We start from the raw sequence: 112,954 nt of genomic DNA on the forward strand, positions 1-112,954 counted from the left end.
GCGGCAGGCGCAAGGCTGCTGTTCCTGCCGCCCTACAGCCCCGACCTCAATCCAATCGAGCAGGTCTTCGCCAAACTCAAAACCCTGCTGCGCAAAGCCGCCGAGCGCTCGGTCGAGGCGACCTGGCGACGCATCGGATCCCTCCTCGACGCCTTCTCAGCACCCGAATGCGCCAATTACCTCAGAAACTCAGGCTATGCGTCAATCTAATCGCAGAATGCTCTAGCGGCGGCGCCTCTCGCGCTCGCCTGGTGGCAAAGGCTGGTGAAGATTTTCCCAGGCGTCGGCCGCATATCCTGTCACTCCCACCGGTGCCGTCTTCTGGAGGTCGGTCGTGCCATGCCAGAGCTTTTGCAGAGAATTAAACTCCGGCTCTCCCTTCCAGGCACCAGTGAGGCGGCGGTGCATCGCCTTGTCCATCGGCTTCAGGAGCGCCGGGTGATTGATCGCGCTTTTGGTCGTGCGGCCTACGCCAGCATACCGATGCGGGATAGTATGATGCAATTCCTGCCCGGCCTTCGTTAGCTCCAGGCTCTTGTACCGCGTTTGCATTGCTTTGGCGCTTGCAAGCCCCTCCTCATATCGCCTCAGCTTTCCTGCGGTTCGAAGTTTGCCCATGAGCCTGACCAGCTTGATCGCGGGGGAGACCGGCAGCGCATCTGCGACCGCCATGACGCCGTTGAATGCGGCACCGCCATAGTTTCCGTCTTGAACATCGGCCGCTGCCTCCCAGAGCGGACCTGCGATTGGTATCATGGATTCGACGAAGTTCGGACGAGGGATCTTCCAGTCAGCGGCTTCGGCTGGCTGAAATTGCCCGATCGGTGTCCGCTGTGCATTGGCCAGCCCGGCGGCTGGCACCGATTTCTTGCGAAACATGGCCCCCATATTCTTCTCCATTCCACGGGACGCACCCTTCCAGCCTGCGCGGAACACGGCGGTGAGGTGCTGTGATGAGCGTGATTCGAAGATTAATCGCGCCGGACTTATCCACTGCTGAAGTGGGTGACCGGCAGCATATCCGCGAAGCATTGATCGTCGCAGAGAGGGAGAGAAATGTCAAGAACAAAAGAAGAACTACAAGTCTATCACGATCATTTAGCGGCGACCTCAGGGCTGGTGGTCACCCCAGATTAACAGCGAACGTCGGCCGTTTACCCGGTGAACGGGAAAGGTCACGCGCAGGCGCTAGAGCTAGCGCAGTGCCGATATCATTGTTGAGTATAATGTCCGCGGGTGTCCCCGAATATCACCGTCATCCCGTCCCCCCTCCCCAAGGTCATCCCGGACTTGATCCGGGATCTCACTGGCCCTGACGCGCTGGCAACCTGCAGGTGGACATAGAAAAGCGAGATCCCGGATCAGGTCCGGGATGACGAGTGGTGGAGTAGCCATCTGCCCGCCGGGGGCTTCGATGGCGAGGGCACGCCGACCATGCGTCCCCGGGACCACAATGAACCGCCGCCATTTACCGGGCGAAGCGTGGGCCGCTTTCCCGCAATCGTGCGTTGGGCCTTTTCCGGGCGGTCTGCGGGGTTCTAGCAGGGAGATCATCATGCTTGGATCACGGAAGACACTGCTGCCGTCCCTATTGGCCGCTGCCTATTGCGCCTGCGGTACCGTCCCGGCCTCGGCGGCCAGCTACAGCTTCGATGTCCTCTACTTCGGCAATGGCGTCGCGAGCCTGGCCCCCGGAAGCGATGATCCGTTGAGCACGACGCTCCAGGCTGGAGATCATTCACCTACAGCCTGACGGGGACGAACGGCGTTTTCACGACCCTCCTCGCCTCGTCCGTCTTTCCGTTCTTTGCGCTATCGATCAGCGAGCCGGGGATCCGCTTCAGCGATATCGACCTTGTCCTGAGCTATAAGGGGACCGAAGTTCTCACCCATAGCGAAGATAATATCGAGAATTTGGAAATACATCTGGCCACCAACACCGTCGCATTCCCGTCCGATCTCGCCTTCGACAAGTTCGCGCTCGACGACACCATCCTATCGGCCACGGCCGTGGACCATGTCACGCCAACCGGCTCGACGGCGACTTCGCTCCTGCCCTGGCGGGACGCGCGCCCGAGCTCAACTCGCCCTATCAGATCAGCTACAGTGCAGCGCCCGCCGTTCCGGAAATGTCGACATGGGCGATGATGATCGTCGGCCTGGGCTTCGTCGGCGCAAGCGTGCGCCGCCGCCGTGCGAAGCTTACCGGAGCGGCGAGCGCACGACCCTGAACCAGCAAGAACGGCCGATTCACGCTCCCGGTGGAAGCGTAGCGCTTCCACCTCAAACGATCAGGCCCCAGGCAAAGCGACGTTCACTCCGCCGCCGGCAGATAAATCTCCCCGCCCTTCTCGCGGAACACCTCGCTCATCTGCGCCATTCCCGCCTCGGCCTCACCGGCAGCGATGAAGGTGTTCGCCGGCGCATTCTGCTTCGCCGCGAAATCCCGCACTTCCTGGGTGATCTTCATCGAGCAGAATTTCGGCCCGCACATCGAGCAGAAATGGGCGGTCTTGGCGCCTTCGGCCGGCAGCGTCTGGTCGTGATATTGCTCGGCGGTGTCGGGATCGAGCGACAGGTTGAACTGGTCGCGCCAACGGAATTCGAAGCGGGCGCGGCTGAGCGCGTCGTCGCGGACCTTGGCGGCGGGGTGACCCTTGGCGAGGTCGGCGGCGTGGGCGGCGAGCTTGTAGGTGACGACGCCGACCTTGACGTCGTCGCGGTCGGGCAGCCCCAGATGCTCCTTCGGGGTGACGTAGCAGAGCATCGCCGTGCCGAACCAGCCGATCATCGCCGCGCCGATCGCGCTGGTGATATGGTCATAGCCCGGCGCGATATCGGTGGTCAGCGGCCCAAGCGTGTAGAAGGGCGCCTCGCCACAGGCTTCGAGCTGCTTGTCCATGTTGGCCTTGATCTTGTGCATCGGCACATGGCCGGGGCCCTCGATCATCACCTGCACGTCGTGCTTCCAGGCGATCTGGGTCAGCTCGCCGAGCGTCTTGAGCTCGCTGAACTGCGCCTCGTCATTGGCGTCGGCGATCGATCCGGGGCGCAGGCCGTCGCCCAGCGAGAAGGCGACGTCATAGGCCTTCATGATCTCGCAGATTTCCTCGAAGCGCTCGTAGAGGAAGCTCTCCTTGTGGTGGCTGAGGCACCATTTCGCCATGATCGATCCGCCGCGGCTGACGATGCCGGTAACGCGCTTGGCGGTCATCGGGATGAACGGCAGGCGGACGCCGGCGTGGATGGTGAAATAGTCGACGCCCTGCTCGGCCTGCTCGATCAGCGTGTCGCGGAAGATCTCCCAGGTCAGGTCCTCGGCGACGCCGTTGACCTTCTCCAGCGCCTGGTAGATCGGCACCGTGCCGATCGGGACGGGCGAGTTGCGCAGGATCCATTCGCGGGTGTCGTGGATGTTGCGCCCGGTGGACAGGTCCATGACCGTGTCGGCACCCCAGCGGATCGACCAGACCATCTTGTCGACTTCGGCGGCGACGTCGGAGGCGACCGCCGAATTGCCGATATTGGCGTTGATCTTGACCAGGAAGTTGCGGCCGATCGCCATCGGCTCGCTCTCGGGATGGTTGATGTTGCTCGGGATGATCGCGCGGCCGCGGGCGACCTCCTCGCGGACGAACTCTGGCGTGACATAATCGGGGATCGACGCGCCGAAATCCTCGCCGTCGCGGACCAGCTTCTCCTTCAGCGCGGCGCGGCCGATATTCTCGCGGATCGCAACATATTCCATCTCGGGCGTGATGATGCCGCGGCGGGCATAGTGCATCTGGCTGACATTGTGGCCGGCCTTGGCGCGCAGCGGCCGCTGCACGACGTTCGGAAAGGGCGTGACGCCGCCCGAGCGGTCCGGGCCCTTGAGGCCGTTGTCCTCGGGCTTGATGCCGCGGCCTTCATAGTCCTCGACATCGCCGCGCGCCATGATCCAGTCGCGGCGCAGCGCCGGCAGGCCGGCCATGATGTCGATGCGGGCATTGTCGTCGGTATAGGGGCCGGAGCAGTCGTAGACGCGCACCGGCGGCTCGCCCGACGACGGCTCCAGCGCGATCTCGCGCATCGCCACCTTCACGCCCTGCGGCCCTTCGACGTGGATCTTGCGCGATCCGCGAATCGGCCCGGTCGTGACCTTCATTTCGGTGCGGGCGGGAATATCAGCCATGGCGCGTCTCTCCATTGAGGCCCGCGGATGTCAGGAAGAAAAGTCGCGCACGACATTCCCTCCCTACGCCGGTGCGAGCCGGATCAGGTTCAGCGGGTCGCGGGCGTTGCAGCGCCGCCTCTCAGCCCTTGTTCCGAATTTCCGCCGAATAGATTTTCGACGGCGGGGGCTCCCCGGGGATGTGAACAATGGTAACGAAAGAGAGCGCCGGGCGAAACCCCCGTTAGCAGGCTGGCGTCATGGTGCAGCGCAGCTATAAAGCGCGCATGACCGGTGTTGCCTGCGATCTCGCCATTGTCGGCGGCGGCCTTTCGGGCGGCCTGATCGCGCTGGCGGCGCGCCGCGCCCAACCCGACCGCCGGATCCTGCTCATCGACGCCGCGCCCGGCCTGGGCGGCAATCATCTCTGGTCATTCATCGACAGTGATGTGGGGGAGCCGGAAAAGTCGCTGCTCCAGCCGCTCGTCACCTATGGCTGGCGCGAGTTCGCAGTGGTGTTCCCGCGCTACAAGCGGGCGCTGCCGCAACCCTTCTACAGCATCCGATCGGATCAGTTCGACAAGACGCTGCGCGCGGCGATGCCGGCGGAAAGCATCCTGGCCGGCCGCCGCGCCACCGCGATCACCCCGGACAGCGTCGTGCTGGAGGACGGCACCATGATCGCCGCGCATGGCGTGATCGACGCGCGCGGCCCCGCGGACCTGTCGCTGCTCGACCTGCACTGGCGCAAGTTCGTCGGCTATGAGCTCATGCTCGACGGGCCGCACAGCGTACGCCGCGCCACCCTGATCGACGCCGCCGCCGATCCCGCAGACGGCTTCCAATATATGACGATGCTGCCGATCGAGAACGACCGGCTGTTCATCGAAGACGTCCGCTTCGAATCGCATCCCGGGCTCGATATGGCCGACCATGGCCAGCGCATCGTCAACCACGCCGCCCGCTTCGGCTGGCGCATCCGCGGATCGGAACGCGGCCAGGCCGGCGTCGTGCCGGTGGTGCTGGGCGGCGACTTCGAGAATTATTGGCGGTCGGGCGGCGAGGGCGTCGCCAAGGTCGGCCTGCGCGCGGGGCTGTTCCACCCGGTCAGCGGCAATTCGCTCGCCGACGCCGCGCGCACCGCGCTGCTGGTAGCAGGGGCGCAGGACTGGTCGGGCGCGGCGCTTCACCACATGCTGCATACCCACGCCGCGAAGAGCTGGGCGCGCCGCGATTATTATCGCCGCTTCGCGCACCGCATGATGCGCGACACGCCGGCTGCGGACAGCTACCGGATGCTCGAATCGCTATACACGATGGACTCGGAGCTGATCGCCCGCTTCCACCGCATGACGCTGGGCTTGGCGGACCGGATCGCGCTGAGCCTGGGCGACGGACCGATGCCGCTGGCCGCAGTGGTGAAAGGCCGATGATCAGATCGCTGTGCGTGTTCTGCGGGTCGAGCCCCGGCCATGATCCGGTCCACGCCGACGCCGCCCGCGCGCTCGGCGCCGCGCTGGGCGAGGCGGGGATCGACCTGGTCTATGGCGGCGGCAGGGTCGGGCTGATGGGCATCGTCGCCGACGCCGCGATGGCGGCCGGGGTGCGCGCCACCGGGGTGATCCCCCGGGCGCTCGCCGACCTGGAAGTGGCGCATCATGGGCTGAGCGCGCTTCACGTCACCGGCTCTATGCACGAGCGCAAGGCTATGATGGCGGACCTGTCCGACGGCTTCATCGCGCTGTCGGGCGGCATCGGCACGTTCGAGGAGTTGTTCGAGATCTGGACCTGGGGCCAGCTGGGCGATCATGCCAAGCCGGTGGCGCTGCTCAACATCGCTGGCTTCTACGACAAGCTGACGGGGTTCATCGCCGACGTGGTGGCCGCCGGCTTCCTTCGCGACGTGCATAGTGCGATGCTGATGGTGGAGGAGGAACCGCGAGCGCTGGTCGCGCGGATGCAGGCCTATCGGCCGGCCGTCGTCCGGAAATGGATCGATGACGACCAGCGGTGATCCACCACCGAGGGGTAGCTCTCGGTCGCGCCAAAATGGTCGGAAAAGTGCAAACACATTGATCCATGCTAATGCGCCGGCCGGCAAATGGCGGCTTCCTGCAGGACAGGGGGCGCCGATGGCCGATCTGGATATAGTCTATTACCGGGAGCGGCTGGCGCAGGAATGCGAGCGCGCGCTCCAGGCCCCGCACAAGGCGGCCAGCGCGGCGCACCGCGCCATGGCGGAGCTGTACAGGCAGCGGCTCGACGGTGATCTCCAGCACGCCGAACGCGACGCGAACTGATCATCCACCGGCAAGCGTGACGCGGATGCCATTGCGGGATTGAGTCGCGGGCGGATTCGTCCCAACAACAAACCCGTTCATCGCCGATCAACGCGGGGCCGCGCACAAGCGCCAGGCCCGTCGCGGGCCACATAGCTCAGGAGCGCGTCGCATGCCCCGCCGGAAACTCGCCCGCCTCGCTACAACGCTGCCCGTGATCGCGGCGCTTTCGCTGGCCGCCTGCACCACCGTCTCGCCCGAGGCGCGCGTGCGAAGCAAGCTGATCGAGGCCGGCCTGCGGCCGCCGGTGGCCAGCTGCATGGCCGAAAGGATGGTCGATCGGCTGTCGCTGGTGCAGCTCAAGCGGCTGCAATCGCTCGGCGGCCTGGGCAAGCACGACGTCCGCGGCATGAGCGTCGACGAGCTGGTCTATCGGCTGCGGGCGCTGAACGATCCGGAAATCGTCGCGGTGGTCCTCAAGGCCGGCATCGGCTGCTCGATCGCAAGCTGATTTAGCCCTACAAAGAATCAATATTGCGGCGCAGCATCCGAATCGCCGTGCGCGGGGTTTTCAAGGCCGCTCTTTCATGCTTAAGCCCCAGCCGATTTGATCGGACTCTGAGGGATTAGGCTCGACCATGAACATCCACGAATACCAGGCCAAAGAGCTGTTGGCGAAATTTGGCGCGGCCGTCCCGGCCGGCTATGCCGCGCTGACCGTCGACGAAGCGGTCGAAGCCGCGAAAAAGCTTCCTGGACCGATCTATGTGGTCAAGGCGCAGATTCACGCCGGCGGCCGTGGCAAGGGCAAGTTCAAGGAGCTCGGCCCCGACGCCAAGGGCGGCGTCCGCCTGTCCAAGTCGGTCGACGAAGTCCGCGCCAACGCCGCGGACATGCTCGGCAACACGCTGGTGACGATCCAGACAGGTGAAGCCGGCAAGCAGGTCAATCGCCTGTATGTCACCGACGGCGCCGACATCAAATCCGAATATTATCTGTCGATGCTGGTCGACCGGAAGACCGGCCGCATCGCCATGATCGTCTCGACCGAAGGCGGCATGGACATCGAGGAGGTGGCGCACAGCACCCCTGAGAAGATCCGCACCATCATCATCGACCCGGTCGAGGGCTTCCAGCCGCACCACGGCCGCGCCGTGGCATTCGCGCTCAAGCTGAAGGGCGATCTCAACAAGCAGGCGGTCAAGCTCGCCGAGCAGCTGTACAACGCCTTCATGGCGACCGACATGGCGATGCTCGAGGTCAATCCTCTGGTCGAGACCACCGACGGCAAGCTGTTCGTGCTCGATGCCAAGGTGAGCTTCGACTCGAACGCGCTCTACCGCCACCCCGACGTCTTCGCGCTGCGCGACGAGAGCGAGGAGGATCCGGCCGAGATCGAGGCGTCGAAGTACGACCTCGCCTATATCAAGCTGGACGGCGACATCGGCTGCATGGTCAACGGCGCCGGCCTCGCCATGGCGACGATGGACATCATCAAGCTCAACGGCATGTTCCCCGCGAACTTCCTCGATGTCGGCGGCGGCGCTACGACCGAGAAGGTCACCGCCGCGTTCAAGATCATCCTGAGCGATCCCGCGGTGAAGGGCATTCTCGTCAACATCTTCGGCGGCATCATGCGCTGCGACATCATCGCAGAGGGCATCATCGCCGCGGCGAAGGAAGTGAACCTGTCGGTGCCGCTGGTCGTTCGGCTCGAAGGCACCAACGTCCAGCAGGGCAAGGATCTTCTCGCCAATTCCGGCTTGCCGATCGTCGCCGCCGACGACCTCGGCGATGCCGCCCGGAAGATCGTCGCCCAGGTGAAGGCGGCCGCGTAACCCAATGCGTCATGCCGGCAATGGCCGGCATCTCGGGCGGCAAGGCCTCCGTGCCTCTCCTGAGATCCCGGCCTCCGCCGGGGATGACGAAAACCGGAGAAGGAACGAGAGATGAAGATACTCGTACCCGTCAAGCGGGTGATCGATTACAACGTGAAGCCGCGGGTCAAGATGGACGGCAGCGGCGTCGACTTGGCCAACGTCAAGATGTCGATGAACCCGTTCGACGAGATCGCCGTCGAGGAAGCCATCCGCCTCAAGATCGTCGAGGAGGAAGCCCCCGGCCTCGTCATCCTCGGCAAGCAGGCGATCGATGATGATTCGAACCAGACCGGCCAGATGCTGGCGGCGCTGATCGGCCGYCCGCAGGGCACCTTCGCCTCGAAGGTCGARGTCGAGGGCGACAGCGTCAAGGTGACCCGCGAAGTCGATGGCGGCCTCGAAACGGTCAGCCTCAAGACTCCGGCGATCGTCACCACCGATCTTCGCCTCAACGAGCCGCGCTATGCGTCGCTGCCGAACATCATGAAGGCGAAGTCGAAGCCGCTCGCGCAGAAGACCCCCGCCGATTACGGGGTCGATGTCTCGCCGCGGCTGAAGACGCTCAAGGTTGCCGAGCCGCCCAAGCGCTCGGCCGGTATCAAGGTTGCCGATGTTGACGAGCTTGTCGCCAAGCTCAAGGCGATGGGAGTTGCAGCATGAAGACGCTGGTCTGGGTTGAGCATGAGGGCGGCGCCGTCAAGGACGCCACGCTGTCCGCGGTCACCGCGGCTTCGAAACTGGGCGAAGTCCACCTGCTGGTCGCCGGCGAAGGCGTCGGCGCGGTCGCGGATGCAGCTGCGAAAATCGCCGGCGTGGTCAAGGTCCATGTCGCCGACGGCGCTGCCTATGCGCATGCGTTGCCCGAGAATGTCGCACCGCTGGTCGTCGACCTGATGGGGCAACAYGACGCGTTCGTCGCGCCGGCCACCGCCAACGGCAAGAACATCGCGCCGCGCGTGGCAGCCCTGCTCGACGTCATGCAGATCTCGGAGATCCTGTCGGTCGAGAGCGAGGACAGCTTCACCCGTCCGACCTATGCCGGCAACGCGATCGCCACCGTGCAGTCGTCGGATGCCAAGAAGGTGATCACCGTGCGCGGCACCGCTTTCGAYAAGGCGGCACGCGAAGGCGGTTCCGCTTCGGTCGAGGCGGTTTCCGGCGGCGGCGATGCCGGCCTGTCGAGCTTCCTCGGCGCGGAGATCTCCAAGTCAGAGCGTCCCGAACTCACCTCGGCGAAGATCATCGTGTCCGGCGGACGCGCGCTGCAGAACAGCGAGAACTTCCACAGCGTGATCGAGCCGCTTGCCGACAAGCTYGGTGCCGCGGTCGGCGCCTCGCGCGCAGCGGTCGATGCGGGCTATGTGCCGAACGACTACCAGGTCGGCCAGACCGGCAAGATCGTCGCGCCCGAAGTCTATATCGCGGTCGGCATCTCGGGTGCGATTCAGCATCTCGCCGGCATGAAGGACTCCAAGACGATCATCGCGATCAACAAGGACGAGGACGCCCCGATCTTCCAGGTGGCGGATTTCGGCCTGGTCGCCGATCTGTTCAAGGCCGTGCCCATTCGCGGCCGTTCCGGGTTCAAACCGGTACGCACCCCATATGATATCGCCGCGGAGGGACCCATGCTCATCCACGTCATCATCGTCCTCATCATCGTCGGCGTCGTGCTGTGGCTGGTGAACAACTACATTCCGATGGACGGCAAGATCAAAAGCATCCTGAACGTGGTGGTGGTGATCGTGGTGATCCTGTGGCTGCTCCAGGCCTTCGGGCTGCTCAGCGGGGTCGGCATCTGAGCCGTTCTGGACCCACGTCATCCTGAACGCGTTTCAGGATGACGAACCTGGGCCTGCTCGGCGCGACACCGCAGCCTTCAGATCCTCGACGAACATGGCGAACTCCTGCTCCGCGCGTGACCGGTCCGGCATACGCAGCAGGAAACTCGGATGGATGGTGGCGCGCGCCGCCGCGCCATCGGGCAGCACCAGGTCGCGCCCGCGCTGCGAGGTCAGCGTCAGCGCCTTCCCCATCAAGGATTGGATCGCGGTCGTGCCGAGCAGGACCATGCGCTTGGGCGCGATGATCGCGCGTTCCTGGTCGATCCACCACCGGCACGCGCTTATCTCGCCGGCATTTGGCTTGGAATGGATGCGCCGCTTGCCGCGCGGCTCGAACTTGAAGTGCTTGACCGCGTTGGTGACATAGACGCGCGACCGGTCGATCCCCGCCTCGGCCAGCGCTCGATCGAGCATCTGCCCGGCCGGCCCGACGAAAGGCTTGCCGGCGAGGTCCTCCTGGTCGCCCGGCTGCTCGCCGACGATCATCACATCGGCATCGACCGGCCCTTCACCGAACACCGTCTGGGTCGCGCATCTGTACAAGCCGCAACGCGTGCAATGCGCCGCCTCTGCGCGCAGCGCCTGCCAGGCCTTCTCCGCATTTCCGTCCGTCACGATCCGCTCCACCATCCGGGTCTCGCGCGCCTGCGCGCCCGCCACCAGTTCCGGGATCAACGCGGTTTCGGGCATATTGGCCCAATATCGCCGCGGCATTTCCTTGACCATCGTGCCGATCTTGAGCCGTGCCGGATTAAAGATCGCGGCATAATAGCCCTTCCAGAGATCCTCGACCGGATCACCCGCCGGCGCCTCCGCGCGGGTGGCGCCCGGTGCCTCGGACAGCGCTTCGCCGTTCCAGTGGATCGACAGCTCGGGCGTCAGGATCGACCAGCGCATCGTCGCGAAACGCCGCGCGAAGAAGCCGGCATTGGCGCGAACGATATGATGCGCGGGCTCAAACCAGGCGACATATTCGCCATCGATTTCCCGGAAGCGGACGAAGGCACGCATCTTGTGGATGTCGCGGCGCACCTCCTTCGCCAGCAGGTCGAGCCGGCGGCGCAGCGGGTCGGCCTCGTCCTCGATGGCGCGCGGCTGCTCGCGCAGCTTCAGCAGCATCGCGTAGAGCAGCGCAAAGCGTTCGGGATCACTGTGGAGCACGACGCTCTCGGCAAGATCGAGGAAGCGCTTCGGCACGCTGAACGGCGGGCGGATCGGAGTTGGCAAGGGGTCGTGATCGCCACCGAACAGATCGCCGGCTTCGCCCGCCACCTGCCAGCTTATCGCCTCGGGCGATACATCCGCCAGCGCCAGCGCGCGCGCGGCATCGCGCCAGCCTTCATAGTCGTCGGGGCGGGAGAGGAGGACGCGGTACACGCCAGCCGCTACCTTCCCGTCATCCCAGCGAAAGCTGGGATCTCCCTGCCTTCGACGCAGATCAGGAACGAGGAGATTCCAGCTTTCGCTGGAATGACGGCAAAGCGTGAAGCCATGGCCGCTACCCGAACAGCTCCAGCTGCTCGGTCACCCGGGTCTTCAGGTCGACGCGGTCGATCAGCCCCGTCGGGCGCCAGTCCTTCGTGACGATGAACGGCCGCAGCTTGGCGATCGAGCGCGACAACCGGCTCACGTCCGCTAGCCCGAGCCTGCGCCAGCGCCGCGTTGCCAGGATCGCGTCGACCGCCTTCACCCCAAGACCCGGCACGCGCAGCAGCAGTTCGCGCGGAGCGCGGTTGACGTCGACCGGGAAGATCTCGCGCGCTTGCAGTGCCCAGGCCAGCTTGGGATCAATGTCGAGCGGCAGCATGCCCTGCTCGTCGGTCGCCGCCGCGACTTCGGCGGGCTTGTAGCCATAGAAGCGCATCATCCAGTCCGACTGGTAGAGGCGGTGCTCACGCATCAGCGGTGGCCGCCGCAGCGGCAGGATCGCCGACGCATCCGGAATCGGGCTGAACGCCGAATAATAGACGCGGCGCATGCCGAAGCGATCATAGAGGCCACTCGCCGTTCCCATGATGTCACGATCATTGGCGGCATCGGCGCCGACGATCATCTGTGTCGATTGCCCGGCCGGCGCGAAATGGGGGGCCGACTTGTAGCGCCGCCGGGCGTCTGCCCCATCCTCGATCGACGCCTTCATGCCCGCCATCGCGCTGCGGATGCCCGACGCCGATTTCTCGGGCGCGAGCCGGGTCAATCCCGCCTCGGTCGGCAGCTCGATATTGATCGAGATCCGGTCGGCATGCCGTCCGGCGAGATCGATCAGCGCCGGATCGGCGTCCGGGATCGTCTTCAGGTGGATATAGCCACGGAAGTGGTGATCCTCGCGCAGCGATCGCGCCACCTCGGCCATCTGCTCCATCGTATAGTTGGACGACTTGATGATCCCCGAGGACAGGAACAGTCCTTCGATATAGTTGCGCCGGTAGAAGGCGAGCGTCAGGTCAACCACCTCCTGCGCCGTAAACCGCGCACGGCGGACATTCGAGCTCTTGCGATTGATGCAGTAATGGCAATCGAAGATGCAGCTGTTGGTCAGCAAAATCTTCAGCAGCGAGATGCAGCGGCCATCGGGCGCATAGGCATGGCAGATGCCCATCCCCTCGGTCGAGCCGATACCGTTCGCCTTGCCGGCCGAGTCCCGCTTGCTGGTGCCGGAAGACGCACAGGACGCGTCATATTTGGCGGCATCCGCAAGGATATCGAGCTTCTGGCGCGTGTCGAGCTGGGCCATATGTTCGATGTATGTTCTACATCAGCCCTTGTCCAGCTCGGCCCGCGAAACAATCCCGCGGCTGCCCTCCGCGGGACCGAAGCTCAATGGGTAGACTGCACCGCGCTTGCCGGCAGGTCCGCCGGCAGCAGCGGCCGCTCGCCATCGCCGACGATGGCGAAGGCCGACCAGTAATAAGGATGCGACGTGTTGGGATCGTCCATCAGGCCGATCTGCGCCTTGCGCATCGCGGTCGCCATCGGCGTGCCCGGCGGCGCGGTGAACAATCCGGTGATCAATCGCTTGGTGGCGTTGAAGTCGTCCGGCACCGGCCAATGGCTGGCGATCACCGTCCGGGCGCCCGCGCCGACGAAGGCGCGGACCAGGCCATCGAGCGCGAAATTACCGCCCGTGGTGACGCCGGCCTCGCGCGTCGCCGAAACCGTCGCCATGCCCGCGGTGTCGCAGGCCGACAGCACGACGACATCCGCGTCGAGCTTGAGGTCGAAGATTTCCTTGAACGACAGCAGCCCGTCAGAGGTGCCGCCACCGAACGAGGTGAGCAGCGCCGGCCGTGCCGGGCATTCGGGGCGCGGCGCCGTGACGAGGCCATGGGTGGCGAAGTGGATGATCCGATAGTCGGAGAGGTCGGTGCGGCCCTCGATCGTCGAATCCGAGAAATCGGCCCCGGTGATCAGCGCGGACTTGTCCTTGCCGATGATACCGCTCGCCAGGAACAGTTCGGACGACGAGATCGGGTTGTTCCAGTTGCTCAGCGGCCAGGCGCAGCTGTCGGCCATCGCCGGCGGCGGCACGAAGAAGGGATTCAGCGCGGGTCGGGCATTTTCGCCCAGGCCGATATAGCCTTTCGTTCCCTTTGACCCGGCCACGCCGCGCCCGTCGACGAAGGAACGCGGGCTCACCACCGTCGAGATATCGCGATCGCGGCCCAGCCAGGCGATGCCGCGAAAGTCGAAGTCGTCGGCGTTGGGCTTCTTGAGACGGGCGAGATAGGCATCCACCCCGCCCTGCTCCATCGGCAACAGATTGGCGGGAAGCTGCAGCAGGGGACCGTCGGGCTCCCAGATGAAATTGGTGACCTGGTGGACCTCGGCATCGACCGGCCCCATCAGCGACACATAGAGCTTGCGCGCCAGTACCACGTCGAACGGATAGGTCGCGACCTGCCCATTCTCGACCTTCACGACAGAGTCGCGGATCTGCGCGACGATGTCCTCGAGCTGCTTGGTGGTGACATCGAGCTTCCAGGCGCGGGCGACATCCCTGGTGACGAACATCGCATAGGCGTCCTGCGACACAAGCGTGACCTTGTAATAGCCGTCGCCGGGACGGAGCGCCTTCTGCAGCTCGTCAACCTGCATCGTGGCCGGCGACAACACCCGATAGCGGGGGAATTGCGCGAGCTTCGACTGGAGCACGGTCTGGTCGCGCGAATAGCGCGCGAGCCGCGCCTGCGCATCGAGCAGCGCCGGCTTGTCGGCGGGATTGGGATTGGCCGAGAATTTGGCGATCTCTCCGGTCGCGCGGGCGATGTAGCGCGACAGCGTCACCGACTGGCGGAAGAGGCTGGCCGCCTCGTCGTCGCCGCCCGACAGCTCGCGGGCGAGCAACGCCTGGGTCTGGGCGATGCCGGGGCGCAGCATCACCTGGCTCGCGCCGAACATCTGTGCCACCGCCTTGGGGTCGCTCGCGGCGCGTTCGGCCAGCAGCCGGAAATAGGGCCGCAGCAGCGAACGGATCGAGCTCATTGCGCCGGGGAGATTCTCCGCCGCCGAGATCACTTCGCCATATATCGTGGCAGCGCGATCGCCCTGGCCGTGACGGCTGAGAAAGCCGGCGAAGCGCGCCTTCGCGCCGAGCGAGATGGCGGTGTTGGGATGCTGGATCTCCACCACCTGCAGTGCGTCGGCATAGAGCCGCTCGGCTTCGGCTATATTGCCTTCGGCCTCCGCCACCAGCGCCAGCTCGCTCTGGATGCCGGAGCGCAGCCAGCCGGTGCTGTTGAGCTTGCCCTCACGCACGCCCTGCATGGCGGTAACGGCCTGGGCGAAGCTTTCGCGGGCCTTGGCGTAATCCTTGCCGATGCGATAGGCGACGCCGCGCAGCTGCAGTGCCTGCGCATCGAGGATCTGCGCGCGCTCGAACGGCTGCAGCTGCCCATCCAGGGCACCGCCCAACTCGCTCATCTGCTTGTTCTCGCGGTTGAGATCTTCGGCGACATCGTCCGGAATTTCGCCGCCGGCCAGCTTTGCGTCGGCTTTGGCCTGCACCTCGATCTCGGCGACGGGCTTCGACAGTTCGGCGACCGCTTCCTTGATCCGGTCCTGGTTGAGATTGTGGATCGCGTGGAAGTTGCGCAGCATGCGGCCGGTGACCGGATCGGCCAGCGCGCTCGGCGTCGAGGCGCGGACGAACAGCGACTCCGCGGCCGAGAAATTGCGCTGGTTCGATTCCTGCAGCGCCTGGTTGGCGAGATATTCCGACAGCCGCGTGTCTGCGCGCGGACCGGTGGAGTCGCGTTCGACCAGCGCTTCGAAGAACTCGGAAGCCTCGGCATAGGAGCCGTCATTGTTGCGCGAATACGCCTCGGCCAGCGCGCTGTCGCTGTCGAGCGCACCCGCCTGGACGCGGGCGAAGGCCGCCGGGTCGCCGGCCGACGTCGTCGCGACCTGCACTTCGCCCTTGACGATGGCATCGGCGACGATCGTGCGCAGGCCGAGCTGCAGCGCGCTGTCATAGCCGCCCAGCCCGTCGGCGATGTAGACGGTGTTGCCCTTGCTATAGGCATAGCTCTTATAGGCGAGTTGGTTGGTCGGATCGATGCATTCGCTCGCCTGGACATTGCCGAGCCCGCCGATCGCGACGCTGGTCGGCGCCTCGCACTTCAGCGGCGTGTCGGCATTGGCGGCGACGCGCGCGACCGGATCGTCCTTGCCCTTGCGCAGCGCGAACAGACGCCCGACGGGTGCCGCCGCATCACGGCAGACGATCCGGTAGCCGCGATCGAACATGTTCACCAGATTGGGGCTGACCGCGCGGTTCTGCGCGGTGCACAGCACGCCGGACGATCCGATCCGGAAGCTGTTGCGCAGCGACAGCCCACCCGGCTGCGTCGCAGCGGGCGCCGTCACCGGGGCACTGAGCGCCAGGGTGGCGAGAAAAGCCGCACCGAGGCCAAGACGATTAGCACGCATTACTGACCCCCTCCCGGCGTCTCGCCGAGACCATCCTCTCCCGACCACAAGCTGCTGTTGCCGCTGCTCGTGACCGGCGTGTCGATCTGCTGACCCGTCGAGCCGATGTTGCTCGTATCGACCAGCACATTGGCGCCGCTGACAGCGCCGCCGGAGCCGCCGGTGCTCGCGCTCTCGCTGCTCTCCTCGTCGCCGCCCTCGTCGGCGCTACTGTCGCCGCCGCTGTCGTCGGCGCTCGCGCTGCTGCTGCTGCTCGACGCGGCGGCATCGCTGGCGCTGCCGCCATCCGATCCGCCGCCGCCGCCACCATCGGCGCCGGCGTCGGACGAACTGCTGATGCTGCCGCCCGCGACGCGGGTTCCGGTTAGCGATGACTGGATGCTCGAGGTGATCTTGTCCGTCTCCATCGACACCGTCTCGACCACTTCGGGGTCCTCCGTCACCGGCGGCGGCGGGGGAGGGGGCGGTGGAGGCGGCGGAGGCGGAGGCGGTGGCTCTACCGGCGGTGGCGGCGACACCGGCGGCGGCGAAACAGGGGGTGGCGACACCGGCGGCGGCGGAGACACAGGCGGTGGCGACACCGGCGGCGGCGACACAGGCGGGGGCGGCGATACTGGCGGGGGCGACACGGGCGGCGGAGGCGGCGATGTGACCGCGCCGCATGGATCGCCATTCACGGTGCAGTTCGCCGGCAGGACGAGGGCGGTTGCAGGACTGGCGCTGAAGCTGATGCCCGCCGCCCCGTTCTCGACGAAGTCGCCGACGAAGGTGATCGTACCGTTTGTCGCCGAAACCGCGCTCGAGTTGCTCGAAGCGGTGTCGCCGGGTGCGAACAGGCTGGTCGTGCCATTGACGCGCAATGTGCCGCCGGTGGTCGTGATATTGAACCAGCCGGCCGTGGTGGACCCGGTGTTCCCACTGCCCTTGCTGCCCGAAGCTTCGGCGAAGAGATCGCCGATATCGATCGAGCCGAGCTGCGACGGATCACTGAACCGCGCTGCCGCCAGCAGCTCGACATGACCGCCAGCGCCGGTACCCGCGGCGCCGGCCGTTCCGGCCGTTCCGCCGGTCCCGCCGCTGGGGGCAGCGCCGCCGGGGCCGCCGGCGCCAAGCTGGCCCGCAGCATAAAGACCGACATCGCCAGCCTCCATCGACGCGCCGAGGCCCAGGAGCCGCACGATTCCGCCGATGGCATTGCCGCCCGGCCCGCCATCGGTGCCATTGATGATCACCTCGGGGCTGTTGCCGGCTGCGGGCGTGTAGATACCGTTCGCGCCATTGCCGCCATCGCCGCCGACCCCGACCGCATAGGCGAGGACATTTCCGAACAGGCTGTCGCCGGCCGCGGTCCCGCCCGCAGTGCCGCTGACCGTGCCGAACTGGATAAATCCACCCTGGCCGCTGCCGCCGCCGCCGCCAATGGCGACGGTCGAACTCTCCCCGTTATTGCCGCGGCCGCCGTCGCCGCCGAAGCCGAAGGCGTTGAGGGTAGTATCGCCCATGTCGAGATGGCCGTTACCCGAATGGGCCACGGCGAGGATGTTGCCGCCGAAGCCGTCACCACCGTGGCCGGCCGGCATCCCGTCGACGACGGCGTCTCCGCCTATCCCGGCATAAGCGGAAACATCGACATAGGTGCCGTCGGCCGTGATCGTGCCCGGTGCACTGCCGGTGTAGGAGAGTATTTCGGCATAACCGCCATAGGCGTCGCCAGCGCGGCCGATCTGGCCGTTGCCATTATGCTCGCTATAACCGCCCTCGCCGACGGCTCTGAGGACGAGTCCGCCACCGTAGGAACACTCGACGCAGCCCGCCCCGTTGAAGGTGATCGAACCAGCGGTGGCGTTGGCGAACGCACCGCCGAAGGTGTTCTCGCCGGGTGCGCCGCCATAGCCGATGCCGCCGGTGTTGCCGTCGCCGCCATAGCCGCCGGCATAGGCTGTCGCATTGTCGCCGATCACCATGGTGCCGCCGATCACCTCGAAGCCAGCCGTTCCGCCACGGCCAACGCCGCCGGTGCCGAAGCTGGAATTGGCCGCGCTGCCGATGTGCTGATAACCGCCCCCGCCGCCACGCCCTTCGGCAGACAGATACACAGTGTCATCGGCGTTGAGCGTGCCGCCCGCCGTCCGCACCGACAGGACCGATCGGCCGCCATTGCCGACGCCGCCGGCGACAAGCCCATTACCGCCAGTGCCATCCGCATAGAAATATAGGCTGGAATGGATATTGAGCGTGCCCGCGCCGTTGCCTGCCAACAGGTCGCCGCCCTTGCCGATACCGCCCGTCGCGCTGCCGCTGGTGCCGCCATCAGCGCTGCCATCGACATAGATGCTGCCGTCGATCGTCGTCACCGCGCTGTTGCCGGCCCGGATGAAGCTGGTGCCGCCGGTGGCATTGCCGCCGTTGCCGCCCCGCAGGTTCGAGCCGCCGCGCGCGTAGACATACACGTCGAGCCCGCCGTGGAGATAGACCGATCCGGTGCCGTCGTTGAGGAGTGAGAACGACCCGCCCGAGGCATCGCCACCTCCGCCAGAGCCACTCGATATATCGGCATATGCCGATATATCGGTCGAGCCGTACAGGCTCACGGTGCCTGCGTCCTGGGTGAGTATGCCGGCCGATCCGGCACTCGAATTGCCGGCCGCGCCGCTTTGATAGGCACTGCCGCCCCTGGCGTCGGCGCCAAGATAGACCGACACATTGTGGGTCGCGTCACCAAGGTTGATCGCTCCGCCAATCGCGAAGATCTCGACATGCCCCTTGAGCGAGCCGTTCGGGGGAAGCACCGACGTCGCGGCGCCGCCGCCGGTCGCCCCATTGCCGCCCTGCGCGTTGGCTTCGAGGTCGATCGAGCCCTGGGTCACGTTGAGCGTTCCGCCGGTTGCGGCCTGGATGCTGACATAGCCGCCCTGCCCGGCCCCGCCCTGACCGCTGCCGCTGCTCCCGCCCGCGCCGCTGGCATCGAGATCGATGCCGCTGTTGGCGGTGATCGTTCCCGACGCTCCGGCGAGGACGACGACGGTGCCGCCCTGGCCGCTGCCGCCATTGCCGCTTGTCTCGGGAGTTCCGCCATAGCCGCCGGCATCGGCTGTGAACCCGCCGTTGAAGGTCATCGCGCCGCCGCTATTGGCGACGAGATTGATATTGCCGCCGGTGCCGTTCTGGCTCTCCTCCCCCTGGCCCTGGGCGGTCAACGTCACGTTGCCGTTGAAGGTGAGCGACCGACCGCTTCCGGAACTGACGAGAAGGATGTTGCCTCCGGTCGCGGAGCTGTTGATCGACGACGCGGTGGTGTTGACGGCGAGCGAGCCGTTGAATGTCGCCGATTGACCCGCCGCCGTGTCGATGCTCACCGGGGCGCCGAAGGCGGTGTGGATGAGGGTATCTCCACCGAACGAGCCGCCGGATATCGTGAGAAGGGCACCCGTCGAATAAATGTCCGTGCTGCTCTGGCCGGGCGTCCCGGCGAAAGTGCCGTTGGCGAGGGTGAGCCCGGCGCCGGTAGCGATGATCGAGGCACCGCTCGCGAAGCTGCTGTCGGAGATAAAGATCGGCGCAGTGACCGCGTGGGCGGTCAGGTCGAGTCCGAACGTGCCCCTGGCGATGTTGAGCCCGGAGCCACTGTTGGTCAGCGTCGTGAGTTCATCGTCGAAGACACCGTCGACGATGCTCGTCGCAGCGCCGCTGGCCACGATGTTCGTTTCGCTCGGCAAGGGCGCATCGGACGAAAATGTCGGGCCGGACAGGGTCAGCGAGTCCTTCGTCTGGACATAGACCGGCCCGCTGAAATCGCCGCCGGTGATCTGGTTGACCGTCCCGGTCGCGCCGGCGGATGCCGCTCCCACCGCGCCGATCGATGCGGCGGAGGTGTCTCGGCCGGCCGACAGGACGATGCCCTGGTTGGTGATCGACGCGCCATTGGCGACGGTGAAGCCCATCGTGCCGCCGCTCAGCAGCATCGTGACCGCTATATTCTTCGGGATCGCCACCGCATAGATGGCGTGGCTGATGGCCGCGTCGTCCGTGCCGTCGACATGGGCGATCGTCGTCCCCCCATGCACGAGCGCGTTCGAGACATCGGTACCGCCGCCGACCGGAATCGAGATGTTGAACAGGTCGCTGTCGGTGGTGAGGTCGACCTGGCTCGCCGCCACATAGGCGACGCTGCCGCCTGCGTTGACGGTGCCGTTCTGGATCACCTGGGGCGCGAGGATGCCGAAATAATCCTGGGTCGTGATCGACGCGCCGCTGTCGATCTGGACCGCGGTGCCCGAGCCGGCGACCCCGGTATGCACGCCGGTGACGGTGCCGTCGTTGGGATCGGTGTCGACGCTGGTCACCGGCGCGGTGGTGAACAGCAGCCCGCCGACGTTGAAAGTTACGCCCGATCCGATCAGCAGCCCGCCCGGCGTGTAGAACCAGATGTTGCCGCCGGGATTGGACGTGATGCTGCCGCCGCTGAACTGGATCTTGCGGCTGGGATCGTCGGCGATGATGCGGTTCAGGACGGTATATTCGCCATTGGGAACATTGCCGCCCGCATTGTAGCTGACGGTCCCGCTCTGGAGGAAGTCGATCGCGCCGCCGCCGCTCTGGGTATCGTTGGGATGCCAGGTGATCGTCGCCTGCGGCGCCTTGATGGTGATGGAGTCGCCCGGATCGGTGCGGCTGACGCTGTAATTGGTCCCGTCATAGACGAAGATGCCGAGCGAGGAGTTGCTCGCCGAGGCGTTGAACGTCGCATCCGGCAGGCTGCCGAGAAAGCCGTTCGCCGCCAGCGCCTCGCGGGCCGGCATCGCCAGGATGGTCGCCACCGCGAGCATCGAGGTGACGGTTCTCGAATAGCCGGCGCCGCCCCGGTTGTGGCGCGCGAACGGATCGCGCGAATGGATCGACTTACGCATTAACGGTTGTCCCACGGCCAAAGCTTGCTGGTGATCGATACGAGGAAGCGTGGATCATGGTTGCGGGTCTGGAGCCCCGCCGCCCTGAGCGGCACCGCGACGGTGCCGTCGATCCGGAAGCGATTGTTGAGCAGCGCGCGCAGACCAGCGCCCAGCGAGATCAGCTGGTCCGGATTGTCGACGCCCGCAAGCCGATTGACCTTCTTGCTCCACGTCCAAGCGATATCGGTGAACGTGAACGGCAGCACCGAAAGATTGACCTTGGGGAAAGGCGCCACGCGCGGAAAACGCAGCTCAAAGCTGCTACCGATGCCGCTGTCGCCGCTGATCGTGCCGGGATCATAACCCCGGCCGATCGAGTAATTTCCGCCGGAATATTGCTCGAAGCCCAGCAGCGGATCAAAGGCATATTGCAGGCGTGGCATCGCCGCCACCCAGAAGCCACCACCCATGTTGAGTTCGACAGACGCTGAACCGCGGATCACAGTAGATTCTGGGTCGCCGTAAAGCCGGCTCGGGCCGACGTAGCCGTTTGGCAACGTCACGGGAGGACGGGGCGTCCGGGGCGACGCTCCGAATATGTCGAGGCCTTTTCGCAACTCTAACGAACCGGAGGCGCGCCAGCGTGGCACGCGCCGTTCGGCCACGTCGGCGGCATCCATGTCGAGGCGCAGGAAAGCTACGCGCAGATGATCACGGCTGAGTGGAATCGTCGTCGCGCCAACGGTACGCCCATTGAACGTCACATTCTGGTTCAGATAGTCGAATCCGACCGCGCCGAGCAGGCTGAAGCCTTGAGTCCTGATGACCGGATAGCTTGCCTCGCCTGTGGCGAAGAGGGTCCGGGCCTTAATCTCTGGACTGGCGAAGCCGGCCGCCGGGCCGATCGACGGTTTCGACCAGGCATAAGTGAAGTTGCCGCCTATCGTCAGCCCTTCGCTGCCCAGCTTGGTGTCGTAGCCGAGCTGGACGATCTGCTGTTCCTTGAAGTCGGCGGTGCTCGACACCGAGGCGGTCAGCCGGTCGCCGCCGAGCAGGCCATAGGTCTGGGTCGACAGCGCGCCGGTCCAGCGCCCGGCGCTATGCGCGGCGAAATTCTGAAGGCTGGCGCTCGCCTCGAACGGCGTGCGGACGACGCTGATCTCGCCGACCAGTTCGCCGGGCGCGCCGCCGGCGGGCTTGAGGGTCAGGCGGACCTCATAGCCGGGCAGATCGCGCGAGAGCAGAAGGTAGCGCTCGGCGACATAACGGTTGAATATCTTCTCGTCGGTCAGGTGCGACAGATAGCCGGCCAGCACCTTTTCCGCCTTGCCGGCATTGCCACGCACGCGGATCGCCACGATCTTCGCGAACAGCACCTCGAATTTGACGACGCCATTCTCGATGCGCTGCACCGGCACCTGCACCGCCGCGAGATAGCCCTTGCGGCGCAGCTCGGTCGCGGCGGCGTCGCGGATCGTGCAGATCGTGCTGATGGGGCGGTCGGGGCCGAGCAGCTGCGCGTAGCTCTGCTTGAGCTCTTCCGGACTAATACCCTGGAGATTGTTGAACTCCGCGCCGGTGATCGTAACCTTGATGTCGGCATAAGCCGGTGCATCGAGGGCGCAGGGGGCGCGTTCGATATCACCGTCGATCTTCAGCCGGGCCGAGCGCGGTGCCTGCTCCTGCGGACGCCGGTCGATTTCTTCGCGGGTGGGCGCAATTTGTTGCGCAGTCGGAGCGACGGGAGCCGGAGCAGTCTGTGCCCAGGCGGCCGTGTTCGGCATAGATGCCAGAAGCAGCGCCGTGAAGGCTGCTGCCGAGAAGAGCGACGTACGCAAAAACCCCCCCGTATAGCCCTGATCAGCGAACCCCATCGCCGAAGACCGGTTCTTAGCCTTGCTTACATCGATTGTCATGGACAATCATCAATCCCACAATGACTTGCATGGCATGTGATCGCCATCACGCGCAGCATTTCCGGACTTCATCGCGCAGCGTTCAGCACTGCTTTGTCTCGTCGCTGGCAAATCTCCGCACTGAAGGCCGCTCGTTGCTGCACCGCAACCAAATCCTTGCGGAAAGGACGGGCTGCGTCTAGAGGCGCCGACGCGACAGGATCCCGGCAACGGGAAAAGGGAATTTGGAAGCGGGGCTCGCCCCGCCGGCCCAAGCTGCCCCCGCAACTGTGATCGGATAGCGATCGCCCCAATTCGCGTCACTGGCCACCTTCGGGGGGCTGGGAAGGCCGGGGCGATTGCCGGGACCCGAGAGCCAGGAAACCTGCCCGTCGCGGTCGTTCCATCATGCGGGCGGGGTGCACCACATGAACGAGGCGAAACCTCGCGTGACGACGTTCGACTGAGGTCGTGCGCGGCGGGGGCGTTCTCCATCACCACCGCGCAGGACCCCATTGGCTTGATCCATGGGAGGAAAATCCATGCGGACGTTCAATACCTGCCTCATCGCGGCACTGGCGCTTCTGCCCGCCGCCGCCCATGCCGAAGACAGCGCCGACAGCGCCGACACCATCGTGGTGACGGCCGCGCGCTACGACCAGAAAATCTCCGAAGTCGGCAAGTCGATCAGCGTGATCGGCCTGCCTGAGATCGAGCAGCGCCAGACGCTGTCCGTGGCCGAGCTGCTGCGCACGATGCCCGGCGTGACCATCCAGAGCAATGGCGGCGACGGCGCCTTCACCAGCATCTTCATCCGCGGCGCGGCGAGCGAGCAGACGGTGGCGCTGGTCGACGGCGTCAAGATCAACGATCCGGCATCGCCGGGCGGCGGGTTTAACTTCGCCGACCTGCTGACCGACAATCTCGAGCGCATCGAAGTGCTGCGCGGTCCGCAATCGGTGCTGTGGGGGAGCCGCGCGATCGGCGGCGTCGTCAACATCATCACGCGGGAGCCGACCGACGCGCTCAGCTTTCGCGCGACCGCCGATTATGGCCGCTATGATCATGGCCATGTCAGCGGTGCCGTCACCGGCAAGGCAGGCCCGGTCGGCTTCAGCGCCGGCGCAGGCTATCTGACGACCGATGGGATTTCGGTGGCCGACAGCGGCACCGAGCGCGACGGCCATCACCTGTTCGGCGCGAACCTGAAGACCGTGACCGAGATCAGCGACGCGGTCTCGATCGACCTGCGCGGCTATTATACGAAGAGCAAGGTCGACCTCGACGGCTTCCCGCCGCCCAATTACTCGCTTGCCGACACCGCCGAATATCAGCGCCAGCAGCAGATGGTCGGCTATGGCGGAATCAACGCGGCCCTGTTCGACGGACGGCTGAAGAACCGCCTCGCCGCAGCCTATACGCTGGTCGACAAGGCCACTTACGATCCGGCCGGAACGCCGTTGAAGAATTTCGACACGCGCGGCCGCAACCTGCGCTTCGAATATCAGGGGGTCGCCGATCTGGGCCCGGTGCAGGCGACATTCGGCGCTGAGCACGAACAGGAGCGCTTCCGCATCGTCAGCGTCTTTTCCTTCCCAGCCTTGCAGCCGGTACACAAGAAGGCGAACACCGACAGCGTCTATGTCGACGTGCATGCAAAGCCGGTCGACGGACTGAACCTCGGCGCCGGCATCCGCTACGACGACCATAGCCAGTTCGGCCATGCCACCACCATGAGCGCCGACGCCGCCTACAGCCCCAATGCGGGCAAGACGACGATCCGGGCCAGCTATGGCGAGGGCTTCAAGGCACCGACGCTGTACCAGCTCTATGGCGATTTCGGTTTCAAATTCCTGCAGCCCGAAAAAGCAAGGGGCTGGGACGCTGGAATCAGCCAGTCGCTGATCGGCGACAGCCTAGCGGTCAGCGCGATCTGGTTCAACCGGCGGGTCACGAGCCAGATCGACTTCGATCTCGGCACCTTCACCTATGCCAATATCGCGCGCGCGCATGCCGAGGGCGTCGAGCTGGAACTGCGGATCGCACCGGCCACCAATTTTCTGGTGACCGCCAATTACAGCTTCACCAATGCCCGCAACCGGGAACGCAGCGATCCCAATTTCGGCAAGCAGCTGGCGCGCCGGCCGCGGCAGAGCGTCAATGTCGCCGCCGACTATGACTGGTCGTTCGGGCTGAAGACGGGAGCGACGATCACCCATGTCGCCAAGAGCTTCGACAATGCCGCGAACACGCGCAGGCTCGGCGACTATGTGCTGGTCGACGTGCGCGCCACCATGCCGATCACAGAGGCGGTCGAGCTGTTCGCGCGGGTCGAAAACCTGTTCGACGAACAGTATGAAACGGCCACCGGCTATGGCCAGCGCGGGCGCGCCGCTTATGGCGGAGTACGGCTCCGCTACTGACAGGATGACAGGGCCGGCAGCGGGGGATGCTGCCGGTCCTGTCAGCCACGTCGAGCGGATATGATGTCACGGGGCTGCTCCGAATGGGGGGGAGGAACAGCCTGGCCGCAGATGCCGACGCAGCATCCGTAGCATAGGAGTTGGCAGCAGGCGCTCGCATTGCGTGGATCTACTATCCGGGAAAGCCCCTACCCGGTATCGATCCGCCCTGGACTCGATCCCGTTCGAATTGAACCGGATCGAGTCCATTTCTCCTTGTGCTGCCGTGATTTCCGGGTCGTCAGGTGATTCCATCCGGCTCGAATCACTCTAGAATCCGTTTGCCGTCACTCAGGCTGCGGCCGTCTCGGGCCAGGCGGCGATCGCCGCCGTCCGCATCGCGGCGAGAATCGACGGCGCATCGAGTGCCGCCAGCGCCCGGGCGCGGTGTATTTGGACGGCGCGCGGGTCCAGGTTCATGGCGCGCGCCATTTCCTGGTTGGTCTCGCCTGCGATCAGCCCCGCCAATATCTCCGCCTCGACAGCGCTGAGGCTGGCGATCCGCGCTTTCGCTTCAGCCACCAGGTCCGACGGCTCGACCCCGCGTTCGAGCAGGTGGAAGCCACGGGCGAGGGCATCGAGCAACGGCCGCATTTCGTGCGGCTTGTGCAGGAAATCGACGGCGCTGGCCCGGAACGCCTCGACCGCGGCACCAAGATCGCCGCAGCCGCTCACGACGATCATGCGAAACCGGTCGACGCGTTGGGACAGCGCCTGCATCGCCGCGTCGGCGCTGACACCGTCCAGCTGCAGGTCGAGCACAACACAGCCTGGCTGCAGCGTGTCCAGCGCCTCGATGAAGGCATGGCCACTGCGATATTCGCGGCATTCATATCCGCCATGCGCCTGGATCAGGCTGACGACGGACGCCCTGACCACCGCCTCATCGTCGAGGACGTAGACAATCCGGTGTGCCGTCACGGCGTATCCGCGGTCATTCGTGCCCGATCCTCGATTAAAACCCCTGTCTTTCTAGAGAGTTACCTTGAAATATCGAGAGCGCAACAACAAAATCGGAAAAAGATCATATCCCTGCCGAAACTTTCTTCTTTTCGTTGTTCGGCCCCATGAGGAGGGAAAGCTTTTCCTGAACGAAGGCCAGTTGGAGGACGGTATCTCCGATAGCGTTGCAAGTAGATGATCGTCCGCCAACGCGACCTATGTCCATCATAACTGTTTTGATTGTTATATTGGATGCCATCGGCATCAAACAGAGAAATTATATTATAATCATTGCCCATATAAGCCGGATATCTACGGCATTTGCGGGTCTTTTCCTTGCAGTGTGAGATCGGCCGCCCCGGGCTCTTGCTGCGAGCGCGACATCGCCCCACCCGCGCGCTCGCCAATGCTCAGGAGCTTTTCCTGTGGCCCGGCCGTCATGGAAACGCGCCGTTAACGGGTTTTCGCGTAGCTCTGCTTATGGGCTGCGATGCCTGGCAACGGGAAGACGCACGTGTGCAAGACGATATTGACGGTGGACGACTCCCCCAGCATCCGGATGCTGTTGCGTTTCGCCTTGACCGGACAGGGCTATGCCGTCGCCGAAGCCGAGGATGGGAGGGCCGCGCTCGAATGGCTCGCCGCCAATGCACGGCCCGACCTGATGATCACCGATATCAACATGCCGCGCATGGACGGCTTCGATCTGGTCGAGACGGTTCGCAGCCAGGGGCCCCACAGCGACATGCCCATCCTCGTGCTCACCACCGAGAACTCGGCGGAGAAGATGGCGCGCGCCACCCATGCGGGGGTCGAGGGCTGGATCGTCAAGCCCTTCGATCCGGCACAGCTCGTCTCGGCGATCCGCGAGGCAACGCATTGACGCGGCGCAGCCCGACCGCCACCGGCACGCCGCTGGATCATCGCCGCCGCATTGCCGACACCCTCTGACGGAGGAACCGCTCGATGACCTCGATCAGTCAGGACGCCTTGCTTGCGATGCTCGCCGAAGAACTCGAGACGGCACGCGAGCAGCTGGAGGCGCTCGGCGTCGCGCTCATCTGCGATAGCGACGTTACGGCGCGCCACATCACCCATCTCCAGGCGCTCGACCATGTCGGCCAGCGCTGCGCCTCGATCGCGGCGATCCTGCGCGCCGAAGACCGGCACGCCGCCACCCACGCCGCACCGCTCGACAGCATCGCCGCGCGCCTCGCCGTGCTGGTCGCCGCCGCATAAAGCGTTTTCCAGTCAGGTGGAATCACCTGACGACCTGGAAATCGCGGCCGGCGCCCTCGAACAGTGCAATCAGCTGCGGTGCGATCCTGGCGATGTCGTGCCGCGCTTCGACGCGCCTGCGCCCCTCCCGACCCATGTCCGCCAGCGCGGCGGGGCTGGCGTCCATCGCCGACCGGATCGCCGCCACAAGCCCCTTGGCGTCGCCCGGCGCAACCAGCCAGCCGCATCGCGCGTCGACCAGCTCGGGGATGGCGGCGATGCTGGTCGTGATCACCGGGCGGCCCATCGCGAACGCCTCCATGATCGCGATCGGCAAGCCTTCGGCGTGGCTGGGCAGCAGCAGCGCCCTGGCCTCGCCGATCCGGCGGAGCACCTCGGCATTGCTGCGCCAGCCGAGCAGCGCGATTCGGCCGCGGGTGCCGGTGCTCGCGATCTGGTTCTCCACCGCGGCCCGGCTTTCGCCATCGCCGATCAGCATCACCGACAGGCCAGGATGATCCTCCGCCACCGCCGCGACCGCCGCGGGAATTTCGACCTGCCCCTTTTGCGGACAGAGCCGACCGACGCTGAGAAGCTGATCGCTGATCGACGGCGGGCCGGGCGTCACGGGATAGTCCAGCAGGTCGAGGCCGCAGGCTATCACGCTGATGCGGCTCCATAACCGCTCGGGCAGTTCGCGGCGCAGCCGGTCGCGGCAATAGCCGCTGATCGCGACCACGGCGGCGGCATGCTCGACCTTCTTGGTGAGGCTGTTGGCGGCGAAATTCTCGAGTTCGTCCGGGCCGTGGACCGTGAAGCTGTAGCCCGGCCCGCCGAGCAGGCGGCACAACATCGCCACGGCCGCGGCGTTGGTCGAGAAATGGGCGTGGAGATGATCGATGCCGAGAGCGGCGCAGCGCCGCGTCAGCCGGATCGCCTGCGCGAGATAGGCGGCATGACGGACGAAGCCGCCACCCGCCGCGCGGCGCATCGCGCCGGCCGCTCGAAACGCCTTCCCGAAAGCGCGCGGATGGACGGCGGCGTAGCAGGCCATGCCGGCGACCAGCCGCACCGCCTTGCCGGTCAGCAGATATTCGGTGCGGCCGCGCTCCTCGATGTCGTGCGGATCGACCAGCTGTTCGGACCAGGCGCGCACCGCGAAGCGCTTGACCGGCACCCCTGCCCTCTCGATCGCGGCGATCTCGCGCCGGATGAAGGTCGTGCTGGTCATCGGATAGCTGTTGAGGAGATAGGCGAGCTTCATTCGCGCCGCGCCTGCTCGATCAGGCGCACGACCGCGAGCATGCGCTCATGGGTGACGACCGGGCTCTCCACGGCGCCCGCGCGGACCAGCGCCGAGAAATGCTCGACCAAATGCATATGGATCGCGCCCGCATGGGGAAGCCAGCCACCGCCGAAGCGGCCGGCGATGTCGCAGAGCCGCCCGACCGCCGGATTCTGCCGAAACCGGCGCCAGCGGCGGGACGGTGCCGGTCGCCGCATCGGCAGGACGTTGAAGCGTTGCGCGCTCAGCAGTGGCGGCGCTACTTCGACCGCACCGGCATCACCGGCGATCCACAGGCTGTTGTCGAGCAGCATGCCGAACGAAATGGCAAGATCCGACCGGCTGCCACTGGCATGGTGCAAGGCGAAGCGCGCGGCGACGTCGACGCCCTGGGCATCGCGCTCGACGGTCGCCTCGCCGCGCTCGACCGGCCCCAGCGCGATCAGCGCCAGCAACAGCGGATAGACCGCGCGATCGGCCAGGACGCCGCCATCGCCCTCGAACAGGCGCGGGTGGGACGCCCTCGAAATCGGGTAGCCGAAGCTGGCTTCGAGTTTGCGAAGCCTGCCCAGCCGCCCCGACCGGGCGACCTCCAGCGCCGCAGCGACCGCCGGCAGGAAGGGCGTCGGGACCGCCTCCATATAGAGGAGGCCCTTTTGCCGCGACAACGCCACGACCTGCTCGGCCTCGCCGACGCTCATGGCGAAGGGCTTCTCGCACAGCACTGCCTTGCCGGCTTCGAGCGCCGCGATCGACCGGGCCGCATGATCGCGGTTGCGCCCGGCTATATAGACGGCGTCGGCCGCATCTTCGCCGGCATCGCCGATCAACCCCCGCATCGTCGCCGCCATCCGGCCGCGGCCCTGCACGGCAAAGCGCACCGGCGGCATCAGCCTCCCCAGTCCATCGGCGCCATCGGTGCGAAGCCGGTGCGCATCTCCTGCTCGCCGCCCGCCTGCATCGCGAGCGAAACCTCGGTCAGGTGAAGCGCGAAATCCCCAGCCAGCCGGGGCGTGGCCCCTTGTGCGATCGCGCGCGCCATCTCGGCCACGCCGAGCGCGAAGTTCATCGAGGCCGCGCCGCGCCGCCCGACCATCGGGTGACCCGAACCGGACGGTCGAACCCGGGTCGCGAATGGGCTGTTGATCAGCCGCCGCCGGATCACATGGCGCCGGCGCACCCGCACCGCCGCGCCATTGGCCCAGGCTTCGTCGATCTCGAGCACGCCATCGTCGCCGAAGATGCGCAGCCGGTGATCATGGCGGGCGACGATCGAGCAGGTCAACCGCGCCACCATGTCATCGAAGAACAGGCTGGCCGAGCTATAATCCGGCGTGTGGTGCCCTGCCCCCGTCTGTGCCGTGTCGAGCACCCGCGCCGATCCGGCGACCAGCCGGCGCACCGGGCCGAACATCGCCATCAGCCAGCCGAGATAATAACCGGCATGTTCGAGCGTGCAGCCGGTGGCGAACTCGTCCGCGGCCGGCCAGGGCGCGCCGCTGGCCGAGCGCCAGCTGCGATAGGGCGACGCCGGCAGGAAATCATCGTCGAGCTCGGCATAGGCGAGCCTCGGCTTCCCGATCCGTCCCGCCCGCAGCGCGCCCCAAGCGGTCTGCGCGGCCTGGCCGAGCAGGCTGCACGGCGCCGAGGCGAGATGCAGGCCCCGCGCCGCCGCTCGCGCGACCAGGTCCTCCGCTTCGGCCATCGACAGGGCGAGCGGCTTTTCACACCAGACATGGATGCCGGCGTCGAGCGCGGCAGCCGTCACGATCGCATGCGCGTGCGGATTGGTGAGGTTGAGCAGGATATCGGGCCGGCGCGCCGCCAGCGCCTCGAAGCTCGCGGCCGCAGGAAGCTTCCACCGCCCTGCAAAGGCTGAAAGCCGCTGCGGATCGATGTCCCACGCGCCGACGATCTCGAGCCCGGGAAAGCTGCGCAGCGACGGCATGTAGAGATCGGCGACATAGCCCGTCCCGACAATCGCGATTCGCGCCGCTCCGCGATGGTCCCCCCCTGCCATATTCACGGAGTCTAGGGTCATGGCGCCGTCACCGCAATGCCTGGTGCCGCGCGATCGAGCGGCGAATCGCGCCCCAAAAACGGTTACGATGCCGTAAACTAGGTGCCGTGACGGCACGTTGGGACCGCTGCGGCGAAAAAGAGGCATATCAGTGCGGTAGTACCGGATTTTACACAGTCGAGGTTTGGCGATATGAACGACGCCATGGAATCGGATCGCATCCAGAAACTCACCGAGGCGCAGCGCACCTGCCTGCGCATGGTATTGATGCATCTTTCGTCCAAGGATATCGCCCGGGAACTGGGGATTTCCCCCCATACGGTCGACCAGCGGCTGCGCATGGCGATCCAGGCCTTGGGGGTCGCAAACCGCTTCGAAGCGGCACGAATCCTCGCGAAATACGAGAGCCCGACTCCATATCAATCAGCCATATATCAATCGCCGCATGTTGCTCCGGCGCCAGTCCCTGCCACTGTCGGGTTGTCCGACATTCAGGGGGTTCGGCAGGGTGACACCGGCTTTCAAGGCACTGCGGTACGGGAGGAACAAATCGCGTTCCGAACCCCCGCCTTCGCCAGCGGCGGCTTCGTCAATCTGCCTTTCCCAACGCCGGGAAGGGAGCGCAATGACCTAAATATCGTGCAGCGGCTGGGCTGGATCGTTTCGATCGCTATAGCCTCGGCCCTGGCCTTCGGCGGCCTTCTCGCCGGTATCGATGCGCTGAGGCGGCTCTTTCTAGCCTAAGGCGCTCATCTAGTTTTCACAGCATCGTCCAGCAGGGACGCGCTGGCCCCAAGGGTGGCCGCGCGAAGGGAGACTCACATGTTCAATCGCATGACCATCATGAAGCGTCGCGAAGTTGCGCAGGATGTAGCCGATCGCCTGATGGCGGCTGAACACGCCATCGATATCGCCATCGCCCGCACCGCCGATCTGACCGGCTTCCTCCCCACCGCACGCGTCGAAGCCGAGCTGCCCTGCGAAACCGGCCAGGAAGCCCTTGAATATGCCGCCGAGAGCTTCTCGGCGCTGGTTCGGGCCCGGGCGCAGATGATCGCCAGCCACCGCGAACTTGCCGTCACCAAGGACCAGATCGGCCTGCGGACGGTTTCGCTCGGCGGCCTCGTCCCCAAGCCACCGGCACAGGCGCAGGTTACCCACCTCACCGAGGTGGCGAGCGTCGCGGCCTGACGTTCGTCGAATAGGCAGGGCGGTCGTTCACCTAATGCTTGATCGGAGCACCAGTTCATGATCCGGTCCCGGCATGCCTCCCTTCCTATATCAGCTGATCTATCTGCTCGCGCTCGTCTCGGTCTCTTCCTACGCGGGATGGATCGGAGGCTGGCCCGAGCGGGCAGGCGCCGCGATCATGGTGGCAGGATCGATCCTGTCGCTGGTCATGGCATCCCACCAGGAATGGCAGTCGCCCGAGCTCGGCATCTTCATCATAGATCTCCTGGTGCTCGCGGCGTTCGTCAACCTGACACTCTATAGTGATCGATATTGGCCGATATGGGTAACATCCTTCCATTTGATCGCAGTGACCATCCATGTGGCCAGCCTCGCAGATCCTTCGGTGGCGTCGCTGGCCTACGCGAGCGCGCAGGAATTCTGGGCCTATCCGATGCTCGCGGGCATAGCGATCGGTACGTCGAATCACCGGCGGCGCCAGGCTTCCCTTCCAACCAGGGGCAATGCCGCGCGATATTAGAAGACCTGCTGCAACCGCTCGGCGTGCCCCACATGGGCGCCATCGTCGACGAGTTGCTCGACGAGTTCGGCAGCATGCCGGCGATCCTCGCCGCCGAGCAGGGCGCCCTGCACGCCTGCCTGCCGGAAGACCCCCAGGTGGTGAGCTTCCTGCTGGCCGTACGGGTGGCGATGCTGCATTCGCTGCGGACCGAGCTCGGCCAGAGCCCGATCCTCTCCACCTCGGAAGCGCTCACCAATTATCTGTTCGCGAGCATGGCCTATAACAACATCGAGCATCTGCGGGTGCTGTTCCTGAACTCGACCAACCGCCTGTTGCGCGACGAGGTCATGGCGCGCGGTACGGTGAACCAGGCGCCGCTCTACCCACGGGAGATATTGAAGCGCTCGCTGGAGATCGGGGCAACGGCGCTGATCATCGTCCACAATCATCCGTCGGGCGATCCGACACCCTGCCAGGCCGACGTCAAGGCGACGGCACATCTCGTCGCAGCAGCGCGCCCGCTGGAGATCGCCGTCCATGACCACCTCATCGTCGCGCGCACCGGCTGGCGCAGCCTGCGTGCGGAAGGATTGATCTAGGGCATGTCCCAGTCGGAGAAGAAGAGTAGCAGCGTGATGGAGACCAGCATGATCCGGGACTTCGCAAGACGCGTGATCGACGATTTCGGCGACCAGACCGACAGCTATGTCGCCAGCCGCATCGGCGTCCTGATCCGCGATGGCGACAGCTACGGCGTCGGCCTGTGGAAAGCGGTGGCCTCGGAAATCGAGCGACTCCGCTTGCCGCGCGAGCATATCCCCCGCAGCCGCCACTGAAGGCGGCGCGGGCACCGTCATAGCGGAATCGGCGCAAGCCGGAACAAGTACCCGGTCGGCTGTCCTCCCCCCGATCCAGCCGGCCGGGGACACACAGGGAGGAGACTTCCAGCCCCCCGCCAAGGGGCGGCGGATCGACAAGGGGCGTTGTGGTCCGCCGCCCGACCTGGAGGGTGACACCGGCTTTGCGGAGCGATGCTGCCGCCGAGCCCGTGAAATTCTTGATATAGCCGCTTGATATCTGTTCAGGCGAGGCTGTCGAACTGCGCGAAATATTGGCGGAGCAAGTCGGCGGTGAAGCGCTGGCAGGACTGCTCCGAGATATACTCCCTCGCAAAGGCGTTTGCATTGGCAACGATCGTGGCATCCCGGGCCGCCGTGTCCTCCGCGCGTCCGAGGATCGCCACCACGTCATCGTCGCGCCGCACCGGCAGATAGTGGTGCCAAGCCTCGAGCCCGTGGAAATAGAATAGCTGCCAGGGCGAGTTATATTTGACGAGCAGCGAGTGGCTGCGCAGCGCCAGCGCGACGCGCGAGCAGTTGGCGCCGTTGCCGTCGATGGACAGCAGATATTTGTAGCAAAACTGCTCGGCCCAGGTTCGGCGGCGGCCACCAACGTCCAGCGCCGCGACCAACGCTTCCGTTTCGGGGGAGTCGCACTGGACGATCACCGGCAACTCGAAAGTTATGCCGGGCTTATCCTTGAAATATACTGCGGCCCGCAGCCTCGGATGCTCCAGCGTGTGGACGGTGGCGGCGGAAATGATCCCGCCAGTGGTCGATCCGACGAAGATCGCCTCGTCCTTCTTATCTGCAAAGGCAACCCCGTCCTCAAAACACTCATCCGCCAGGAAGCCCATCGCGAGCAAATCTACGTCCGGCAGCAGCATCGTGTCCGCGCCGCGCTGCTTCTGATATTCGAACACGGGAACGTCATAACGAGAATGGCCGCGGTCGTGCACGCCGATCAGAAAACTTCCCCGCGCGTCGACCGCGAAATCGCGGATCGTGCGCTCGAAAAAGGCCCGATAAAGCTCCGCGCGTTGCAGATGGAGCGGATCCGCGCCGGGCTTGGCTTCGAAAGCGACCTGTCCATCTGCGGCATGGAACAGGAAGATCGACGGCGAGGCTGCTGCAATACTGCGCTGGCGCCGCGCCAAGCCATCCAGCCGCACGCCCCGCCAAGGCGCGAACTCAAGCGCCGCCCAATGGAGGATTTGGTCCTCCATGCGCCTGCTCAGCCCTCGTCCCCCATCCTGAGCGCGGCGATGAAGGCCTCCTGCGGGATGCTGACGCTGCCATATTCGCGCATCCGCTTCTTGCCCTCCTTCTGCTTGTCGAGCAGCTTGCGCTTGCGGCTGGCATCGCCGCCATAGCATTTGGCGGTCACATCCTTGCGCATCGCCGCGATCGTCTCGCGGGCGATCACCTTGCCGCCGATCGCGGCCTGAACCGGGATCTTGAACAGGTGGCGCGGGATCAGGTCCTTCAGCCGCTCGCACATACCGCGGCCGCGCGATTCGGCAGTCCCGCGATGGACGATCATGCTCAGCGCGTCGACCGGTTCGCTGTTGACCATGATCGTCATCTTGACGAGGTCGCCCTCGCGATAGCCGATCTGGTGATAGTCGAAGCTCGCATAGCCGCGGCTGATCGACTTGAGCCGGTCGTAGAAGTCGAACACCACCTCGTTCAGCGGCAGCTCGTAGGTGATCTGCGCGCGGCCGCCGACATAGGTAAGGTTCTTCTGGATGCCGCGCCGGTCCTGGCACAGCTTCAGCAGCGAACCGAGATATTCGTCGGGGACATAGATCGTCGCTTCGATCCACGGCTCCTCGATAGCAGCGATCTGCATGATGTCAGGCATGTCGGCGGGGTTGTGCAGCTCGATCTCGCCTTTGCCGTGCGCGAGCTTGATCCGGTACACCACCGATGGCGCTGTGGTGATCAGGTCGAGGTCATATTCGCGGGTCAGCCGCTCCTGGATGATCTCGAGGTGGAGCAGCCCCAGGAAACCGCAGCGGAAGCCGAAGCCCAGCGCCGCCGAGGATTCGGCCTCGAAGCTGAACGACGCGTCGTTGAGCCGCAGCTTGTAGAGGCTGTCGCGCAATTTCTCGAAATCGGCGGCGTCGACCGGGAACAGGCCGCAGAACACCACCGGCTGGACTTCCTTGAAGCCGGGCAGCGCCTCGGCGGTCGGCTTCTTGGCGTCGGTGATCGTGTCGCCGACCCGGGTCTGGCTGACCTCCTTGATCTGCGCGGTGATGATGCCGATCTCGCCTGCCGCTAGTTCGCTGAGCTGCTCCAGCTTGGGACGCATGCACGCGACCCGGTCGACGAGGTGCAGCGTGCCATGCTGCATGAACTTGATCTGCTGGCCCTTCCTGAGCACGCCTTCGACGACGCGCACCAGGATGACCACTCCCAGATAGGGATCGTACCAGCTGTCGACCAGCATCGCCTTCAGCGGCGCCTCGCGGTCGCCCTTGGGCGGCGGGATGCGGGTGACGATCGCCTCGAGCACCTCGACGATGCCGATGCCGGACTTGGCGCTGGCGAGCACCGCATCGTCGGCGGGCAGGCCGATGATGTCCTCGATCTCCTTCTTCACCTTGTCGGGTTCGGCGGCGGGCAGGTCGATCTTGTTGATCACCGGCACGATCTCATGATCATGCTCGATCGATTGATACACATTGGCAAGCGTCTGCGCCTCGACGCCCTGCGCGGCGTCGACCACCAGGAGCGCGCCCTCGCAGGCGGCCAGGCTGCGCGACACTTCATAGGCGAAGTCGACATGGCCGGGCGTGTCCATCAGGTTCAGGACATAGGTCTTGCCGTCCTTCGCGGTGTAATCGAGGCGCACGGTCTGCGCCTTGATGGTGATCCCGCGCTCCTTCTCGATGTCCATATTGTCGAGCACCTGTGCCGACATCTCGCGCTCGGTGAGCCCGCCGGTCTGCTGGATCAGGCGGTCGGCCAGAGTCGACTTGCCATGGTCGATATGGGCGATGATCGAAAAATTGCGGATGCGGTCGATCGGAACGGTCACGAAAATCTCAATCACGAAGAGAGGAAGCCGCGCGCGCCATAGCAACGCATCGCGCGCGACGCAAAAGCCCATCGCCCGTCGCTGTCCCGCAGTGCGTTATATCATAGCCAAGGCGGGGCGTTTCGATAGTCTCGGCCGTGGCCGGAATGCGATTCGGGGGAACGAAGAGCCTATGCTCCGGCCTGGAGAGGAACGGGGGTTCATGATCATGAAGAACGTCATATTGGCGCCGATGGCGGCCGCGCTTTCTGCCACGTCCGCGCTTGCGGCCGACGCGCCGGTGACGCTGGCGAAATGCGATGCCGCGATCGGCAGCATCGCGGTCGTCGATGGCGACACCCAGGGCTGGACCAAATATGGGCTGAACAGCCCGCGCGACCTGATCGCGGCGATGGCGGTGCAGAGCGGCTGCTTCACGCTGCAGGCGAACGGCAGCGGCGCGCCCGCCGATTTCCTCGTCAACGCCATCGCCGGCGACAAGGAGGAGGTCGACAAGGGCATCGGGCTCGCCCAGACCGCGCTGACCGAGGGCCTGGTCCGCTCGGGCGCCGCCGGCCGGATGATGGGCGGCATCCCCTTTGGAGGCCAGGCGCTCGGCATGCTGGGCGGCTTCGGCGGCAAGAAGAAGACGGTGGCCGCCGGCCTGCGCGTGATCAACCCGGCGACCGGCCAGACGATCGTCAACGGATCGGGTGAGCAGAGCAAGACCCAGGTCTCGATCGGCGGTCTCGGTGGCTTCGGCGGCAATCCCTATGCCGACGCCGCCCGCGCGAACATCATTGCCCGCGGCTATGGCGATTATGTCGGCAGCGGCTACGCTACTTCGAAGGACGGCCAGATGCTGGCGAGCGCCTTCGTGGTCGCGTTCAACGCCGTCGTCGCACAGCGGGCAGCACTGGTGAGCGTGAAGCCCGCCGGCGCCATGCCGGTATCGACGACTCCCGCCTACACCACCGCGGTCGACACGAAGCTCTACGCCCAGCCCGCTATCGGCCAGGCGGTGCGGGCTCTGCGCAGCGGCACGGTGCTGAAGCCGACGGGTGTTCGCCAAGGCCTGTTCGTCGAGGTGAACGATGCCTATGGCAGCAAGGGCTGGGTATCGATCGAAGATCTGCGATGAAGCCGCGCCGGAGTGGGCCGCCGAAAGGCCCGACTCCGGCGCGTGCGCATCTCTACGGATAGGTGATGGGCGCGCCGCGCGCTGCGCTCGCAATTGACAGCATCGACCCCAAGGTTCGAAGGCCCGGCAGATCAATCCGAAAGGTTCGCCCGATGCCCGACGCCTTCATCTGCGACGCCGTCCGTACCCCGATCGGCCGCTATGGCGGCATTCTGGCGGGAGTCCGGCCGGACGACCTGGGCGCGGTGCCGATGCGTGCCCTGCTCGCCCGCAATCCAGGGCTGGATCCCACGGCGCTGCAGGAGGTCTTCTACGGCTGCGCCAACCAGTCGGGCGAGGATAATCGCAACGTGGCGCGAATGAGCCTGTTGCTTGCCGGGCTGCCATGTTCGGTGCCGGGCGTGACCATCAACCGGTTATGCGCCTCGGGCCTCGAAGCGGTCGGACAGGCGGCGCGGGCGATCCGCTCGGATGAGCTCGAACTCGCCATCGCCGGTGGCGTCGAAAGCATGACGCGCGCGCCCTTCGTGATGGGCAAGGCCGATGGCCCTTTCGGGCGTGGCCAGAAGATCGAGGACACGACGATGGGCTGGCGCTTCGTCAATCCCGCGCTCGACGCACTTTATGGCACCGAGACGATGCCGCGCACCGGCGAGAATGTCGCGCAGGAGCACGGCATCTCGCGCGCCGACCAGGACGGCTTCGCGCTGCGCAGCCAGCAGCGCGCGGTCGCCGCGCAAGCGAACGGATTCCACGCCGAAGAAATCGTGGCGGTCGCAGTGCCGGGCCGCAGGAAAGGCGAGACAGCGGAAGTCTCGGTCGACGAGCATCCCCGCGCGGACAGCTCGATGGAAGCGCTGGCCAGGCTCAAGCCGTTGTTCGGCCCCGATGCCACGGTGACCGCCGGCAATGCATCGGGGATCAATGACGGGGCGGCGGCGATGATCATCGCTAGCGAGGCGGCGGCCAGAGCGCATGGCCTAACGCCGCGCGCGCGCATCCTCGGCATGGCCTCGGCCGGCGTCGAGCCGCGCATCATGGGCATCGGACCATTGCCTGCGGCCCGGCAGCTGATGGAGCGCCTTGGCCTTACGATCGGCGATTTCGACGCCCTCGAGATCAACGAGGCCTTCGCCAGCCAGTCGCTCGCGGTCCTGCGCGGACTGGGGCTTGCCGACGACGCGCCGCACGTCAACGCCAATGGCGGAGCGATCGCGCTCGGCCATCCACTCGGCATGTCGGGCGCGCGCCTCGCGATGACGCTGGTCCACCAGCTCGAACGGAGCGGCGGCCGACGTGGCCTGGCCGCGCTGTGCATCGGGGTCGGCATGGGCTTGGCGATGGCAGTCGAACGCGTCTGAAGCCTCGGCGGGGCGAGGCTGCCCCCCCTCAATATTGGCCGTCGGGCACCCTGACGACCAGCCCATCGAGAGCGGGGGAAATCCGTATCTGGCAGGACAGCCGCGAATCGGGACGCCTATCATGCGCGAAGTCCAGCATGTCGGCCTCGTTCGGCCCCGGAGCGCCGACGACTTCCAGCCACGTGGCATCGACATGGACATGGCAGGTCGCGCAGGCGCACGCGCCACCGCATTCGGCAACGATTCCCGCAATGCCGTTGCGTTTCGCGACTTCCATCAGCGAAAAGCCGCACTCGGCCGCGACGGTCGTCACCTCTCCGTCCGTGCTCACGAAGCTGATCCCGATCATCTTTCCTCGTCCAGAGCGAATCTCCGTCAGATGGACGCATCTGACAACCAGGAAGGCTCGGTGACAATGGCCTGGAGCGGCTAATCCATGATCCCGGAGAATCGGGTGACGATCAGATCACGCCCTCGTCGGCGAGGGCAGCGATATCGGCCTCGCTCAGACCCAGCTCGTTCGCCAGCACCTCGCGGGTATGCTCCCCCAGCATCGGCGGGGCGCGATAATCCGTGATCGGCGTCGCGGAGAAGTTGAGCGGGCTGCGGACCACTTCGAAATCCGGCTTGAGCGGGTGCGGCGCGCGGACGCGCAGCCCGCGGTGCAGCGCCTGCGGATAATCGAACACCTGTTCGAGATCGTTGATCGGGCCGCTGGGAATGCCCGCCGCGCCCAGTTTCTCCAGCCAATGGTCCACCGTGCGCTCGCAGAAGATGGCGTTGAACACCTCGGTGATCTCGTCGCGATGCTGCACGCGCAGGACATTGGTATGGAAGCGCGGATGGGTCGCCAGTTCAGGATGCCCGACCGCATCGCACAGCGCGACATATTGCCGGTCGTTGCCCGAGGTGATCATGATCGCGCCATCGCTGCAGGGGAACATGCTGGTGGGCATGCCGCCATTGCCCTGCGTTCCGCGCCGCACCGGAACCTCGCCCGAGGTCAGGTAGATCTGCGCATAATGCGACAGGGCGGACACGCCGCAATCGAGCAGCGCGATATCGATATACTGGCCTTCGCCGCCGCCCGCGTCGCGATGGTAGAGCGCTGCAAGGATGGCGTTGGCGACGTTGAGGCCGGTAAACAGGTCGATGATGCTGGGGCCGACCTTCATCGGACCGGCGCCCGGCTTGCCGTCGGGCACGCCCGTCACGCTCATCAGCCCGCACTCGCCCTGGAACACCGCATCATAGCCGGGCTTGGAGGCCAGCGGCCCGTCCTGGCCATAGCCGGTGACGGAGCAATAGATGATCCGCGGGTTGATCGCCTTCAGGCTCTCGTAATCGAGGCCGTAGCGCTTGAGATCACCGACCTTGTAATTCTCCATGACGACGTCGCAGGACGCCACCAGCCGGGCAATCAAAGCCTGGCCGCGCGGGCTGGCGATATTGAGCGCAACCGAGCGCTTGTTGCGGTTCACCGATAGGTAGAAGGCGTTTTCGCGCGTGCGATTGCCCTCGTCGTCGCGAAGATAGGGCTCTCCGAAGATGCGGGCATCGTCGCCCACGACCGGCCGCTCGATCTTGATAACGTCCGCGCCCATGTCGGCCAGCACCTGCGATCCGAACGGCCCCGCCAGGACACGGGTGAGATCGAGAACCCGGATGTTTTCGAGAGGGAGTCTGCTCATGGTTCTGCCTGAAGCCGTACCGATCACCCTTTGCCCCCGGTCGCACCGATGACAAGGGCTGCCGTGGCCCTGTTCACACCTATGATATGCCGGCCGCAGCGGCCGGACGGGCGGGCGGATGCTCGCCTTTGCGGTTGGCTTCGTCCATTCTCAGCTCGATCGGCCTCGCCGCGGCACGAGCTTGAGGCTCCAGTTCGCGCTGATGATGCCATGGCCCGTCAGGAAAGGACCGACATGAACAGGACCGCTTGCGCCGAACGCATCGCGGCCCTGTCGAGCGACGCGGAGGGAGCCGGCCGCTCATCTGGACGCGAGATATTGCCCATTCATATTGCGCGGCGCGGCGCATCGGCGATCCATAGCCATGGCGATTGCCGACGATGACATCGGCCCAGTCGACATGGGGGTCGATCTGCAGGATCGTCAGGGTGACGATGAGGTGAAATTGAGAACCGGCGCTACTTCGCCCCGATGAAATTGGGGAAGCCGTAATTCTGCGCCACCAGCATCGTGTGCGTTCCGGCGACATGGTTGACCACCTGCACCACCTCGCGGGTGTAGCGCAGCAGGTTGTAGGGATTGCGATAGGACGCGCTGATCAGGATATCGAAGGCGTTCGAGCCATGGATGATGCTGGCATTGGTCAGCAGCAGCGGGAGCTTGCCGCCGTCCAGATTGTCCTCGATCCATTTGCGCGACCGGCTGATGATCTCGGTGACGATCCGTTCCTGAGAGGGTTCGGCGCCTTCGCGGTGGCTTTCCCAGGCGAGCCGCTCCTCGCGCATCGAGCCGAGATTGACCGAAACCGCGATCATGCCCTGTTCGGGCAGCTGGATCTTGTCGGCATGGCCGCGCGGCCACAGTACCTCCGAAATGGTGCCGTCGCTGACGAGACGGGTCAGCGCGCGCGCCACCGCCTGGCGTTCATGGTCGCTCAGGCCCGGTTCGCCGTCCTTGTCGAACCAGGCGCGCAACGAAGCGCTGTCGAGAAAGGATTGGCGATCGTGCAGCCGCGGGAACTCGGCGGCCAAGGCCCGGAAAATCCGTTCGGACGCGCCGGGCCGAATTGCCGGTGTCGATTCGTCACTGCGCGCCATCTTTTCCCCCACGCATAATCAACTCCGCCGCACCATCCGCTATGACCCCTTTCCTGTCACCCCTTATATGGGGGTGATGTGCCGCGTCCGACGGTGCAGATCAGCGTAGCTTGGCGATGTTCAGGCTGTCGCCCTTCGCGCGATCCTTCACCGACTCCTCGCTGCGCTTGAGCGCCTTGGCGATTGCCTTCAGGGCCATCCCCTTCTTGGCGAGGATGTGGAGCTTCTGGATCTCGTCGGGCGTCCAGGGCTGCCGATGCCGCTCGAACCGTTCCGCCGCCATGATCACCCTCTCCCAACCTGTCGTGGCAATAGTATATCCCCGGTTATCGGCACTGACCATGGCGCCGATTTGCCCCTTCGGGCGTTCAGCCGTAGGAAGCGGTCGCTGCCGCTTGCCCGCTGGAGTACGCCGATGTCCATGCCGCCCTGCGACACCAGGATGCTCGATCAGTTGCGCAACAAGGCGTTGGTCGCGGTCGCCGCCGCGAGCGATCCGCTGATTCGCCAGCAATATGTCGATCTGGCCCAGAGCTATGCTGACACGGCCACCGAATTGCGCGAGCGTGGCGTCGCGGTGCTACCATCGCCGGACATCACCCGCATGCCATGGCGTTCGGTGCCGTTGTGGGTGACGAACGACCGATGAACTTCGCGGCGTGACCAGCGCCCCCTGCCGGAGGAATATGTCATGGCCAAGGGCCAGCAAAAGAAGACCAAGGAAGTCCGCAAGCCGAAGAAGGAAGCGCCGCCCAAGGGCAATGCTTCCAACCCGTCGGCGAAGAACACGGTCAGCGGCATCTTCAAGGACTGAGCCTCCGGGCCTCGGCACCGGTTCAGGCGCGATAGAGCCCCTCGAGCCGGTCGCCGTAGACCGCCCGGATCGCGTGGCGGCGGTTCTTCATCGAGGGCGTCATCTGTTCGTTGTCGATCGAGAAGGGTTCGTCGGCGATGGTGATGCGGCGCACCCGCTCGATCACCGACAACTCGGCATTGACGCGGTCGACCGCGCTCATCAGCGCGCGGTGCAGGTCGGGATCGTCGCGAAGCTTCGCCAGCTCCGGCGTCAGGCCCTTCTCCGCCGCCCAGCCGGCGAGCCATTCCTGGTCGGGCACGACCAGCCCGACCACATAGGGCCGCCTATCGCCCCAGATCATCGCCTGCGCGATTTCAGGCTGCAGTGTGAGCATCCCCTCGACCTTCTGCGGGGCGATATTGTCGCCCTTGTCGTTGACGATCAGGTCCTTCTTGCGATCGGTGATCTTAAGCCGGCCCTGTTCGTCGAGGAAGCCGACGTCGCCCGAATAGAGCCAGCCGTCGCGGAGCACGCGCTCGGTCTCGGCCTCGTTGCGCCAATAGCCGTGCATGACGAGCTCGCCGCGCACCAATATCTCGCCGTCCTCGGCGATGCGAAGCTCGACACCCTTCATCGGCGGGCCGACCGTGTCGAGCCTGATGCCCGCACCGGGACGGTTGCAGGCGACCACCGGACCCGCCTCGGTCTGGCCATAGCCCTGCAGCAGGGTGAGCCCCAGCGAGGCGAAGAATTGCCCGACCTCGGGGTTGAGCGGCGCGCCGCCCGAGACCAGCGCCTTGATGCGCCCGCCGAACTTCTTCGCGACCTTCGGCTTGAGCAGCAGGTCGATCGCGAGCTTGTAGGGATAATCGGACAGCCGCAGTCGCTCGCGGCTGCCGAGCTCGATCGCCTTGTCGAGCAGCTTCCGGGCGAGCCCGCCCTGCTTCTCCACCGTCTTGATCAGCCGCGCGCGGAGCAGCTCGAACAGGCGCGGCACGACAACCATGATCGTCGGGCGCACTTCCTCGATATTGGCGGCGAGCTTCTCCAGCCCCTCGGCATAATAGATCTGCCCGCCCAGGCCGATCGGCAGGAACTGGCCGCCGCTATGCTCATAGGCGTGGCTCAGCGGCAGGAAGGACAGGAACACCTCGTCGCCCCAGCCGAAATCCCTGGAAATGATGTCGAGGCATCCTTCGACATTGCACAGGATCGCGCCATGATGCTGACGCACGCCGCGTGGCGCCCCGCCGGTGCCGCTGGTGTAGATCAGGCAGGCGAGATCCTCGCGGCGCACGTCGGCGACGCGTCCGGCGGCGGCGGCGACGTCGGCATCCGGATCGCCCGCCATCGCCGCGAAGGACAGGGTGCGCGTGCCGCCCGGCGGCAGCGGCTCCATCGCGATCAGGAACTCGCAGGTCGACGAGCGGACGATCGCCGGCAGCAGGGTCTGCGCAAGCTTCGCGGTCGATACGATCGCGGCGCGCGCGCCGCTATTCTCGAGGACATGGGCGTGATCGCGCTGGGTGTTGGTGGTGTAGGTCGGCACCGTGACGCAGCCGGCCGCCATGATCGCGAGATCGGCGATGCAGAATTCCGGTCGGTTTTCCGAGACCAGCAGCACCCGGTCCCCGTCCTTCAGGCCTTCCGCCTTCAGCGCGGCGGCGAGCGAGGCGACCTGCCGCGCCACTTCGGCCCAGCTCAGCGAACTCCAGCTGCCGCCCCGCTTGGCCCACAGGAACGGCGCATCGCCCTTCTGCGCAGCGCGCGCGAAGAACATCGTCACCAGATTGGGAAACCGCTCGAATGCGCGCATCGTCTCTCCTGCCCCGGCGGGTCTCGGCCGCCCGGTGCGGACTATATCCCAACCTGTCCCTCTTCCCACATTCATTTGGATCGAGCGAAATAGACCCGCTCTATTGCGAAAGCGCGACACCGGGGCTGCGCGGATCGGCGGCGCCGACCCAGCCGCCGGGCGTGCGTTCGACGGCCATGATCTTCGACGGGATGTCGCCGGGGGTGACGATTTCGCCGAGCCGGGCCAGATCGGGGATCATGGCTTCGAGATAGCTGTTGCGCTCCGCCACCAGCGCGGGGCCGTTGAAGAACAGGTTGGGCAGGCGGATCGCCTCGGCGGCCGGCAGCTTCCAGTCGATCGTGCCGATCATCGTCTTCAGGCTGTGCATGATGATCGTGCGCCCGCCGCCCGATCCGAACGCGAGCCAGGGCTTGCCATCGGGCGCATAGACGATCGTCGGTGCCATCGAGGATAGCGGCCGCTTGCCCGGCTGGAGGCGATTGGGAACGGGCTTGCCGTCGGCCTCCGGCATCCAGGCGAAATCGGTCAGCTCGTTGTTGAGGAAGAAGCCGCCTGCGACGAGATGGCTGCCGAAAGGCGCTTCGACGGTGGAGGTCATGCTGACGATGTCGCCGCTGTCGTCGATCACGACGAGATGGCTGGTGCCCTCCTCCGGCGGCGGGGCGGCGCTGGCGAGCCTGGCCGCGCCGGGCGGCGTGCCGGGCTTGTATTCGCCCAAGGTGCGATCGGGCGAGATCAGCTTCGAGCGTTCGGCGAGATAGGCCGGGTCGAGCAGCCCGGCGACCGGCGCCGCCACGAAGTCGGTGTCGCCGAGCCAGGCGTCGCGATCGGCATAGGCGAGCCGCATCGCTTCGCCGATCAGATGCCAGGCCACTGGCGAATCCTTGCCCAGCGCCGCCAGGTCGAATCGCTCGAGCATGCCGAGCATCATCAGATCGGTGATCGCGCCCGACGAGGATGGCCCCATTCCGCAGATCCTGTAGCCGCGATACAGGCCGCAGATCGGCGGGCGGGGCTTGACCCGGTAGCCGGCGAGATCGACCGGCGTCAGGGCCGTCGGGTTGCGCTTCGAACCTGCGACGGCGGCACTGATCTTTCTGGCGATCGCGCCCTTGTAGAAGGCGGCGGGGCCTTTCGCGGCAATTTCGCGCAGGCTTTGCGCCAGCGCGGGGTTGCGCAGATGGTCGCCCGCGCCGAGCGGCGCGCCGTTCTTCCAGTAGATTGCCTGTGCCTCGGGGAAATCCTTCCACAGCTGCTGATATTGCCTGAGCCGGGCGGCGAGCGTCGGCTGGACGGCATAGGGGCCGGGCGGGTTGTCGGGCAGCAGCGTGAAGCCCCGCTCGGCGAGGCGGATCGCGGGTGCGAACAGCTTCGCCCATTTGAGCCTGCCCCAGCGGCGATGGCTCTCCGCCATCAGCGCAATGGCGCCGGGGATGCCGACCGAATAACCGCCGGGCACCGCCTGCATATAGGGCAGGGGCTTGCCGTCGGCGCCCAGAAATCGCGTCGGGCCTGCCGATGCCGGCGCGGTTTCCCGGGCGTCGATCGTCTCGATCTTCCCCGTCCTGGCGTCATGGTGGAGCAGGAAGCCGCCGCCGCCGATTCCGGTCGCCATCGGTTCGGTGACGGTGAGCGCGACCATTGTCGCCATCGCGGCATCCGCCGCACTACCGCCTTCGCGAAGGATCTCCTGGCCTGCCGCCGCGGCGCGCGGTTCGGTTGCGACGACGATGCCACCGGCCTGGGCGGCGAGGGGGGTGAGCAGGGCAAGGAGGGCTACGGCGCGGTGCAGCATGGCGCCATGCTTATTCTATTCGGGACGCGCGGCAAGTCTTCACGGCTCCTCGTCGCCTGCCCAAGCCGTCATGCCAGCGAAGGCTGGCATCTCAGGAGAATGATGCGCGCCCTGACCGCACGAGATGCCAGCCCGCGCTGGCATGACGGACATCCTTCAGCCTGCCCCCACCGCCTCCCCGATCGTGTCGAAGCCGTCGCGATCGAGCAACTTCACCAGCCCGCGGTTGATTCGCCGGGCCAGCCCCGGACCCGCATAGACCAGCGCCGAATAGAGCTGGACCAGGCTGGCCCCCGCGCGGATGCGGGCATAGGCGTCGTCGGCGCTTGCGATGCCGCCTACCGCTATCAGCGGCATGGCGCCGCCGGTCGCCTTGCGGAAATCGGCGAGCCGCTGCTGCGCCAGATCCCTGAGCGGCGCGCCCGACAGTCCGCCGCCCTCGCCGCCATGGCGCGAGCGCAGCGGCGGGCGCGAGATGGTGGTGTTCGAGACGATCAGGCCATCGAGCCGGTGCGCGCTCGCCAGCTCGGCGATATCGTCGATATCGGCCGGCTCGAGATCGGGCGCGACCTTGAGGAAGATCGGCGGCGTGGCACCGCTTGCTGCCCGCGCGTCCATTACCGCGGCGAGCAGCGCGTCGAGCGCGCCGCGATCCTGCAGGGCGCGCAGCCCCGGCGTGTTGGGCGACGAGATGTTGACCGTCAGGTAGCGTGCCAGGCCCGCCATCACCTGCACGCCATGGGCATAGTCGGCGATTCGGTCGGTGGCGTCCTTGTTGGCGCCGATGTTGATGCCGACGATGCCCGGCCGCCTGTTGCGGCGGAGCAGCCGCTCATAGGCCGCGGCCTGGCCGCCATTGTTGAAGCCCATGCGGTTGATGACGGCCTCGTCCTCGACCAGCCGGAACAGCCGGGGGCGCGGATTTCCCGCCTGGGGAAAGGGCGTCAGCGTTCCCACCTCGACAAAGCCGAAGCCGAGGCCGAGCATGGCGTCGGGCACCTGTGCGTCCTTGTCGAAGCCGGCGGCAAGACCGACGGGATTGGGGAAGCGCAGCCCCGCGACCTCGCTCGCCAGCCGTGCGTCGGCGGCGGGCGGCGCCGCCACCGGCTTGAGCCGCAGGGCGCGGATGGTGGCGCGGTGGGCCCGCTCGGCATCGAGGGTGAACAGCAGCGGGCGGAGCATGGTGTAGAGCGACATGGCTCCGCCTAGAGCATTTTCCCGTCGGGTGGAATCACCTGGCGGCTCGGAAATGCGGACACCAGGCGCCCATTCACAGCAATTCGCGCAACGCCAGCCCGCCCAGGATCGCGAAGAGGATCGCCGCTGCGATCCGCATGATCCGCATCGGCACGATCCGGGTGATCCGGTCGCCGAGGAACACCGCCGGGACGTTGGCGGCCATCATGCCGAGCGTGGTGCCGATCGCGACGAGCTCCACGGCATGGTAGCGCGCGCCGAGCGCGACCGTGGCGATCTGGGTCTTGTCCCCCATCTCGGCCATGAAGAAGGCGATCACCGTGGTGATGAGCACGCCGTGGCGGGACGGCGCGACGGCTTCGCTTTCGTCGATCCCGTCGGGGATCAGGATCCACGCCGCCATGCCCAGGAAGCCGATCGCCACCGCGAGGCGGAACCAATAGCCGTCGAGCAGCCCCGAGATCGCCGAGCCCGCCCAGGCGGCCAGCGCATGATTGACGATGGTGGCGGCGAATATGCCAGCGATGATCTGCCCCGGCGCGCGGAAGCGCGCGGCGAGGATGATGGCGAGCAGCATCGTCTTGTCGCCGATCTCGGCAAGGGCGACGAGCAATGTAGAAGCGATGATGATGTTCAATGCATGTTCCGGGCCGGGCTGGCAGATGACGGACGACACCGCGCCCCCCCGCCCGGCAGGCAGGGGTGCGGTGTCATCGGTCTTGCCGAGGCGCACTGGCGGGAAGCCGATGGCCCTGGTCGCGCCATGAGGTCTCCCCCAAGCATGTTGACGCGATTCCCGCCGAAGGCGGCCGGCTACTCCCCGGATGACGAGGAGGAGGTAGGAGCAGCCGGGATGGAGGTCAAGCGTGCCCGCAAGCGAGCCGCGACCTACCCGTTGCGGGCGGTCTCGAACAGGAACCAGGCGCGTTCCTCGGCCTGGTCGGTCCAGTCGTCGAGGATGCCGCTGGTGGCATTGTCCTTCGCCGCGTCGACGATGTCCTTGGCCTGGCGCAGCTTGGCGACGAGCGCCAGATTGTCGTCGCGCAGCTCGTTGAGCATGTCGCCCGCAGCGACGAACTCGGCGTCGTTGTCCCGGATGGTCTGGCGACGCGCGATGTCGCCTATCGACCGGAGGGTGGTGTTGCCGGTCTTCCGGACCCGCTCGGCGATCACGTCGGTGGTCGCGAGAATCTGCGTCGCCTGATCGTCGAGCATCAGATGATAGTCGCGGAAATGCGGGCCCGAGACATGCCAGTGGAAGTTCTTGGTCTTGAAATAGAGCGCGAAGCTGTCGGCCAATATGCCGTTCAGAGCATCGGCGACGCCCATCGCACTGTTGCTCTGCAGATCGGTGGGCGTCGCCAGCGGCGATTTCGGTTTCTTGGCCATGATGGATCCTCCGGGGGGTTCGATTCGGCTCTCCAACGGCGAATGTGGCAAAAGGTCGCATGCCCGTCGCGGTAATTTCCTTCGTCGGTGCCATCGAACCGGTCGATCAGCCGCGACGGGTTGCGGCGCGGGTGGTGAGGCAGTTTCAAATGGGGTTATGGAGACTCATCCTCGGTTGGTCTCGCTAACGCCTGCTCAACGTTGTCGACCATGTGTCGTGGGGGTGCCTACGCAGGTTGAAGCCTGCTTATCCCATGCGCCGCCTCGATCCAAACATGCATCGACCGAGCTGCTGCCGGTTTGATGGACACCGAGATAGGCTCATTCAGGCTACCCCAGCTTCGAGTTCGAATTCGATGGGGCTGAGGTAACCCGGTGTCGAGTGGCATTCGGTTCGGATCAGACCTTATTTTCGAACTGCCCAACATCTAGCGCCACGAGATCGCCACGCGGCAATTGGGGTCGAGGTTATTTTCGCTAAGCCCGTATGGGGTCGATGTCAGCTTTCCATAACCCCGGGCATCAAACTACCTCACCACCGCGGCGCGGTTTGGCTTGACTCTTTCGATCGTCCGCCGCTAAGGGGCCGTCCGATCAGCGGCGGCGACGCCGCTTTACTTTTTTATATCCATAAGGGTTTCGGGTCATGGCCAAGCCGACCACTGTCAAGATCAAGCTCGTCAGCTCGGCTGATACCGGCTTCTTCTACGTCACCAAGAAGAATCCGCGCACCCAGACCGAGAAGCTCAGCTTCCGCAAATATGATCCGGTCGTGCGCAAGCATGTGGATTTCAAGGAAGCCAAGATCAAGTAAGCGCGAGGCCGGCGCGCCGGCCCGGCAGCTCGACAGGCTTTAGCGCCCGCCCGTGAAACGGCGGGCGTTTGCGTTTTGTTTGGAGACCCTCGACAAAAACTCAGCTGGCCCGCTTGAACCCTTCGCCCAACGGCCCGGCGAGGCTCTCGACCGCCGAAACGAAGCGGCTTACGGAGATTGGTTTGGAGACATAGGCGTCGGCGCCGGCCTGGCGGACGCGGCTTTCGTCGCCCTTGCCGGCATAGGCGGTCACCGCCATCACCGGGATCGAATCGAGGGTCGCCTCGGCCTTCATCAGCCGGATCAGCTCAACGCCGCTGATGTGCGGCAACTGGATGTCCATGATCACGAGCTGGGGCAGGAAGCTGCGGATTGCGCCGAGCGCCTCGCGCGCGTCGCGAACCGTCCGGACCTCGGCGCCATGGGCTTCCAACAAGTCTCGGAAGAGCCGAAGGTTCAGCTCATTATCCTCGACAATCAGGACTTTCTTCGCCACGGCTACACCATCTAAACTACTGTAGATCGTAAGTCATGCCCCCGGCCGAATCAAACCCCGCTAAAGTACGTGGTGCGCCGGACGATGCCGTGATGTCGCTCTCGCTTTCGGCGCTTGTCTGGACGCTTGAGGATCCGGCCCGCGCACGACGGCTGCTCGACCTGACCGGGATGACTCCCGATATCCTGCGCGCCGGGGTGGGGGATCCGGCGATCCTCGCCGCGCTGCTCGATTTTCTCGCCGGCCATGAGCGCGACCTGGTCGCCTGCGCCGAGGCGATCGGAATCGGCCCCGCCGAGCTTGTCGCCGCCAGGGACCGGCTGCAGGCATGAATCGGCCGCTGCTGATCACCGATTGCGACGAGGTGCTGCTGCACATGGTCGCGCCGTTCCGCGACTGGCTCGAGGAGGCGCATGATATCGACTTCGCGATGGAGCGGGCCGATTTCACCGGGTCGCTCACGCGCCGCGCCGACCGCAGCGCCGTCGAGCCGGAGCATATCTGGCCGCTGCTCGACGGCTTCTTCACCACCGAGATGCACCGCCAGACGCTGGTGCCGCACGCCGCACGCGCGCTCGCGACGATCGCCGAGCTCGCCGATATCGTCGTCCTCACCAACCTGACCGACGAGTTCCACGGCAGCCGCGTCGCCCAGCTCGATGCGCTCGGGATCCGCCACCGCGTCCAGTGCAACCAGGGCGGCAAGGGCCGGCCGGTATCGGATCTCGTGGCGGAATATCAGCCCAGCGCGACGGTCTTCGTGGATGACCTGCCCGATCATCACGCCTCCGTCGCCCGCCGCGCGCCGCAGGTCTGGCGGCTGCACATGGTGGCGGAGCCGCGCGTGGCGATCCACCGCCCCAAGGCGCCGCAGGCGCATGCCCGCATCGACGACTGGGCCGAGGCGCTGCCGTGGATCATCGCGCGTTTCAGCGAGTCGGCTTGACGCTGGCCGACGCGTACAAGAAAGAAAGCGCATGAGCATCGACACACGCCTCGCCGAACTGAACATCGTCCTTCCGGCCCCGGCTGCGCCCGTTGCCGCCTATGTACCGGCGGTCGAGGCCGGCGGCCTGCTCCACATCTCCGGGCAGCTGCCGTTTCGCGAGGACGGGACGCTGATCCTCGGGCGGCTGGGCCAGGATGTCGACCTGTCCGCCGGTGCCGAGGCGGCCCGGCGCTGCGCGGTGATGCTGATCGCGCAGATCAAGGCGGCCCTGGGCGGTGATCTCTCGCGGGTCGTGCGGATCGTCAAGCTCGGCGCCTTCATCTCGTCGACCGCCGATTTCACCGAGCAGCCGAAGGTCGCCAATGGCGCTTCCGAGCTGATGCAGGCGGTGTTCGGCGAGGCCGGGCGCCACGCCCGCAGCGCCGTCGGGGTGCCGGTGCTGCCACTCGGCGCTGCCGTGGAGATCGACGCGATTGTCGCTGTTCGGCCTCTTTGATCGCTGGCGCTTCCCGGTTCCCGACGCGCGCCGCGTCGGCTACCTGACCCGCACGCCCTTTGCCAATCGCGGGCTGCACGGCAGCCGGCTCGCGGAGAATAGCCGGGCGGCGGTGCAGGCCGCGGTCGAGCATGGCTATGGCGTCAAGATCGATGTCCAGTTCAGCCTCGACGGGCTTGCCCATGTCTTCCGGGATTCCACCCTCGATCGCATGACCGCCGAGAGCGGGCAGGTCCGCCACCTGTCCAGCAAGCAGCTGTCGCAGATCAGGCTCAACGGCACCGAGGAAACCATCCCCAAGCTCGACGAGATCCTTGCGGTGGTGGCGGGCCGCACCCCGGTCATCGTCGAGCTGCGCGCCGTCGAAGGCCATGTTTCGCAGCTGTGCGTTGCCGTGCGTCACGCGATCGAAGGCTATCGCGGCGAGGCCGCGGTGATGTCGCTCCATGGCGAGGTGCCGCGCTGGTTCGCATCGCATGGCAGCCGGATCACGCGCGGGCTGATGCTGTCGGACAGCAGCGAATATGCCAAGGAGGAGGGCGCCGAGAAGATCAAGGCGCTGTGGCGGGCGCGGCCCGAGTTCCTGGCGATCGATGTCGAGGACCTGCCCACTCGCTTCGCGCTGCGCCAGCGCAAGCGCGGCATCCCGATCCTGGCCTGGACGGTGAGCTCGGCCGAGCAGCAGGCGGKGGCCGCCGACTCCACCGACCAGATCATCTTCGAGGCCCCGGGATGGTGACAGCATGGTAGAACACCTCACCGCCCGGATGGCGGAGGGGGTGGCCAGTTTCGATCGCGACGAATGGGATGCCTGCGCAGGCACCACCAACCCGTTCGTTTCGCATGATTTCCTGTCGGCGCTCGAAGTGTCGGGCAGTGCGGTCGCGCGCACCGGCTGGCAACCGGTGCCGATCGCGGTCGATGGCCTCGACGGCCGCCCGGCCGCGATCCTGCCGGCCTATGCCAAGAGCCACAGCCAGGGCGAATATGTGTTCGACCATGGCTGGGCCGATGCCTGGCACCGCGCCGGCGGCCAATATTATCCGAAATTGCAGATCGCCGTGCCGTTCAGCCCGGTGCCCGGCCCGCGCCTGCTGCTGCGCGATCCCGACCTTGCCCCGCTGCTGATCGCGGCGGCCGAGGCGGTGGTGCGCGACAACGACATGTCGTCCGCGCATGCCACCTTCGTCGAGCCCGCGCAGGTGCCGCTGTTCGAAGCGGCCGGCTGGCTGATCCGGGCCGACCGGCAGTTTCATTGGACCAATCGCGGCTATCGATGCTTCGATGATTTCCTCGCCCAGCTGTCGTCGCGCAAACGCAAGACGATCCGCAAGGAGCGCACCGCGGCGGTCGAAGGGCTCGAGATCGTCCATTTGAGCGGCGCCGCGCTCGAGGAGCGGCACTGGGACGCCTTCTGGCATTTCTATCAGGACACCGGCGCGCGCAAATGGGGGCGGCCCTATCTGACCCGATCCTTTTTCAGCCTGCTCGGCGAGCGGATGGCCGACCGGGTGCTGCTGATCATGGCGCTGCGCGCCGGCAGGCCGATCGCCGGCGCGCTCAACCTGATCGGCGCCGATGCGCTCTATGGCCGCAACTGGGGCGCGATCGAGGACGTGCCCTTCCTTCACTTCGAGCTATGCTATTATCAGGCGATCGAGGCTGCGATCGCGCGCGGGCTCCAGCGGGTCGAGGCCGGCGCTCAGGGCGAGCACAAGCTGGCCCGTGGCTATGAGCCGGTCGCAACCTGGTCGGCGCACTATATTCCCAATCCCAATTTCCGCCGCGCGGTCGCCGATTATCTCGAGCATGAGCGCCGCGCGATCGCGGCGAACATCGAAAACCTGGCGGATTTTATGCCCTTCCGGCGCGGGTAGAGCGGTTTCCGGGCAGATGGGATCGTCTCACGACTTGGAAATCGCGGTAAAACGACAATCTGGAGCGCTCGACCCGGTGCGACCGGGCCGAGAACCGCTCCAGGAGCGCGCGAGGCTAAACAAACGCGTCGGCATCGGCTATTTGGAGCAGGATGCTCATTCCTTTCCTCGGTGAAAAACCGTTCTTCGACGACAAGAATCACGCCTTCTGGGTACTCCAGTCGGCCGGCTGGACCGGTTATTTCGTGCTACGCTCCCTGGGCGGGCTGGCGAACAATATGGGCCTGCTGTTCGTCGTGCCCACCGCGCTGACCACCGCAACCGGCTATTCGCTCACGCTGTTGATGGCGTCGGCCTTCCGCCGGCTGATCAAGCTGAAGCCGATAGTAACCTGGACGGTTTCGATCCTGATCCTGGTGGTCGCGGCTGCGATTTTCTCGTCGATCGAGACCTGGGCGCACGCCACTTTCTACCGCCCGCAGGAAATGCCCGAGGGCATCCAGTTCTTCGGCGCGATCCTGCTCGATTTCTCGCTGCTCGCCGCCTGGTCGGCGCTCTATTACGGCATCAACTTCTACCTGCTGCTCGAACAGCAGAGCGACCGGGTGGTGCGGCTCGAGAGCCAGGCGTCTTCGGCGCAGCTGGCGATGCTGCGCTACCAGCTCAACCCCCATTTCCTGTTCAACACGCTGAACTCGATCTCCACGCTGGTGCTGCTCAAGGAAACCCAGCGCGCCAATGCGATGCTGTCGCGGCTCTCCTCCTTTCTGCGCTACACCCTCGCCAACGAGCCCGAGGGCACGGTGAGCCTGACCCAGGAGGTCGAGACGCTCAAGCTGTACCTCGAAATCGAGAAGATGCGCTTCGAGGACCGGCTGCGAGCGCATTTCGAGATCGATCCGGCGGCATCGGAGGTCCGGCTGCCGTCGCTGCTGCTTCAGCCGCTCGTCGAAAACGCCATAAAATACGCGGTGACGCCGCTCGAGGAAGGGGCGGACATCAGCGTTCAGGCCCGGGTGATGGGGGGCGATCATGAGCGCCGTGTGATCATCACCGTATCCGATACCGGCCCGGGGTTGACCGACGGTGCTGCACGCCCCACCTATTCAACAGGCGTCGGTTTGGCGAACATTCGCGACAGACTGGCGCAGGCCTATGGCACCGATCAACGATTTGAGGTCCAGACTGGCCGGGACGAAGGCTTCGGTGTCCTGATCGACATCCCCTTCCAGACCGCGAAACAGCGCAAGGATTTTGAATGACCATCCGAACCATTCTCGTCGATGACGAGCCGCTGGCCATCCAGGGCCTTCAACTGAGGCTTGCCCCCCACGAGGATGTCGAAATCATCGAAACCTGCCTGAATGGCCGGGAGGCCATCCGGGCGATCAAGACCCACAAGCCGGACCTCGTGTTCCTGGACATCCAGATGCCGGGATTCGACGGCTTTTCGGTGATCCAGGGCTTGATGGAAGTCGAACCGCCGCTGTTCGTCTTCGTCACCGCTTATCAGGACCACGCGATCCGCGCCTTCGAGGCGCAGGCGATGGACTATCTGCTGAAGCCGGTCGACGAGCAGCGCCTCGCCGACACGCTCGACCGGGTCCGCCAGCGGCTCGCCGAGAAGCGTGGCGTCGAGGAAGCCGGCCGACTCAAGGAGGTGCTGGCCGAAGTCGCCCCCGACGCGGCCGACAATTTCGTCGACGGCGACGACGCCCCGGCCTCGAATCGTTTCGAGAAGCTGATCAACATCAAGGATCGCGGCCAGATATTCCGTGTGGACGTCGATACCATCGAGCGGATCGATGCGGCGGGCGACTATATGTGCATCTATACCGGCGACAACACGCTGATCCTGCGCGAGACGATGAAGGACCTCGAGAAGCGCCTCGATCCACGCCGCTTCCAGCGCGTCCACCGGTCGACGATCGTCAATCTGGACCTGGTCCGGCAGGTCAAGCCGCACACCAACGGCGAATGCTTCCTGGTGCTCGATTCGGGTGCGCAGGTGAAGGTCAGCCGCTCTTATCGCGAGGTTGTCGCCCGCTTCGTCCATTGACTTCTTCCTGTCTCCCCGGAACGGGGTGAAACAGGAGACGCCACCATGACCTTTCGCCCGCGCCGTACCGCACTCTACATGCCCGCATCGAATCTGCGCGCGATCGAGAAGGCGCGCAGCCTGCCGTGCGACGTGGTCATCCTCGATCTCGAGGATTCGGTGGCGCCCGAGGCGAAGGAGCAGGCCCGCGCCAATGCGGTCGACGCCGTCCGAGCTGGCGGTTTCGGCAGCCGCGAGCTGGTGATACGGGTCAATGCGATCGATACGCCTTGGGGCGCAGCCGATATCGCGGCGGCCGGCGCATCGGGGGTAGATGCCGTGCTGGCGCCCAAGGTGGGCGATCCCGAGACGGTGAGACGCTATCATGCTGCGATGGCGGCCGCGGATGCGGGGATGGGTTTCTGGGCCATGATCGAAAGCGTGCGGGCGATCTTTCGGCTCGAGCCGATCGCCGAGGCCATGGCGGCGCGGCCGGGCTGCTTCGTGCTCGGCACCAATGATCTCGCCAAGGAGATGGGTGCCCGCCTCACCGTCGAGCGCACCCCCTTTCTGGGGATGATGGCGCAGGCCGTGGCGGCGGCGAAGGGTTACGGCCTCGCCGCGCTCGACAGCGTCTATAATGCTTTCGACGACGATGCGGGGCTGGAGCGGCAGTGCGCCGAGGCGAGGGACTATGGCTTCGACGGCAAGACGGTGATTCATCCGCGCCAGATCGACATCGCAAACCGCCTGTTCAGCCCTTCGGAGCAGGAGATCGCCTGGGCGGAGGCGGCAGTCGCCGGCTTCGACGATCCGGAAAACCGGTCGAAGGGCGCTATCCGCGTTGGCGGAGAAATGGTGGAGCGGCTGCACCTTGATCGGGCGCACGCCATTCTCGCGATGACGGCCGACCGGCTAGGCTAGGGCCAGAGCCGCTCAGCGTAAAGGCCGTAAATGTGCGACTTTGAGCACTTAATCAGCGATGCTACGCGTGCAGGGTAATTACCGCTGACACCCGGAAGGGAAGGACAGGCTGACGCGGGCCCAGAACTTCATGCATCGCGTGCAGGCGCGATTGGCTGTCGATCGCACGACCGTCGGCCTTTCGATGCTGCTTGCCGCCGTCGCCATAGCGGCGGTCGTCGAGGCGATATCCGTGTCGGGTCCTCCGGAAGCCGCAGCGCATCGTGCGTTGGTCGGGGTGCTTGTCGTGGCAGGCGGATCGGCGGCGGCTGCGCTGACCTGGCTGTGGCGGACGCGGCCCGGTGCCCGGCTGCTGCTGGCGCGCCGGGAACTGGTGCAGGCGGTGGAATTCGCGGCGGTGATGGTGGTCGACGAGCAGGACGTGATCCGGCACTGGTCGCGGGGATGCGAGGAGCTCTTCGGCTGGAGCGCCGAGGAAGCGGAGGGCCAATCCCCCCGGGTGCTGCTGAACAGCCGGACTGTCGAGGAGGAGTCGGAACTCTGGCGACAGCTCAGAAGAGAGGGGCGCTGCGACCTCGACGCGGTCCACCGCCATCGCGACGGACGCGAGCTCATCATCCATCATGCCGTCAAGTTGTTCGACCATCCCGACGGCCGCTTTTCGGCCGTGAACGCGCTGACCGACGTGACCGAATGGCGCCGGGCGGAAGCCGCATTGCGGCTCAGCGAGGCACGGCTCGCCACCGCCGTCTCGGTCCAGGGAATCTTCATCTATGAGATCGACCTGATCACGGGGGAGACGATCTGGACGACCGATGGCGCGTTTTTCGGAGGGGCGTCGAATTCGCATCGCGGACCCGGCGAGAGTTTCCTGTGGGGCGCGGAGAGCAACGCGCTGGTTCGTGAGATCGTCGACGATGCGATCGCAGGAGGCCAGGATCGTGCCCATTTCGACTTCGAATTTCCTTATCCCGATGGCAGCCAGCGACTCGCCGAAGGCTGGGCGCGAATCATTCGCGATGACGACGGCCGGGCGGTGCGGCTGCTCGGCACCCACCTCGACGTGACCGAGCGCCGTGCGCGCGAGCGGGCGCTGCGCGCCGGCGAGGCCGAGCGGCGCGCGATCCTGGCAACAGTGCCCGACGCGATGTTCGTGTGCAGCGAGCACGGCGTGATCCGTGCCTGCAGCACGACGGCCTGCCAGTTGTTCGGCTATCAGGAAGCCAAGTTGCTCGGCCGCAACCTGCTTGACCTGATCGAAGACGGACGAGGCGACGAGACCATGTGCTGCGAGATGCTCCATGCCGTGAACGAGGACGGCGAAGCGGTCTGGCCGCGGCCCCTCAACGTCCGTCGCGCCGATGGCGAGCTCGTTCCGACTTCGTTCCTGATCGGTGACGCGACGGTGGAGGGAACCCGCATGTACGTCATCATCGGGCGGGACATGCGGGCTACGATCGCTTCGGAGGAGCGGTTTCACCGCCTCAGCAACGATCTCGCCCAGGTTTCCCGTCTGGGCATGATGGGTGAGATGGCGGCCGCGCTCGCCCATGAACTCAGCCAGCCACTCTCGGCAATCGTCAATTTCCTGGGGGCTGCCGACCTGATGCTCGATGCCGACCCCCGTGCCGATGTGCAGCGCCTGCGCAGCGCGCTCAGTTCAGCCGGCGGCCAGGCGGCGCGCGCGGGCGAGATCATCCGGCGTTTGCGCGCCTTCATCCTGCGGGGAGAGGCAGACATGCGCGCCGAGCGGCTGGCCAGCCTGGTGCGGGAGGCGGCAACACTGGCGCTGTTCAATACAAGCAGCTTTGGCGTCCGCCTCTCCTACGACTTCGAGCATGAGCATCGGCTGGTGCTGGGCGATCGTATCCAGATCCAGCAGGTGCTCGTCAATTTGATAAGAAATGCCGCCGATGCGATGGCGGCGCATGGCGGCGAGCGACGCGACCTGACGATTTCCACGACAATGGCGAGAGACAATCTGATCGAGATAGTGGTGCGCGATTCGGGACCGGGCATCGCCCCGGAGATGCTCGAACGGCTGTTCAGCCCCTTTGCAACCACCAAGCGCGAAGGGCTCGGCTTCGGCCTCGCCATTTCGCGCCGGATCGTCGAGGCGCATGGCGGCCAGTTGTCCGCCGAGCCCGCACCGGACGGTGGTGCGATCTTTCGCTTCACCTTGCCGGTGATGGAGGAGGTGCCGGCATGATGGCGCGTCATATCTACATCGTCGACGACGACGACGCCCTCCGCCACTCGGTCGAGGTGCTGCTCGATGTCGCCGGCGGCTTCGCGACCGCCTCCTTTGCGTCGGGGGAGGCCTTCCTCGATCGCGTTCCCTATGTCGAGGCCGGCTGCGTACTGCTCGATCTCAACATGCCGGGGCTCGACGGGCTCGAGGTCCTGCGCCGGCTGCAGCAGATCGACGACCGGTTCGAGACCATCCTGCTGACGGGCCAGGGCGATATCGGGGTGGCGGTCGAGGCGATGAAGGCGGGCGCGATGGATTTCATCGAGAAGCCGTATGACAATCGCATGCTCCTTACGGCGCTAGACAATGGCTTCGCCCGGATCGAGGACCGTGAGCGGGAAGCGAATGCGATCCAGGAGGCGCGGGAGCATATCGAGCGGCTCACGCCGCGCGAGCGCGACGTGCTGCTCGGCCTGATCGATGGCAAGGCCAATAAGATCATCGCCTATGAACTCGATATTTCGCCGCGAACCGTCGAGATCTACCGGGCGAACCTGATGGACAAGCTTGGCGTGCGCAGCGTCGCGGAAGCGGTTCGCATTGCCTTTGCGGCGGGGCTGGTGCCGGTTTTCCGCCGCTGACGATCGGTCTCGCGCCGCAGAAATGGCGGCGGAACAAAGGGTCCGACTTGCTGTTGGGGCATCCAGGGCTTGCCAACTGCTCGCTGCGCCGCAACATCGTTCCATCCGCCGTTTCTGGAGACCATGCGCTCATGTCTTCTTCGTCAAAACCCTTCGCTGTTCTCGTCACCGGCGGTGCCGGTTATATCGGCAGCCATGCCGTGCTCGCGCTGCTCGATGCGGGGTGGCGGGTGTCGGTCATCGACAATCTCGTCACCGGCTTCCAATGGGCCGTCGATCCCCGCGCACGCTTCCACGAAGGCGACATCGCCGACGAGACACTGCTGGCCCGCATTATCGCCGAAGACCGCATCGGCGCGATCCTGCATTTCGCGGGATCTGTGGTGGTGCCCGAATCGGTCGAGGACCCGCTCAAATATTACCACAACAACACTGCCAACAGCCGCTCGCTGATCGACAGCGCGGTGCGCGGCGGGGTACGCCATTTCATCTTCTCGTCGACCGCGGCGACCTATGGCATCCCCGACGAGATTCCGGTGCGCGAGGATATGCCGACCTCGCCGATCAACCCCTATGGCATGTCCAAGCTGATGACCGAGGTGATGCTGCGCGATGTCGCCGCCGCCCATCCGATCAACTATTGTGCGCTGCGCTATTTCAATGTCGCCGGCGCCGATCCGCAGGGCCGCACCGGCCAGTCCACCGCAGGCGCCACGCACCTGATCAAGGTCGCGGTCGAAGCGGCGACCGGCAAGCGCGCGGAGGTGGCGATCTTCGGCACCGACTATGCGACGCCCGACGGCACCGGGGTGCGTGACTATATCCATGTCTCCGATCTGGCCGACGCGCATCTCCACGCGCTCGACACGCTGATTGCCGCACCGGATAGCAGCCACGTGATGAACTGCGGCTATGGCCGCGGCTTTTCCGTGCTTGAAGTGCTCGATTCGGTCGATCGTGTGACCAACCAGACCATCGTCCGTCGCATGGAACCGCGCCGCGCCGGCGATCCCGATGCGCTCGTCGCCGACAACGGCAGGATTCTGGCGACGACTCCATGGCGGCCGAAACTCGACGACCTCGACACCATCGTGGCGCACGCGCTGGCATGGGAGCGCAGGCTGGCGGAGCGTTAGGGAAATGATCCCTCAAAAGCCGGACGCAGGCATACGCCCCGCTTGGCTTCGCACTAATAAGGCGCGGCTGCCATTCGGCAGCTTCCGGATACGCCCGATCCGAACGACGCGTCAGAATTCCGCGTCAAGCTCCTCGACTTCCTCCGGCTCGGCCAACGCCGCCTTGGTCCATTCCCGCATCAGCGGCCACTCGCCGATCGTGGCGCAATAGCTCCGGCAGACGGGATCGAGCGGGATTGCATAAGAGATGAAGCGGGTGGCGACCGGCGCGAACATCGCGTCGGCGACGCAGGGCTTATTGCCGAACAGCCAGGGTCCGCCATAGCGCTGGATACAGTCCCGCCAGATCGCCTGGATCCGCTCGATATCGGGGCGCGCGCCGGCGAACAGGCGGAAGCTGTCGTGGCGCGCCCGCAGGTTCATGGGCAAGGCGGAGCGAAGATTCTGGAATCCCGAGTGGATTTCTCCGGAGACCGAGCGGCAGTGGGCGCGGGCAAGCTTGTCCGCCGGATACAGGCCTGCGTCGGGAAAGCTCTCATGGAGATATTCGGCGATCGCCAGCGTGTCCCATATGCTGGCCCCTTCATGGGTCAGCCGCGGCACCAGCACGGAGGGCGAGAGCAGCAGCAGTTCGGCGCGTTGCCCGGGCGCGTCGATCGGCACGGCCTCCTCAACGAGTTCGAGGCCCGCCAGCTTGCACAGAAGCCAGCCGCGCAGCGACCAGGATGAGTAGTTTCGGCTCGAAATCGTCAGGATCGCTTCGGGCATCGATGTCCCCCTTCGGCACGATCATGACATTAATTCATTGAAAGCGTCAAAATTTTATGGCGGTGCAGCATAAGGTCGTTAACGTATGTAAGTTGAGCAGATGGCCTACTGCTGCTCGGGGGACAATGCGGTCATGCTGTACCAGTTTTACCAGACCATGACCGACATGAGCGAGCCGTTCCGCATGTTCGCAAGCGCGGGGCTCAGCGCCCGGCCGCTGTTCGGGCAGTTGGGCAAGCAGCCGCTCGCCAACAGCATGTTCGCGGCGCTCGATATGGTCGCTCACACCAAGCTCATCGCCGAGCGGCCGGCCTATCGAATTCACACTGCGCTGTCAGGTAACAGCGAGGTGGCGGTGCGCGAGGAACTGATCGCCGCTACGCCGTTCGCCGACCTGCTCCATTTCGCCAAGGATGAAGCTTCGGTCGTCCAGCCCAAGATCCTGCTGGTCGCGCCGATCTCCGGCCACTTCGCGACCTTGCTTCGCAACACGGTGCAGACCCTGCTGCGCGACCATGACGTCTATATCACCGACTGGAAGAACGCTCGCGACATACCACTAGCCGCCGGCCGCTTCGGGTTCGACGATTATGTCGATCACGTCATCCACTTCCTCGAGCAGATCGGCCCACCCGTCCACATGGTCGCAGTGTGCCAGCCCTGTGTGCCGGCGCTTGCCGCCGTCGCGCTGATGTCGAAGAGGGATAACCCGGCAACGCCGCTCAGCCTGACCCTGATGGGTGGGCCGGTCGACGTGCGGATCAATCCCACGGTGGTGAATGATCTGGCCAATCAGCATGATTTCGAATGGTTCGAGCAGAATGTCATCTCCTCGGTGCCGTGGCGCTATGATGGGCGAGCGCGGCGGGTCTATCCGGGTTTCCTCCAACTGACCGCCTTCATGGCGATGAACGCGGCGCGCCACCAGGAACAGCACCGTGCGCTCTACCAGCATCTGGCCGACGGCGAGGAGGAGCAGGCCAGGATGATCCGCGATTTCTACGACGAATATTTCGCGGTGCTCGACCTGACCGCCGAATTCTATCTCGAGACGATCGACCGGGTGTTCCAGCGCGCGTTGCTGGCCAAGGGCGAACTGGACTATCGCGGAGAGCGGGTCGACTGCGCCGCCATCAAGCGCACCGCGCTGCTCACCGTCGAAGGCGAACGCGACGATATCTGCGCGGTTGGACAGACCGCGGCGGCGCATGATCTGTGCTCGGGACTGAGGCCGCACATGAAGCGCCACTATCTCCAGGCCGGCGTCGGCCATTATGGCGTGTTCAGCGGGCGCAAGTGGGACAATCAGATCTACCCGCAAGTCAGGAACTTCATCCTCGGCGCGAGCTGAGTTCCCCGATCCAGACGCCATTCCCCACGCCCGCCCGCTTCCCCTCAAGAACCGGCAAAAAAAGGGGCCGGTCCACTGGGGGCCGGCCCTTAAAGTTTTAGGAGAGGATGCCTGAAAGGCCCATTCTTTGTGCAAGTGCGAACAAAAAAACGCAAGGGGAAAAACGACGTCTCGCATGAAAAAATATCAATGCATTGAGAACGAACGATATTTTATATTCAGCTGTGTAAGCCCGCTGCAACTGCGTTCTGTCTCTCTCGCACTTGCAAGATCGATTATGTGATGGATTGCCAGAGTCGGCCCCGAGGACCAAGCTGGCAGCTTGGCGGCGAGGGATAAGGAAATGTCGGAAAACCGCGGAATCGGCGTGGGTGCCCGCGAACTGACCCTGCGCGGGCTGCTGCTCGGTGCGCTGATCACCATCGTCTTCACCTCGGCCAACGTCTATCTGGGACTTAAGGTCGGCCTCACCTTCGCGACGTCGATTCCCGCTGCGGTGATCTCCATGGCGATCCTGCGACTCGTGCGCACCAGCAACATCTTCGAAAACAACATCGTGCAGACGGTGGCGTCGGCGGCCGGCTGCATAGCCTCGATCATCTTCGTGCTGCCGGGCCTCGTCATGGTCGGCTGGTGGCAGGGCTTCCCCTTCTGGCAGAGCTTCCTGCTGTGCGCGTCGGGCGGGATGATGGGCGTGGTGCTGTCGGTGCCGCTGCGCCGGGCACTGGTGACCGGATCGGACCTGCCCTATCCCGAGGGCGTTGCTGCCGCGGAAGTGCTGCGCGTCGGCACCGGGACGCGCGAGGGGGCCGCCGAAGCGGGGGCGGGGCTCAGGATCATCCTCGCGGGCTCGGTCGCCTCGATGGGGTTCGCGCTGCTTGCGGCAACCCGTCTGGTGGCCGCCGAGGCATCGACCTGGTTTCGCATCGGCACCAGCTATGCCGCCACCGGGTTGTGGACGTCGTTGTCCTTCGCGCTGCTTGGCGCGGGACATCTGGTCGGACTGTCGGTGGGGCTGGCGATGGGGCTCGGCCTGGTCATCGCCTTCGGCATCGCGACGCCGATCCTGAGCGCGCTGGCGGCGATGCCCGGACCGGCCGAGGCGGCGGCCTTGTCGGTGTTCGGCAGCGACGTGCGCTTCCTGGGCGCGGGCGTGATCGGTGCCGCGGCGATCTGGACGATGGGCAAGCTGGCGCGTCCGCTATGGCGCGGCATGGCCGGCGCGATGGCGGCCTCGAAGGCGCGCAAGGCGTCCGCCGAACTGCTGCCGGTCGAGGAACGCGACATCCCGGTCGGATGGCTTGCGCTGATCGTCGTGGCGATGGCGCCGCCGATCATCGGTCTGCTGTGGTATTTCGCCGGCGAAGGCCCGCTCGCCGGTTTCGCGCTGCCGCTGTCGCTCGGCTTCTATGTCTATGTGCTGGCGATGGGGGCGTTCGTGGCCGCGATCTGCGGTTACATGGCCGGCCTGATCGGATCGTCGAACAGTCCGGTATCGGGGTTGGGGATCCTCGCGGTGCTGGGATCGGCGCTGCTGCTGGCGGTGGCGGTCAAGCCGCTCGCCGGCTCGGGCGCGGGGCCGCAGCTGGTCGCCTTCGCGCTGTTCGTCACCGGGCTGGTGCTCGCCTGCGCGGTGATCGCCAACGACAATCTCCAGGATCTCAAGACCGGGCAATTGATCGGCGCCACGCCGTGGAAGCAGCAGGTCGCGCTGATGGTCGGCGTGCTGGCCGGATCTGCGGTGATCCCGCCGATTCTCGACCTGCTCAACGCCGCCTATGGTTTCGCGCCACTGCCGGGCACCGGCCTGCCGACGCCCCAGGCGCCGCTGCCCGCCCCGCAGGCGACGCTGATCGCGACGCTGGCGCGCGGCATATTGGGCGAGGGGCTCGACTGGCGGATGATCTTCATAGGGGCCGGGGTCGGACTGCTGCTGGTCGCGCTCGATGCCTGGCTGGGTCGGCGCGGCTGGCTGCGGCTGCCGCCACTCGCGGTCGGCATCGGCATCTACCTGCCGATGTCGGCGACGCTGCCGGTCGTGATCGGTGCGGTGATCGGCTATTATTACGATCGCCGCCGCGATCCGGTATCGCAGCGCATGGGCGTGCTGCTCGCCTCGGGCTTCATCGTCGGCGAGAGCCTGTTCGGCGTGCTGCTCGCAGGCCTTATCGTCGCGACCGGCAGCGGAGCCCCGCTCGCGCTGATCGGCGAAGGGCATGAGGGCGCGGCGATGGCGGCCGGCACCGCGCTGGTGATCGCAATGCTGGTCTGGCTGTACCGCTGGACGGCCAGGACGGCGGCCGAGGTCGGATAGCCGTCGCCGGGCGAGATTGCCAATTCGGCCCGGTGCCGCTATGGCCCGCGCCGGCTCTTTCAAATCCTCATCTCCAGGTGACACCCATGAAGATCAGCGGCGTGGACATCCGTCCCGGCAATATCATCGAATATGAAGGCGGCATCTGGCGCGCGGTCAAGATCCAGCACACCCAGCCCGGCAAGGGCGGCGCCTATATGCAGGTCGAGCTGAAGAACCTGATCGACGGACGCAAGAACAATGTCCGTTTCCGCTCGGCCGAGAGCGTCGAGCGTGTCCGCCTCGACACCACCGATTTCCAGTTCCTGTTCGCCGATGGCGAGTCCCTGACCTTCATGGACAAGGCGACCTACGAGCAGATCACCCTGCCGCGCGACCTGCTGGGCGATGCCGCCGCCTTCCTGCAGGACGGCATGGACGTGGTGATGGAGCTTTACGACGAGCGCCCGATCTCGGTGCAGCTGCCCGATACCGTCGAGGCGACCGTGGTCGAGGCCGACGCCGTGGTGAAGGGCCAGACCGCATCGTCGAGCTACAAGCCCGCGATCCTCGACAATGGCGTGCGCGTCATGGTGCCGCCGTTCATCGGCTCGGGCACCCGGATCGTCGTCGACGTCTACAGCCAGGAATATGTCCGCCGCGCCGAATAATCAGCGTCGAACGAAGCCGTTCGTCCCGAGCGTAGTCGAGGGACGTTGGCAGGCAGAACGTGTCTCGACTTCGCTCGACACGAACGGAGATGTACTTTGGTAGCCCATTCAGGTCTCATCACCGTCATGGACCGCGCGGCGCGCAAGGCTGCGCCGCGGCTGCGGCGCGACTTCAACGAGGTCCAGCAACTCCAGGTGAGCCGCAAGGGGCCCGCGGACTTCGTGTCGATGGCCGACCGGCGCGCCGAGGAGACCCTCTATGAGGAGCTCAAGCGGGCCCGGCCCGACTGGGGTTTCGTGATGGAGGAGGCCGGCATCGTCGAAGGCGATCCGTCGAAGCCGCGCTGGATCGTCGATCCGCTCGACGGCACCTCGAACTTCCTCCACGGCCTGCCCCACTTCGCGATCTCGATCGCGGTGGAGGAGCCGCGCACCGGCCAGGTTCGCGGCGAGGTGACGCAGGGGCTGATCTACCAGCCGCTCACCGACGAGAGCTTCTGGGCCGAAAAGGGCCGCGGCGCCTGGTTGCAGGACCGCCGGCTGCGCGTGTCGGCGCGGCGCGACCTCAGCGAGGCGCTGGTCGCGACCGGCATTCCCTTCCTCGGCCATGGCGATATCCGCGAATGGACCTCGATCTTCGCTTCGGTCGCGCCGGAAGTGGCGGGCATCCGCCGTTTCGGCTCGGCGGCGCTCGATCTCGCCTGGGTCGCGGCGGGGCGCTACGACGCCTTCTGGGAGGCAGACCTGCAGATCTGGGACGTGGCGGCGGGAATATTGCTGGTGCGCGAGGCCGGCGGTTTCGTCAGCGATTTCCGCGGCGGCGATCGGATGCACGAACGCAACGAATATCTCGCGACCAATGACGGGCTTGCGACCAAGCTGCACAAGCTGGTGGCGCAGGGGGTGAAGGGGCTTTGATCCGCTAATTTCGTCCTCCCAACCAAGGATGGAAGGACGAGGCAGATGGACGCCCGGGAAGCCCCGGCTGTTTGCGATTCATTCTCACCGGCGCGCCGTCTTGCTTAGCAGGTGCAGCGGGCCTAAACGTCCCGCGAAAGGCCGGATTCCCGGCCCGTTGCTCGGAGCTTCCTTCATGGCGACAGTCGCCGCCGGATATTTGCCGATCCTGCTGTTTCTGGGCGTGGCGCTCGTCCTGTCGAGCGCCTTCGTTTTCCTGCCGATGGCGGTTGGCCGGCTGACGGGCGCGCACAAGCCGAACCCGGAGAAGCTCACTGAATATGAATGCGGCTTTCCCGCCTTCGAGGACAGCCGCGCCCAGTTCGACGTGCGCTTCTATCTCATCGCCATCCTGTTCATCGTCTTCGATCTCGAAGCCGCCTTCCTGTATCCCTGGGCGGTATCGCTCGGCGGTATCGGGTTCGTCGGCTGGCTGTCGATGATGATCTTCCTGGTCGAGTTGCTGATCGGCTACATCTACGCGTGGAAGAAGGGAGCGCTGGAATGGGAGTGATCCTCGATCCGGCTCGGAATCCGCACCCGACCGAGAATTCCGACATCAGCGTCGCGCCCGACGCCGACTATTTCAAGGCGCTTCAATCGGAGGTCAGCGACAAGGGCTTCCTCGTCACCTCGACCGAGGAGCTGTTCCAGTGGGCGCGCACCGGCTCGCTGTGGTGGATGACCTTCGGCCTCGCCTGCTGCGCGGTCGAGATGATCCACGTCAACATGCCGCGCTACGATCTCGAGCGCTTCGGCGCCGCGCCGCGCGCTTCACCGCGCCAGTCGGACGTGATGATCGTCGCCGGCACGCTGTGCAACAAGATGGCCCCCGCGCTGCGGCGGGTCTATGATCAGATGTCCGAGCCCAAATATGTGATCTCGATGGGCAGCTGCGCCAATGGCGGCGGCTATTATCACTATAGCTATTCAGTGGTGCGCGGCTGCGACCGGATCGTGCCGGTCGACATCTATGTCCCCGGCTGCCCACCGACCGCCGAGGCGCTGCTCTATGGCATCATGCAGCTGCAGCGGAAGATCCGCCGGGTCGGGACGCTCGAACGGTGAGGGGTTAACGATGGCCACGTCTCTCACCTTTCCCCGTTTCGCGTCGAATGACGGGATCGTCGAAGCCGCCACCGCCGCGCTGGGCGACCGGCTGCTCGGCGTGCGCATCTGCGTCGGCGAGATCGCGCTGCATGTGCGCCGCGACAGCATCGTGGACGTGCTCCGCACCCTGCGCGACGAGCTCGAATATCAGCAGCTGATGGAGATCGCCGGGGTCGACTATCCGGATCGACCCGAGCGGTTCGAAGTGGTCTATTGCCTGCTCAGCCTGACGAAGAACCATCGCATCCGCGTCCATGTCAGCACCGACGCGGAGACGCCGGTTCCGTCGGTGACCGGACTGTGGCCGGTCGCCGGCTGGCTCGAACGCGAAGTGTTCGACATGTATGGCGTGCTGTTCGACGGCAATCCCGACCTGCGGCGCATCCTCACCGACTATGGCTTTCGCGGCCATCCGCAGCGCAAGGATTTCCCGCTGACCGGCTATGTCGAGCTGCGCTATTCCGAAGTCCACAAGCGCGTGGTCTATGAGCCGGTCAAGCTGGCCCAGGATTTCCGCAGCTTCGACTTCATGAGTCCCTGGGAAGGGGCCGACTATATCCTGCCGGGCGACGAGAAGGTGTCGCCGACCCAGCCGGGCGCGCCGACGCCAGCGCCCGCACCGGCCAGCCCCGCGCCCTCGCCGGTCGCCGCCACGCCGCCGCCGGGAACGCCGAAGACAACCGACAGCGTCGCGCAGACGGGCGAGGGCAAGGCCGATCCCAAGGGCGACGGGGCGAAGAAATGATGGTGAACTCCTCCTCCGTCATTCCAGCGCAAGCTGGAATCCCCCTTTTCTTCAATCTCAGCGAAGGCAATGAGATCCCAGCTTTCGCTGGGATGACGCATTGCGACGGGATGGCGGCATGACCGATCTCCGCGCCTATCCGGAAGCGGGCACCAACGTGCCGCCGTCGCAGGGCGTCACCGACGCGCCGGCCTCGCCTGACGTCCAGATCCAGAACTACACGATCAACTTCGGTCCCCAGCATCCGGCCGCGCACGGCGTGCTGCGGATGGTGATGGAGCTCGACGGCGAGATCGTCGAGCGGGTCGATCCGCATGTCGGGCTGCTGCATCGCGGCACCGAGAAGCTGATCGAGTACAAGACCTATCTCCAGGCACTGCCCTATTTCGACCGGCTCGACTATTGCTCGCCGCTGGCGATGGAGCACAGCTATGTGCTGGCGATCGAGAAGCTGCTCCAGCTCGAAGTGCCGTTGCGCGCGCAATATCTGCGGGTGCTGTTCGCCGAGCTGACCCGCATCTGCAACCACATGCTCAACCTGGGCTCGCACGTCATGGACGTCGGCGCGATGACGCCGAACCTGTGGCTGTTCGAAGTCCGCGAGGATTGCCTCAACTTCTTCGAGCGCGCGTCGGGCGCGCGCATGCACGCCGCCTGGTTTCGCCCCGGCGGCGTCCATCAGGATGTGCCGCTCAAGCTGCTGACCGACATGGCCGACTGGCTCGACACCCGCCTGCCGCGGCTGTTCGAGGACGCGATCAGCCTTGTCGCGGACAACCGCATCTTCAAGCAGCGCAATGTCGACATCGGCACGGTGAGCCGCGACGATGCGATCGCCTGGGGCTTCTCCGGCCCGATGATCCGCGCCGCCGGCATCCCGTGGGACATCCGCAAGAGCCAGCCCTACGACGTCTATGACCGGATGGACTTCGAGATTCCGGTCGGCACGCGCGGCGACTGCTATGATCGTTTCATGGTCCGGGTCGAAGAAGTGCGGCAGTCGGCGCGCATCATGAGGCAGTGCCTGACCGAGATGCCCGAAGGTCCGATCGCCAGCCTCGACCGCAAGGTGGTGCCGCCGAAGCGCGGCGAGATGAAGCGCTCGATGGAAGCGCTGATCCACCATTTCAAACTGTACACCGAGGGCTTCCACGTTCCCGCCGGCGACGTCTATGTCGCGACCGAGAGCCCGAAGGGCGAGTTCGGCGTCTATCTGGTCTCCGACGGCAGCAACAAACCCTATCGCTGCAAGATCCGCCCGACCGGCTTCAGCCATCTCCAGGCGATGGACTTCATGATGAAGGGCCACATGCTCGCCGACACCACCGCGGTGCTGTCCGCCATCGACATCGTGTTCGGGGAGGTCGACCGCTAATGTCTGACGCAGCCTATATCCCGGACGAGGCCGAGACGCGCGCGCGCTGGGGCGGGTTCGCCTGGACGGCCGAGAATGCCGAACAGGCGCAGAAAATCATCGCGCGCTATCCGCCGGGGCGGCAGCAGTCGGCGGTGATGCCGCTGCTCGATCTGGCGCAGCGCCAGGTTGGCGCGGAGACGCAGACCCAGGGCTGGCTGCCGATCCCGGTGATGGAATATATCGGCAAGCAGCTCGGCATGGCCTATATCCGCGTGCTCGAGGTCGCCAGCTTCTACACCATGTATAATCTGGCGCCGGTCGGCCGCTATCATGTTCAGGTGTGCGGGACGACGCCGTGCATGCTGCGCGGCTCGGACGACGTGCTCGACGCCTGTTATAAGAAGGGCCTGAAGAAGGGCTCGACCACCGCGGACGGGCTGTTCACCTTGACCGAGGTCGAGTGCCTGGGCGCCTGCGCCAACGCGCCGATGGTCCAGATCAACGACGATAATTACGAAGACCTGACCTTCGAGACGACGACGGCGATCCTCGAGGCGCTGGCCAAGGGCGAGCAGCCCAGGATCGGCCCCCAGATCGAGCGCAAGACGAGCTGCCCCGAGGGCGGCCCGACCACGCTCAAGGAGATGGTGTCCGAGAACCACGACTATCGTGGACGCTGGGGAACGCCGGCATGAGCGCGCTGATCTCGATCATCGTTACGATCATCGTGGCGGTCATCCTCATCAAGCTGACCTTCAAGCTGCTCGGCATCGCCATCGCGCTGGCGATCGGGGTGGCGGTGTACTTGATCGCGTCGAAGCTGTTCGGGAAATCGGCATGATGGCGGCTCCTAATTTCGTCATTTCAGCGAAAGCTGGAATCTCCGTTTCCCTCACCGCCAATCGAGGCAGTGGGATCCCAGCTTTCGCTGGGATGACGCATCTTGTTCAGGGCAGCCGTCATGCTTGACGACAAGGATCGCATCTTTACCAATCTCTACGGCTTCCAGCCGTGGAACCTCGAGGCCGCGCGCAAGCGGGGCGACTGGGACGACACCAGGGCGCTGATGGCGCGCGGGCAGGACCAGATCATCGAGGACATCAAGACCTCGGGCCTGCGCGGCCGCGGCGGCGCGGGCTTCCCGACCGGCATGAAGTGGAGCTTCATGCCCAAGGAGCCCAAGCCGGGCAAGCCGAGCTTCCTGGTGATCAACGCCGACGAATCCGAGCCCGGTTCGTGCAAGGATCGCGAGATCATCCGCCACGATCCGCACAAGCTGATCGAGGGCGCGCTGATCGCCGGCTTCGCGATGCGCGCGCGCGCAGCCTATATCTATATCCGCGGCGAATTCATCTACGAGGCGAAGGTCCTCTTCGCCGCCGTCGAGGAGGCTTATGCGGCCGGCCTGCTCGGCAAGAACGCTGCCGGATCGGGTTATGATTTCGACGTCTTCGTCCATCGCGGCGCGGGCGCCTATATCTGCGGCGAGGAAACCGCGCAGATCGAGAGCCTTGAAGGCAAGAAGGGCCAGCCCCGCCTCAAGCCGCCTTTCCCGGCCGGTGCCGGACTCTATGGCTGCCCTACCACGGTCAACAACGTCGAATCGATCGCGGTGGCGCCGACCATCCTGCGACGCGGCGCAGAATGGTTCGCGGGCATCGGCCGCGCGGGCAACCAGGGCACCAAGCTGTTCCAGATCTCGGGCCATGTGAACAAGCCCTGCGTGGTCGAGGAAGCGATGGGCATCTCGTTCGAGGAGCTGATCGACAAGCATGCCGGCGGAATCCGCGGCGGCTGGGACAATCTTCTCGCGGTGATCCCCGGTGGCTCCTCGGTGCCGCTCGTGCCGGCGGCGCAGATCAAGGACGCGCCGATGGACTTCGACGGGCTGAAGGCGCTCGGCTCGGGCCTCGGCACCGCCGCCGTCATCGTCATGGACAAGTCGACCGACATCGTCCGCGCGATCAGCCGTCTGTCCTATTTCTATAAGCATGAGAGCTGCGGCCAGTGCACGCCGTGCCGCGAGGGCACCGGCTGGATGTGGCGGGTGATGGAGCGGCTGCGCACCGGCGACGCGGCGGTCGAGGAGATCGACATGCTGCTCGACGTCACCAAGCAGGTCGAGGGCCACACTATCTGCGCCTTGGGCGACGCCGCGGCCTGGCCGATCCAGGGCCTGCTGCGCCACTTCCGCCCGGAGGTGGAGCGCCGGATCGCCGAGAAGAGCGGCGCCTTTGCGGAGGCGGCGGAGTGAAGGTGGGCCGTTTGAGTTTGGTGCTCGGAGCGCTCGCGATGCTTGGCGCAACGCCGGCGCTTGCCGAAAATGTGGCGCCCTCGAGGCTGAACAACAAGCGGGCCGAGTTGAAGCTTTACAACCTCATGTCGCCCGCCGATCGCGGCCGCGCTACGATGCTGGCCTTTTCCCAATGCCTGATACGCGACAATCTCCCCGCGGTGCGCAAGGCGGTTGCATTGTTCCCGGACAGTCCGGAGGCCGATAACCAACTTCGCAAGGTGGCCACCGATGAATGTCTGGTCGGTGAGATCGAAGGCGGTGGCGAAATCCGCTACAGCTTCCGCTTGGCGCGTGGCGCCCTGTTCCAGGCGCTGTATCTCAACAAATTCGCCAAGGCTGCGCCTGTGTTGCCCGCCGAACCGCTCGTCCTGGAGTCGGAAACCGTTGGGCAAGACCCCGAGGCTGCGCGCAACTATATCGGACTTCGCCGCTTCACCGAGTGCGTCGTTCGCACCGATCCGGCGGTGAGCCGCGCCATCCTGTTGCCGCCCGTCGGCAGCAAGGAGGAAGGCGAAGCTTATAAGCCGCTGGCGCCGCTGCTCGGCCCCTGCCTGCCGGAGGGCATGAAGATCAGTTTCAGCAAGTCGATCCTGGGTGGCTTGATCGCCGAAGTCATGTACCGGCTGTCGACCCAGGCCCCCTCCGCATCCGTCGCAGGAAAATACTGATGCCCAAGCTCACCGTAGACGGGATCGAGGTCGAAGTCCCCGCTGGCGCCACGGTGCTTCAGGCCTGCGAAGCCGCGGGCAAGGAGATACCACGCTTCTGCTATCATGAGCGGCTGTCGATCGCCGGCAATTGCCGGATGTGCCTGGTCGAGGTGAAGCCCGGCCCGCCCAAGCCGCAGGCGTCGTGCGCGCTGCCCGCCGCCGACAAGCAGGAGGTGTTCACCCAGACGCCGATGGTGAAGAAGGCGCGTGAGGGGGTGATGGAGTTCCTGCTCATCAACCACCCGCTCGATTGCCCGATCTGCGACCAGGGCGGCGAATGCGACCTGCAGGACCAGTCGATCGCCTATGGCAAGGGTGCGAGCCGCTTCCACGAGAACAAGCGCGCCGTCACCGACAAATATATGGGCCCGATCGTCAAGACGACGATGACCCGCTGCATCCAGTGCACCCGCTGCGTCCGCTTCGCCGAGGAGGTCTCCGGCATCGAGGAGATCGGCGCGATCTATCGCGGCGAGAATATGCAGATCACCTCCTATCTCGAGCAGGCGGTGACCAGCGAGCTTTCGGGCAATGTCGTCGACCTGTGCCCGGTCGGCGCGCTTACCAGCAAGCCCTATGCGTTCGAGGCGCGGCCGTGGGAGCTCAAGAAGACCCCCGGGATCGACGTGATGGACGCGGTCGGCACCAATGTCCGCTTCGACAGCCGCGGCCGGCAGGTGCTGCGCGTGCTGCCGCGGATCAACGAGGACGTGAACGAGGAATGGGCGTCGGACAAGACGCGCCACGCCATCGACGGCCTGGTCCGCCGCCGGCTCGACAAGCCCTATGTCCGCAAGGACGGCAAGCTGGTCGAGGCGAGCTGGCCCGAAGCCTTCGCCGCGATCAAGGCGGTCAAGGCAGGCTCGTCGGTCGCCGCGGTGGCCGGCGACCAGCTCGATTGCGAGACGATGTACGCCGCCAGGGCGCTGCTGGCGAAGATGGGCTCGACCTTGCTCGAAGGCCGCCAGACCGGCATGGACTATGATGTGTCGAACATCGCCGCGGTCAATTTCAACAGCACGATCGCGGGGATCGAGACGGCCGACGCGATCCTGATCGTCGGCTCGAACCTGCGCTGGGAAGCGCCGCTGATCAACACCCGCGTCCGCAAGGCGTTCAAGCGCGGGGCGAAGGTCTTCGCGGTCGGCGAGGAGGTGAACCTCACTTATCCGGCAACCTGGCTCGGCAATGACCTCGGCCTGCTCGGCAAGCTGCCCGGCGACGTCACCGATGCCTTCGCCGCTGCCCAGCGCCCGGCGCTGATTCTCGGCGGCGGCGGGCTCAAGGCCGGCGCCCAGGGCGCGACCTTGGCGCTGGCCGGCTCGCTCGGCCTGATCAAGCAGGGCTGGAACGGCTATAATGTCGTCCACCTCGCGGCCGCGCGCATGGGCGGGCTGATGCTCGGCTATGGCCAGCAGGGCGGCCTCGCCGACCTGGTCGCGGCGGCGCCCAAACTGCTGTTCCTGCTCGGTGCCGACGACGTCGATGCGGCGAAGTTCGGCAACAGCTTCAAGGTCTATATCGGCCATCATGGCGATGCCGGCGCGGCCGCCGCCGACGTGATCCTGCCGGGCGCGGCCTATACCGAGAAGGCCGGCACCTATGTGAACACCGAAGGCCGGGTCCAGCGCAGCGACCGCGCCGTCTTCCCGCCCGGCGATGCCCGTGAGGACTGGGCGATCCTGCGCGCGCTGAGTGACGTGCTCGGCCACAGGCTGCCGTTCGACAGCTTCGACGCCCTGCGCGCCGCGATGGCGGCCGAGGTTCCGGCGCTCGGCGCCGAGGGACTCGCCGACTATGCCTGGGCGCCGCCGTCGCTCGCCGCCGATGCGTCGGGACCGGTCGGCTATCCGATCAAGGATTTCTACCTGACCAACCCGATCGCCCGCGCCAGCGATACGATGCAGCGCTGCTCGGCCGAACTGCTCCACGGCGAAAGCTTCGCGGAGGCGGCGGAATGACCGCGCTGTTCCAGAGCTGGGGCCTGCCGTTCGAATGGGCGTGGTTCACCTCGACGATCGTCGGCATCCTGGTCATCGCGCTGCCGCTGATGCTCGCAGTGGCGATGATCATCTATGCCGATCGCAAGATCTGGGCGGCGATGGCGCTGCGGCGCGGGCCGAACGTCGTCGGCCCCTGGGGCCTGCTGCAGAGCTTCGCCGATGGCGCCAAGGTGTTCCTCCAGGAGACCATCATCCCGTCGGCCGCGAACAAGGGCCTGTTCCTACTCGCGCCGATCATCACCTTCACGGTGGCGCTGGTGGTGTGGGCGGTGATCCCCTTCTCGCCGGGCGTGGTGGTCGCCGACATCAATGTCGGCCTGCTCTATGTGCTCGCCGCCTCGTCGATCGGCGTCTATGGCGTGATCATCGCCGGCTGGGCCTCCAATTCCAAATATCCCTTCTATTCGGCGCTGCGCGCAGCCGCGCAGATGGTGTCCTATGAGGTATCGATCGGCTTCGTGCTGATCTCGGTGGTGCTGTGGACCGGCAGCTTCAACATGTCGGCGATCATCGAGGGCCAGCGCGCGCACATCTTCGGCTTCATCAACGGCTATGGCTTCAATCCGCTGCTGTTCCCGATGGCGGTGGTGTTCCTGATCTCGTCGATGGCGGAGACGGCGCGCGCGCCGTTCGACCTGACCGAGGCGGAGAGCGAGCTCGTCGCCGGCTACCAGACCGAATATTCGTCGATGGCGTTCGCGCTCTACTGGCTCGGCGAATATGCCAATGTCATCCTGATGTGCGGGCTCAATGCGATCCTGTTCTGGGGCGGCTGGCTGCCCCCGGTCGACTGGGCGCCGCTCTACATGGTGCCCGGGATCATCTGGTTCTTCGCCAAGCTGATGTTCTTCTTCTTCGTCTTTTCGTGGGTGAAGGCGACGGTGCCGCGCTACCGCTACGACCAGCTGATGCGGCTGGGCTGGAAAGTCTTCCTGCCGCTGTCGCTGTTCTGGGTCGTCCTGGTCTCGGGCTGGCTCGAAGTCACCCGCTACGGAGTCTTCTGATGAGCGTCTCGCACATCATCAAGTCGTTCACGCTCTGGGAGTTCGTGAAGGCGCACTGGCTGACCTTGAAATATTTCTTCAAGGCCAAGGCGACGATCAACTATCCCTATGAAAAGAACCCGCTCAGCCCGCGCTTCCGCGGCGAGCATGTGCTGCGCCGCTATCCCAATGGCGAGGAGCGCTGCATCGCGTGCAAGCTGTGCGAGGCGGTGTGCCCGGCGCAGGCGATCACGATCGAATCCGAACCGCGCGAGGACGGCTCCCGCCGCACCACGCGCTACGATATCGATATGACCAAGTGCATCTTCTGCGGCTTCTGCCAGGAAGCCTGCCCGGTCGATGCGATCGTCGAAGGCCCGAACTTCGAATATTCGACCGAGACGCGCGAGGAGCTGATCTACGACAAGGCCAAGCTGCTCGCGAACGGCGACCGCTGGGAACCGGCGATCGCGGCCAACCTTGCCGCCGATGCGCCGTACCGGTAATGGCCGCCATCGCTCCACTATCTCCGCTCATCCTGAGCAGGGGCCGAGCTTGCCGAGGACCCGTGTCGAAGGATCTCCTTCGATACGCCATCTCGCCAGGCTCAATGGCTACTCAGGACGAGCGGGTGGTTTTTAATTGGGATCTGACCGCCCGATGATCCAGACCATCGCCTTCTATCTGTTCGCCACGCTGGTGATCGCCTCCGCGACGCTCACCATCCTTGCGCGCAATCCGGTGCACAGCGTGCTGTGGCTGATCCTCGCCTTCTTCAACGCGGCCGGGCTGATGGTGCTCGTCGGTGCCGAGTTCATCGCGATGCTGCTCGTCATCGTCTATGTCGGCGCGGTCGCGGTGCTGTTCCTGTTCGTGGTGATGATGCTCGACATCGACTTTGCCGAGCTGCGCGCCGGCTTTGCGCAATATCTGCCGTTTGGCGTGCTGCTGGTGATCGTGCTCGCCGCGGAGATGATCTTCGCGGTCGGCGCGTGGAAGGCGGGCGGCATCGACATGGCGACGCGCATCGCGCCGACGCCGGCCGAAGTGCCGAACATCGAAGCGCTCGGCACCCTGATCTACACCCGCTACCTCTATATCTTCGAGGGCGCCGGGCTGGTGCTGCTGGTCGCGCTGATCGGCGCCATCGTCCTTACCCACCGGGTCCGTGGCGGTGTGAAGGCGCAGAATATCAGCGCCCAGAACATGCGCCGCCCCGAAGACGCAACCCGCAACGTCAAGCCGGCCATCGGCCAGGGGGTGGAGCTGTGAATTCTGTTGCCAGCGTCATCCTGAACTTGTTTCAGGATCCACCGCGCCACGGGAGTGCCCGGGAGGCTGCTGAGTGGATGCTGAAACAAGTTCAGCATGACGAGGTTTTTGGGGGAGTCGTCACACAATGATCGGCCTCCAGCATTATCTCGTCGTCTCGGCGATCCTGTTCGTCATGGGGGTGTTCGGCATCTTCCTGAACCGCAAAAACGTGATCATCATCCTGATGGCGATCGAGCTGATCCTGCTGTCGGTGAACATCAACCTGGTGGCCTTCTCGGCCTATCTGGGCGATCTCGTCGGCCAGGTGTTCGCGATGTTCGTGCTTACCGTGGCGGCCGGCGAGGCCGCGATCGGCCTTGCGATCCTCGTCATCTACTTCCGCGGCCGCGGCACGATCGCTGTCGACGACATCAACCGGATGAAGGGGTGATCACCGGCATGTCCGTTTCCGTCATGCCAGCGCAGGCTGGCATCTCGTGCGTCTCCAGCGCGCGCCACTCTCCCGAGATCCCAGCCTTCAGCCTTCGGCTGAAGTTTATCCTGAGCGCCTGCCTTGCAGGCAGTCGAAGGGCTGGGATGACGCGTGGGGGAATGCCCGCATGATAACTGCCATCGTCTTCCTGCCGTTGCTCGCGGCGATCGTCGCGGGCCTGGGCAACCGCATGCTCGGCAATGTCGTCGCCAAGACGATCACCACCGGCGCGCTGTTCGCGTCCTGCGCGATGAGCTGGCCGATCTTCATCGGCTTCCTCACCGGCAGCATGACGGCGGGCGTTCACCCGGTGCTCACCTTCATCCAGTCGGGCGACCTGTCGGTCGACTGGGCGCTGCGCGTCGACGCGCTGACCGCCGTGATGCTGGTGGTGGTGACGAGCGTCTCGAGCCTCGTCCATCTCTACAGCTGGGGCTATATGGCGGAGGACGACAGCCAGCCCCGCTTCTTCGCCTATCTGTCGCTGTTCACCTTCGCGATGCTGATGCTCGTCACCTCGGACAGCCTGGTGCAGATGTTCTTCGGCTGGGAAGGCGTCGGCCTCGCTTCCTATCTGCTGATCGGCTTCTGGTATCAGAAGCCGTCGGCCAACGCCGCCGCGATCAAGGCCTTCGTGGTCAACCGCGTCGGCGACTTCGGCTTCTCGCTCGGCATCTTCGGCACCTTCCTGGTGTTCGGCACCGTGTCGATCCCGGCGATCCTCGCCGCAGCCCCGGGCTATGCCGATGCCTCGATCGGCTTCCTCGGCTACCGCGTCGACCTGATGACCCTGCTCTGCCTGCTGCTGTTCGTCGGCGCGATGGGCAAGTCGGCGCAGCTCGGCCTGCACACCTGGCTGCCCGACGCCATGGAAGGCCCGACCCCGGTGTCGGCGCTGATCCATGCCGCGACAATGGTGACGGCCGGCGTGTTCATGGTCTGCCGCCTGTCGCCGATGTTCGAGGTCAGCCCGACCGCGATGCATGTCGTCACCTTCGTCGGCGCGGCCACGGCCTTCTTCGCCGCGACGGTCGGCACCACCCAGACCGACATCAAGCGCGTGATCGCCTATTCGACCTGCTCGCAGCTCGGCTACATGTTCATGGCGGCGGGCGTCGGCGCCTATGGCGCGGCGATGTTCCACCTGTTCACCCACGCCTTCTTCAAGGCGCTGCTGTTCCTCGGTGCCGGGTCGGTGATCCATGCGATGCACCATGAGCAGGACATGCGCTATTATGGCGGTCTGTGGCGGAAGATTCCGTGGACTTTCGCGGCGATGATGGCGGGTACGCTGGCGATTACCGGCGTCGGCGTGGCCGGCCTGTTCGGTTTCGCGGGCTTCTACTCGAAGGATGCGATCATCGAGGCGGCGTTCGCCAGCGGCTCATCGTCGGGCGGCATCGCCTTCGCGGTCGCCGTCTTCGCGGCGCTGCTGACCAGCTTCTATTCGTGGCGGCTCGTCTTCCTCACCTTCTTCGGCACGCCGCGCTGGGCGGGGTCCGAGCATATCCAGCATGCGGTGCACGACGCCCATGGCCATGGCCATCATCAGGGTCATGACCAGCAAGCCGATCCCGAAACCGAGGATGCGGGCCACGAGCCCTCCACCGACGAGGCTATCCACCACCACACGGTCGAGGGCGATGCCGGCTATCATCCGCATGAGAGCCCGGCGACGATGCTGATCCCGCTGGCGTTGCTGTCGCTCGGCGCGATCTTCGCCGGCTGGTCTTTCGCGCCCTTCTTCCTCGATCCAGAGCGCGGTGCGACCTTCTGGGCGGGCAGCGTCGCGTTCAACGAGCATCTGATGCACGCGATGCATGGCATCCCCGAACTCGCCAAGCTGTCGGCGACGATCGTGATGATCCTCGGCTTCCTGATCGCCTACTGGGCCTATATCGCCGACCGCACGATCCCGGCGCGCTTCACCGCGCAGTTTCGCGTGCTGTACGATTTCCTGCTTCACAAATGGTATTTCGACGAACTCTACCATGTGCTGTTCGTCGTCCCGGCCTTCTGGCTCGGTCGGGTGCTGTGGAAGAAGGGCGACCAGGGCACGATCGACCGCTTCGGTCCGAACGGCATCGCCGCCGTGGTGTCGGGCACCGGCGCGCTCGCGCGCCGCGCCCAGTCCGGATATCTCTATACATATGCGCTGGTGATGTTGCTCGGCCTCGCCGCCGCCGCGACCTGGGCGATGGTGGGCTGACGCAATGGATTTTCCGATCCTTTCCCTGATGATCGCGCTGCCGCTGCTGGCGGCGTTCGCCTGCCTGTTCGCGGGAGCGAAAGCGGCGCGCTGGATCGCGCTGATCGCGACGATGCTCGATCTGCTGCTCGGCATGATCTTGTGGACGCGCTACGAAGTCGGCGGGCCACAATGGCAGTTCACCGAACATGTCGCTTTGTTCGGGCGCTTCGCCTGGGCGCTCGGCATCGACGGCATCGCCCTGCTGCTGATCGTGCTGTCGGTGTTCCTGATGCCGATCTGCATCGCCGCGTCTTGGGATGCGATCGAGAAGCGCGTGCCCGAATATATGGCCGCCTTCCTGCTGATGGAAACGCTGATGATCGGCGTGTTCGCGGCGCAGGACCTATTCCTGTTCTACATCTTCTTCGAAGCCGGCCTGATCCCGATGTACCTGATCATCGGCATCTGGGGCGGCGCCGATCGGATCTACGCCAGCTACAAATTCTTCCTCTACACGCTGCTCGGCTCGGTGCTGATGCTGATCGCGATGCTGTGGATGGCGAACCAGGCGGACACCACCGACATCCCGACGCTGATGGCCTATGACTTCCCGGCCTCGGCGCAGACCTGGCTGTTCCTCGCCTTCTTCGCGTCGTTCGCGGTGAAGATGCCGATGTGGCCGGTCCACACCTGGCTGCCCGATGCGCACGTGCAGGCGCCGACCGCGGGCTCCGTGATCCTGGCGGGCGTGCTGCTGAAGATGGGCGGCTATGGCTTCGTCCGCTTCTCGCTGCCGATGTTCCCGGTCGCGAGCGCCGAGCTGATGTGGCTCGTGATGGGCCTGTCGATGGTCGCAGTGGTCGCCACGTCGCTGATTGCGCTGGTCCAGGAGGACATGAAGAAGCTGATCGCCTATTCGTCGGTCGCGCACATGGCGTTCGTCACGATCGGGCTGTTCGCGTTCAACCGGCAAGGCCTCGAAGGCGCGCTGATGGTGATGCTGGGCCACGGCCTTGTCTCCGGCGCGCTGTTCCTGTGCGTCGGCGTGATCTACGATCGGCTGCACACCCGCGAGATCAGCCGCTATGGCGGGCTTGCCAATAACATGCCGAAATATGCGCTGCTGTTCCTGCTGTTCACGATGGCGTCGGTCGGGCTGCCGGGTACCAGCAACTTCGTCGGCGAGTTCCTGGCGCTGGTCGGCGCCTATGAAATTTCGAGCTGGGTCGCCTTCGTCGCGACAACCGGCATCATCCTGGGCGCCGCCTATATGCTCTACCTCTACCGCCGCGTCGTCTATGGCGCGCTGACCAAGGCCGATGTCGCGGCGATGCCGGATCTGACCGCACGCGAACTGGCGATGCTGGTGCCGCTCGGCCTCGCCGTGCTGTGGATGGGCGTCTATCCGGAGAGCTTCCTCGCCCCGATGCGCAACGATGTCGGTGCGATCCTCGCCCGGCTCGCGCCGACTGCGCCGCACAGCGACGCCAAGGTCGCGATCGGCACCCCCCATCCTGCTGCCGCTGCGCATGCGGAGGCCCACTAGATGATCCCGATGACCGCCTCGCTCGCGCTCACACTGCCCGAACTGATCCTGTCGCTCGGCGCCATGGCGCTGCTGATGGTCGCGGCGTTCGGCGGCGACGGCCTGTCGCGCGCGATCGGCTGGGGCGCGGTCGCGCTGTTCGCCGCCGCCGGCTTCTCGCTGCTGGGACCCGCCGGCAATGGCGGACCGGGCTTCGACGGGATGTACATGGCCGACAGCTTCGCCGCCTTCGCCAAGCTGCTCATCTATATCGCCGCGGCCGTGTCGGTGATCATCGCCCCGGGCTTCTTCGGCCGCGCCGGGCAGCTGCGCGCCGAATATCCGATCCTGATCCTGCTCTCCGCGGTCGGCATGGGGATGATGGTGTCGGCCAGCGACATGCTGACCCTCTATGTCGGGCTCGAGCTGCAGTCGCTCTCGGCCTATGTGCTGGCCAGCTTCATGCGCCGCGACGGGCGCTCGGCCGAGGCGGGCCTCAAATATTTCGTGCTCGGCGCGCTGGCGAGCGGCATCCTGCTCTACGGCATCTCGCTGCTCTACGGCTTCACCGGCACCACGCTGTTCGCCGGCATCTCGGACTCGCTGGCCAAAGGCATGACGGTCGGCCAGGCCTTCGGCATGGTGTTCGTGTTCGCCGGCCTCGCCTTCAAGATCTCGGCGGTGCCGTTCCACATGTGGACGCCCGATGTCTATGAAGGCGCGCCGACGCCGGTCACCGCTTTCTTCGCCTCGGCTCCCAAGGTCGCGGGCATGGCGCTGCTGATGCGGGTCGCGGTCGAGGCGATGGGATCGGGCACCGACAGCTGGCGGCAGATCGTGATCTTCTCGGCGCTGGCATCGACGATCCTTGGTGGTGTCGCGGCGATCGGGCAGAGCAACTTCAAGCGGCTGCTCGCCTATTCGTCGATCAACAATGTCGGCTTCGCGCTGTTCGGCCTCGCGGCCGGCACCGCCGACGGCGTCGCCGCGACGATGACCTATATGGCGGTCTATGTCGCGATGACGCTCGGCAGCTTCATCTGCGTGCTGCAGATGCGCGCACCCGATGGTGAACCGATCGAGACGATCGCCAGCCTGTCGGGCCTGTCGCGCTCGCGCCCCGGTCTCGCCGCGGCGCTCGCGATCTTCATGTTCAGCCTCGCCGGCATCCCGCCGCTGTTCGGATTCTGGCCGAAATTCCTGGTGTTCGACGCGCTGGTGCGGGCCGGCTTCTGGCCGCTGGCGATGATCGGCATCGCCACTTCGGTGATCGGCGCCTTCTATTATCTCAAGATCGTCAAGACGATGTACTTCGATGATCCCGCGGCGGACTATGCGCCTTCGGCGTCGAAGATCGAAGGCGGGCTGATCGTCCTGTCCGCGCTGGCGGTCTCGCCGCTCGGCTATTTGGCGATCCCGCTGCTCGACGCCACCAGCATGGCGGCGGCGCGATCGCTGTTCTGAGCATGCCCGCGAGCGGCTCCGCTTTCCTTGAGCGAAGTCGAAGGGCACCTCCGAACGAATGTGGGGGCTCCTCGCTGTTCGCTCGGATCGGGTTCTCGACTTCGCTCGAACCAGACGGATAAGGGGCGGCTGTGAGCAACCCCTTGATCCGCCACGTCGCCGTCACCGCCTCGACCAATGACGACATGGCCGCGCTTGCTCGCGATGGCGTGCCCGAGGGGGCGTGGCTGCGCGCCGACAGCCAGCAAGGCGGGCGCGGGCGGCAAGGGCGGCACTGGGTCTCGCCGCCTGGCAATCTTTATGCGAGCACGCTGGTGCGGCGCATGGCCGGCGATCCGTCCGCTCCGACGCTGGCGCTGGTCGCGGCGGTGGCACTCGATGCGCTGCTGCAGGGCTGGCTCGGCGCGGACAGGCTGATGATCAAATGGCCGAACGACCTGCTTGCCGATGGGGCCAAGATCTCCGGCATATTGCTCGAAGGCGTCGACGACGCCGTGGTCGTTGGCATCGGCGTCAACCTCGCCCATCACCCCGAGGCCGTCGATCGCCCGGCGACCAGCCTGGCGGCGCTGGGGCTGTCCGCCCCCGACCCGGGCGACTTCGTCGCCGATCTGGCGGCGAGTTTCGCCGGCTGGCTGGCGCGCTGGCGCAACGAGGGCCTGGGCGTGGTGCTTGCGCGCTGGCACGCCCGTGCCCACCCGCCGGGAACCGCGCTCAGCGTCCGCTCGCTGGAAGGCACGCTCGACGGCCTCTATGACGGGCTCGAAGGTGACGGAGCCCTTCGCCTGAGGGCTGCCGACGGCCGACTCCATGTAGTGCACGCAGGCGACATTTTCCTGCTATAGCGCGCGCCGAACAGGGGATTCGACCGACTATGTTGCTTGCGATCGACGCGGGGAATACCAATATCGTGTTCGCGCTGCTCGATGCAGACGGCGCGATCAAGGCGCGCTGGCGGATTGCCACCGACGCGCGCCGCACCGCGGACGAATATGCGGTCTGGCTTCACCAGCTGCTGAGCCTCGAAGGCTATGAACGGTCGGCGATCACAGCGGTCATCATCGCGACGGTGGTGCCGCGGGCGCTGCACAATCTGGAGGTGCTCGCGTCCAAATATTTCGGCGTCGATGCGTTGGTTGCGGGTCGTGCGCCGGTCGAGTGGGGGATCGTCCTGGACGTGGACGAGCCGCAGAGCGTCGGCGCGGACCGGGTCGTCAACGTGATCGCGGCGCACAAGCTCTATCAGGACGACCTGATCGTGATCGACTTCGGGACGGCGACGACCTTCGACCTGGTCGATTATTCGGGCGCCTATAAGGGCGGGATCATTGCGCCCGGCATCAACCTGTCGCTCGATGCGCTGGTCGCGGCCGCCGCGAAGCTGCCGCGCATCGCGATCGAAGCGCCGGCCAGCAGCAGCGTGATCGGCCGCACCACGCAGGACCAGATGCAGATCGGCATCTATTTCGGCTATGTCGCGATGATCGAAGGGCTGGTCGCCCGCATCAAGAGCGAAGTGGGCCGCCCGGCCAAGGTTGTCGCCACCGGCGGCCTGGCCACCCTGTTCGAACGCCACAGCAGCGTGTTCGACAGCATCGAGTCCGACCTGACGATCCAGGGCCTCGGCATATTATACGCTCGGCAGGGCGACAGGAAATAGCAGCATTGGCTTTACCGCGGTTTTCGGTCGGCAGACGTCCGTCTGCCGGAACCGCCTGATAGGATTGGACACATCTCCACGTGACGAAACCCGGTAACGAACTGCTCTTCCTGGCGCTTGGCGGCTCCGGCGAGATCGGCATGAACGTCAATCTCTACGGCACCCAGGGCAAATGGGTGATGGTCGATCTCGGCCTGACCTTTGCCGATCCCGGCTATCCAGGCGTCGAGCTGATCCTGCCCGATCTCGCCTTCATCGAGGAGCGCGCCGACGATCTGCTCGGCATCGTGCTGACCCATGGCCATGAGGATCATATCGGCGCGATTCCCTATCTCGCGGCCGATCTCGGCGTGCCGCTCTATGCGACGCCGTTCACAGCGGAGCTGATCCGCGGCAAGCTCGAGGAAGAGGGCATCGCCGGCAAGGTCGAGCTCAACATCATCGACAATGAGGGCAGCTTCCAGCTCGGGCCGTTCGGCTTCACCTATGTGCCGCTGGCCCATTCGATCCCCGAGGGCAATGCGCTGCTGATCGAAACGCCCCATGGCCGCATCTTCCACACCGGCGACTGGAAAATCGACGAGCAGCCGCTGCTCGGCGTACCGTCGACCGGAGAGGAACTCACTGCGATCGGCGACAAGGGCATCCTCGCGCTGGTCTGCGATTCGACCAATGTATTCAACGAGGAAGCCGCCGGCTCCGAGGCGGATGTCCGCAAGGGCCTCGACGAGGTGATCGGCGCCTGCGAGGCGCGCGTGCTGGTCACCACCTTCGCTTCGAACGCGGCGCGAGTGCAGACGCTGGGCGAGGTTGCCAAGGACACCGGCCGCAAGCTGTGCGTCTCGGGCCGCTCGCTCGACCGCATCATCCGCGTCGCCAAGTCGAGCGGCTATCTCAAGAGCTTCCCGCCGACGATCAGCGTCGAGGAGGCGATGAAGCTGCCGGGTCGCGAGGTGATGATCATCGCCACCGGCGGCCAGGGCGAGGCGCGTGCCGCGCTGTCGCGGATCGCGTTCGACAGCCATCCGATCAAGCTGTCGGCAGGCGACACGGTGGTCTTCTCGTCGAAGCAGATCCCCGGTAACGAGCTGGCGATCGGCCGCATCCAGAATGCGCTGGCCGCCAAGAAGGTCATCATGGTGACCGAACGGCAGGCCGAGGTTCATGTCTCGGGCCATCCCGGCCGCCCTGACCTTGCCCAGATGTACAAGTGGATCCGTCCGGAGATCATGCTGCCGGTCCATGGCGAGCTTCGCCACATGGCCGAGCAGGCCCGTTTCGCCAAGGCGCAGGGCGTGCCCAAGGGCATCGTCCAGTCGAACGGCACGGTGGTGCGGCTGGCTCCCGATGGGCCGCGCGCGATCGGCCAGGAGCGGGTCGGCCGGCTGGTGCTCGACGGCGACGTCATCCTGCCGGCGGACGGCACCACGATCAACGAGCGGCGGCGGGTCGCCCAATATGGCCTGATCGGCGTGACCGTCGCGATCGACGGCCGCGGTAACCTGAAGGGCGATCCGGCGATCCTGCTGCAGGGCCTGCCGGTGGAGGAGGATCGCGCCGACTTCCTCGACGAGGCGCGCGACGCTGCGGCGGAAGCGGCGGCCAAGGGCGGTCGCGATGAGGCCAAGCTGCGCGAATCGATCCGCCTTGCGGTGCGCCGCCGCGCAACCGCCTGGACGGGCAAGAAGCCGGTCGTCGAGGTGTCGATCATCCGGGTGTGAGAAATCCCGTCCGCTCATCACACCCAGGATGGCTGTGATGGGATGAAGCGCAGGCTCCCAAGATGAGCCGGGCAAGGTGTGCAAGGTGCAGCAATGAAACTCAGCTCGATCGCCGCGATCTACGTTCTTTTCTGGTGGGGATGCCTGTTCCTGGTGCTGCCCTTCCGGCTTCGCTCCAGCGAGGAGCCCGAGGCGCATGTGCCCGGCCAGGTCGAGAGCGCGACGCCGCGTTTTTCGGTGGGCCGCACGGTGTTGTGGACGACGATCCTGTCAGCCGTGCTGTTCGTGCTGTTCTTCGTCAACTATTCGAACGGCTGGATCACCGCCGACGATTTCGACATGACGCTCTGGGCCAAATGACGAAAACCCTCCCCGCGGGCGACGCGGGGAGGGCTTTTCGATGCTTCGCGCAACTGGCGGTCAGCAACAGGCGGTCAGCAACAGGCTCAGGGCATCAGCACCGTGTCGACGACATGGATGACGCCGTTCGCCTGCATGACATTGGCGATGGTGATCTTCGATTTGCCGCCCTTGGCATCGGTCAGATACCAGGCGCCGTCGCCGCCTTTCCACGCGGTCAGCGTCTCACCCTGAACGGTGGTCAGCGTCGCCTTGCCGCCATGCGCCGCCGCGTCGGCCGCGATGTCCGCTGCCGTCATCCGGCCGGGAACGACGTGATAGGTCAGGATCGTGGTGAGCGTCGCCTTGTTCTCGGGCTTGACCAGCGTCTCGACCGTGCCCGCCGGGAGCTTGGCGAAGGCCGCGTTGGTCGGCGCGAACACGGTGAACGGCCCCGCGCCCTTCAGCGTCTCGACCAGGCCGGCCGCCTTCACCGCGGCGACCAGGGTGGTGTGGTCCTTCGAATTGACGGCATTGTCGATGATGTCCTTGGCCGGATACATCGCGGCGCCGCCGACCATCGGATTCTCGGCGAACGCGACGGTGCCGCTCATCAGCATGGCGGCGCCGACCAGCGACAGGAGGGTCTGTTTTCTCATTGGGCATCCTTTGGAGAGTGTATCCGGGGGGTGGATACGACCGAGATACGGCATCACGCTCCGAACGGTTGCGCGGTCATCTTCGCCGCTGCTGCTTCAGGGCCGGGGCGCCCGCGGCGCGCCGGGCGCGAAGGTGTCGCCGAAGAAGTCCTTGTCATACCATGAGGGCGGCCTGTCGGCATCGGCCATCGCCCGCATGATCCGGTAATTGGCCTCGGCGAAGCGGGCGCCGGACTCCCAGTCGATCTTCTGATTCATGTCGTCGTCGGGATGATGATAGGCGCCCGACAGGAATTTGCGCCACGCCTTGCCGCCGCCATTGGCGAAGCCGGTGGCGAGGAACACAGCGGGGACGCCCTGCCTGACGAACATATAATGGTCGGATCGGACGAAGATGCTCTCCTCGGGCATCGGATCGGGCGACAGCGTGATCCCCATCGGCGCGACCGCCCTGGCGACGATCGGCCCCAGGGTCGAATGGTCTGCGCCAAATGCGGTCACGTCGGTGAAGCGGTAGAGCAGCAGCGGCATGTCGAGATCGACATTGCCGACGATCGCGGCGATCGGCACCGATGGATGGCGCGCATAATAATCGGCGCCGAGCAGGCCCTTTTCCTCGCCGGTCGAGGCGAGGAAGATGATCGAGCGGCGCGGGCGATCGGATGCCGAAGCGCTGGCGCGAGCCACTTCGAGCATGGTCGCGATGCCGGCCGCATTGTCGAGCGCGCCGTTGTTGATCCGGTCGGTGTCCGGCGTGTCGCCGGGCCGCGGCGGGGTGATGCCGATATGATCGAGATGCGCCGACAGGATGACATATTCGGCCTTCAGCACCGGATCGCTGCCGGGCAGGATCGCGACGACATTGGGACTGCTCACCCGCTTCGTCACGTTGTCGACCTGGATGCGCATGCTGGTCTTCAGCGGGAAGCCCCGGGGCCGCCCGCCGGCCCGATCGGCGACGGCGCGGATCGCCGCCAGCGTCTGCGGTGCGCCGGCGAAGGCCGCCTGCGCGGCGGGCTCGTTCAGCGACGCGCCGATCCTGATCTTCGGCGCTTCGTCGAACGCCTTGCCGTCCTTGCCGACCCAGGTGAAATCGGGTTCGTCGGCGAAGTGGACCATCTGCGCCCAGGGCCGTGTCTTCATCGAAATCATGGTGCCGATCGAGACCATGCCGATCGCGCCATGGGCCTGTGCGGCCTGGCGCTTGGTGGCGGCGGCATGCGCCGCCTCCTCGCCCGGCATGCCCTTGGGAAAGCCGCGCAGGGAGACGACGATCTTTCCCTTCACATCGAGCCCGGCATAGTCGTTCATGCCCAGCCGCTTGTTGTCGATGCCATAGCCGACGAAGACCAGCGGCGCCGACAGGTCGAGATGCGGTTCGTTGGCGCTGACGCCGATCAGCACGTCGGTGGCATGTTTCCAGCTCTGCGTAGCGCCGCCGCGCCCGGTGACGGTCAGCGTGCCCGGCGTTTCGCCGCGGTCGGTCTGCTGCAGGGTGATGCGCTGATACCAGCTGCCGTCGTCGCCGCCCGGCTGCAGGCCCAGCGCCTCGAACCGGCTGGCGACATAGCGCGCGGCGATCTCATGGCCGCGGCTGCCGGTGTCGCGTCCCTCGAGCAGGTCGTCCGACAGGAAGCCTATCGTGGCCCGGACCTGTTCGGCGGTGAAGACCGGGACCACCCCCTGCGCGGCGAGCGGCGCCCCGAGCAGCGCGGCGGCGGCGAGCGATCCGGTGACCGAAGACAATTTCATGAGCAGGTGCCCCTGGCTGAATGGTTTCGTCGGAAACTATCAGCGGCGGTGCTGTTGTCCAGTGTTAGGCCGGTAACACGGCATCGCGTTACCGCTTCAGCAGGAATACCGCATGTTCGGCGCGCAGGTTCGCCGCGGCGTCGCCGCGCCGGCGCGTTCCGGTCAGGAACCAGGCCTGCTCGACGGTGATGCCGCGCTCCTTCACGAAGGCACGGAAGTCGTCGATCGTCAGCTGGTGGATGTTCTGCGTCTCGTACCAGCTTACCGGCAGCGCCGGCGTCACCGGCATCCGCCCGCCCCAGGCGAGGCTGAGCCGCACCCGCCAATAGGCGAAATTGGGGAAGGACACGAAGGCGTGGCGGCCGATCCGCATCAGCTCGGTCAGCACCTTGTCGGGCACGCGCGCGGTCTGCAGCGTCTGGCTGAGTATCGCATAGTCGAACGCGTTGTCGGGATAGTTGACGAGGTCGGCATCGGCATCGCCCTGCACGACCGACAGGCCGCGCCCGACCGCCCGCGAGACATTGGCCGGATCGATCTCGATGCCGCGCGCGTCGCAGCCCTTGGTGCGCAGCACGTCCATCAGCTCGCCGTCGCCGCAGCCGACGTCGAGCACCCGCGCGCCGCTGCGGACATGATCGGCGATGATCGCGAGATCGGGGCGCAGCACGCTCACCGATTCTCTCCCGCGCGCAGGAAGCCGTCGACGACGCGGTTGAGCTCGGGAACGTCGAGCAGGAAGGAGTCGTGGCCGAAGGGCGAGCTCAGCTCGACGAAACTGACCGGCGCACCCGCGGCGTTGAGGGCATGAACGATCGCGCGCGATTCCGCGGTCGGATACAGCCAGTCGGTGTCGAAGCTGACCAGGCAGAAGCGCGTCGCCGCGCCCCGGAAGGCGTTGGCGAGCAGCCCATCATGCTCCTCGGCAATGTCGAGATAGTCCATCGCACGGGTGATATAGAGGTAGGAGTTGGCGTCGAAGCGATCGACGAAGCTGATCCCCTGGTGGCGCAGATAGGATTCGATCTGAAAATCGGCATCGAAGCCGAAGCTCTTGACGCCATTCTTGTTGTTGGCGCGCGCCTGGAGCCGCCGGCCGAATTTCTCGGTCAGCCCCGCTTCCGACAGATAGGTGATGTGCGCCGCCATGCGCGCCACGGCGAGCCCCGCCGCGGGCGGGTCATTGTCGGCATAATAGTCGCCGCCGCGCCACTTGGCGTCGGCCATGATCGCCTGGCGGCCGACCTCGTGAAAGGCGATGTTCTGCGCCGAATGGCGCGCCGCGCTGGCGATGGCGACGGCCGAGCGGACGCGATCCGGATAGGTCGCGGCCCATTGCAGCACCTGCATGCCGCCCATCGAGCCGCCGACGACGGCGCTCAGCGTATCGACGCCGAGATGATCGAGCAGCATCGCCTGCGCGCGGACCATGTCGCGGATCGTGATCACCGGGAAGCGCATCGCGAAGGGGGCGCCGGTCTTCGGATCGATGCTCGCCGGCCCCGAACTGCCGAGGCAGCTGCCGAGCACATTGGCGCATATGATGAAGTGGCGCGCCGGATCGATCGGCTTGCCGGCGCCGACCATCCGCGTCCACCAGCCCGGCTTTCCGGTCCGCGGATGGGTCGAGGCGACATGCTGGTCGCCGGTCAGCGCGTGGCAGATCAGGATCGCGTTGGAGCGGTCGGCGTTCAGCGCGCCATAGGTTTCATAGGCGATCTCGACCGGTGACAGCCGCGTGCCGCCGTCCAGCCGCAGCGGGCCGGCCAAGGTCACGGAACGGGCAAGGCCGAAACGGCTGTCGTCGGTCATGGGGGTTGGGGGCTAGGACGGGGCTCGGGGGCTGTCAACGCTGCTTCCCCTGCCGTCTTCCCGCCATTCGCGGGAATGACGAGGAAAGCCGGACGGACAGCCCGCCATTGCAGCCGCCCCGCATCGCCCTTAAAGCGCAGCTCCATGACACAGACGCTCGCGCCCAAGCCATGGATCGATGCGATCGCGCCCTATGTGCCGGGGCGGTCGACCACCGATGACGGCCGCAAGGTGGCCAAGCTATCCTCCAACGAAAACCCGCTCGGCACCAGCGCCGCCGCGCGCGCCGGTTTCATCGCCGGCGCCGCCTCGCTCGACCGCTATCCCGACGCATCGGCGGCGGACCTGCGCGAGGCGATCGCCGCCGCAAACGGCCTCGATCCCGCGCGCGTCATTTATGGCACCGGCTCGGACGAGATCCTCCACCTCGCCGCCGGTGCCTATGCCGGGCAGGGCGACGAAGTGCTGTTCGTGCGCTATGGCTTCTCGGTCTATCCGATCGCGGCGCGCCGGGTCGGGGCCGAACCGGTCGTCGCTCCCGACAAGGATTATGCCACCGATATCGATGCGCTGATCGCGCACATCACATCGCGCACCCGGGTGATCTTCGTGGCCAATCCGAACAATCCGACCGGCACCTACTCGCCGGCGTCGGATATCGCGAGGCTCTATGCGGCGGTCCCGGCGGACTGCCTGCTGGTGATCGACCAGGCCTATGCCGAATATCTCGAACCCGCCGATGCCGATGGTGCGCTGGCGCTCGCCCGCGACAAGCATAATGTGCTCGTCACCCGCACCTTCTCGAAGATCTACGGGCTCGCCGCGGAGCGGATCGGCTGGGGCTATGCTGCGGCCGGCGTCATCCAGGCGCTGCACAAGATCCGCGCGCCGTTCAACGTCACGACCGCCGGGCAGATGGCGGCGATCGCCGCGCTCGGCGATACCGCCTTCGTCGAGAACAGCCGCGCGCATAACCTGCAATGGCGCGCCTGGTTCGAGGGCGAAATCGCCAGTCTCGGCAACAAGGGCCTGCGCGCTGTGCCGAGCAAGGCCAACTTCTCGCTGGTGCTGTTCGAGGGCAAGCTGACCGCCGAAACCGCCTATCATGGGCTGATGGAGGCGGGGTACATCGTCCGCTGGCTGCCGGGACAGGGCCTGCCGCACGGCCTGCGCATCACGATCGGCACCGAGGACGAGATCACCGGCCTGACCGCGGCACTGCGCCGGCTCGTCGAGGCGGCGGGCTGATGCTGCCCTTCGCGCGGGTCACCATCATCGGGCTGGGGCTGATCGGCTCGTCGATCGCGCGCGCGGTGCAGGCGACGATGCCGACCGTGCGGCTGACCGGCCATGATGCCAGCTCGGACGTGCGCGAGCGCGCCGTCGAGCTTGGCTTCGTCGATGATGTCACCGACACCGCCGGCGCCTCGGTGGTCGATGCCGACCTGGTGATCCTGTGCGTGCCGGTCGGCGTGATGGGCGCGGTCGGCGCCGAGATCGCCGACGACCTGCCGCCCGAGGCGATCGTCAGCGATGTCGGCTCGTCCAAGGCGAGCGTGCTCGCCGCGCTGGCCGAAGCGCTGCCGCGCGCCACGATCATCCCCGCCCACCCGGTCGCGGGCACCGAGAATAGCGGCCCCGAGGCGGGCTTTGCGACCCTGTTCAACGGCCGCTGGTGCATCGTCACGCCGCCCGAGGGCGCCGATCCGCTGGCAGTCGAGCGAGTCGAGGAATTCTGGCGCAGGATCGGCGCCAATGTCGAGACGATGGACCCCAAGCACCATGACCTGGTGCTCGCGGTGACCAGCCACCTGCCGCACCTGATCGCCTACACCATCGTCGGCACCGCGTCAGACATGGAGGAGGTCACCCAGAGCGAGGTGATCAAATATTCGGCGGGCGGCTTCCGCGACTTCACCCGCATTGCCGCGTCGGATCCGACGATGTGGCGCGATGTATTCCTGTCGAACAAGGATGCGGTGCTCGAAATGCTGCAGCGCTTCTCCGAGGACCTGACCGCCTTGCAGCGCGCGATCCGCTGGGGCGACGGCGATGCGCTGTTCGAGCTGTTCACCCGCACCCGCGCGGTGCGGCGCTCGATCATCGAGCAGGGCCAAGACGACGCCGCAGCGGATTTCGGGCGGTCGCACTAGGCTCGAGCTCATCCACATCGAACCGCTGCGTCATTCCAGCGAAAGCTGGAATCTCCCTTGTCTTCAACAGGGTAGCAAGAAGTGAGATCCCAGCTTTCGCTGGGATGACGATTCAGGTGAACGGTTTCGGGTCTAAGCTCCCGCTCCTGTTCAGGAGCGGCTCAGGTGATGATCTCCAGAACATTGATCGCCGCATGGACCCGTGCTTCGATCTCGGCGCGGGGCAGGCCGGGCGGGATCGGTTCGCCGAAGCGCATCGTCACCACGCCGGGCCGCTTGAGGAAGCTATTGCGGCCCCAGAGGCGCCCGCTGTCGAGCGCGATCGGCACCACCGGGATCTTGAGCTGCTTGTAGAGGCCGGCGAAGCCCGGCTGGAGCGGCGGCTGCTCGCCGGGGGCGACACGGGTGCCCTCGGGAAAGATCAGGATCGAGCGGCCGCTGTCGCGCGCGTCGATCGCGGCGCGCATCATCCGGCGCAGGGCCTTGGCCGATCCCGACCGGTCGACCGGGATCACGCCCGCGCGCTTCGCCACCTGGCCGAACAGCGGCATGTCCGCCAGCTCGCGCTTCAGCACCACCGCCGGATCGTCGATGATCACCAGCAGGTCGAGCGTCTCGAACATCGACTGGTGCTTCGAGGCGAACAGATAGGGGCCCAGGGGCACGTCGCCTTCGATGCGGGTGCGGATGCCGAGCAGCAGGCGCGCGCACCAGCGGTGGAAGCCGCCCCAGATCATCGCGTGGCGCCGCAGCACCCGTGACCCCGCCGGCACCAGCGGGAAGGCGCTCAGCACCGCGATCAGCGTGCCGGGATAGAAGATGAGCGCGAACAAGGCCGAGCGCAGCGCCGTGATCATATTCCGATAAGCCCCGCGATCCGCCGCAGCAGATATTTGTTATATTCCCGCACCAGGTCGACCAGCCCGGGTTCGGTCGGCACCGCATCGGCCACGACGGTGAGGTCGTCGGCCGTCATCGTTTCCAGGTCGTAGCGGGCGCGTACCATGTGCCAGTCGGAAGTGACCAGCCGGATCGACCGGTAGCGGTTGCGCGCGATCCAGCCGGCCGCCTCTTCGGCATTGGAGCGGGTATCGACCGACTCGTGGCCGAGATCGACGCAGCAGTCGACCAGCGCAGGCGCTGCCTTGAACTGGACGGCGATCTCCTGCGGCCGGACCCGGCGGTCGACCCCGGAGATCAGCAGCCGCTGCGCGCGCTTCTCGGCCAGCAGCGCGAGTCCGCGCTCCACCCGCCCGCGCCCGCCGGTCATCACGACGATGCCGTCGGTCGCGATCCCGTTGGCGGCCGGCTGGGGCAGGAACAGCGCGAAGGCCATGAATCCGGCGATCCACAGCAGCAGGCCCAGGGCAAGGGGGCGGACGATCATAGCCGGCGCCTCAATGCGACGATGATCGTGAGCCGTGCCGCGACCATCGCCAGCAAGGTGCCGGCGATCGGCAGCAGCCCGAGTATCGCCCAGGCGACCGGCGGCAGCTCGACCGATCCGAGCAGGTCGGACCCGACCTCGGCGATGCGATCAGCGACCGCGTAGATCACCAGGCTGGCGAGCAGCAGGCCGACCAGGCTCCCGAACAGCGCGTCGGTGGCGATGCGGCGCTGGAACAGGCTCGCGATCTGCGCATCGCTCGAGCCGAGATGGTGCATCACGTCGATGGTCGCCTGGTGCGTGTTCAGCGCGGCGCGAGCGGCGAGCACCACGGTGAAGGCCGCCGCCGCCGCCATTAGCAGCACGAGCACGCCGGCGAGCCAGCGCAGCGATGCGATCAGTCCGGCGAGCGGCGCCAGCCACTGCGCATGCGCGTCGATCCGTGCGCGCGAACTGATCGCATGCACCACCGCGCCCGCTTTCTCGATGCCGCGGTCCGCGGCAGGGGCGAAGGCGACGTCGATCATCGCCGGCACCGGCAGGTCGTTGTCGGCAAGGCCGGCACCGAGCCAGGGCTGGAGCAGCTCGGTGATCTCCGCGTCGCCGATGCGGCGGATCGAGACGACGCCGGGCAGTTTCCCGACCGCCGCGGCGATCCGGGCGGCGGCATCGTCGCGCCGCGCCTTGTTCGCATCGACGATCTGGATGGTGATCTGGCCTGACATATGATCGTCAAGGCCGCGCGCGGCGAAGCCCAGCGCCAGCCCGGCGGCGGCGGCCAGCACCATCAGGAACATCATGATCGCGATCACCCATGGCATCGGCCCCGAGAGCCAGCCCTCGGGCAGCAGCCTGCGGCCGGCGGCGCTGGTCAGCCAGTGGCCCGATCCCCTGCCGAACAACGCCATCAGCCGCGCTTCGGCGGGTAGCGCAGCGCGCCGGTGGGATCGGACAGCCGGCCCTTGTCGAGCCGGATGATCTGGGCATCGTCGACGCGGGGGACGAGGTGTAGGTCGTGGGTTGCGACCAGGATGGTGGTGCCGAGCTTGTTGAGCGCCTCGAACAGGTAGAGCAACCGCTCCGCCATCTCCGGATCGACATTGCCGGTCGGCTCGTCGGCGACCAGGATTTCCGGCCGGCCGATCACCGCCCGGGCGATCGCGACCCGCTGCTGCTCGCCGCCCGACAGCGTTGCGGGCTTGGCATGGGCGCGACCCGACAGGCCAACCCATTCGAGCATCTCGCGCACGGGCGTGTCGATATCGGCCTCGGCCACGCCGTTCACGCGCAGCGGCAGCGCGATATTCTCATAAGCCGACAGGTGCGGGATCAGCCGGAAGTCCTGGAAGACCGTGCCGATCCGGCGGCGGAAACCGGGGATGCGCGCGCGCGGCAGGGTGACGACATCCTCGCCGAACATCCGGATCAGGCCGCGGCTCGGGCGCTGGGCGAGATAGATCAGCCGCAGCAGCGAGCTCTTGCCGGCGCCGGAGGGGCCGGTGAGGAAGTAGAAGGCGCCTGCCGCCAGGCTGAAACTGATGTCGCTGAGCGTCTCCGTGCCGACGCCGTAGCGCAGCCCGACATTCTCGAACTGGACGATGTTGGCGGCCCCCGGCCTCATCGGATCCGCTCCTTCCGCATGCCCTCGCCATGGCACAGCCATCGCGTGCCCGCAAATGCTTGCAGCGGGAGTCCGGTCGGGGTTAGGGTCGGCACCAATGATCCTGTCCTGCCCCGCCTGCCAGACCCGTTATCTCGTACCCGACTCGGCCGTCGGCGCGTCCGGCCGCCAGGTGCGCTGCGCAAATTGCCGGCACAGCTGGTTCCAGGAACCGGCGCCGGTCGATCCCGCCGCGGCCCGCGACCTGTTCGACGTCTCGGCTGCGCCGCCGGCGGCCACGGTCGAGCCAGTGCCGCCGCCCGCGGTCCCCGGCACCGAGCAGCCGGAAGACCAGGTTCAGGCGCGCTATGACGGACCCGGCGAAGTAGCGCCGATCCACGACATGGTCGTGGCGCGGCCGCGCCGCAATATCGGCAAGCTGCTGACCATCCTGTCGGTGATCGTGGCGCTGCTGCTGCTGGCTGCGATCGGCGCGGTGGTCGCGGTCGGTCCCGACAAGCTCGCCGAGCGGCTCGGCATCACCCCGGCGCCGGTGCCGCTGGTGATCGAGATGACCCGCAAGCCGGACCGGCGCGAAACCGCGAGCGGCAATGAGCTGCTGGCGGTTACCGGCCGGATCGTCAATCCGACCGACATTCCGCAAACCGTCCGGGATATTCGCGCCGAGCTGCGCGATACCCAGGGCCGCACCGTCTATAGCTGGACGATCACCCGCCCGGTGCCGATGCTCGCCCCCGGCGCCTCGGCCGAGTTCGACAGCGCGGCGGTCGACATCCCGCGGGGAGCCAAGAATCTCCATCTGAGCTTCATAGGTCCGACCGGCAGCTAAGCCGAAGTTCGGCTGACCCTTTCTCCGTCATTCCAGCGAACGCTGGAATCTCGCTTTTCTTCGCCAGAACGGAGCAGGCAGAGAGATTCCAGCTTTCGCTGGAATGACGATGTGCCCTTGAGGACGTGATGACATGCGAATAGGTGTTCTTACCGGCGGCGGCGACGTGCCGGGCCTTAATCCCTGTATCCGCTCGATCACGCTGTCGGCGCTCGACCGCGGCTGGGACGTCATCGGGTTCAAGCGCGGCTGGCAGGGTTTCCTGGAGATCGACCCCGCCGATACCGACAGCATCGCCGCGCACAGCGTCGTGCTCGACCGCGAGGCGGTGCGCGGGATCGACCGGGTCGGCGGCACGATGCTGCACACCTCGCGCACCGATCCGCGCACTGCGCCCGGCGGCGACCAGACCGCGCATGTCCTGGGCGTGCTCGATGCGCTTGGCGTCGGCGCGCTGATCACGCTCGGCGGCGACGGCACGCTGCGCTTCTCGGCCCATCTGTCGACGCAGGGCTTCCCGGTGGTCTCAATCCCCAAGACGATGGACAATGACGTGTTCGGCACCGACTATTGCATCGGCTTTTCCACGGCGATCACACGCTCGGTCGACGCGATCAACGCGCTGCGCACGACCGCGGAGAGCCATGAGCGGATCGCCGTCGTCGAGCTGTTCGGCCGCCGCTCGGGCGAGACCGCGCTGCTGGCCGGCTTTCTCGCCCAGGTCGATCGCACCGTCATCGCCGAGGTGCCCGCCGATCCGGAGCTGCTGCTGCCGCTGCTGGCCGAGGACCGCCGCAGCCGGCCCGGCGCCTATGCGATGTGCGTGATCTCCGAGGGCGCCACACTGACCAGCGACGCAGCGGCGGCCGGCGAACGCCAGCTGTCGGCGACCCGGCGCAGCGAGCAGGCGGTCAGCCGGCGGCTGGCGCTGCTGATCGAGGAGCAGACGGGGCAGGGCACCATCGTCCAGCAGCTCGCCTATCTGATGCGCTCGGGCGATCCGGATGCGCTCGACCGCATGGTAGGCTTCGCCTTCGGGGGCCTTGCGGTCCGCAAGATCGAGGCGAAGGAGACCGGATGCATGCTGGCGCTGCGGGACGGCAACTATGCCAGCGTCCCGATCGATACGCTGCTCGGCGGCACGAAGATTGTCGATGTCGCAGCGCTGTACGATGCCGCGCGCTATCGGCCGAAGCTGACGCATGTCGAGGGCATGCCGATGTTTCTCTACTGACCGCGGTGCAGGCCCGCCGGGCCGCGGCAAAGATAGCCCATTGCGCGCCTCTGTCCGCTTTGCTAGTGGCACGCGCCTACCAGCATCCCGGCCCGCCGGGATTCTACTCGGTGTGCGGTCGTGGCGGAACTGGTAGACGCGCAACGTTGAGGTCGTTGTGGCCGAAAGGCCGTGGAAGTTCGAGTCTTCTCGACCGCACCAAACAGTCCTAACGCCTTGTAATAACTAGATTTTCCCTTCGGGGGTCCGTCGAAAATGGCGCAGTTCTGCGCGGTTTACGTGTGCAGGTCGGCTGACCTGAAGACAGTTTCGTCTCTGATCGTCGCCTCATTTTGGCTTCTTCTGGCCGCCGTCTCAGGCCGTCAAAAAACTGACTGCACGATGGCCGAGGTGCGGTAAGAGATTCGTGCCCGGAGTAAATACTATCCTCGCAGTCTCGTTCGAACGCGGGAACTCGCTTTTTTTGGGCGCTAGAACATCTACCAAAACTTCTGCCGGCATCATTGCGCTGGCCGGTTGATGGAGCGGGCACGACATTGACTGATCGGTTCGTTTGCCTCCGGCATGTTGCGGGACTTCGATGCTGTCTCCGGACCTGTTATGCAACGCGCAGCGCCCCACTCGCCTTCGCCGCCATCCGCGCCCGCAGAAAATCATATTCGAGGATGTCGCCCTGCGCGATGCGGATATAGGGCTGGCGGGCGTCGAGATATGCGATCACCGCCTGAGGGTTCTGCCCCAAGTCCAGCTCGACGTTCACCGCACCGGTATAAATGCTGCCCATCAGAGGCATCCTGTAGCTATCCGCGAGCTCTCCCAAAATGGCCATGGTACGCTTATGCTGTTCCTTGAGCTGGGGTGCCATGCCCGAGATTTGATCACCGAAATAGCCACGGTACAGCTCGGCCCCAAGCCGGTTTATCGCCGCCTGGCCCATCACTGAACTGAACAGTGCAACGTCGCTGCTCACCCCGAGGAAGTCGCTGCTGAGTTCCTCGATGGCGAGATCCAGCTCCGCAACTTCCGCATCGAAGATCGCCTTCAGCTGTTCCTCTGGAAGCAATGATCCAAACCGCCGCGGCCGGCTGTCAATTGGTTCGCTCAACTTGTCGATGGTATCGACAATGCACGCGGACAGCATGAGCGTCGCCCGCTCGACCGTATCTCGCAGCAGGATCAGGGGCTCGCCTCGGCGTACCGCGAGATTCTCGTTGAGCGCCTGGCGGGCGATTTCGATTTCGCGTCCGCTACGCAGCAGCATGCGCAACGAGACCGCCTTGCAATATCGCGCTTCCCGAAGCAGCGGCGTTCGCGCTCCGCCGGCAAGGGCGGTGTGCATGCAGCGATCCGCGCAGGAGATAGCCGAGTCCCAGACTCCGGCGAGCATATAGATTGTCGCGGCGAGCAGCTGGATGCTGGGGTCCTTCCAGTCGCGGTTGAGCGCCTCCGAGATATTGGTCACAATTGGCGACGTGTCGCCATGTTTGCTGTGTTTCGCGACCTGTTCGAGCAGATGATCGAGTGTCGTGGTGGCGCCGATATCGACGCGGGTCACGGCATGGACACGCTGGAGCAGATCAAATCCTGCTGGAAAGGCGATTGGGGCCCGCCGCTCGAGGCCGAGGCCATTGGGTTGGCGAAGAGCCTCGACCAACCGCTCGAAGCTCTGGGCGACCATTTGCCGAGCGTGATCCTGCTCGATGTCGTTGATGGTGGCATGCACGTCCTTGCCCACCGCCACGAAGAGATCCTCGCTTTCAAAATAGCTGGCGATCTCTTCGACCGACGGCTCAAGATTGGTGTCACCCGTGAACAGCCGAACATTGGCCGTCGCGATCTTTTCGGCGGCCGACGACCAGCGGTCGATGTTGTCGCGGAACCGAAAATGGTTGTCGTGGCTGTCATGCGCGGCAAACTCGGCCTTGCCGTCAACCTGCGGAAACAGGGCTTCGATCGCTTGTGCGACATCAAGAAAGACCTGTCGCACCGGCTCCTTCACCTGGCTGGTCGTCGACATGGTCCGATGCATGGCCGAGAAATTGAGCAGCGGATGATAGACCAGCGGTGTCCGGACGAAATCCGGAATGCCCTGCGCGGCCAGCTCGCGACGGCGCAAGCGAAATGCGTCGCGGATCGTCGAGTCGGCGGTCACGAAGACGAACCTAAGCTGGGCCCGCTCGCCTATGGACCTTGGATTTTCCCGGTAAAGGGCTTCGATGATCGCCAGCGTGCGGGCATCATGCATGATGTTGCGTTCGCCCACGCGCCGCTTTTCGACCCCCGCCCGGGTCAGCAGCGTATGCCACTCGCGAACATCGTCGACACTGACCTTGTCGCTGACGCCCGACCAAAATTCGGAATGGTCAAGGGTGGCGAGCCGGGCGTTGGGACGGGCGAGCGTCGCCTGGAGCCGCTTGCGGTAGCTCGCGGCCGCCCGGATCTGATCGATAATCCGGTCCAGACCGATTTCGCTGGCCGTTTCGAGCAGCGCCTTGGGATTGTCCTTGACCCCACGCAACCTCGTTCGTTCGTCGTCGCTGAGGCGACGAATGGCCTTGATATGCCTGTCGGCCGCTCCTCGGAGATTGGTGATCAATTCGTCCCAATGTGGCTGGGTGATGAAGGCCTGTTCGCCATCCTGCATCCCCGGCAGGCGCCCCGAAAAGATATAACGATAGGTGAGCGCATCGCTGAGATCCGCAGCTTCTGGTCGCATCAGGCTGCCGACCGGCGAACGGTCCATCCTCGGCGTCCGATCCTCGCGCTCGATGAGATCGCTCAGATAGCTGACCGCCACATTGGTATCGATCAGGTAGATGATGCGTCGCGGGATCGTGGCGAAATCGGTGTCGTCACGGTTGCTGGCGAGAGCCGTGCGCAGCGCGCGGGCCGCGCGAAAATACTGGCTGGAGGAGGGACCGGTCATATGCAGGGTTCCTCCGCATCCGCCCACAGTGCGGTCGGATCGGTCGGCCTGACGAAAACTTCTCTGGCCTGATTGACGCCGTCGAGGCTCCAGAGGAAGTGCTGCAGCTCGGTCGCTTCCTGAACGGTCGTCGCGGCGTTGTGCGGCTGTGCAAGATAGCGTGCGATGCTCCGTAGCATCGCCCGGCCCGCAGGCATCCCAGGCGCGCAGCGCTGGCTGAGCTCGGGATCGAGCGCCTCCCTCAGCCTCGCCCAAGCGCTCAGGCGGCGCACGGCCAGCTCCTCGTCGGTGTGGAGATGCTTGGCGCGCGCGAACTGGCAATCGACGATGATGTCGATGAATCCAGGATGCCAGAACTCACCCTTCGTTCTGATGAAATCAAAGAAGGAGAGCTGTCCCTGGCTGATCGGTTTGGCCGAGGCAACGGTGCTCACGATGGCCTCGATGAGCAGGCGCAAGGCCGGACGGGGCATATGGTGCTCGAACAGCGCGGGCGGGCGGGCCGCGAGCAGCTCTTCGAGAAATTGTCTCGCCAGCGCGAAAATCGCGGCCGGGCAGCCGATTGCGGCCAGCAATTGCCAGAAGCGGCGCAGAGGCTCGGGCGGTTCGTCGACCACTACGGTGGGATGCGCGAGATGATCGGTCACGATGCTGCGCAGACGCTCGGTCGCACGAAGCTTCTCCTGCTCAGCCTCTCGCAGCGCTGTGCCGAGCTGGCCCAGCAGGTCTCGATCGGGATGCAGCTCGAGCGGCAGGAAGGCGCGGCGGCGTTCATCCAGGTCGATGCTGTCGAGCACCGCGAACCCCCGGCGAAGCCATTGGAGAACCTCGTCCGAGCGCAGGCTGGTGAGATGGTTGTCGAGGGCGGGAATTCCGGCAATCGAATAGGTCATGCGGGCACGCTGGCCAGCGGAGCGAGACGATCAAGCAGTTGTCGGAGTACGTCGTCCATCGTTCTCCCCGCGGTGAGCAGGACCTTGTGGAAAGGTGCTTCGTTTATTCCGTATCCGACTGAGGGCGACATGCCCAGATACTCGCACACGAACCGGGCCGGATCGAAACGGACGCCTCGCGACACTATCTCGGGTCCACCCTCGATGTCGCTGGGCTCAGCGGCCATGCGCAGCTTCTCGATGTCCGCGGTCGAGCCGCAGCCCTCGCTCTCGCGGAAAGCGGGCGCGCGATGCTTGTACAGGGGATTGTCGAAACCATCCCAAGGCGTTGGGCGATGCGCCTTCATATCCTTGACCGGCAGAGGTGTGCGAGCGCGGATGACGAAAAGGGGTTCACTCAGCCCGTAATTCAGCCCGAGCCAGTCGCGGAAGCGTCCCGAAGCCTGGGATGACGGTCGATCGATCTGATCACGAAAGTCACATTGGCACCAGCGTGAATACCAGCTTGGCGCGGGCCTCGGGACTGCTGCACCAGCCCGCAGGAAGGCCTTTGCAAGGAGAAAGGTGACTGCGTCCTGCTCATCACTCAGCGTCTCGGCAAAGCGGATATAATATTCATCCTCAAGGTTCTGGTGAGCCCCGTCGGGATCGTTCACCCTGAGCCGTTGCTGTTGGCGTGTATCGAGGGGCGCCGAGCGTAGCAGATACATCAGGTCGGTCATCGACTTGATCGTCATCCACTCGGCCGGCGAATAATGGGCCGGCGGACCTTGATATTGGAAATTGTCGGGCTCGGCAAAGATCACCGAACTTATGTTGAGCTTGTGCTTGCACCATGCGGTCGCGGCATCGCCCCCATATGGTTGTAGCGCCCCGATGACCGTGCGGGCTCCGTGATCATCGACATGTTTGTGCATCAGCCCGTCGAGCAGGTTGATGAGCAACCTCTTACCACCTTCGGACTGCGATAGGTCAGTGATAACCTCCTGCAAGACACCCCCCGTTTCAGAGCTTTGGAATCTTCAGATATGACTCAAGATTTAGGTATCTCCTAGTCAAGAATGACGTCACTGCTCCGCAATGGATCAAAACTTCTTAGGCGGCGCGGACAAATTTCCGTGAGCAGGGTGTCGTTCAGTCATTTCATCTGGCTGCCTTGACTGCTCAGCGAACGAGAACGTTGACGCCGATGGTGATAATTGTGGGGGCCAGCGACTTGGATCAGAAAGCTCTTCTTGCACGCCCTGTCCAGCACGCAGTCTCTCAACGTATTGACGAGCAGCAGGAATATGAAGGCCGGCATGCCTAAAGACGGCAGAGGCTATACATCGCTAACGGTCTATCTCGCCACCGACAGATACTGGCTCAATCTGTCCACGCCGCCTGGCCTATATCCCGCTTTGCCGGGTAAACGACCCTCGGTCGCGTGAACCGAAGCAGGTCGCGCGCGCTGACGGCGGGTGACCTTTCAGTCCGCGAGCGAACTTGTCTCTCCATCTTGGTTCGCACGTTCAAGACATGTAGCTCACGGAAACGTCGTGATTAATTTTCCAGATTTCAGCGGTTGTGGTCAGCAGGAGAGACTGGTTCAGTCTTCTCGAGAGCACCAAAACAGTCATCACATCCTTGTAATCACTGGGTTTTCTCTTCGGGGGCGGCTGAAATTGGCGCAGTTCTGCGCCGCTTGCGGCCACATGTCGACGACCCTGAAGTCAGTTCCAGTCTCTGATTGCTACCTGATTCTGGCCTTCTCTAACGGTCGTCTCCGCCCGACAAAAAACTGACCGCAAGATGCGGCATTGCGGTTCGAGAGCTCTCTGGGATGGGCTGGATGGACCATATTATTGGCACGTATCAGCATGATCCGGCGTCAGCGACAGCCGGGATGATCTTGAGCTGCTGGAACCGGCGCGTATATTTCCGGAACATCTCCGCCGTATCCATGCAGTCGTGAAAGCCCGCCTGACGGATCTTGATGGTGCTGGAGAGGCCGTAACGGACCACATGGGCGGGATCGAGCGGATAGGTCCAGCCGCCACCCACCGCAAGCGATTCGCCCAGCAACGCGTCCAGATCCTCAGGCGCTTTCAACCCGTATTTGCGCACCATGCCGGGCCAGAGATGCGCCAGAGTGCGAACCTCCTCCGCAATGTCGAACGGCCGGGGCGCGGCCAGCTCCATGGCCAGTTCCTCCGCCACGATGGGAAATGCGTCGTGCAGCGAAAAGACGTCGCCGTTGACGAGGTTGAACGCCTCGTTGCGCGCATTCTCCGCCCCGGCCGCCCAGTCGAGCCCCTGCGCGAGAAGGTCGGCGTCGGCGATATCGGTTATCATGCTGGCCCCGTCCGGCACCAGGAGGGGCAGCCCCGCCTCCTTGCGGAGCGCCGCGAACAGGGCGAGCACTAGGAAGGTGTTCATGTTCGCGCCCACCGCCTCGCCGACGATCATGCCCGGCCGGATAATCGTCCACGCCCAGGACGCGCCCTGCTGCTTCGCCCGGATATAGTCCTCATGCTGGTGATAGAAATTTTCTTGGTCGATGCGCGGGAGTGATTCCTTGTAGGGCATGGGCGGCGTGCGCTCGATGAGATGCGAGCCATAGGCCTTGAAGCCATGGACGAGCCCGATGTGGCGAAAGCCGTGCGCGGTGGACACGATCGGATCGACCACGTTGCGCAGCATCGCCATGTTCTTGGCGTACTGCTCGGGGTCGCGCCATCCGGTGATCATGTTCCCTTGCTGCTCGTTGACGGCACAATAGGCGATATGGGTCACGCCCGGCATCGCGGCGAAGATCTCGGCGCATTTCTCACCGTCCAGCAGGTCGAGCGGGATATGCTCGACATGATCGGGACAGACCAGCGGCCGCCGCCGCGAAACGGCCGTGACCTTCCAGCCGGGCTTGGCGGCAAAATGCTTGAGCGCCGCCGAACCGGTCAGACCCGATGCGCCGATGATGAGGATTTCAGGCATCCGCTGTACTCGCAAGTGAAAGCCGTTCCCGCGGCGATCCGTCGTCAGCCATGATAGCCTCCGTCAACCCGCACGACCTCCGCGTTCATGTACGCGCCGTCCTCGGACGCGATCATCGCGATGATGCTGGCGACGTTCTCCGGCGAACCATAGATCCCATCCGGCCGCGACAGATGCGCGAAGAGCGACATGTCCGCGCCCTCCGGAAACCCGCCGGCCCCCATGGCGTCGGTCATCGGGGTGGCGATCCCGCCGGGCGCGACGGCGTTTACGCGCACGCCGCGCTTGATATACTCCCAGCCCAACGTGTGAGTGAGCGCGGCCACCCCGCCCTTGCTGGCAGCATAGGCCGCCATGTAGGGATGGCCGAAGTAAGCCGAGGTGGAAGCGGTATTCACGATGTTGCCCTTCGATTCGAGGAGATAGGGCAGCGCCTCGCGGCAGCACAGAAAGGTGCCGACCAGATTGATCTGGAGGATGCGGACGAAGTCCTCCAACGTCTCCTCCACGCTGTGCACCGCGCGCAGCACGCCGGCGACATTGATCAGCACGTCGAGCTTGCCCTGGCGCTGGACGAACGCAGCGAAGGCCTGCCTGATCGCCGCCTCGTCGGTGACCGACGCCACGGCTGACGCCACCCGCTCCGCCTGGCCTGCTGCGCCGCGCGCCTGGTCCACCGATTCGGCCAGCGCATCCGCGTTGACGTCCACCGCAAGCAGGGTCGCGCCCTCGCTCGCCAGCCGGGCGAGCGTCGCCCGTCCGATGCCAGTGGCGGCGCCGGTGACGATCGCCACCTTGTCCACGAACCTTGCTGCGCTGCTCATCAACTTCCCTCCGTCGTCCTCTGCGTCATTCTTCGGGTGCGACGCTGAACCCCACCGTCTGCCCGCCGTCCGCGAGCACGACCGAACCGGTCATGAAGCTGGCCGCATCCGACAGCATGAAGCAGGCGACCTCCGCGATTTCGCTCGGGTCCGCCATCCGCTGCAACGGCACCTTCTTGGCGATGAAGGATTCCAGCGAGGGATCGCGCTCGATGGCGACGGCGGCGATCTCGGTCTTCACGCCGCCGGGGCACAGGCAGTTTATCCGGATGCCCTCCCCAGCATATTCGAGCGCCGCCGCCTTGGTCAGACCGACGATCGCATGCTTGGTCGCCGCATAGACCGCGAGATAGCCCGACCCCGCGATGCTGGCGGTGGAGCCGGTGTTCACGATCACGCCCTTGCGGGCCGGCCGCATGAGGCGCAGCTCGTGCCGCATGCATTCGACCGTGCCATAGAGGTTGGTCTCGATCAGCGAGCGGACCTCCGCATCGGTCGTGTCGCTCAACGCCTTGAAGTCGTTGGTGATGCCGGCGTTGTTGAAGGCCGCATCCAGCCTTCCGAACGACGACTGGATACGGTCGAAGCCGGCCGCGACGCTGGCGGCTTCGGCGATGTCCATCTGGACGAACGTCGCCTCCCCGCCCGCGCCGCGGATATGCTCGACGGTGCCCTCGGACTGCGCCGCCCGGCGCGCGGCGACCAGGACGTGCGCGCCCCGGTCGCCAAGCATGATCGCCGCCGCCTTGCCGATGCCGGAGCTTGCCCCCGTGACCAGCACGATCTTTCCGTCGAACCTTTGCATCCCGCCCCTCCTTCAAGCCGCTCGTCGCGTCGCCTCAGCCTTCTACCGGATGGACGCCGGCAGATACGACGGTGATGCAGGATGCGGTGTAGCCGCCCTCCACGGGCAGGACCGATCCGGTGACATAGCTCGATTCGTCGGAGCACAGCCAGACGGTGGCCGCCGCGATCTCCTCCTGCGTGCCGAACCGCTTCATCGCGATCGAATCGCGCATCGGCGCGAGCGTCGATTCGTCGTTGTTCGTCAGCATCGGGGTGGCGATCGCTCCGGGGGCCACGCTGTTCACGCGAATGCCCTTGTCCGCATATTCGAGCGCCGCCGCGCGGGTCAGGCCGACCGCCGCGTGCTTGGCCGCCGAATAAATGCTGTAGAAGGCGAAGCCGTTGATCGCCGATCCCGACGTCACGTTGACGATCGATCCGCCGCCATTCTCCAGCATCTGCTGGATCTGATACTTCATCGACAGGAAGACGCCGCGCGAATTTACCGCGAAGTCGTCCTCATACTCCTCCAGCGTCAGCTTGTGCATGTAGTTGGGCGCGTGCGCCACGCCCGCCACATTGGCGGCAAAATCAAGGCGGCCGTAGGCGGATACCGCCATCTCGACCATCCGGCGCGTATCCTCCTCGATCGAGACGTCGGCGAGGCAGGCGATCGCCGTGCCCCCGGCATCGCGGATTTCCGCCACGGTGCGGTCGATCTTGTCCTGGGTGCGGCCGACCACCACGACTTTGGCGCCATCGCGCGCGAAGCGGAGCGCGATGCCGTGGCCCATGCCCTGCCCGCCGCCCGTGACGAGTGCGACGCCGTCCTTCAGCTTTGCCATTTCAAATCCTCTCTCTCAGTAAATCGAACGATCAGACCGCCGAGGCCGAATTTCAAACCGCACCCTGGCGCTCCAGCGGAACGTCGAAAGCCAACAGATAATCGCCGGTGAGCCGGTCGATGTCGCCCTCCGTCATGCCGATGTCCGCCAGCGAATATTGATGGTGCGTCCGGCCGGAGCGTTCGGTCGCATCGCTGGCGAGCCACGCCTCCATCGCCGCCGCGCGGTCGTCGCTGAAATCGAGGCCCAGCCGGTCGTAGATGGACCGCACGGTGCCGATCGGGTCGGCCCGGAAATCCAGGAAGCGGACATCGACGAAGCGTTCGGCCATGCCGGGCCTGCGCCGGAACTCCAGCGCCTTTTCCCAGGTATCGTCATAATCGCCGACGATGCTCTTGGCGCTGGGGGCGAGGGGCGCGAACTTGCTGCGCAGAACCGCGGCCATGTTGGCGATCGATGGATAGGTCTTTGCGGTGTCGCGATGGCAATGGACGAACATCGCGTCGGGAAAGACCTCGATGATCTCCTCGAGAAATCGCACGTGGAGCGGCGTCTTGAGCACCCACCGGCGAGGCGACAGTCCATGCTGGAGATATTTGAGGAAGTCCCGCTGCTCGCGATAGATGGCGCGGAAATCCTGCTGGAACAGGACATCCTGATAGGTCGGCAACTCTGCCAGGGCGGTGAACGTCGCCGAGGCCAGGAGCAGCTCCCAGAAGAACAGGCACTCCTCCGCGCGATTGGCGCCCATCGGATGGACGCCCAGCCAGTCCTCGTCGAGCAGGCCGAGATCGCCCAGCCGCTCCTGGCACTTCTTTTCCCGCAGTCCGCGCGCGAGCGGGTCGTCCGCGCGCGGCGAGGGATAATGCATCTCGAACAGGCGCGGCGCGCGGCTCAGCGGGTCGGCCCCCATCAGATTGTGGAGGAAGGTCGTGCCCGACCGGGGCAGCCCGAGGATGAAGATCGGCGCCTCGACCTTCTCCTCCCGCCAGCCCGCATGCCGCTTGCGATCGGCGACATATTTGAGGCGGGAGGTGAGGATGTCCATCAGGAAGCGATAGAAACGCTCCTCCCCGCGCGCATGCAGGCTCGACGTCCGGTTCAGATCGTCGACGAATGTCGTCAACAGGCGCTCGGGCGTGCCGACATGGTCGAGCGCCCAGTCGTCGAGCGCGGTTTCGAGTTCGGCGGCGCGCATCAGCTCCGCGACGGTGGGCAATGACATGGATCGATCCTGCCTCTCAAATGCCGTACATGCGGCGGATGCCCGCACCGCGCGCGGCCACGGTCGCGCGCCTATCCTCGGCCGAGACCTTGGGCGATCCGGCATGGAGATGGCCGGGCAGATCGGCGAGCTTCACCTTCTTGACGACCGGTTCCGGCACTGGATCGCACCACACCCAGCGCGATGCGCAGACGCCGCGCAGATGGCCGACCGTATCCATCCAGTTCGCGATCCCCGGATCGCGCGCTGACACGACGATCCGAACCTTGCCGTCTGGATCGACCTTCGTCTGCATGGCGTTCAGCGAGGACTGGTTATTGAGATAATCGATCGTGTCATATTGCAGGTTGGCGAGCTGGAACGCCCAGAATTTAGAGGTCTTCGGCGGGTCGAACTCGAACAGCAGTCCTTCGTCCTCGGCGAAGTCGAACAGCATGAAATGATAGGCGGCATGCTGGATGCCGCCGAGATTCTGTTCCTTGCCGGTCCAGAAGGCGTTGACGCCCACGTCGCCGACGACCTCGTCGTTGCGGCCGATCCAGTGGCGCGCCGATTCGCGGGCGAAGTTCGTCAGCTTGCGGATGCGGGTGGCGAGGTCGCGGTCGCTGACCTGGCGGCGGGGCTTGTCGAGGCCGTCCAGGCGCTCGATCTGGACCGTCGCCGGAATGTCGTTCGTCCAGTCGTACATCGCGTCGCGGATGACGAGGAGGAGCTGGTTCTCGCCCGGCTGGGTCTGGAGCCAGTTGCCCTCATGCTTGTCGGGTGAGACGATGATCTCGAAACTGCCGTTCGCTTCGACATGCATCTTGTCGAATTCCATGATGCCGACCTGACGGAAGCCGGGATCGCCCCAGAACTCGCTCTGCACGTGAAGCTCGCTCCAACGGGTGGTGCCGGTCTTGCCGGTGATCCGGTACGTGCCCGCACCGTCCGCGAAGGTGAACTGGTAGTGGAAGTCCGGGCAGCACAGGCCCCAGGTGAAGAGGATGGGATGATGGAAGGCGTGCGTCTTGCTGAAGAAGGGATAATCCTGCCGGGGCCCGACGAAGACGTTGAAGCCGGTATGTTCGATCGACATCACATGGAACATCGCCCGGTCCCGCTCCTCCGGCGTTTCCGCCCATCCGGAGGCGAACCACTGGGCGCGGATGTCGGCCAGGACCTTGGTGTGCTCGTTCCAGAGCTGCGCATAGGAATCGGTGTCTGACATCGCTCTCCACTCTCGCTTGCTTTCGCGCCGACGCCCGCTCTCGGGTCGACGGCGACGGAGAATGGCGGGACGATAGCGAATCATGTGGACGACGGTGTCCCCATATGGGAGGGTCGACGCGTCATGGACGATGTCGCCGACCAGTTGATCGCAGCATTGCACGACGGCCCCTTCGAAACGCCGCCATGGACGACGTTCCTGGAAATGCTGCGCTCCGAACTGGACGCCGTCTATTCCGGGATCATCTTCAAGCCGCCGGATCGCGGACCGGGCGGCGTGGTCGAGCTGTTCGCAGGCGACGATGCCCCGATCGAGGTGCACCGATTCTACCGGGAAAGCTTCTACCGCTCCGATCCCGTGATGGGCGTGAACCTGCGCGAGGGGCAGGTCTACGACCTGAGCGACGTGTTCGACGAGTCCAACGACTATCATCGGCGCTATCGCGAGCAGATTCTCGAGCCGCGCGGCGTCCGCCACATGAAAGTCGTGCGCGTCACGGAGCCGAGCGGCGTCACCGGATGGATGTTCATCGCACGCAGGGACAAGCCGTTCGACCAACGGGATGCCGCGCTGTTCGCCCGGCTGTCAGTGCATCTGCGCCGCTCGCTGCGCAATCACATCGCGCTCGAAGGCGAACGGCTCCATGCGCGGGCGGCGGACAGCATCATCGCGCGGCTCAATATCGGCTGGCTGACGCTCGATGCGACCGGCACCGTCGTTAGGACCAGCGCGCATGCCTCCGCGATCCTCGACCACAGCGACGCGCTCAAGGTCGGCAAGGACGGCCGGCTGGCGGCGATGCGCCCGTCGGTGAACGGCGTCCTGCAATCGGCGATCGCCGCCATCGCGACGGAAGGATCCGCCCGGCCCCAGGCGATCTGCGTGTCGGACGATCCCTGGCTCAACATGATGCTGACGCCCTTTTCCGGTGTTCCGGCATCGCCCGACAGGACATCGGTCATGATCGCGTTCCTGCAGGGCGAGACGCGGTTCGGCGCGCGCCGGCACGAACAGATCGCCGAACTGTTCGGCCTGCTCCCCAGCGAGGCGCGGCTGACCCTGCTCATCAGCCAGGGCGCTTCGCTGGCGGAGGCGGCCGACAAGCTGTCGATCACGCTGGAAACAGCGCGGAGCTATTCCAAGCGCATCTATACCAAGATGGGCGTGCGCGGGCAGACCGACCTCGTGCGGTCGATCCTGACCAGCGTCCTGACGCTCGCCTGATCGCCGCCTGCCGGCCCGGTTGATAAGCGGTACGCGCCTGCTACTGTCCGCAGCATAATCGAGGCGATCCATTCGCAGGAGAGTGAGCCCATGACGTTCGATCCGTTCGCTCAATATGACCGCCGCACGCTCGTCGCTTCCGACCCCGTCGAGATCGACGCGCCGGCCGCGATCGTCTGGGAAGTCCTGACCGACCTGCCGCGCTATGGCGAATGGAACCCCTATTGCGTCCGCGCGGACTCGACGCTGGAGATGGGCGCGCCGGTGAACATGACGCTGGTCGACTATACCGGCTCGGGCCAGCTCGTTCAGTGGTGCGAATATCTTTGCGCGTTCGAGCCCGAGCATCTTCTGTCCTGGGAGCTGCCCGGCACGCCCGAATTCCCTTATGAGGCGCGGCGGGACCAGGTCATCGCCCCGCTCGGCCCGGATCGCTGCCGCTACCTGTCCACCGACGCCTTCTTCGGCGAGAACGCGATCCATGTGATGAACTTCACCCAAGGCTGGGTGAAGCGCGCGTTCGACGATACCGCGCGGGCGCTAAAGCGCCGGGCCGAGGCGATGCACCAGGCGCGCACGACGGTCGCCGCCTGAGGTCAGGGCCCGCGCGACGGGTCTCGCGCACGAGCGCTGGTATCGCCTTCGAAACGCGTCATGGTGCCGTTCGCGCACCAATATCCTAACTTCCGTAATGTCTGGATCTCCCCTTCGGGGACGCCCCGGCCGACCCACTCGATCGGTCGCAGAGGATATCGTCAAAGACGTCGCCGTTCCGCGCGCCGATCAGGCGAACTGGCAATTCAGGCTGCGTGAGTTCCTGTCGTAAAGTGACAACAGGGCCTGCAAAAGCATCAGACTTCTGATCCTAGCGGCGTGCCGCGGCAAAGTGGCGGCCCGGGCATTGTCGGTGTGATGCCTCGCTAATATCCCGCTTGCAGGCGCCGACATTCGTGAGGCCGCGGTCGATCCCAGCCGATCCCGCACATCGCCTCTCGCGTCTGCAGTCGAGGCAGCGAGGACAAAGATGAACAGCATCATACCCACACCCTGGCCGAAAGACCGGATCATCCCCGCCGCCAGCTGGCAGCGGCCGGATGGCGTGCGCCTCATCTCGAGCGACGATCATGTCATCGAGGCGCCGCACCTTTGGGAAGAGCGGCTGAAGGGCGCCGACAAGGATCGCGCACCCAAATTCTGGAAGGACGAGGGCGGTTTTCACATGACCGTAGGGGACGAGTCCTACGACGTCCCCGGTCTGCCCTCTGATTTTCCGGAGGGCCGGGAGGGTTTCTGGGACGTGGAGAAGCGCCTGGCCGACATGGATGCCGAGGGTGTCGAGGCCTCGGTTGTCTATCATGGCCGCGCCGCCGGCCTGATCCGCATGGCGGACAAGGACTTCTTCGTCCGCTGCATGGATGTGTTCAACGAATGGATGGCGGACTGGAAGCAGGCCGCACCGACGCGGCTCTATCCGGTCGCCTATCTGCCCACCTTCTTCCGGCCCGAGATGACAGCCGACTATCTGCAGAAGCTCAGGGAACTCGGGTTCAAGGCGATCGAGATTCCGCTCAACCCCAAGGGCGTGCGGTACAACAGCTCGGCGATGGACGTCATGTGGCGCGCGATCGAGGATAGCGGCTTCCCGCTCTCGATCCATATCGGCGCCTATATCCAGTTTTCCGGGCGCGGCTCGCTGGGTGCGAACCTCAACGCCAACCTGATGCCGTTCACCGGCCTGTTCGGCCAGTTCGTCTTCTCGGGAATCTTCGATCGCTTTCCCGGCCTGAAGCTGGTGTTCACCGAGGGGGGCGCCGGCTGGGTGCCCGCGACGCTGGAAAATGCCGACAAGATCGCCCGCGACTACGCCACCGAGCTGCGCCCGAAGATCGCGCACGCGCCGAGCTGGTACTGGCATAATAATTGTTACGCGACCTTCATGCAGGATGACGTCGCCATAGAGAATATCGAGCGGATCGGCGCCGACCGCATCATGTGGTCGGTCGATTATCCGCATCCCGAAAGCATCGTCGGCAACAGCGAAGCCGTGGTGAAGAGCATCTTCGACAGGGCGGGTGAAGCGTCTGCCCGCAAGATCGTCGGCGCCAATGCGGCCGAAGTCTGGGGCATCTGAGACGAAACGACGGGGACGTCAGCCGCGCCCGCCGCCCCCGTCCCAACGCATTGCGCGCTCGGCCTTCAGCCTGGCCAGGGCGTCGCGCTCGATCATGACCGCTTCGCCCAAGGTTGCGGCGCTGCCCCGATCGACAACGTCCTTGGCGATCCGCACAAGGTCCGGGCCATGCCCGGCGATCGCCGATGCCAGCTCCACCGCGCGCGGTAGCAGGCGATCGGCGGGAAGCACTTCGTTGACCAGCCCGACCCTCAATGCGGTGGCGGCGTCGATCGGTTGGCAGGCAAGCATCATCTGCTTGGCGAAACGCTGGCCGACCGCGCGGGGCAGCCGTGATCCCATGCCGCTGCCTGAAACCGCGCCGATCCGCGCGTGGGTA

106 protein-coding genes, 1 tRNA gene, 2 pseudogenes and 3 riboswitches (1 of these 112 cut by a window edge) are annotated in these 112,954 nt (G+C 65.6%); of the genes and pseudogenes, 67 read left to right on the top strand and 42 right to left on the bottom strand.

Annotation, left to right across the window (positions count from 1 at the left end):
• Positions 1-210 (top strand): transposase (locus AC1DQK_RS13790; protein ID WP_477871438.1); only part of this gene is annotated, 210 nt, incomplete at its 5' end.
• 12 nt (positions 211-222) lie between these two features.
• Here the strand turns inward: AC1DQK_RS13790 and AC1DQK_RS13795 are convergent.
• A complete protein-coding gene (locus tag AC1DQK_RS13795; RefSeq protein ID WP_477871440.1) occupies positions 223-888 on the bottom strand; it encodes a hypothetical protein in 666 nt (221 codons plus the stop codon).
• A 667-nt stretch (positions 889-1,555) separates the two neighbouring features.
• Here AC1DQK_RS13795 and AC1DQK_RS13800 point away from each other — a divergent pair.
• Positions 1,556-1,753, top strand: coding sequence for a hypothetical protein (locus tag AC1DQK_RS13800; protein WP_477871442.1), 198 nt, complete (start codon positions 1,556-1,558; stop codon positions 1,751-1,753).
• A 364-nt stretch (positions 1,754-2,117) separates the two neighbouring features.
• Positions 2,118-2,231 (top strand): annotated as a pseudogene (locus AC1DQK_RS13805) (PEPxxWA-CTERM sorting domain-containing protein); the annotation flags it as partial.
• An 83-nt stretch (positions 2,232-2,314) separates the two neighbouring features.
• Here AC1DQK_RS13805 and thiC read toward each other — a convergent pair.
• Entirely contained in the window at positions 2,315-4,174 is a 1,860-nt protein-coding gene (gene thiC / locus AC1DQK_RS13810) for a phosphomethylpyrimidine synthase ThiC (RefSeq protein ID WP_477871444.1), read from the bottom strand.
• Between the two features lie 43 nt (positions 4,175-4,217).
• Positions 4,218-4,360: riboswitch (TPP riboswitch) on the bottom strand.
• A gap of 80 nt (positions 4,361-4,440) precedes the next feature.
• Between thiC and crtY the strand changes: the two genes are divergently transcribed.
• The 8 genes and pseudogenes from crtY to AC1DQK_RS13850 all read left to right on the top strand — a co-directional run bounded on the left by crtY (position 4,441) and on the right by AC1DQK_RS13850 (position 10,114).
• Positions 4,441-5,586, top strand: a complete 1,146-nt coding sequence (crtY, locus tag AC1DQK_RS13815; protein WP_477871446.1) for a lycopene beta-cyclase CrtY — start codon at positions 4,441-4,443, stop codon at positions 5,584-5,586.
• The gene (locus AC1DQK_RS13820) at positions 5,583-6,167 is read left to right on the top strand and encodes an LOG family protein (protein ID WP_477871448.1); all 585 of its coding nucleotides are present in this window, start codon (positions 5,583-5,585) and stop codon (positions 6,165-6,167) included. Before crtY ends, AC1DQK_RS13820 begins: the two co-directional genes overlap by 4 nt.
• 118 nt (positions 6,168-6,285) lie before the next feature.
• Positions 6,286-6,453 (top strand): hypothetical protein, encoded by a 168-nt coding sequence (locus AC1DQK_RS13825; protein ID WP_477871450.1) that lies wholly within the window; start codon positions 6,286-6,288, stop codon positions 6,451-6,453.
• Between the two features lie 151 nt (positions 6,454-6,604).
• On the top strand, positions 6,605-6,943 hold the full coding sequence (locus AC1DQK_RS13830; RefSeq protein ID WP_477871452.1) for a hypothetical protein: 339 nt from the start codon (positions 6,605-6,607) through the stop codon (positions 6,941-6,943).
• 127 nt (positions 6,944-7,070) lie between these two features.
• On the top strand, positions 7,071-8,270 hold the full coding sequence (gene sucC, locus AC1DQK_RS13835) for an ADP-forming succinate--CoA ligase subunit beta (RefSeq protein WP_477871454.1): 1,200 nt from the start codon (positions 7,071-7,073) through the stop codon (positions 8,268-8,270).
• A 111-nt stretch (positions 8,271-8,381) separates the two neighbouring features.
• Positions 8,382-8,972 carry an electron transfer flavoprotein subunit beta/FixA family protein gene (locus AC1DQK_RS13840; RefSeq protein WP_477871456.1) on the top strand — a complete coding sequence of 197 codons (591 nt, stop codon included), beginning with the start codon at positions 8,382-8,384 and terminating at the stop codon, positions 8,970-8,972.
• Positions 8,969-9,877, top strand: a pseudogene (locus AC1DQK_RS13845) (electron transfer flavoprotein subunit alpha/FixB family protein); the annotation flags it as partial. The gene AC1DQK_RS13840 and the pseudogene AC1DQK_RS13845, both read left to right, overlap by 4 nt.
• A 63-nt stretch (positions 9,878-9,940) precedes the next feature.
• The gene (locus AC1DQK_RS13850; protein ID WP_477871764.1) at positions 9,941-10,114 is read left to right on the top strand and encodes a Thivi_2564 family membrane protein; all 174 of its coding nucleotides are present in this window, start codon (positions 9,941-9,943) and stop codon (positions 10,112-10,114) included.
• A gap of 33 nt (positions 10,115-10,147) precedes the next feature.
• Here the strand turns inward: AC1DQK_RS13850 and AC1DQK_RS13855 are convergent, their stop codons facing one another.
• From AC1DQK_RS13855 to AC1DQK_RS13875, 5 genes are all read right to left on the bottom strand, one after another.
• Positions 10,148-11,533 (bottom strand): UdgX family uracil-DNA binding protein, encoded by a 1,386-nt coding sequence (locus tag AC1DQK_RS13855; protein ID WP_477871458.1) that lies wholly within the window; start codon positions 11,531-11,533, stop codon positions 10,148-10,150.
• Positions 11,534-11,654: 121 nt separating this feature from the next.
• Positions 11,655-12,890 (bottom strand): putative DNA modification/repair radical SAM protein, encoded by a 1,236-nt coding sequence (locus tag AC1DQK_RS13860; RefSeq protein ID WP_477871460.1) that lies wholly within the window; start codon positions 12,888-12,890, stop codon positions 11,655-11,657.
• A gap of 83 nt (positions 12,891-12,973) precedes the next feature.
• A complete protein-coding gene (locus AC1DQK_RS13865) occupies positions 12,974-16,084 on the bottom strand; it encodes a CHAT domain-containing protein (RefSeq protein ID WP_477871462.1) in 3,111 nt (1,036 codons plus the stop codon).
• Positions 16,084-20,991, bottom strand: coding sequence for a beta strand repeat-containing protein (locus tag AC1DQK_RS13870; protein WP_477871464.1), 4,908 nt, complete (start codon positions 20,989-20,991; stop codon positions 16,084-16,086). Before AC1DQK_RS13870 ends, AC1DQK_RS13865 begins: the two co-directional genes overlap by 1 nt.
• Entirely contained in the window at positions 20,991-22,811 is a 1,821-nt protein-coding gene (locus AC1DQK_RS13875) for a ShlB/FhaC/HecB family hemolysin secretion/activation protein (RefSeq protein ID WP_477871466.1), read from the bottom strand. Before AC1DQK_RS13875 ends, AC1DQK_RS13870 begins: the two co-directional genes overlap by 1 nt.
• Positions 22,812-23,069: 258 nt before the next feature.
• Positions 23,070-23,275, top strand: a riboswitch (cobalamin riboswitch).
• A gap of 135 nt (positions 23,276-23,410) precedes the next feature.
• Between AC1DQK_RS13875 and AC1DQK_RS13880 the strand changes: the two genes are divergently transcribed.
• Positions 23,411-25,291, top strand: a complete 1,881-nt coding sequence (locus AC1DQK_RS13880) for a TonB-dependent receptor plug domain-containing protein (RefSeq protein ID WP_477871468.1) — start codon at positions 23,411-23,413, stop codon at positions 25,289-25,291.
• A 330-nt stretch (positions 25,292-25,621) separates the two neighbouring features.
• Here AC1DQK_RS13880 and AC1DQK_RS13885 read toward each other — a convergent pair whose 3' ends face one another.
• Entirely contained in the window at positions 25,622-26,251 is a 630-nt protein-coding gene (locus AC1DQK_RS13885) for a response regulator transcription factor (RefSeq protein WP_477871470.1), read from the bottom strand.
• 535 nt (positions 26,252-26,786) lie between these two features.
• Between AC1DQK_RS13885 and AC1DQK_RS13890 the strand changes: the two genes are divergently transcribed.
• Together AC1DQK_RS13890 and AC1DQK_RS13895 are read left to right on the top strand one after the other, a co-directional pair.
• Positions 26,787-27,155 (top strand): response regulator, encoded by a 369-nt coding sequence (locus tag AC1DQK_RS13890; RefSeq protein ID WP_477871472.1) that lies wholly within the window; start codon positions 26,787-26,789, stop codon positions 27,153-27,155.
• Between the two features lie 83 nt (positions 27,156-27,238).
• Positions 27,239-27,511, top strand: a complete 273-nt coding sequence (locus tag AC1DQK_RS13895) for a hypothetical protein (protein ID WP_477871474.1) — start codon at positions 27,239-27,241, stop codon at positions 27,509-27,511.
• A 22-nt stretch (positions 27,512-27,533) separates the two neighbouring features.
• Here AC1DQK_RS13895 and AC1DQK_RS13900 read toward each other — a convergent pair whose 3' ends face one another.
• The 3 genes from AC1DQK_RS13900 to AC1DQK_RS13910 are packed head-to-tail and all read right to left on the bottom strand — an operon-like array spanning position 27,534 to position 30,816.
• Positions 27,534-28,754, bottom strand: a complete 1,221-nt coding sequence (locus AC1DQK_RS13900) for a glycosyltransferase family 4 protein (RefSeq protein ID WP_477871476.1) — start codon at positions 28,752-28,754, stop codon at positions 27,534-27,536.
• Entirely contained in the window at positions 28,751-29,665 is a 915-nt protein-coding gene (locus AC1DQK_RS13905) for a Gfo/Idh/MocA family protein (protein ID WP_477871478.1), read from the bottom strand. The genes AC1DQK_RS13900 and AC1DQK_RS13905 overlap by 4 nt, the downstream gene beginning before the upstream one ends.
• Positions 29,665-30,816 carry a Gfo/Idh/MocA family protein gene (locus AC1DQK_RS13910; RefSeq protein WP_477871480.1) on the bottom strand — a complete coding sequence of 384 codons (1,152 nt, stop codon included), beginning with the start codon at positions 30,814-30,816 and terminating at the stop codon, positions 29,665-29,667. Before AC1DQK_RS13910 ends, AC1DQK_RS13905 begins: the two co-directional genes overlap by 1 nt.
• Positions 30,817-30,987: 171 nt before the next feature.
• Here AC1DQK_RS13910 and AC1DQK_RS13915 point away from each other — a divergent pair, with 171 nt between their 5' ends.
• The 5 genes from AC1DQK_RS13915 to AC1DQK_RS13935 all read left to right on the top strand — a co-directional run bounded on the left by AC1DQK_RS13915 (position 30,988) and on the right by AC1DQK_RS13935 (position 33,324).
• Positions 30,988-31,539, top strand: coding sequence for a helix-turn-helix domain-containing protein (locus AC1DQK_RS13915; protein ID WP_477871482.1), 552 nt, complete (start codon positions 30,988-30,990; stop codon positions 31,537-31,539).
• Positions 31,540-31,617: 78 nt separating this feature from the next.
• Positions 31,618-31,986 (top strand): hypothetical protein, encoded by a 369-nt coding sequence (locus AC1DQK_RS13920; RefSeq protein ID WP_477871484.1) that lies wholly within the window; start codon positions 31,618-31,620, stop codon positions 31,984-31,986.
• 73 nt (positions 31,987-32,059) lie between these two features.
• A complete protein-coding gene (locus tag AC1DQK_RS13925; RefSeq protein WP_477871486.1) occupies positions 32,060-32,506 on the top strand; it encodes a hypothetical protein in 447 nt (148 codons plus the stop codon).
• A 32-nt stretch (positions 32,507-32,538) separates the two neighbouring features.
• A complete protein-coding gene (locus AC1DQK_RS13930; protein WP_477871488.1) occupies positions 32,539-33,087 on the top strand; it encodes a JAB domain-containing protein in 549 nt (182 codons plus the stop codon).
• Positions 33,088-33,090: 3 nt separating this feature from the next.
• Positions 33,091-33,324: a DUF6961 family protein gene (locus AC1DQK_RS13935; protein WP_477871490.1), complete on the top strand. Its 234-nt coding sequence runs from the start codon at positions 33,091-33,093 to the stop codon at positions 33,322-33,324.
• Positions 33,325-33,569: 245 nt separating this feature from the next.
• Here the strand turns inward: AC1DQK_RS13935 and AC1DQK_RS13940 are convergent, their stop codons facing one another.
• Both AC1DQK_RS13940 and lepA read right to left on the bottom strand, forming a co-directional pair.
• Positions 33,570-34,553 carry a glycosyl transferase family 90 gene (locus AC1DQK_RS13940; protein ID WP_477871492.1) on the bottom strand — a complete coding sequence of 328 codons (984 nt, stop codon included), beginning with the start codon at positions 34,551-34,553 and terminating at the stop codon, positions 33,570-33,572.
• A gap of 8 nt (positions 34,554-34,561) precedes the next feature.
• Positions 34,562-36,373, bottom strand: a complete 1,812-nt coding sequence (gene lepA / locus AC1DQK_RS13945; RefSeq protein WP_477871494.1) for a translation elongation factor 4 — start codon at positions 36,371-36,373, stop codon at positions 34,562-34,564.
• A gap of 202 nt (positions 36,374-36,575) precedes the next feature.
• On the opposite strand from lepA, the gene AC1DQK_RS13950 reads away from it, so the two are divergent.
• The gene (locus AC1DQK_RS13950; RefSeq protein WP_477871496.1) at positions 36,576-37,493 is read left to right on the top strand and encodes an SH3 domain-containing protein; all 918 of its coding nucleotides are present in this window, start codon (positions 36,576-36,578) and stop codon (positions 37,491-37,493) included.
• Positions 37,494-37,645: 152 nt separating this feature from the next.
• Entirely contained in the window at positions 37,646-38,854 is a 1,209-nt protein-coding gene (pcaF, locus tag AC1DQK_RS13955) for a 3-oxoadipyl-CoA thiolase (RefSeq protein WP_477871498.1), read from the top strand.
• A gap of 28 nt (positions 38,855-38,882) precedes the next feature.
• Here pcaF and AC1DQK_RS13960 read toward each other — a convergent pair whose 3' ends face one another.
• The 4 genes from AC1DQK_RS13960 to AC1DQK_RS13975 form a co-directional block, all read right to left on the bottom strand.
• Positions 38,883-39,185 carry a 2Fe-2S iron-sulfur cluster-binding protein gene (locus AC1DQK_RS13960; protein ID WP_477871500.1) on the bottom strand — a complete coding sequence of 101 codons (303 nt, stop codon included), beginning with the start codon at positions 39,183-39,185 and terminating at the stop codon, positions 38,883-38,885.
• Positions 39,186-39,315: 130 nt separating this feature from the next.
• The gene (locus AC1DQK_RS13965; RefSeq protein WP_477871502.1) at positions 39,316-40,545 is read right to left on the bottom strand and encodes a CaiB/BaiF CoA transferase family protein; all 1,230 of its coding nucleotides are present in this window, start codon (positions 40,543-40,545) and stop codon (positions 39,316-39,318) included.
• Between the two features lie 458 nt (positions 40,546-41,003).
• A complete protein-coding gene (locus tag AC1DQK_RS13970; protein WP_477871504.1) occupies positions 41,004-41,642 on the bottom strand; it encodes a hypothetical protein in 639 nt (212 codons plus the stop codon).
• A 100-nt stretch (positions 41,643-41,742) separates the two neighbouring features.
• A complete protein-coding gene (locus AC1DQK_RS13975) occupies positions 41,743-41,925 on the bottom strand; it encodes a hypothetical protein (RefSeq protein WP_477871766.1) in 183 nt (60 codons plus the stop codon).
• A gap of 132 nt (positions 41,926-42,057) precedes the next feature.
• Here AC1DQK_RS13975 and AC1DQK_RS13980 point away from each other — a divergent pair, with 132 nt between their 5' ends.
• Positions 42,058-42,291: a hypothetical protein gene (locus AC1DQK_RS13980; protein WP_477871506.1), complete on the top strand. Its 234-nt coding sequence runs from the start codon at positions 42,058-42,060 to the stop codon at positions 42,289-42,291.
• Between the two features lie 42 nt (positions 42,292-42,333).
• Positions 42,334-42,456 (top strand): hypothetical protein, encoded by a 123-nt coding sequence (locus tag AC1DQK_RS13985; protein ID WP_477871508.1) that lies wholly within the window; start codon positions 42,334-42,336, stop codon positions 42,454-42,456.
• A 22-nt stretch (positions 42,457-42,478) separates the two neighbouring features.
• Here the strand turns inward: AC1DQK_RS13985 and AC1DQK_RS13990 are convergent, their stop codons facing one another.
• From AC1DQK_RS13990 to AC1DQK_RS14010, 5 genes are all read right to left on the bottom strand, one after another.
• Entirely contained in the window at positions 42,479-44,254 is a 1,776-nt protein-coding gene (locus AC1DQK_RS13990) for an AMP-dependent synthetase/ligase (RefSeq protein ID WP_477871510.1), read from the bottom strand.
• A gap of 100 nt (positions 44,255-44,354) precedes the next feature.
• Positions 44,355-46,052, bottom strand: a complete 1,698-nt coding sequence (gene ggt / locus AC1DQK_RS13995) for a gamma-glutamyltransferase (RefSeq protein ID WP_477871512.1) — start codon at positions 46,050-46,052, stop codon at positions 44,355-44,357.
• Between the two features lie 156 nt (positions 46,053-46,208).
• Entirely contained in the window at positions 46,209-47,249 is a 1,041-nt protein-coding gene (locus AC1DQK_RS14000) for a quinone-dependent dihydroorotate dehydrogenase (protein WP_477871514.1), read from the bottom strand.
• A 73-nt stretch (positions 47,250-47,322) separates the two neighbouring features.
• Entirely contained in the window at positions 47,323-47,886 is a 564-nt protein-coding gene (locus AC1DQK_RS14005) for a TMEM165/GDT1 family protein (protein ID WP_477871768.1), read from the bottom strand.
• Positions 47,887-47,973: 87 nt separating this feature from the next.
• A riboswitch (yybP-ykoY riboswitch) is annotated at positions 47,974-48,084 on the bottom strand.
• A 53-nt stretch (positions 48,085-48,137) separates the two neighbouring features.
• Entirely contained in the window at positions 48,138-48,638 is a 501-nt protein-coding gene (locus AC1DQK_RS14010) for a Dps family protein (RefSeq protein WP_477871516.1), read from the bottom strand.
• A gap of 646 nt (positions 48,639-49,284) precedes the next feature.
• Here AC1DQK_RS14010 and rpmG point away from each other — a divergent pair.
• Positions 49,285-49,452, top strand: coding sequence for a 50S ribosomal protein L33 (rpmG, locus tag AC1DQK_RS14015; RefSeq protein WP_019516727.1), 168 nt, complete (start codon positions 49,285-49,287; stop codon positions 49,450-49,452).
• A gap of 100 nt (positions 49,453-49,552) precedes the next feature.
• Here rpmG and AC1DQK_RS14020 read toward each other — a convergent pair whose 3' ends face one another.
• Positions 49,553-49,948 carry a response regulator gene (locus AC1DQK_RS14020; RefSeq protein ID WP_477871518.1) on the bottom strand — a complete coding sequence of 132 codons (396 nt, stop codon included), beginning with the start codon at positions 49,946-49,948 and terminating at the stop codon, positions 49,553-49,555.
• Positions 49,949-50,040: 92 nt separating this feature from the next.
• On the opposite strand from AC1DQK_RS14020, the gene AC1DQK_RS14025 reads away from it, so the two are divergent.
• The 11 genes from AC1DQK_RS14025 (at position 50,041) to galE (ending at position 60,200) form a co-directional block, all read left to right on the top strand.
• Positions 50,041-50,280, top strand: a complete 240-nt coding sequence (locus tag AC1DQK_RS14025) for a DUF3572 family protein (RefSeq protein WP_477871520.1) — start codon at positions 50,041-50,043, stop codon at positions 50,278-50,280.
• On the top strand, positions 50,277-50,894 hold the full coding sequence (locus AC1DQK_RS14030) for an HAD family hydrolase (protein WP_477871522.1): 618 nt from the start codon (positions 50,277-50,279) through the stop codon (positions 50,892-50,894). The genes AC1DQK_RS14025 and AC1DQK_RS14030 overlap by 4 nt, the downstream gene beginning before the upstream one ends.
• A gap of 31 nt (positions 50,895-50,925) precedes the next feature.
• Positions 50,926-51,393, top strand: coding sequence for a RidA family protein (locus tag AC1DQK_RS14035; protein WP_477871524.1), 468 nt, complete (start codon positions 50,926-50,928; stop codon positions 51,391-51,393).
• Entirely contained in the window at positions 51,371-52,132 is a 762-nt protein-coding gene (locus AC1DQK_RS14040; protein ID WP_477871526.1) for a glycerophosphodiester phosphodiesterase family protein, read from the top strand. The genes AC1DQK_RS14035 and AC1DQK_RS14040 overlap by 23 nt, the downstream gene beginning before the upstream one ends.
• 4 nt (positions 52,133-52,136) lie before the next feature.
• Complete coding sequence (locus tag AC1DQK_RS14045; protein WP_477871528.1) at positions 52,137-53,270, top strand: GNAT family N-acetyltransferase; 1,134 nt, start codon at positions 52,137-52,139, stop codon at positions 53,268-53,270.
• A gap of 152 nt (positions 53,271-53,422) precedes the next feature.
• Entirely contained in the window at positions 53,423-54,532 is a 1,110-nt protein-coding gene (locus AC1DQK_RS14050; protein ID WP_477871530.1) for a sensor histidine kinase, read from the top strand.
• Positions 54,529-55,329, top strand: a complete 801-nt coding sequence (locus AC1DQK_RS14055; RefSeq protein ID WP_477871532.1) for a LytR/AlgR family response regulator transcription factor — start codon at positions 54,529-54,531, stop codon at positions 55,327-55,329. Before AC1DQK_RS14050 ends, AC1DQK_RS14055 begins: the two co-directional genes overlap by 4 nt.
• Before the next feature lie 45 nt (positions 55,330-55,374).
• Positions 55,375-56,232 (top strand): HpcH/HpaI aldolase/citrate lyase family protein, encoded by an 858-nt coding sequence (locus AC1DQK_RS14060; protein ID WP_477871534.1) that lies wholly within the window; start codon positions 55,375-55,377, stop codon positions 56,230-56,232.
• 130 nt (positions 56,233-56,362) lie between these two features.
• Complete coding sequence (locus AC1DQK_RS14065) at positions 56,363-58,441, top strand: PAS domain S-box protein (protein WP_477871536.1); 2,079 nt, start codon at positions 56,363-56,365, stop codon at positions 58,439-58,441.
• Entirely contained in the window at positions 58,438-59,064 is a 627-nt protein-coding gene (locus AC1DQK_RS14070; protein ID WP_477871538.1) for a response regulator transcription factor, read from the top strand. The genes AC1DQK_RS14065 and AC1DQK_RS14070 overlap by 4 nt, the downstream gene beginning before the upstream one ends.
• Before the next feature lie 131 nt (positions 59,065-59,195).
• The gene (gene galE / locus AC1DQK_RS14075; RefSeq protein ID WP_477871540.1) at positions 59,196-60,200 is read left to right on the top strand and encodes a UDP-glucose 4-epimerase GalE; all 1,005 of its coding nucleotides are present in this window, start codon (positions 59,196-59,198) and stop codon (positions 60,198-60,200) included.
• A 111-nt stretch (positions 60,201-60,311) separates the two neighbouring features.
• Here the strand turns inward: galE and AC1DQK_RS14080 are convergent, their stop codons facing one another.
• Positions 60,312-60,968 (bottom strand): glutathione S-transferase, encoded by a 657-nt coding sequence (locus AC1DQK_RS14080; RefSeq protein ID WP_477871542.1) that lies wholly within the window; start codon positions 60,966-60,968, stop codon positions 60,312-60,314.
• 133 nt (positions 60,969-61,101) lie between these two features.
• Between AC1DQK_RS14080 and AC1DQK_RS14085 the strand changes: the two genes are divergently transcribed.
• The 24 genes from AC1DQK_RS14085 (at position 61,102) to AC1DQK_RS14200 (ending at position 86,112) form a co-directional block, all read left to right on the top strand.
• Positions 61,102-62,319: a polyhydroxyalkanoate depolymerase gene (locus tag AC1DQK_RS14085; protein ID WP_477871544.1), complete on the top strand. Its 1,218-nt coding sequence runs from the start codon at positions 61,102-61,104 to the stop codon at positions 62,317-62,319.
• A 343-nt stretch (positions 62,320-62,662) separates the two neighbouring features.
• Complete coding sequence (locus AC1DQK_RS14090) at positions 62,663-64,633, top strand: OPT family oligopeptide transporter (protein ID WP_477871770.1); 1,971 nt, start codon at positions 62,663-62,665, stop codon at positions 64,631-64,633.
• Positions 64,634-64,719: 86 nt separating this feature from the next.
• Positions 64,720-65,283, top strand: coding sequence for an elongation factor P (gene efp / locus AC1DQK_RS14095; RefSeq protein WP_477871546.1), 564 nt, complete (start codon positions 64,720-64,722; stop codon positions 65,281-65,283).
• Positions 65,284-65,379: 96 nt separating this feature from the next.
• Positions 65,380-66,201 (top strand): inositol monophosphatase family protein, encoded by an 822-nt coding sequence (locus tag AC1DQK_RS14100; RefSeq protein ID WP_477871548.1) that lies wholly within the window; start codon positions 65,380-65,382, stop codon positions 66,199-66,201.
• Positions 66,202-66,376: 175 nt separating this feature from the next.
• Positions 66,377-66,754 carry an NADH-quinone oxidoreductase subunit A gene (ndhC, locus tag AC1DQK_RS14105; RefSeq protein WP_340316561.1) on the top strand — a complete coding sequence of 126 codons (378 nt, stop codon included), beginning with the start codon at positions 66,377-66,379 and terminating at the stop codon, positions 66,752-66,754.
• Entirely contained in the window at positions 66,745-67,308 is a 564-nt protein-coding gene (locus AC1DQK_RS14110) for a NuoB/complex I 20 kDa subunit family protein (RefSeq protein WP_477871551.1), read from the top strand. Before ndhC ends, AC1DQK_RS14110 begins: the two co-directional genes overlap by 10 nt.
• A gap of 10 nt (positions 67,309-67,318) precedes the next feature.
• Complete coding sequence (locus AC1DQK_RS14115) at positions 67,319-68,095, top strand: NADH-quinone oxidoreductase subunit C (protein ID WP_477871553.1); 777 nt, start codon at positions 67,319-67,321, stop codon at positions 68,093-68,095.
• Positions 68,096-68,213: 118 nt separating this feature from the next.
• Positions 68,214-69,470, top strand: coding sequence for an NADH-quinone oxidoreductase subunit D (locus tag AC1DQK_RS14120; protein ID WP_477871555.1), 1,257 nt, complete (start codon positions 68,214-68,216; stop codon positions 69,468-69,470).
• Positions 69,470-70,147 carry a complex I 24 kDa subunit family protein gene (locus AC1DQK_RS14125; RefSeq protein ID WP_477871557.1) on the top strand — a complete coding sequence of 226 codons (678 nt, stop codon included), beginning with the start codon at positions 69,470-69,472 and terminating at the stop codon, positions 70,145-70,147. The genes AC1DQK_RS14120 and AC1DQK_RS14125 overlap by 1 nt, the downstream gene beginning before the upstream one ends.
• Positions 70,144-70,293: a hypothetical protein gene (locus AC1DQK_RS14130; RefSeq protein ID WP_477871559.1), complete on the top strand. Its 150-nt coding sequence runs from the start codon at positions 70,144-70,146 to the stop codon at positions 70,291-70,293. The genes AC1DQK_RS14125 and AC1DQK_RS14130 overlap by 4 nt, the downstream gene beginning before the upstream one ends.
• 120 nt (positions 70,294-70,413) lie before the next feature.
• The gene (nuoF, locus tag AC1DQK_RS14135) at positions 70,414-71,706 is read left to right on the top strand and encodes an NADH-quinone oxidoreductase subunit NuoF (protein ID WP_477871561.1); all 1,293 of its coding nucleotides are present in this window, start codon (positions 70,414-70,416) and stop codon (positions 71,704-71,706) included.
• An 11-nt stretch (positions 71,707-71,717) separates the two neighbouring features.
• On the top strand, positions 71,718-72,416 hold the full coding sequence (locus tag AC1DQK_RS14140; protein ID WP_477871563.1) for a hypothetical protein: 699 nt from the start codon (positions 71,718-71,720) through the stop codon (positions 72,414-72,416).
• Entirely contained in the window at positions 72,416-74,419 is a 2,004-nt protein-coding gene (gene nuoG / locus AC1DQK_RS14145; RefSeq protein WP_477871565.1) for an NADH-quinone oxidoreductase subunit NuoG, read from the top strand. The genes AC1DQK_RS14140 and nuoG overlap by 1 nt, the downstream gene beginning before the upstream one ends.
• Complete coding sequence (nuoH, locus tag AC1DQK_RS14150) at positions 74,416-75,465, top strand: NADH-quinone oxidoreductase subunit NuoH (protein ID WP_477871567.1); 1,050 nt, start codon at positions 74,416-74,418, stop codon at positions 75,463-75,465. Before nuoG ends, nuoH begins: the two co-directional genes overlap by 4 nt.
• On the top strand, positions 75,465-75,950 hold the full coding sequence (nuoI, locus tag AC1DQK_RS14155; protein WP_477871569.1) for an NADH-quinone oxidoreductase subunit NuoI: 486 nt from the start codon (positions 75,465-75,467) through the stop codon (positions 75,948-75,950). Before nuoH ends, nuoI begins: the two co-directional genes overlap by 1 nt.
• A gap of 154 nt (positions 75,951-76,104) precedes the next feature.
• Positions 76,105-76,716 carry an NADH-quinone oxidoreductase subunit J gene (locus AC1DQK_RS14160; protein ID WP_477871571.1) on the top strand — a complete coding sequence of 204 codons (612 nt, stop codon included), beginning with the start codon at positions 76,105-76,107 and terminating at the stop codon, positions 76,714-76,716.
• 127 nt (positions 76,717-76,843) lie between these two features.
• Positions 76,844-77,149 carry an NADH-quinone oxidoreductase subunit NuoK gene (gene nuoK, locus AC1DQK_RS14165; protein ID WP_012049195.1) on the top strand — a complete coding sequence of 102 codons (306 nt, stop codon included), beginning with the start codon at positions 76,844-76,846 and terminating at the stop codon, positions 77,147-77,149.
• A gap of 169 nt (positions 77,150-77,318) precedes the next feature.
• A complete protein-coding gene (gene nuoL, locus AC1DQK_RS14170; protein WP_477871573.1) occupies positions 77,319-79,400 on the top strand; it encodes an NADH-quinone oxidoreductase subunit L in 2,082 nt (693 codons plus the stop codon).
• 4 nt (positions 79,401-79,404) lie between these two features.
• Positions 79,405-80,928 carry an NADH-quinone oxidoreductase subunit M gene (locus tag AC1DQK_RS14175; RefSeq protein WP_477871575.1) on the top strand — a complete coding sequence of 508 codons (1,524 nt, stop codon included), beginning with the start codon at positions 79,405-79,407 and terminating at the stop codon, positions 80,926-80,928.
• A 9-nt stretch (positions 80,929-80,937) separates the two neighbouring features.
• Positions 80,938-82,371: an NADH-quinone oxidoreductase subunit NuoN gene (nuoN, locus tag AC1DQK_RS14180; RefSeq protein ID WP_477871772.1), complete on the top strand. Its 1,434-nt coding sequence runs from the start codon at positions 80,938-80,940 to the stop codon at positions 82,369-82,371.
• Positions 82,372-82,556: 185 nt separating this feature from the next.
• Positions 82,557-83,216, top strand: a complete 660-nt coding sequence (locus tag AC1DQK_RS14185) for a biotin--[acetyl-CoA-carboxylase] ligase (protein ID WP_477871774.1) — start codon at positions 82,557-82,559, stop codon at positions 83,214-83,216.
• A gap of 29 nt (positions 83,217-83,245) precedes the next feature.
• Positions 83,246-84,031 carry a type III pantothenate kinase gene (locus AC1DQK_RS14190; protein WP_477871577.1) on the top strand — a complete coding sequence of 262 codons (786 nt, stop codon included), beginning with the start codon at positions 83,246-83,248 and terminating at the stop codon, positions 84,029-84,031.
• A 140-nt stretch (positions 84,032-84,171) separates the two neighbouring features.
• Positions 84,172-85,752 carry a ribonuclease J gene (locus tag AC1DQK_RS14195; protein WP_477871776.1) on the top strand — a complete coding sequence of 527 codons (1,581 nt, stop codon included), beginning with the start codon at positions 84,172-84,174 and terminating at the stop codon, positions 85,750-85,752.
• A gap of 93 nt (positions 85,753-85,845) precedes the next feature.
• Positions 85,846-86,112 carry a DUF1467 family protein gene (locus AC1DQK_RS14200; RefSeq protein ID WP_477871579.1) on the top strand — a complete coding sequence of 89 codons (267 nt, stop codon included), beginning with the start codon at positions 85,846-85,848 and terminating at the stop codon, positions 86,110-86,112.
• Positions 86,113-86,198: 86 nt separating this feature from the next.
• Here the strand turns inward: AC1DQK_RS14200 and AC1DQK_RS14205 are convergent, their stop codons facing one another.
• The 4 genes from AC1DQK_RS14205 to metX form a co-directional block, all read right to left on the bottom strand.
• Entirely contained in the window at positions 86,199-86,750 is a 552-nt protein-coding gene (locus AC1DQK_RS14205) for a fasciclin domain-containing protein (RefSeq protein WP_477871581.1), read from the bottom strand.
• A gap of 96 nt (positions 86,751-86,846) precedes the next feature.
• Positions 86,847-88,502 (bottom strand): M28 family metallopeptidase, encoded by a 1,656-nt coding sequence (locus tag AC1DQK_RS14210; protein WP_477871583.1) that lies wholly within the window; start codon positions 88,500-88,502, stop codon positions 86,847-86,849.
• An 88-nt stretch (positions 88,503-88,590) separates the two neighbouring features.
• The gene (gene metW, locus AC1DQK_RS14215) at positions 88,591-89,178 is read right to left on the bottom strand and encodes a methionine biosynthesis protein MetW (RefSeq protein ID WP_477871585.1); all 588 of its coding nucleotides are present in this window, start codon (positions 89,176-89,178) and stop codon (positions 88,591-88,593) included.
• Positions 89,175-90,314: a homoserine O-acetyltransferase MetX gene (gene metX, locus AC1DQK_RS14220; RefSeq protein WP_477871587.1), complete on the bottom strand. Its 1,140-nt coding sequence runs from the start codon at positions 90,312-90,314 to the stop codon at positions 89,175-89,177. Before metX ends, metW begins: the two co-directional genes overlap by 4 nt.
• A gap of 144 nt (positions 90,315-90,458) precedes the next feature.
• Here metX and hisC point away from each other — a divergent pair, with 144 nt between their 5' ends.
• Positions 90,459-91,562 carry a histidinol-phosphate transaminase gene (gene hisC / locus AC1DQK_RS14225; RefSeq protein WP_477871589.1) on the top strand — a complete coding sequence of 368 codons (1,104 nt, stop codon included), beginning with the start codon at positions 90,459-90,461 and terminating at the stop codon, positions 91,560-91,562.
• Positions 91,562-92,467, top strand: a complete 906-nt coding sequence (locus AC1DQK_RS14230) for a prephenate/arogenate dehydrogenase family protein (protein WP_477871591.1) — start codon at positions 91,562-91,564, stop codon at positions 92,465-92,467. The genes hisC and AC1DQK_RS14230 overlap by 1 nt, the downstream gene beginning before the upstream one ends.
• A gap of 161 nt (positions 92,468-92,628) precedes the next feature.
• Here the strand turns inward: AC1DQK_RS14230 and AC1DQK_RS14235 are convergent, their stop codons facing one another.
• From AC1DQK_RS14235 to ftsE, 4 genes are read right to left on the bottom strand one after another with little or no spacing between them, the layout of a single operon-like run.
• Positions 92,629-93,324: a lysophospholipid acyltransferase family protein gene (locus AC1DQK_RS14235; protein WP_477871593.1), complete on the bottom strand. Its 696-nt coding sequence runs from the start codon at positions 93,322-93,324 to the stop codon at positions 92,629-92,631.
• Positions 93,321-93,854, bottom strand: a complete 534-nt coding sequence (locus tag AC1DQK_RS14240; RefSeq protein ID WP_477871594.1) for a YdcF family protein — start codon at positions 93,852-93,854, stop codon at positions 93,321-93,323. The genes AC1DQK_RS14235 and AC1DQK_RS14240 overlap by 4 nt, the downstream gene beginning before the upstream one ends.
• The gene (locus AC1DQK_RS14245) at positions 93,851-94,762 is read right to left on the bottom strand and encodes a cell division protein FtsX (protein ID WP_477871596.1); all 912 of its coding nucleotides are present in this window, start codon (positions 94,760-94,762) and stop codon (positions 93,851-93,853) included. The genes AC1DQK_RS14240 and AC1DQK_RS14245 overlap by 4 nt, the downstream gene beginning before the upstream one ends.
• Positions 94,762-95,475, bottom strand: coding sequence for a cell division ATP-binding protein FtsE (ftsE, locus tag AC1DQK_RS14250; RefSeq protein ID WP_477871598.1), 714 nt, complete (start codon positions 95,473-95,475; stop codon positions 94,762-94,764). Before ftsE ends, AC1DQK_RS14245 begins: the two co-directional genes overlap by 1 nt.
• 97 nt (positions 95,476-95,572) lie before the next feature.
• Between ftsE and AC1DQK_RS14255 the strand changes: the two genes are divergently transcribed.
• The 3 genes from AC1DQK_RS14255 to AC1DQK_RS14265 all read left to right on the top strand — a co-directional run bounded on the left by AC1DQK_RS14255 (position 95,573) and on the right by AC1DQK_RS14265 (position 97,739).
• Positions 95,573-96,304 (top strand): zinc-ribbon domain-containing protein, encoded by a 732-nt coding sequence (locus tag AC1DQK_RS14255; protein ID WP_477871600.1) that lies wholly within the window; start codon positions 95,573-95,575, stop codon positions 96,302-96,304.
• Between the two features lie 133 nt (positions 96,305-96,437).
• Positions 96,438-97,538 carry a 6-phosphofructokinase gene (locus tag AC1DQK_RS14260; protein ID WP_477871602.1) on the top strand — a complete coding sequence of 367 codons (1,101 nt, stop codon included), beginning with the start codon at positions 96,438-96,440 and terminating at the stop codon, positions 97,536-97,538.
• A gap of 114 nt (positions 97,539-97,652) precedes the next feature.
• Positions 97,653-97,739, top strand: a tRNA-Leu gene (locus tag AC1DQK_RS14265).
• Between the two features lie 397 nt (positions 97,740-98,136).
• Here the strand turns inward: AC1DQK_RS14265 and AC1DQK_RS14270 are convergent.
• The 9 genes from AC1DQK_RS14270 to AC1DQK_RS14310 form a co-directional block, all read right to left on the bottom strand.
• Complete coding sequence (locus tag AC1DQK_RS14270; protein WP_477871604.1) at positions 98,137-100,464, bottom strand: hypothetical protein; 2,328 nt, start codon at positions 100,462-100,464, stop codon at positions 98,137-98,139.
• Positions 100,461-101,261, bottom strand: a complete 801-nt coding sequence (locus AC1DQK_RS14275) for a hypothetical protein (RefSeq protein WP_477871606.1) — start codon at positions 101,259-101,261, stop codon at positions 100,461-100,463. The genes AC1DQK_RS14270 and AC1DQK_RS14275 overlap by 4 nt, the downstream gene beginning before the upstream one ends.
• Before the next feature lie 92 nt (positions 101,262-101,353).
• Complete coding sequence (locus tag AC1DQK_RS14280; RefSeq protein ID WP_477871608.1) at positions 101,354-102,301, bottom strand: hypothetical protein; 948 nt, start codon at positions 102,299-102,301, stop codon at positions 101,354-101,356.
• Positions 102,302-103,211: 910 nt separating this feature from the next.
• Complete coding sequence (locus AC1DQK_RS14285) at positions 103,212-104,330, bottom strand: NAD-dependent epimerase/dehydratase family protein (protein ID WP_477871610.1); 1,119 nt, start codon at positions 104,328-104,330, stop codon at positions 103,212-103,214.
• Positions 104,331-104,374: 44 nt separating this feature from the next.
• Positions 104,375-105,154 carry an SDR family NAD(P)-dependent oxidoreductase gene (locus AC1DQK_RS14290; RefSeq protein ID WP_477871612.1) on the bottom strand — a complete coding sequence of 260 codons (780 nt, stop codon included), beginning with the start codon at positions 105,152-105,154 and terminating at the stop codon, positions 104,375-104,377.
• Positions 105,155-105,179: 25 nt separating this feature from the next.
• Positions 105,180-105,959, bottom strand: coding sequence for an SDR family NAD(P)-dependent oxidoreductase (locus tag AC1DQK_RS14295; RefSeq protein ID WP_477871614.1), 780 nt, complete (start codon positions 105,957-105,959; stop codon positions 105,180-105,182).
• Between the two features lie 34 nt (positions 105,960-105,993).
• Positions 105,994-106,785 (bottom strand): SDR family NAD(P)-dependent oxidoreductase, encoded by a 792-nt coding sequence (locus AC1DQK_RS14300; RefSeq protein WP_477871616.1) that lies wholly within the window; start codon positions 106,783-106,785, stop codon positions 105,994-105,996.
• Between the two features lie 52 nt (positions 106,786-106,837).
• On the bottom strand, positions 106,838-108,010 hold the full coding sequence (locus tag AC1DQK_RS14305) for a sulfotransferase family protein (protein WP_477871618.1): 1,173 nt from the start codon (positions 108,008-108,010) through the stop codon (positions 106,838-106,840).
• 16 nt (positions 108,011-108,026) lie between these two features.
• Positions 108,027-109,220 carry a DUF1214 domain-containing protein gene (locus AC1DQK_RS14310; protein WP_477871620.1) on the bottom strand — a complete coding sequence of 398 codons (1,194 nt, stop codon included), beginning with the start codon at positions 109,218-109,220 and terminating at the stop codon, positions 108,027-108,029.
• A 123-nt stretch (positions 109,221-109,343) separates the two neighbouring features.
• Between AC1DQK_RS14310 and AC1DQK_RS14315 the strand changes: the two genes are divergently transcribed.
• The 3 genes from AC1DQK_RS14315 to AC1DQK_RS14325 all read left to right on the top strand — a co-directional run bounded on the left by AC1DQK_RS14315 (position 109,344) and on the right by AC1DQK_RS14325 (position 112,575).
• A complete protein-coding gene (locus AC1DQK_RS14315) occupies positions 109,344-110,444 on the top strand; it encodes a helix-turn-helix transcriptional regulator (protein WP_477871622.1) in 1,101 nt (366 codons plus the stop codon).
• 90 nt (positions 110,445-110,534) lie between these two features.
• Positions 110,535-111,038, top strand: a complete 504-nt coding sequence (locus AC1DQK_RS14320) for an SRPBCC domain-containing protein (protein WP_477871624.1) — start codon at positions 110,535-110,537, stop codon at positions 111,036-111,038.
• A 430-nt stretch (positions 111,039-111,468) separates the two neighbouring features.
• Positions 111,469-112,575, top strand: a complete 1,107-nt coding sequence (locus AC1DQK_RS14325) for an amidohydrolase family protein (protein WP_477871626.1) — start codon at positions 111,469-111,471, stop codon at positions 112,573-112,575.
• 18 nt (positions 112,576-112,593) lie between these two features.
• Here the strand turns inward: AC1DQK_RS14325 and AC1DQK_RS14330 are convergent, their stop codons facing one another.
• Positions 112,594-112,954, bottom strand: partial view of an enoyl-CoA hydratase-related protein gene (locus AC1DQK_RS14330; RefSeq protein WP_477871628.1) — the end only. It continues 377 nt past the right edge of the window; the window shows 361 of its 738 coding nt (coding positions 378-738); its start codon lies beyond the right edge, outside the window; it ends in the stop codon at positions 112,594-112,596.

This window comes from Rhizorhabdus sp. P4_G5 (assembly GCF_056401065.1).

Excerpts from the sequence above, each read along its gene's own strand:
- AC1DQK_RS13795 (WP_477871440.1), bottom strand. The coding sequence starts at position 888 with ATGGGGGCCATGTTTCGCAAGAAATCGGTGCCAGCCGCCGGGCTGGCC.
- AC1DQK_RS13800 (WP_477871442.1), top strand. The coding sequence starts at position 1,556 with ATGCTTGGATCACGGAAGACACTGCTGCCGTCCCTATTGGCCGCTGCC.
- thiC (WP_477871444.1), bottom strand. The coding sequence starts at position 4,174 with ATGGCTGATATTCCCGCCCGCACCGAAATGAAGGTCACGACCGGGCCG.
- crtY (WP_477871446.1), top strand. The coding sequence starts at position 4,441 with ATGACCGGTGTTGCCTGCGATCTCGCCATTGTCGGCGGCGGCCTTTCG.
- AC1DQK_RS13820 (WP_477871448.1), top strand. The coding sequence starts at position 5,583 with ATGATCAGATCGCTGTGCGTGTTCTGCGGGTCGAGCCCCGGCCATGAT.
- AC1DQK_RS13825 (WP_477871450.1), top strand. The coding sequence starts at position 6,286 with ATGGCCGATCTGGATATAGTCTATTACCGGGAGCGGCTGGCGCAGGAA.
- AC1DQK_RS13830 (WP_477871452.1), top strand. The coding sequence starts at position 6,605 with ATGCCCCGCCGGAAACTCGCCCGCCTCGCTACAACGCTGCCCGTGATC.
- sucC (WP_477871454.1), top strand. The coding sequence starts at position 7,071 with ATGAACATCCACGAATACCAGGCCAAAGAGCTGTTGGCGAAATTTGGC.
- AC1DQK_RS13850 (WP_477871764.1), top strand. The coding sequence starts at position 9,941 with ATGCTCATCCACGTCATCATCGTCCTCATCATCGTCGGCGTCGTGCTG.
- AC1DQK_RS13860 (WP_477871460.1), bottom strand. The coding sequence starts at position 12,890 with ATGGCCCAGCTCGACACGCGCCAGAAGCTCGATATCCTTGCGGATGCC.
- AC1DQK_RS13865 (WP_477871462.1), bottom strand. The coding sequence starts at position 16,084 with ATGCGTGCTAATCGTCTTGGCCTCGGTGCGGCTTTTCTCGCCACCCTG.
- AC1DQK_RS13870 (WP_477871464.1), bottom strand. The coding sequence starts at position 20,991 with ATGCGTAAGTCGATCCATTCGCGCGATCCGTTCGCGCGCCACAACCGG.
- AC1DQK_RS13880 (WP_477871468.1), top strand. The coding sequence starts at position 23,411 with ATGCGGACGTTCAATACCTGCCTCATCGCGGCACTGGCGCTTCTGCCC.
- AC1DQK_RS13895 (WP_477871474.1), top strand. The coding sequence starts at position 27,239 with ATGACCTCGATCAGTCAGGACGCCTTGCTTGCGATGCTCGCCGAAGAA.
- AC1DQK_RS13900 (WP_477871476.1), bottom strand. The coding sequence starts at position 28,754 with ATGAAGCTCGCCTATCTCCTCAACAGCTATCCGATGACCAGCACGACC.
- AC1DQK_RS13905 (WP_477871478.1), bottom strand. The coding sequence starts at position 29,665 with ATGCCGCCGGTGCGCTTTGCCGTGCAGGGCCGCGGCCGGATGGCGGCG.
- AC1DQK_RS13910 (WP_477871480.1), bottom strand. The coding sequence starts at position 30,816 with ATGACCCTAGACTCCGTGAATATGGCAGGGGGGGACCATCGCGGAGCG.
- AC1DQK_RS13915 (WP_477871482.1), top strand. The coding sequence starts at position 30,988 with ATGAACGACGCCATGGAATCGGATCGCATCCAGAAACTCACCGAGGCG.
- AC1DQK_RS13920 (WP_477871484.1), top strand. The coding sequence starts at position 31,618 with ATGTTCAATCGCATGACCATCATGAAGCGTCGCGAAGTTGCGCAGGAT.
- AC1DQK_RS13925 (WP_477871486.1), top strand. The coding sequence starts at position 32,060 with ATGCCTCCCTTCCTATATCAGCTGATCTATCTGCTCGCGCTCGTCTCG.
- AC1DQK_RS13930 (WP_477871488.1), top strand. The coding sequence starts at position 32,539 with ATGGGCGCCATCGTCGACGAGTTGCTCGACGAGTTCGGCAGCATGCCG.
- AC1DQK_RS13935 (WP_477871490.1), top strand. The coding sequence starts at position 33,091 with ATGTCCCAGTCGGAGAAGAAGAGTAGCAGCGTGATGGAGACCAGCATG.
- AC1DQK_RS13940 (WP_477871492.1), bottom strand. The coding sequence starts at position 34,553 with ATGGAGGACCAAATCCTCCATTGGGCGGCGCTTGAGTTCGCGCCTTGG.
- AC1DQK_RS13950 (WP_477871496.1), top strand. The coding sequence starts at position 36,576 with ATGATCATGAAGAACGTCATATTGGCGCCGATGGCGGCCGCGCTTTCT.
- pcaF (WP_477871498.1), top strand. The coding sequence starts at position 37,646 with ATGCCCGACGCCTTCATCTGCGACGCCGTCCGTACCCCGATCGGCCGC.
- AC1DQK_RS13965 (WP_477871502.1), bottom strand. The coding sequence starts at position 40,545 with ATGAGCAGACTCCCTCTCGAAAACATCCGGGTTCTCGATCTCACCCGT.
- AC1DQK_RS13970 (WP_477871504.1), bottom strand. The coding sequence starts at position 41,642 with ATGGCGCGCAGTGACGAATCGACACCGGCAATTCGGCCCGGCGCGTCC.
- AC1DQK_RS13975 (WP_477871766.1), bottom strand. The coding sequence starts at position 41,925 with ATGGCGGCGGAACGGTTCGAGCGGCATCGGCAGCCCTGGACGCCCGAC.
- AC1DQK_RS13980 (WP_477871506.1), top strand. The coding sequence starts at position 42,058 with ATGTCCATGCCGCCCTGCGACACCAGGATGCTCGATCAGTTGCGCAAC.
- AC1DQK_RS13985 (WP_477871508.1), top strand. The coding sequence starts at position 42,334 with ATGGCCAAGGGCCAGCAAAAGAAGACCAAGGAAGTCCGCAAGCCGAAG.
- AC1DQK_RS13990 (WP_477871510.1), bottom strand. The coding sequence starts at position 44,254 with ATGCGCGCATTCGAGCGGTTTCCCAATCTGGTGACGATGTTCTTCGCG.
- ggt (WP_477871512.1), bottom strand. The coding sequence starts at position 46,052 with ATGCTGCACCGCGCCGTAGCCCTCCTTGCCCTGCTCACCCCCCTCGCC.
- AC1DQK_RS14000 (WP_477871514.1), bottom strand. The coding sequence starts at position 47,249 with ATGTCGCTCTACACCATGCTCCGCCCGCTGCTGTTCACCCTCGATGCC.
- AC1DQK_RS14010 (WP_477871516.1), bottom strand. The coding sequence starts at position 48,638 with ATGGCCAAGAAACCGAAATCGCCGCTGGCGACGCCCACCGATCTGCAG.
- rpmG (WP_019516727.1), top strand. The coding sequence starts at position 49,285 with ATGGCCAAGCCGACCACTGTCAAGATCAAGCTCGTCAGCTCGGCTGAT.
- AC1DQK_RS14025 (WP_477871520.1), top strand. The coding sequence starts at position 50,041 with ATGTCGCTCTCGCTTTCGGCGCTTGTCTGGACGCTTGAGGATCCGGCC.
- AC1DQK_RS14030 (WP_477871522.1), top strand. The coding sequence starts at position 50,277 with ATGAATCGGCCGCTGCTGATCACCGATTGCGACGAGGTGCTGCTGCAC.
- AC1DQK_RS14035 (WP_477871524.1), top strand. The coding sequence starts at position 50,926 with ATGAGCATCGACACACGCCTCGCCGAACTGAACATCGTCCTTCCGGCC.
- AC1DQK_RS14045 (WP_477871528.1), top strand. The coding sequence starts at position 52,137 with ATGGTAGAACACCTCACCGCCCGGATGGCGGAGGGGGTGGCCAGTTTC.
- AC1DQK_RS14050 (WP_477871530.1), top strand. The coding sequence starts at position 53,423 with ATGCTCATTCCTTTCCTCGGTGAAAAACCGTTCTTCGACGACAAGAAT.
- AC1DQK_RS14055 (WP_477871532.1), top strand. The coding sequence starts at position 54,529 with ATGACCATCCGAACCATTCTCGTCGATGACGAGCCGCTGGCCATCCAG.
- AC1DQK_RS14060 (WP_477871534.1), top strand. The coding sequence starts at position 55,375 with ATGACCTTTCGCCCGCGCCGTACCGCACTCTACATGCCCGCATCGAAT.
- AC1DQK_RS14065 (WP_477871536.1), top strand. The coding sequence starts at position 56,363 with ATGCATCGCGTGCAGGCGCGATTGGCTGTCGATCGCACGACCGTCGGC.
- AC1DQK_RS14070 (WP_477871538.1), top strand. The coding sequence starts at position 58,438 with ATGATGGCGCGTCATATCTACATCGTCGACGACGACGACGCCCTCCGC.
- galE (WP_477871540.1), top strand. The coding sequence starts at position 59,196 with ATGTCTTCTTCGTCAAAACCCTTCGCTGTTCTCGTCACCGGCGGTGCC.
- AC1DQK_RS14080 (WP_477871542.1), bottom strand. The coding sequence starts at position 60,968 with ATGCCCGAAGCGATCCTGACGATTTCGAGCCGAAACTACTCATCCTGG.
- AC1DQK_RS14085 (WP_477871544.1), top strand. The coding sequence starts at position 61,102 with ATGCTGTACCAGTTTTACCAGACCATGACCGACATGAGCGAGCCGTTC.
- AC1DQK_RS14090 (WP_477871770.1), top strand. The coding sequence starts at position 62,663 with ATGTCGGAAAACCGCGGAATCGGCGTGGGTGCCCGCGAACTGACCCTG.
- efp (WP_477871546.1), top strand. The coding sequence starts at position 64,720 with ATGAAGATCAGCGGCGTGGACATCCGTCCCGGCAATATCATCGAATAT.
- ndhC (WP_340316561.1), top strand. The coding sequence starts at position 66,377 with ATGGCGACAGTCGCCGCCGGATATTTGCCGATCCTGCTGTTTCTGGGC.
- AC1DQK_RS14110 (WP_477871551.1), top strand. The coding sequence starts at position 66,745 with ATGGGAGTGATCCTCGATCCGGCTCGGAATCCGCACCCGACCGAGAAT.
- AC1DQK_RS14115 (WP_477871553.1), top strand. The coding sequence starts at position 67,319 with ATGGCCACGTCTCTCACCTTTCCCCGTTTCGCGTCGAATGACGGGATC.
- AC1DQK_RS14120 (WP_477871555.1), top strand. The coding sequence starts at position 68,214 with ATGACCGATCTCCGCGCCTATCCGGAAGCGGGCACCAACGTGCCGCCG.
- AC1DQK_RS14125 (WP_477871557.1), top strand. The coding sequence starts at position 69,470 with ATGTCTGACGCAGCCTATATCCCGGACGAGGCCGAGACGCGCGCGCGC.
- AC1DQK_RS14130 (WP_477871559.1), top strand. The coding sequence starts at position 70,144 with ATGAGCGCGCTGATCTCGATCATCGTTACGATCATCGTGGCGGTCATC.
- nuoF (WP_477871561.1), top strand. The coding sequence starts at position 70,414 with ATGCTTGACGACAAGGATCGCATCTTTACCAATCTCTACGGCTTCCAG.
- nuoG (WP_477871565.1), top strand. The coding sequence starts at position 72,416 with ATGCCCAAGCTCACCGTAGACGGGATCGAGGTCGAAGTCCCCGCTGGC.
- nuoH (WP_477871567.1), top strand. The coding sequence starts at position 74,416 with ATGACCGCGCTGTTCCAGAGCTGGGGCCTGCCGTTCGAATGGGCGTGG.
- nuoI (WP_477871569.1), top strand. The coding sequence starts at position 75,465 with ATGAGCGTCTCGCACATCATCAAGTCGTTCACGCTCTGGGAGTTCGTG.
- AC1DQK_RS14160 (WP_477871571.1), top strand. The coding sequence starts at position 76,105 with ATGATCCAGACCATCGCCTTCTATCTGTTCGCCACGCTGGTGATCGCC.
- nuoK (WP_012049195.1), top strand. The coding sequence starts at position 76,844 with ATGATCGGCCTCCAGCATTATCTCGTCGTCTCGGCGATCCTGTTCGTC.
- nuoL (WP_477871573.1), top strand. The coding sequence starts at position 77,319 with ATGATAACTGCCATCGTCTTCCTGCCGTTGCTCGCGGCGATCGTCGCG.
- AC1DQK_RS14175 (WP_477871575.1), top strand. The coding sequence starts at position 79,405 with ATGGATTTTCCGATCCTTTCCCTGATGATCGCGCTGCCGCTGCTGGCG.
- nuoN (WP_477871772.1), top strand. The coding sequence starts at position 80,938 with ATGACCGCCTCGCTCGCGCTCACACTGCCCGAACTGATCCTGTCGCTC.
- AC1DQK_RS14185 (WP_477871774.1), top strand. The coding sequence starts at position 82,557 with ATGGCCGCGCTTGCTCGCGATGGCGTGCCCGAGGGGGCGTGGCTGCGC.
- AC1DQK_RS14190 (WP_477871577.1), top strand. The coding sequence starts at position 83,246 with ATGTTGCTTGCGATCGACGCGGGGAATACCAATATCGTGTTCGCGCTG.
- AC1DQK_RS14195 (WP_477871776.1), top strand. The coding sequence starts at position 84,172 with ATGAACGTCAATCTCTACGGCACCCAGGGCAAATGGGTGATGGTCGAT.
- AC1DQK_RS14200 (WP_477871579.1), top strand. The coding sequence starts at position 85,846 with ATGAAACTCAGCTCGATCGCCGCGATCTACGTTCTTTTCTGGTGGGGA.
- AC1DQK_RS14205 (WP_477871581.1), bottom strand. The coding sequence starts at position 86,750 with ATGAGAAAACAGACCCTCCTGTCGCTGGTCGGCGCCGCCATGCTGATG.
- AC1DQK_RS14210 (WP_477871583.1), bottom strand. The coding sequence starts at position 88,502 with ATGAAATTGTCTTCGGTCACCGGATCGCTCGCCGCCGCCGCGCTGCTC.
- metX (WP_477871587.1), bottom strand. The coding sequence starts at position 90,314 with ATGACCGACGACAGCCGTTTCGGCCTTGCCCGTTCCGTGACCTTGGCC.
- hisC (WP_477871589.1), top strand. The coding sequence starts at position 90,459 with ATGACACAGACGCTCGCGCCCAAGCCATGGATCGATGCGATCGCGCCC.
- AC1DQK_RS14230 (WP_477871591.1), top strand. The coding sequence starts at position 91,562 with ATGCTGCCCTTCGCGCGGGTCACCATCATCGGGCTGGGGCTGATCGGC.
- AC1DQK_RS14235 (WP_477871593.1), bottom strand. The coding sequence starts at position 93,324 with ATGATCACGGCGCTGCGCTCGGCCTTGTTCGCGCTCATCTTCTATCCC.
- AC1DQK_RS14240 (WP_477871594.1), bottom strand. The coding sequence starts at position 93,854 with ATGATCGTCCGCCCCCTTGCCCTGGGCCTGCTGCTGTGGATCGCCGGA.
- AC1DQK_RS14245 (WP_477871596.1), bottom strand. The coding sequence starts at position 94,762 with ATGGCGTTGTTCGGCAGGGGATCGGGCCACTGGCTGACCAGCGCCGCC.
- ftsE (WP_477871598.1), bottom strand. The coding sequence starts at position 95,475 with ATGAGGCCGGGGGCCGCCAACATCGTCCAGTTCGAGAATGTCGGGCTG.
- AC1DQK_RS14255 (WP_477871600.1), top strand. The coding sequence starts at position 95,573 with ATGATCCTGTCCTGCCCCGCCTGCCAGACCCGTTATCTCGTACCCGAC.
- AC1DQK_RS14260 (WP_477871602.1), top strand. The coding sequence starts at position 96,438 with ATGCGAATAGGTGTTCTTACCGGCGGCGGCGACGTGCCGGGCCTTAAT.
- AC1DQK_RS14270 (WP_477871604.1), bottom strand. The coding sequence starts at position 100,464 with ATGACCGGTCCCTCCTCCAGCCAGTATTTTCGCGCGGCCCGCGCGCTG.
- AC1DQK_RS14285 (WP_477871610.1), bottom strand. The coding sequence starts at position 104,330 with ATGCCTGAAATCCTCATCATCGGCGCATCGGGTCTGACCGGTTCGGCG.
- AC1DQK_RS14290 (WP_477871612.1), bottom strand. The coding sequence starts at position 105,154 with ATGAGCAGCGCAGCAAGGTTCGTGGACAAGGTGGCGATCGTCACCGGC.
- AC1DQK_RS14295 (WP_477871614.1), bottom strand. The coding sequence starts at position 105,959 with ATGCAAAGGTTCGACGGAAAGATCGTGCTGGTCACGGGGGCAAGCTCC.
- AC1DQK_RS14300 (WP_477871616.1), bottom strand. The coding sequence starts at position 106,785 with ATGGCAAAGCTGAAGGACGGCGTCGCACTCGTCACGGGCGGCGGGCAG.
- AC1DQK_RS14305 (WP_477871618.1), bottom strand. The coding sequence starts at position 108,010 with ATGTCATTGCCCACCGTCGCGGAGCTGATGCGCGCCGCCGAACTCGAA.
- AC1DQK_RS14310 (WP_477871620.1), bottom strand. The coding sequence starts at position 109,220 with ATGTCAGACACCGATTCCTATGCGCAGCTCTGGAACGAGCACACCAAG.
- AC1DQK_RS14315 (WP_477871622.1), top strand. The coding sequence starts at position 109,344 with ATGGACGATGTCGCCGACCAGTTGATCGCAGCATTGCACGACGGCCCC.
- AC1DQK_RS14320 (WP_477871624.1), top strand. The coding sequence starts at position 110,535 with ATGACGTTCGATCCGTTCGCTCAATATGACCGCCGCACGCTCGTCGCT.
- AC1DQK_RS14325 (WP_477871626.1), top strand. The coding sequence starts at position 111,469 with ATGAACAGCATCATACCCACACCCTGGCCGAAAGACCGGATCATCCCC.